This is a genomic window from Rhizobium sp. Leaf321 (assembly GCF_001423215.1).
Classification (GTDB): Bacteria; Pseudomonadota; Alphaproteobacteria; order Rhizobiales; family Rhizobiaceae; genus Neorhizobium; species Neorhizobium soli.
Window position 1 is genome coordinate 56883 of the sequence record NZ_LMOF01000001.1, and the last position, 115343, is coordinate 172225.

Sequence of the window (115343 nt, forward strand, 5' to 3'; positions counted from 1 at the left end):
CGCAATACCTGGCCGGCTTGTCGCCCGGGAAATACTCCGCATAGACCTTGTTCACGGCCTGATAATTCGCCCAGTCGGTGATGAAGATATGGTTCATCGTGACGTCCTCCATCGTGCCGCCGGCGGTCTCGATGACGGTTTTGATGACCTCCAGGACGTGACGGGTCTGTGCTCCGGCATCACCCACATGGACGACGTCGTTGTTCTTGTCGAAGGGCAAGGTCCCCGAGACGTAGACAATGCCGTCTGCCAGCGTTCCCGGCGAATAGGGCGCGATCGGCTTCTGGGTTCCTTCCGGAACGATGATCGACTTTGGCATTCCGTTCTCCTCTTTGTTTTTCAAATTCACATATCGGTCGGAGCGGCCTGGCTGATGGCGCCACAGAAATCATTGACGGTCGCGACCCAGCCGAAGAATTTCTCGACATTGTAGACGGTCGCCTGCTGGATGAAGTCCGGCCCCAGATGATGGGTCGCATCCTCCAGCATCACACCGAAATATTCGAGGTGGAACGCGTCCCGCAGCGAGCTTTCGACACAGACATTGGTGGCGATGCCGACAAAGACGAGATTGCGGATGCCGCGTGCGCGCAGCACGCTGTCCATATTCGTGTTGAAGAAGCCCGAGTAGCGGGTCTTCGGCACGAGGATGTCGCCCGGCTTCGGTTGCAGCTCGTCAACAATCGCGTAATCCCAGGTGCCCTTGGCAAGAAGCTGGCCCTGCAGTTCCGGCCGCGCCCGCATGGTCTTCAGCGCATTCGACTTGTGCCAGTTAGGAGAACCGGGACCGCCGGCTTCCACATAATCCTTGTCCCAGCCGTTCTGGAAATAGATGACCTGCACGCCGTTCTCGCGCGCTGCATCCAGCGTCTTCTTGATGTTGGCGATCGTGCCCTTGGCGCCGGCGATGTCGAAGCCGGCAAGATCGACATAGCCGCCTTCTGTCGAATAGGCGTTCTGCATGTCGACGACGACGACAGCGGTTTCCGATGGCTTCATCGAGATCGGTTCCGGGCGCGCCGGAAGCGTCACGCTTTCCAGACGGCTTGCCGGTGCCTGATATCCTGCGACAGCAGTCATTCCGCAGCCTCCAGTTCCATCTTGATGTGCTGGCGGCTCTTCATCAGCGGCTGCACGAATTGTCCGAACTTTTCGATCCCTTCGAGAAAATCGTCGAAGGTCAGCATGACACCACCGGTGCCCGGCACTTCGGCCATTTCGTCCAGCATTGCTGCGACTTCGGCGTAGGAGCCGATGATCGTTCCCATGTTGATGTTGACCGCCGAAACCGGGTTTGCCATGTGGCGGACATTGGTATCGGAGCCGGACTTGGTATCGACCGCGCTCTGAAGGCCAAGCCACTTGATCGCATCCTGATCGGCACCGGCCTTGTAATGCTCCCACTTGGCCCAGGCATCCTCGGATTTCTCCTCGGCAAGAACCATGGTCAGCACGAACGAGCGCACGTCGCGGCCGGTCTTTTCGGTGGCGGCCAGCAGGCGTTCGTTTGTCGGGGCGAAGGCCTTCGGCGTGTTGACGCCGACGCCGAAGCAAAAGCTGTAGTCGGCATATTCGGCCGAGAAGGCCATGCCGGCATTGGACGAGCCGGCGCAGATCACCTTCACATCCCCTTCCGGGATCGGCTTCATGCGGCAGTCGTCCATCTGGAAATACTTGCCCTTGAGATCCGACTGACCGGTGGCCAGCAGTTCCTTCAAAACGGTCGTGTATTCGCCGAGATAGGCATAGCGATCGGCGAAATAGTCGTCTCCGGGCCAGAGGCCCATCTGGCTGTATTCGGGGCGCTGCCAGCCGGTGATCAGATTGATGCCGAAGCGTCCGCCGGAAATGCTGTCGATCGTCGTTGCCATGCGCGCAACGATTGCCGGTGGCATGATCAGGGTTGCGGCCGTGCCGAACAGCTTGATCTTGGAAGTGACGGCGGCAAGGCCTGCCATCAGCGTGAAGGATTCCAGATTGTAGTCCCAGAATTCCGTCTTGCCGCCGAAGCCGCGCAGCTTGATCATCGACAGCGCGAAATCAAACCCGTATTTTTCGGCCTTGAGCGTGATTTCCTTGTTCAGCTCGAACGACGGCTTGTACTGCGGTGCGTTTTCCGAAAGCAGCCAACCGTTGTTGCCGATTGGGATGAAGACTCCGACTTCCATATTCCGATCCTTCCATGCTGGATTTCCAGGCAATGCGATAAACAGAACGGACGCAAGCTACGTGCCAGTTGTAGCCTCTCATAAGTTTCAATGACTTGCCAGACGGCGCCTCGAAGATATTTTATCGGCTGATAAATTTTTGACCATTTGATAAATTTTTCGGTGGGAGATCTGCCGAAGCCGTGTGCAGCAACGGCTTCGGCAGGTCCCGTTACAGTGCGGGATGCCGGTTGACGTCTTTGTAGAGCAGGTAGCGGAAGCGACCGGGACCACCGGCATAGCAGGCCTGCGGGCAGTAGGAGCGCAGCCACATATAGTCGCCGGCTTCCACCTCGACCCAATCCTGGTTCAGGCGGTAGACGGCCTTGCCTTCCAGAACATAGAGCCCGTGTTCCATGATGTGGGTTTCCATGAACGGGATCACCGCACCCGGCTCGAAGGTGACGATGTTGAGGTGCATGTCATAGCGGATGTCTGAGGGATCGATGAAGCGGGTCGTCGCCCATTTGCCGTCCGTATCGGGCATAGGGTCGAGCACGCAGTCGTCTTCATGGGTAAAGATCGCCGGCGGCATGTCCAGACCATCGACCACCTGGAACGCCTTGCGAACCCAGTGGAACCGCACCGGAGCGTCACTGCGGTTCCAGATCTGCCATTCCGAGCCTGCCGGCAGATAGGCAAACGATCCGGTCCGCAACTGGTTTTGCTGGCCGTCCATCTCGATCGTCATTTCCCCATCCACGACGAAGATGGCGGCCGAGGCGCGCGGGTCGGGCTCGGGACGAGCGCTACCGCCCTGCGGAGCGACTTCCATGATGTATTGCGCAAAGGTTTCGGCGAAACCGGAGAGCGGCCGGGAAATGATCCAGGCGCGCGCATTCTCCCAATGCGGCAGCATGCTGGTGACGATGTCGCTCATGACAGTACGCGGAATGACCGCATAGGCGGTTGTGAACACCGCCTTGCTACTGAGAAGGTTCGTCTGTGGCGGCAGGCCACCCATATTCGAGTAGTAACGGCTCGTCGTCATGCGCTGCGATTCCCCATGCTTGGCTTATCCTTCAGGTGTAAGCACGGTTTTCACGACGGGCAATATGCGTTTTCCGTCAGGTGACGGCACCGACCTGCCACGGCACGAATTCGTTGTCGCCATAGTCGTAGATCTCGCTCACGGTCTTTTCGCCCGAGGCGACAGCGATCACATGCTCGAAAATCCGCTCGCCCGACTGCTCGATCGTCTCGTCGCCGGTGACGATCCCTCCACAGTTGATGTCCATGTCTTCCTTCATGTGCTCGTACATTTCGGAATTGGTGGCAATCTTGACGCAAGGCGCCGGCTTGAAACCGGACACCGAGCCGCGTCCGGTTGTGAAGCAGATGACGTTGCAGCCGCCCGCAACCTGGCCGGTCACGGCGACCGGATCATAGCCGGGCGTATCCATGAAGACGAAGCCCTGCTCTGTCACCGTCTCGGCAAACTCGTAGACCGCCTTCAGCGGCATGGAGCCCCCCTTGGCGACGGCACCGAGCGACTTTTCCAGGATAGTCGTAAGACCGCCGAGCTTGTTGCCGTAGGATGGGTTATTGTTCAGCTCGTCGCCATTTCGCGCCGTATAGTCGCGCCACCAGTCGATGCGCGACAGAAGCTTCTGCGCGACTTCAGGTGTCGAAGCGCGGCGCGTCAGGAGATGTTCGGCGCCGTAGATCTCAGGCGTTTCGGCAAGAACGGTCGTGCCGCCATTGCGGACGATCAGATCCGAAGCATGGCCGAGCGCCGGGTTCGCGGAAATGCCCGAATAGCCATCCGAGCCGCCGCATTCGAGAGCAAGCTTCAGCTTCGACAAGGGCTGCTGCGTGCGCATCGCGGAATTCACCATGGGCAGCATTTCCTTGATGATGGAGATCGCAGCGTCGATCGTCTTCTTGGTCCCGCCATGCTGCTGGATCGTCATTGTCCGCAGCCGCTCGCCCTCTTCCATCCGGTAATGTTCGAGGATTGGTGCGATCTGGTTGGTCTCGCAGCCGAGGCCGATCATCAGGATCCCACCGAAATTGGGATGACGGGCATAGCCCTGGATGGTGCGGATCAGCAGGCGATAGCCTTCCGACTTGTTGTTGATCGCGCAGCCGCTGCTATGCGTCAGCGCGACAACGCCATCGATATTGCCAAACCCGTCCAGCCCGCCCATGCGGTTGAAGTAATCGGCAATGTAGCGGGAGACGGTGGCGGAACAGTTTACCGAGGAAATGATGCCGATGTAGTTGCGCGTACCGGCACCACCGAGGCCACGATCGAAACCCATGAATGTCCGGCGCTGCTCGAGCGGCAGAAGGGCACGCTCGCCCCCATCGACGCAGAACTGGTGCTCGTGCGTGGAGGGAAGCATGGCCAGATTGTGCAGGTGCACGTGATTGCCGGGAGCGATATCCTGTGTCGCAAGACCGATCACCTGACCGTATTTCTTGACTTCCTGCCCGGCCGCAATCGCCCTGAGCGCAACCTTGTGGCCTCGGCCGATCAGATCGCGCGCCATCAAGGCCTCGATGCCAACAGGCGAACCCTGCTGGATCGACCGGCGGGCAACGGCAACGTCATCGGCGGTATTGAGCACGATGACCGGGGATGTCATGTCATTCATAATGGACCTCCTCCCTGGAGGTATCAAAGTCGTGGTTGGATTTGGCTTTAAGCTGTTAGCGATCGAGCCAGCGGCGTTTCGATTCCTCCAGATGCATGCGCATCATCGCCTGGGCGAGCAGCCCGTCGCGCGCCTCCAGCGCGGTCAGGATTTCCTCATGCTCTGCCAGTGCGAAACTCCATGTTTCCGGCGTTTCGAAATGCTCCCGAAGCTGGGCAGAAAGAGGGCTGTGCCGCTCGTCGAACAGGTCGCCGACGATGCGGCCGATGACGCTGTTTCCAGATTGGGTGGCGATCGTCAGGTGGAACTGGCGGTCCTGGTCGACCGGCTTACGGCCCTCCTCGATCTCTATCGCCATTGCCTCAAGCGTTTGACGAAGCGAGGCGAGCCCGTCGGGCGTGATGCGCGCGCAGGCAAGAACGATGGCGGCCCCTTCGATCGTCGCGCGCGCCTGCATCAGTTCGGCCGGGCTCTCTCCCATCGAACCGGACCAGGCCGGTCGCCGCTCGGCCGCCGGAACGACATAGACGCCGGACCCCATGCGGATCTCGACCGTGCCATCAAGCTCAAGCGCGATCAGCGCTTCCCTTAGCGACGGGCGCGACACGCCAAGCTGCTGCGCAAGCTCCCGTTCCGCCGGCAGGCGCTGGCCAAAACGAAACTGCCCATTCTGCACCAAGCCGCGGATCTGGTCTGCGATCTGTTGGTAAAGCCTGCGTTCCGGGATCCGTATTCCGTTCATGTGCGCTCCAAAACTGGCCTTACCATATTAGCTCACCATGGAACTGGCAAGGCCAATGACGAGGCTGGAAGGCCGCTTCTTCGGAGGTAGAAGCAAAATACGAACGCAACAGCAAAACTGGCTTGACCATTTTGGTAAGGCCGCTTAGCACTATTGGCCAGACCGGATGGGTGGAGCTGACCGGCAGTCGCAAGCTTGCGACAAGAGGAGGATGTGGAGGATGCAGACCGATCAGTCGGTACTTGAGGCGCGTTTGCGCCCGGCCGTCGGCGTGCCCGCAGATGAAGCACTTCTGCGGCTCGACAACATCTCCAAGGAATTTCCAGGCGTCAAAGCTCTGGCCGATGTCAGCTTCGACCTTCGTCGTGGCGAAGTGCATGCCGTGTGCGGCGAAAACGGTGCGGGAAAATCGACGCTGATGAAGATCATCAGCGGCGTTTACCAGCCAACATCGGGCACCATCACATACAAGGGCGAGGAGCGGAATTTCTCGTCGACGCGGCAGTCCGAGTCCGCCGGCATCGCCATCATCCACCAGGAACTCAATCTGGTTCCGCATCTGACAGTCGCCGAAAACATCTATCTCGCCCGCGAGCCTCGCCGCGGCTTTCTCGTCGACCGCAAGAAACTCCGGGCAGATGCCAAGCGCTGTCTCGACCGGCTGGGCGTCGATATCAGCCCTGATGTCTCCGTCCGTGGGCTTTCCGTGGCGCAGTGCCAGATGGTGGAGATCGCCAAGGCATTGTCGCTGGATGCCGAAGTCCTGATCATGGACGAGCCAACCTCGTCCTTGACCGAGCAGGAAACGCGGCTTCTGTTCAAAGTCATCCGTGATCTCAAGACATCAGGCGTCGGGGTCGTCTACATTTCTCACCGGCTCGACGAAATGGCCGAAATCGTCGATCGCGTCACAGTACTGCGCGATGGTCGTTACATTGCCACCGACGATTTTGCCGCGACGACCGTCGATGACATCGTCGCCAAGATGGTCGGCCGCTCGCTGGAAGAAAAGTTTCCAGAGAGAACCTCGACGCCGAGTGACGACGTCATTCTCGGCGTAGAAGGCCTCAATCGCACCGGTGTCTTCAGCGACATCTCGTTCACGCTTCGGCGCGGCGAAATTCTCGGTTTTGCAGGCCTGATGGGTGCCGGGCGCACCGAAGTCGCGCGCGCGATCTTCGGCGCCGATGCGATCGATGCCGGCACGATCACCCTGCATGGCCAGACACTGTCGATCTCCTCGCCGCGGGATGCGATCGATGCGGGCATCGCCTACCTCTCGGAAGACCGCAAGGCACAAGGGCTGGCGATCAAGATGCCTGTTGATGCGAACATGACGCTCGCCAACATGGAAGCGCTCTCCGATCGCTTGGGACTGATCGATTTCAAGGCGCAGGACAAGGTCGCCAACGAGTATGTCGAGCTCCTTAACATCCGCACGCCGTCGATCCGGCAGCAGGTGCGGCTTCTTTCGGGCGGTAACCAGCAAAAGATCATCATCGGCAAATGGCTGTTCCGCAAGTCGAAGGTTCTGTTCTTCGATGAGCCGACCCGCGGCATCGACGTGGGCGCAAAGCTCGCAATCTACAAGATCATGGACGAACTGGCCGCAAACGGCATCGGCGTGGTGCTGATCAGTTCGGAACTGCCCGAAATCATGGGCATGACGGACCGGGTTGCGGTCTTTCACCATGGCCGGATCACCGGCGTGCTGGAAACGGCAAAGACCAACCAGGAAGAGATAATGCGCTACGCCTCCGGCTACAGCCGGACATCAGGTGCGGACGCTGGCGCAAGGAGCAAGCATGGCTGATATTACCGAACCCTCGAAGTCGCGGAGCGTTTCGCTGAGCGACCGCCAAAAGGACATCATCCAGAAGTTTGCAGCACTCGGCAGCCTGTTTGTTCTTGTGCTGGTGTTTTCATTCAGCAGCAACGCCTTCTTCACCGTCAACAATGCGATGACGATCGCCTTGCAGGTCACCTCGATTGCCCTTCTCGGCATCGGTGCCACCTGCGTCATCATTACCGGCGGCATCGATTTGTCCGTCGGCTCTGTGCTGGCGCTGGCAGGCGTCGTCGCGGCTCTCTGCGTCAAGGAGCTCGGCCTGCCGGTTCCGCTCGGCATGTTCGTCGGCATTCTCGTCGGCAGCCTCTGCGGCCTGATCAACGGCATTCTGGTGACCCAGATGAAACTGCCGCCCTTTATTGCGACGCTCGGGATGATGCTGATCGCCCGCGGCGTGGCGCTTCAGATTACCGGTGCCCGCGCTGTTTCCGGCCTTGGCGAATCCTTCGGCGTGCTTGGCAACGGCTCGTTGTTTCGCGTCGTCACCATCGGCGACGACGGCTTCCCGACGGTGGTCTTCCCGGGCATCCCCTATCCGGTCATCCTGATGATCGTGATTGCGATTGCCGTGTCCTTCATGCTGAACCGCTCCGTGCTCGGCCGCCATATCTACGCCGTCGGTTCGAATGCAGATGCTGCCCGGCTTTCCGGCGTCAATGTCGCCCGCGTCACCAATTTCACCTACATATTGTCGGGCACGCTCGCTGGCCTGACCGGTTGCGTGCTGATGTCCCGCCTCGTGACGGCGCAGCCGAACGAAGGCGTGATGTACGAACTCGATGCCATCGCCAGCGCCGTCATCGGCGGCACCTCGCTGATCGGCGGTGTCGGCACGATTTCCGGAACGGCAATCGGCGCCTTCGTCATCGGCATCCTGCGCAACGGGCTTAACATGAACGGCGTTTCCGCCTTCACACAACAGATCATCATCGGCCTCGTCATCCTGATCACCGTCTGGATCGATCAACTGCGCAACCGCCGGTGAAGAAGGGTGCGGACCCTTTTCCGCGACAATGGGGGTGGGAGTTCCCCGGGACGGCCAAAACAGCCGTCCATTTGAGGAGGATTGAACATGAAGAAACTAGCAACCGCGTTGCTTGCCTCGGCGATGATCTTGGGTGCGGCCTCCGCACAGGCAGCCGAGATCGCCGTCATCGTCAAGACCGTCAACTCGACTTTCTGGCAGAACGTCCAGAAGGGCGCTGATGCCGCCATGAAGGAAGTCGGCGCCGGCAATACGATGACCTTCCAGGGTCCGGCTTCGGAATCCGCCATCGCCGACCAGGTCAACATGGTCGAGAACGCCGTCAACCGCGGTGTCGCCGGCATCGTTCTTGCGCCGTCCGATCCGGACGCGCTGATCCCTGCCGTCAAGAAGGCCTGGGAAGCTCGTATCCCGGTCGTGATTGTCGACTCGATGCTCAGCAAGGGGTCGGAACAGTATTACCAGTCGTTCCTCGCCACCGACAACAAGACTGCCGGCGAACTGGCTGCCAAGGCGTTGATCGAGAAGGTCGGCAAGGAAGGCAAGATCGCCGTCATGTCCTATGTGGCAGGCGCCGGCTCCGAGATCGGCCGTGTTGGTGGCTTCACCGACTATATCAAGGCCAACTCGAAGCTCCAGATCGTCGGCCCGTTCTACTCGCAGTCGCAGATGGCGACGGCGCTGAACCAGACCACGGACGTTCTGGCCGCCAATTCCGACCTCAAGGCCATCTTCGGCGCCAATGAGCCGACGGCAATCGGCATGGGCCGCGCCATCAAGCAGTCCGGCAAATCGGGCAAGCTTGTCGCGATCGGTTTCGACGGTAACCAGGACCTGCAGGAATTCGTCAAGGACGGCACGCTCCAGGCGATCGCAGTCCAGGGCTCGTTCCAGATGGGCGATCTCGGCGTCAAGACGATCTCCAAGCTTCTGAAAAAGGAAAAGGTCGAGAAGTTTGTCGATACGGGTGTCGTCGTCGTCACCAAGGACAATATCGACAAGCCGGAAGCCAAAAACGTTCTCTATTAAGCCTCCCCGCCTCGATACGCGTCGCGAATGGCGCGTATCGTCTTTCTCTGCAGTGATAAAATGAAGGTTGCCCGATGAACGCCAGTGATACCCGCAAATTCCCGCGTGTCGATTTGGATGTGACGCTGATCGGCCTCGGCTGCGCGCAGATGGGCAACCTTTATCGCGTCACACCCTATGCGGAATCCGCTGGCGCTTTTAAGTCCGCGTGGGATGCCGGTATCCGCTATTTCGACACCGCGCCCTTCTATGGCTTCACCCGCTCCGAACGCCGCCTCGGCACGATGCTGACCGACCTGCCTCGCGAAGACTATGTGCTGAGCACCAAGGTCGGCCGCGTCATGACGCCGGATGAGACGGTTGGACCGGAAGAGGACGGCTACGCCGAGCCCCTGCCCTTCCGTCCCGTCTACGACTACAGCTATGACGGCATTCTGCGGTCCTTCGAGGCAAGCCAGCAGCGGCTTGGTATCCTGAAGCCGGACATCCTCTATATTCACGATATTGGTCGCATGACGCATGGCGACCGCCACGATCACTACTGGCAGCAACTGACCGATGGCGGCGGTTTCAAGGCGCTGGGCAAATTGCGGGATGAAGGGTCGACCAAGGCTGTCGGCCTCGGCGTCAACGAATGGGAAGTCGTCGCCGACGCGATGAAGGTTTTCGACATCGACTGCACGATGCTGGCCGGTCGCTACACGCTGCTCGAACAGGACAGCCTCGGCTTCATGGATGAATGCGCGAAGCAAGGCGTCGCGATCGTTGCCGCGGGACCGTTCAATTCCGGGCTGCTCGCCGGCAACAAGAAGTTCAACTATACCGAAGCCCCGGCTGAGATCCTTGCGCGCGTCGAACAGTTGCGTGCCGTCTGCGAGGAAGAAGGCGTGACGCTTCAGGCGGCCGCACTTCAGTTCCCGCTGGCGCATCCGGCTGTCGCGACGATCGTCTCCGGCGCCCGCAATGCCGAACAGATCACCTCGAATGTGGACTGGTTTGCCGAGGAAATCCCTGCATCCTTCTGGTCGCGCCTGAGCGAAAGCGGGCTTCTGGCCGAAGGCACCCCTCTACCCGGCATCGGAGCCTGATCGATGCGGATCGATGCCCACCAGCATTTCTGGCGGATCGCCGACCGGACCGGCCAATGGCCAGGGCCGGAGCTTGAGGCCATTCACCGGGATTTCCTGCCGGACGACCTGCGGCCGTTGTTGGACGAAGCCGGCGTCGATGGCACCGTGCTGGTGCAGACGATGGAGACGCAAGCCGATACGCAGTTCATGCTGGATCTAGCCGACAACCACCCTTTCATCCTGGGCGTGGTCGGCTGGACGGATTTAAAAGCATCGGATGTGCAGGAGAATATTCGACAGCTGGCAAGCCACAGTAAGCTGAAGGGTTTCCGCCCGATGCTGCAGGACATGGGCGATGACCGGTGGATCGACGATCCCGCGCTGGACGTCGGTATCGCGACGATGATCGAACATGATCTGGTGTTCGATGCGCTTGTTCTGCCGAGGCATCTGGCACCGCTTTGCAACTTCGCGCGGCGCCATCAGAAACTTCAGATCGTCATCGACCACGGCGCCAAGCCGCCGATCGCCGAGGGCCGGTTTATCGACTGGTATGCCCGCATGAAAGCGCTGGCGGCCCTGCCGAACGTCCATTGCAAGCTATCGGGCCTTCTGACCGAAGCGGGAGACCAGAAGCCGCAATCCGTGCGCCCCTATGCGGAAACGATCTTCGACCTGTTCGGACCGGATCGCGTCATCTGGGGCAGCGACTGGCCGGTCCTGAGGCTTGCCGGGGAATACGGTGCGTGGCTCCGGCAATGCCTGGATATCGTCCCGCAAGAGCACCATTCGTCCGTCTTCGGCGGCAATGCCAAACGTTTCTATCGACTGAAAGAGATCTAGGATGCTGACTATCATATGCGATGAACCGGGCAAACTTTCGGCGATCGAGCGGGACAAGCCCGCACGTGGCGAAGGCGAGGTGCTTCTGAAGGTCCGCCGTATCGGCGTCTGCGGCACCGACCTGCATATCTTCACCGGCAACCAGCCCTATCTGTCCTATCCGCGCGTGATGGGTCACGAACTCGCGGCAACCGTCGAGGAAGCGCCGAAGGGAAGCTCGCTTCAGGTGGGCGATATCGTCTCGATCATCCCCTACATTTCCTGTGGCCACTGCAACGCCTGCCTGAAGGGCAAGACCAACTGCTGCCGCAACATCGGCGTGCTCGGCGTCCATCGCGATGGCGGCATGACGGAATATCTGAGCATTCCCGAGCAGTTCGCGGTGAAGGCAGACGGACTGACGCTTGATCAGGCTGCCATGGTCGAGTTTCTGGCGATCGGCGCACATGCCGTCGCCCGCGCACGGGTCGAAAACGGTCAGAAGGTTCTCGTCGTCGGGGCCGGCCCGATCGGTCTGTCGGTCGCAATTTTTGCGCAGCTGGAAGGTGCCGAGGTTACTGTCATCGACGGTCGTGAAGACAGGCTGGAGTTCGCCAAGAGCCAGTTGGGCATTACGTCCACGGTCGCGCTTTCCGCTGATGACGCCGACCAGCTTTCCGCGATCACCAATGGCGATTTTTTCGACGCGGTGTTTGACGCGACCGGTAACCCGAAAGCGATGGAGCGCGGCTTCTCCTTTGTCGGACACGGCGGCACCTATGTCCTGGTGTCGATCGTCTCCAGCACGATCGGCTTTTCGGATCCCGAGTTTCACAAGCGCGAAACGACGCTTCTCGGCAGCCGCAACGCGACGATTGCGGACTTCGAGCGGGTGATGGACGCGATGCGCGCCGGCGATGTTCCGGATGCCTTGATTACGCACCGCATGCACCTTTCGGATGTGCCGGACCGGTTTTCCAAACTGACGGATCCCGCGCAGGCGGTGGTCAAGGCGCTCATTGAAGTCGCCTGAGGAGTAAGTCATGCAGCGCATGGGAATGATGATCGGCGTGCAGCCGGAGATGCTCGCAAAGTATCGGGAACTGCACGCGGCGGTGTGGCCCGAAATCCTCGACTTGATTTCTCGCTGCAACATCAGGAACTATACGATCTTCCTGCGCGAACCGGAAAACCTCCTGTTCGGCACATGGGAATATCACGGCACCGATTTCGCAGCCGACATGGCGCTGATGGCGGCCGACGAGAAGAACCAGGAATGGTGGGCCTTTACCATTCCCTGCCAGAAGCCTTTGGAAACGAGGGCCGAGGGCGAATGGTGGGCGATGATGGAAGAGGTTTTCCATCATGACTGACATGCAGAGAGGAGAGTTGAAGTCGATGGCAAATCTGAATGGCAAGACAGTTCTGATCACCGCGGCGGGTCAGGGGATCGGCCGCGCCAGTGCGCTTGCCTTCATCGCGGCAGGCGCCAAGGTTCATGCCACCGACATCAACGAGACGGCTCTTTCCGAGTTGCCGAAGCTCGACAATCTGACGACGGCAAAGCTCGACGTGCTGAACGAGGACGCGGTCAAGGCCTGCGTCTCTGATATCGGTCAGGTCGATGTGCTCTTCAACTGCGCCGGCGTTGTGCACGCCGGTTCGGTGCTGGAGATGCCGGATAGCGATCTCGATTTTGCCTTCGACCTCAACGTACGCGCCATGATCCGCACGATCCGTGCCGTGCTGCCGGGCATGCTGGAGCGCAGGGATGGCGCGATCATCAACATGGCCTCGGTGGCTTCCAGCGTGAAGGGCGTGCCGAACCGTTTCGCCTATGGTGTGACCAAGGCAGCTGTGATCGGACTGACCAAATCGGTCGCGGCCGATTACGTGACGCAAGGCATCCGCTGCAATGCGATCTGCCCGGGCACAGTGGAAAGCCCGTCGCTTCAGGACCGCATGCGCGCCCAGGGCGATTACGAAACGGCCCGTGCCGCCTTCATCGCCCGCCAGCCGATGGGCCGTCTTGGATCGCCGGAAGAGATCGCCGATCTCGCCGTCTATATTGCCACGGCCACCTATACGAGCGGACAGGCCTTCGCCATCGACGGCGGCTGGACCATCTGAGCCTTTCAATCCTCTGCCGTCCTTTACGGCGCACCACCCGATCATCTTGAACCGCCGACCAGCGGAAGGAATAGCTATGACCAAAGTTATCGATATGCGGGTTGTCGACCTGCGCTTTCCGACCTCGCAGAGCCTCGACGGTTCCGATGCCATGAACCCGGATCCGGATTATTCAGCCGCCTACGTGATCCTCGAAACCGACAATCCGGCGCTCAAAGGACACGGCCTCACCTTCACGATCGGCCGCGGCAACGACATCTGCTGCATGGCGATCGAGGCGATGCGCCACCTCGTGGTCGGTGCCGATACGCAGGTGATGAAGGCCAATCCGGGGAAATTCTGGCGGCACCTGACCGGCGACAGCCAGTTGCGATGGATCGGCCCCGACAAGGGCGCCATGCATCTTGCGACCGGCGCTGTCGTCAACGCCTTCTGGGACCTGCTCGCCAAGGAAGAAGGCAAGCCGGTCTGGCGGCTGGTGGCGGACATGTCGCCGGAAGAGATCGCCGATATCGTCGACTATCGCTATCTGACCGACGTTCTCACACGCGACGAGGCTCTCGCCATTCTCAGAAAAGCCGAGGCCGGGAAGCCGGAGCGGATCGCAATTCTGGAAAGCAGGGGTTATCCCTGCTACACGACCTCCGCCGGCTGGCTCGGCTATGATGACGAGAAGCTGCGCAGACTTTGCCAGGAAGCGATCGATGCCGGTTTCGATCATATCAAGATGAAGGTCGGCCGCGATCTGGAAGACGACATCCGCCGCCTGACCATCGCGCGCGAGGTGATCGGCCCCGACCGTTACCTGATGATCGATGCCAACCAGGTCTGGGAGGTCGACCAGGCGATCGACTGGGTCAACAAGCTCGCGTTCTCCAAGCCCTTCTTCATCGAGGAGCCGACCAGCCCCGATGACATTGCCGGTCACCGCAAGATCCGTCAGGCGATCGGGTCGGTGAAGGTTGCGACCGGCGAGATGTGCCAGAACCGTATCATGTTCAAGCAGTTCATCGCCGAGGGTGCGATCGATATCGTGCAGATCGACAGCTGCCGCATGGGCGGGCTGAACGAGGTTCTCTCCGTCCTGCTGATCGCCGCCAAGTATGGCCTCCCGGTCTGGCCGCATGCCGGCGGCGTCGGCCTTTGCGAATATGTCCAGCATCTCTCGATGATCGACTACGTTGCGGTGTCCGGCACGATGGACGGCCGCGTCATCGAATATGTCGATCACCTGCACGAACATTTCCTCGAACCCTGCGTCATCGAAAACGCCGCCTATATGCCGCCAAAAATGCCGGGCTTCTCGATCGAGATGAAGGCCGGGACGCTGGAGGAATTCCGCTTCGGACGTTGAGGGCGCCGGCGGTCTCTGTTACTCCCGGGTGATTGCATCGCTTGAACTTGAGGGATCTCCAATGGAGCCAATCTGGGCCGTCGGCCTGATGACCGGGACCGTCCTCGACGGCAATATCGACGTCGCGCTCTTGAAGACCGACGGAGAAACGGTGGAGACCTTTGGCGACTATACGTTGGCGCCGTATCCGCCCGAGATCCGGTCTCTTCTCGAGGAAACGCTCACCCAAGCGCGCGTCTGGGAATTCGAAGGACCGGAGCCAGCGATCTTCGCCGAGGCCGAGGAGGCATTGACGCGGGCGCAATCGCGGGCAGTGCAGGACCTTGTTGAGAGTGCCGGCCTGACGATGGCCGATATCGGCATCGTCGGCTTCCACGGCCAGACCGTCCTCCACCGTGCACCGACCTCTGAACGCCTCGGCGACACACGCCAACTTGGCGATGGCGAATTGATGGCCTCGATCTTGGGCTGCAAGGTCGCCTATGATTTCAGAACCGCGGATGTTCGAGCCGGTGGGCAAGGCGCACCGCTTGCCGCGGTCTATCACGCAGCCCTTTTGCGCGGGGTCGATCGATCGGGCGATAGCGCCGTTCTCAATCTCGGCGGTGTCGGCAATGTCAGCTGGCGGGACGGCGAGGACCTGGTGATCGCCTTCGATACCGGCCCGGCCAATGCTCCGCTCAACGATTTCATCAAGTCGCTGGGTTTGGGCGAGATGGACCGGGACGGCGCGCTTGGTGCTTCCGGCAAGGTCGATGAGGCGCGCCTGGCACGCCTGCTGCAGCATCCGTACATGACGGCACCCTATCCGAAATCCCTCGACCGCTATTCGTTTACCGCGGCCATGGCCGACGGGCTTTCACCCGAAGACGGCGCGGCTACACTTTCGGCCTTCACCGCATCGGCGGTCGGCAAGGCGCTCGACCTTTTGCCGAGACGTCCGAAGCGGCTGATCGTGGCCGGTGGCGGGCGTCGCAACCCGACGATCATGGCGATGCTTCAACAGCGCGCCGGCGTCGAGGCCGTCTCTGCCGACGAGTTCGGCTGGCGGGGCGATGCGGTGGAGGCGGAACTGTTCGCCTTTCTCGCCGTGCGCGTGCTGCGCGGTCTGCCGATCAGCTTTCCGACGACGACGGGTGCGCCAAGGCCTCTGCAGGGCGGACGATTGGCGGGCTGACTTGAGGTTCAAGCGGAATTGAGTTTCCCGGATGGCCCTCGCTGCCCTACATGACTGACATATCCGTCACGGAGGAAACAGCTTTGCGTCTTTACCGGATCCTTGCATCCATCCTGGTGCTTCTTGCACTTTCCGCCCCGGTTGGGGCGCAGCAGCCCCCTGGCATTTTCTCGCTGATCCCCAATGACAGCACGACCGAGCATGTTCTGAAGACCGAGGGCAGTGCCGACCTGCCCTATACAGCGACCGCCGGCACGCTTGACCTGTTCGGCCAGGACGGCAACCGAACGGCGAAGATCTTCTACACGGCCTATGTCGCCAAAGATCGCACGCCGGGTCGTCCGCTCACCTTCGCCTTCAACGGCGGCCCGGGTGCCGCATCAGCCTATCTGCATCTCGGGCTGCTGGGTCCGAGGATCATTGAATTCGGCAGAAACGGCAACGACGGCACCGCGCCGCAGTTAAGGGACAATCCCGAAAGCTGGCTCGAGTTTACGGATCTCGTCATGATCGATCCCGTTGGCACCGGATGGAGCCGTGCCGCCAGCGACGATGTCGCCAAGAATTTCTACGGTGTCCGGCAGGATGCCGACAGCCTTGCCAAGGTGATCTCGCTCTACGTCCAGAAGAACGACCGGCTGAATGCGCCGAAATATCTTGTTGGCGAAAGCTACGGAGGTTTTCGCGCGGCGAAAGTCGCGATCGCGATGAAGAACAATCAAGGCATCATCCCCTCCGGCATCATCATGCTCTCGCCGTTTATCGAGGGCCGCTTCCTCGCCAATTCCGACGATCCGCTGAGTGCCGCGCTGCAATTGCCCTCGCTTGCGGCAGCCGAGATGGAGCGGACCAAAAGCTTCACTCCTGAAAAGCTCGCCGAGGCCGAACGCTTTGCGTTGCGCGACTATCTTCCGACCGTGGCGGGCGCTGCGCCTGTGGGCGAAGAAGCCGAGGCGTTTTATGGAAAGGTTGCTGGCTTCACGGGCATCCCCAAAGAGGTCGTTGCCAGAACGCGAGGCTTGGTCGGCGATGTCTACGCAAAGCAAATGGCTGGACCGGGTCGGGTCGTCAGCCCCTATGATGCATCCTACGCCGTGCCGGACGCCTATCCCGAGGACGCGTATGGGCGCAATGACGATCCCATTCTCGAAGGATACACCCGCGCCTACAGTGCTGCCTTTGCCTCCTATGCGAAAGGCGAGCTGAAGTTTTCGAGCGACATGACCTACTCGCTTTTGAACGAGGATGTGAACCGCCGGTGGGAATGGAATGGCAGCCGGGGCGGCGATGCTCGCGCGCTCGCCAGCGCGTCGACGGATATCCGCGACCTGCTGTCGGTCATCCCATCCTTCCGCCTGCTGGTCGCGCATGGTCACAGCGATGCGCTGACACCCTATGGTGTGAGCCGCTACGTGATCGATCATCTGCCGACACAGTTGGCAGCCGGCCGGGCAGAACTGAAGACCTATAGCGGCGGCCACATGTTCTATACAAACCCGTCGTCGAGGGCGGCGTTCCTGAGCGATGCGAAAGCGTTCTACGAGACAAAGACGGTAGAATAGGAATAAGCCCGGTCTATCGAGCTTTTCAAAAGAGTCCGGCACCCCAGGGGTGCCGGATTTCGTATGGGATCTAACCCAGCCTATTTCTTTTCGGAGTGGCCGCCGAAGGCTGCCCGAAGCGCCGACAGAACCTGGTTCGAATACTGCTCGTGACCCTGCGACGAAAAGCGCTGGAAGAGAGCGGACGACAGGACCGGAAGCGGCACGCCGGTATCGATACCGGCCTTCATCATCCACCGTCCCTCGCCGGAATCCGAAACTCGACCACTGAAGGCGTCAAGCGTCGGATCGTTGTGCAGAGAGCCGGCGAGAAGATCGAGCAGCCACGACGAAACGACGCTGCCGTGACGCCAGACTTCGGTGATTTCAGCCACGTCCAGATCGTAGTGATAGTAGTGCGGATTGGCGAGCGGGCTGGTTTCCGCATCGGCGCTACGTGCCACCTTGCCGATATTGGCAGACTTCATCAGGTTGAGGCCTTCGGCATAGGCCGCCATCATGCCGTATTCGATGCCGTTGTGGACCATCTTCACGAAGTGACCTGATCCTGCCGGGCCGCAATGGATATAGCCAAGTTCCGAGGTCCGCTGTGCCTCCTTGCCGGCTCCCGGGGACAGCGACAGGAAGATCGGATCGAGGCGCTTCACCGCTTCATCCGGTCCGCCGATCATCAGGCAATAGCCGCGTTCCAGACCCCAGACGCCACCGCTCGTGCCGACATCGATATAGTCGAGGCCGATGCCCGAAAGACGCCCGGCGCGATCGATATCGTCCTGGTAGTTGGAGTTTCCGCCGTCGATCAAAACGTCGCCGGCCGCCATGACGACGGAGAGTTTCTCGATCGTCTGGTCGGTGATCGCTGCAGGCAGCATCAGCCAGACGGTGGCCGGCTTTGCAAGCTTGCCGACCAGATCTTCGAGCGAGGTAGCACCGATCGCGCCTTCCTGCTCGAGAGCCTCGACATTGGCCTGGCTGACATCGAATACCACACATTCATGTCCATCACGCAGGAGCCGTCGCACCATATTGGCGCCCATACGGCCGAGGCCTATCATTCCGATCTGCATTCCGTTTCCCTTCCGAAAAACCATGTTGTGGGTCCGAACCATCAGGCCCGACTGAGATGAGGCATATCAGTTCGTTCAGAAATTGACACCTGCAGACATGCACGGCAGATGCGCCGAAACCGCCAGCCTAGGCACGGGAAGAAAATACTGTTGACAACCTTCAGCGAAAATGAGAACAAAGGAAGAACATTGAGGAGAACGCCATGCAGAGAACTGAAGAGGTCGTCGCCCGTGCTCTTGCCCTCGTGGCCCAGTCGAAGGCGCTCAGGGAACGTCACGACAAGGAACGCAAGGAGATCTATGGACGGATCGAAATTGCCAATCTTCGCAAGCCGCATGTTCCCAAGGGGATTCAACTGCCTCTCAACCTGCAGTGAATTGACTTTATCGTTGGAGGACGTGGTCCGCGTATACGTCTGATTCAGTCTGTTGCAAGGCTGCACTCGACTCGCTTCTGAAGAGGTGGTTCATTCCCTTCAACGGCGTAGGGGTGCTTAATGCTTCACGAATACAACGAGATCTTTATGCAGCAGCGGTATTTCATAAAGATACTGATGGCCTGGATTGGGGCAATTGCCTTGGGCTGTGTCCCCGTTTTGATGATCGTCAACGCGGTCACCATTTGAGAAGACGCTTCGGCGCTCTAGAGGTCTCGCGCATTCCATAACTGTTTCACGAAGACGTGCAGTTGACCTTCGTTTGGTCGATGTCAGAAGAGCATCGACATTTAACGGAGCTTCCCAATGGTCAACAAAATCCAGGCTTACCAGCCTGTTCTTCTCAGCATCCTGCGTATTGCCGTCGGCCTCGTCATCTTCTCCTTCGGCATGGCGAAAATCTTTCATTTCCACGCCGGTACCTTCATGCCGCCCACGGGCTCGTTGCCCTGGATCGCGGGTCTCTTTGAGCTTGTCTGCGGCTTCCTCTTCCTGGTCGGTTTCCAGACACGGATAGCGGCATTCCTCCTGTCCGGACTAATGGCCGCGGCTTACTTCATCAGCCACTTTCCCAAAAGCATTTTCCCGCCCGAAAACGGCGGAATGGCCGCTGCCGTGCTCTGCTTCGTGTTCCTCTATTTCGTCACGTCCGGAGCCGGACCGATCAGTGTCGATGCCAAGCTGAACAAGGCATAGGACCGGATCAAGGCAGGTTGGGAGGCTCTGCCGTGTGTCCGCAACAGTGACGAACGCGAAACGACCGCGCCGATGATGTTCGGCGCGGTCGTCTCTTGCCGCCGCTTCCCCTTCGGGAGCCTTGATCGGTCAGATCACTTCTTTGCGTCAGCCCAGCTCTTCACCAAGTCGTCGTAGTTGACGGTGATCGGCTTTTCCTTTTCGTTCTCGATCTTCAGCTGCGGAGCCAGATTGCCCTTGGCGACCGCATCCTTGTTCCAGTAGGCCAGGTCATGCTCTTCGGCGAGCTTGGGGCCCATGTCCTTCTGGACGCCAGCGCGTTCCAGACGCTGGAGCACCTTTTCCTGCTCGGCGCAAAGCGAGTCCATAGCCAGCTGCGGCGTTTTGGCACCCGATGCCGCATCGCCGATGGCCTGCCACCAAAGCTGTGCGAGCTTCGGATAGTCGGGAACGTTGGTGCCGGTCGGCGACCACTGAACACGCGCCGGCGAGCGGTAGAACTCGATCAGGCCGCCGAGTTTCGGTGCGCGATCGGTAAAGCTCTGATGGCGGATCGAGCTTTCGCGGATCAGCGTCAGGCCCACATGGCTCTTCTTCAGGTCGACGGTTTTGGACGTGACGAACTGGGCGTAGAGCCAGGCCGCCTTTGCGCGGTCATCGGGCGTGGACTTCATCAGCGTCCAGGAACCGACGTCCTGATAGCCAAGCTTCATGCCGTCTTTCCAGTAAACGCCGTGGGGGCTTGGCGCGAAACGCCATTTCGGCGTGCCGTCCTCGTTCATGACAGGCAGGCCTGGCTTCACCATGTCGGCGGTGAAGGCCGTGTACATGAACATCTGCTGGGCAATCTCGCCGCCTGCAGGGACCGGGCCGGACTCGGAGAAGTTCATGCCCTGGGCAGCCGGAGGTGCATAGGCCTTCATCCAGTCGAGATATTTCTGGATCGAATAGACGGAGGCAGGACCATTGGTGTCACCGCCGCGCGCGACGCAGGAGCCGACCGGCTGTGACTTTTCGTTGACCTTGATACCCCATTCGTCGACCGGCAGACCGTTCGGTAGACCCTTGTCGCCGTTGCCAGCCATCGAAAGCCACGCATCGGTGAAGCGCCAGCCGAGCGACGGGTCCTTCTTGCCGTAGTCCATGTGGCCGAAGACCTTCTTTCCGCCGATATCACGGCCGGTGAAGAATTCCGCGATGTCTTCGTAAGCGGACCAGTTGACGGGAACACCGAGGTCGTAGCCGTATTTGGCCTTGAAATCAGTCTTGTTCTTGGCGTCGTTGAACCAGTCGTACCTGAACCAGTAAAGGTTGGCGAACTGCTGGTCCGGAAGCTGGTAGAGCTTCTTGTCGGGCGCGGTGGTGAACTTCAGGCCGATGAAGTCATCGAGATCGAGGCCCGGATTGGTAACGTCCTTACCTTCCTTCGCCATGAAGTCCGTCAGGGAACGGGCCTGCTGGTAACGCCAATGCGTGCCGATCAGGTCGCTATCGTTGACATAGGCGTCATAGATGTTCTCGCCCGACTGCATCTGCGTCTGCAGCTTTTCGACGACATCGCCTTCGCCGATCAGGTCGTGGGTGATCTTGATGCCGGTGATCGCCGTGAAAGCTGGCGCCAGCACTTTTGACTCGTATTCATGCGTGGTCAGCGTTTCCGAGACGACCTTGATGTCGAGACCGGAGAAGGGCTTCGCCGCATCGATAAACCATTGCAGCTCCTTTTCCTGCTCGGCGCGCGAGAGGGAAGAAAGGTCCTTGATTTCCTTGTCAAGGAACTGCTTCGCCTCGTTCATGCCGGCGTGAGCCGTGCCTGCCAGTGCCAGCAATATGCCTGCTGTCGTTGTCAAAAGATGCCGTCGCATAATGTCCTCCCAGAGTTGCGATTGCGATTTCGTTTCGGCGCCAGTCCTCCCGCGCGCCGTATCAAACTTGCCTTCAGACGAAGCGGAAAACGCCGACGGCGTAGACCACAGCGAGGGCAAGAGCCCACCACAGATTGGGGCCGATCAGCCCCAACCATGCGAGATTGATGAATGCTGCACCAAGCAGCGAAATGAAGAGCCGGTCCCCCCGCGTTGTCTCGAAGCGCAGGATCCCAACCCGTGGCGCTCCCCCCGGAGAAAAATACTCCCAGATGCCCATCGCTGCAATCAAGGCGAAGATGGTCACGAAGAAAAGCGTCGTCGGCAGCGTCCAGGCCATCCATGAAAAACTCATGTGCGTTCTCCCTCTAGACCCGACCCAGGGCAAAGCCCTTGGCGATGTAGTTGCGGACAAAGTAGATCACGAGCGCGCCCGGCACGATCGTCAGCACGCCGGCGGCTGCCAGAACGCCCCAGTCCATGCCGGACGCCGAAACGGTGCGGGTCATGATGGCCGAAATCGGCTTGGCGGCAGTCGTCGTCAGCGTGCGGGCAAGCAGCAGTTCGACCCACGAGAACATGAAGCAGAAGAAGGCCGCGACGCCGATGCCGGACGCGATCAACGGCATGAAGATCTTCACGAAAAAGCGCGGGAAGGAATAGCCGTCGATATAAGCGGTTTCGTCGATTTCCTTTGGCACGCCGGACATGAAGCCTTCGAGAATCCAGACGGCCAGCGGGACGTTGAACAGGCAGTGGGCGAGTGCCACGGCGATATGCGTGTCGATCAGTCCGAAGGCGGAATAGAGCTGGAAGAATGGCAGCGCAAAGACCGCCGGTGGCGCCATCCGGTTGGTCAGCAGCCAGAAGAACAGGTGCTTGTCGCCGAGAAACCGGTAGCGGGAGAAGGCGTAGGCCGCAGGAAGTGCCGCCGCCACCGAGATCAGCGTGTTCAGACCCACATAGATAATCGAGTTGATATAGCCGTTGTACCAGGACGGATCGGTGAAGATCACTGTGTAATTCCGCAGCGTCGGGTTATGCGGGAAGAGCGAGAAGGTGCCGGTGATCTCGGCATTCTCCTTGAAGCTCATATTGACCAGCCAGTAGATCGGCAGCAGCAGGAAGATGATGTAGATCGTCGAGACGAGCCAGGAGTAGCTGCGCGCCGGCTTGAATGTGTTGACTTGAGCCATTGTAACCGTCCTCCTCACGCGTCTTTGTCGCTGCTGGTCATGACCGTGTAGAAGATCCACGACATAAGCAGGATGATGAGGAAGTAGATGATCGACATCGCCGCGGCCGGCCCGAGGTCGAACTGCCCGACCGCCATCTTGACGAGATCGATCGACAGGAAGGTTGTCGAGTTGCCGGGCCCGCCGCCGGTGACGACGAAGGGTTCGGTATAAATCATGAAACTATCCATGAAGCGCAGAAGCACGGCAATCAGCAGCACCCGCTTCATCTTCGGCAACTGGATAAAGCGGAACACCGACCAGCGCGACGCGCCATCGATTTTCGCAGCCTGATAGTAGGCATCCGGGATCGACACGAGACCGGCATAGCAGAGGAGCACGACAAGGCTCGTCCAGTGCCAGACATCCATCACGATGACGGTGACCCAGGCATCGATCGGATCGCGGACATAGTTGTAGTCGATGCCGAGGATTGCGAGCGTGCGGCCGAGAAGGCCGATATCGACGCGACCAAACACCTGCCAGATGGTGCCGACCACGTTCCACGGGATCAGCAGCGGCAGCGCCATCAAAACGAGGCAGACCGGGACGCCTAGACCCTTTTTCGGCATGTTCAGCGCGATGAAGATGCCGAGCGGAATTTCCAGCGCAAGAATGATGACAGAGAACAGCAGGTTGCGCTGCAACGCCGCCCAGAACCGATCCGAATTCAGGATTTCGGTAAACCAGCCAGTGCCTGCCCAGAAGAATTCGTTGTTGCCGAACGTGTCCTGCACCGAGTAGTTCACAACGGTCATCAACGGTATCGCCGCTGAAAACAGGACCAGCAGCAGCACCGGAAGCACGAAGAACCAGGCCTTGTTGTTATAGGTCTTTTCCATGCCGTTCACGCCTCCCCGCCGACGCGCCAGGAATTGGCGTAGATATTGATACCTGCAGGATCAAAGCTCACGCGGGCTTCCGCCGGAATTTCCGTATTCTCGTCGGCAACGATCGCAAGCGGCTTTCCCTCGAATTCGGCGCGAACGATGCGGCGGCGGCCAATATCCTCGATCCGGCTGATCTTAACCGGCATTCCCTCGCGGCCGAGATGGATGAACTCCGGACGGATGCCGAGTTCGATCCGGTCGCCCGGTTTCGTCTGCGGCGGCACATTGAGGTCCATCCGCTGACTGCCGACCACGACAGACCGCTCATTCAGCTGCGCCGGCAGGACGTTCATGCCGGGCGAGCCGATGAAATAGCCGACGAATGTATGGCTGGGCTTCTCGAACAATTCCGCAGGCGTGCCGATCTGCACAATCTCGCCCTCGTACATCACGACGACCTTGTCTGCGAAGGTCAGGGCCTCGGTCTGGTCGTGGGTGACATAGACCATGGTAAAGCCAAACTGCTTGTGGATCCGCTTCAACTGCGAGCGCAGCACCCATTTCATATGGGGATCGATCACGGTCAGCGGTTCATCGAACAGGATGGCGTTGACGTCGTTGCGCACCAGGCCACGGCCAAGCGAGATCTTCTGCTTCTGGTCGGCGGTCAGGCCCCGCGCCTTGCGATCTGCCCAATCGGCAAGATCGATGATCCCCAGCATGTCGCGAACGCGCTTGTCGACCTCGGCCTCTGGTACTTTGCGGTTGCGCAGCGGGAAGGCCAGATTGTCGTAGACCGTCATCGTGTCGTAGATGACCGGGAACTGGAACACCTGCGCGATATTGCGGCCCTGTGTCGAGACTTCCGTCACGTCGTTGCCATCAAACAGGATACGCCCGTGCGACGGCTGCAGCAGCCCGGAGATGATGTTCAGCAGCGTGGTCTTGCCGCAGCCTGAGGGGCCAAGCAGCGCGTAGGCGCCACCGTCGTTCCATTCGTGATGAACTTCGCGAAGCGCATAGTCGCTGTCGGCGACAGGGTTGGCGCCGTAGGCGTGGCGGATATGGTCGAGGGTGATGCGTGCCATGATGTTTCCCTCTAAGCCGCAGCCGCAGCGATTGCCCGGCCATCGCTGCCGAACGCCATCAGATGTCGCGTATCGAGAAAGACCTCGATGCCGGTATCTGGATCAATGTTGTGAATGCCGGGAGCCAGCATCACCCATTTCACGCCGTCATATTCGAGATGCACGAAGCTTTCCGAACCGGTGATTTCCGAGATCTGCGTGCGGGCGGCAAGGCGCGCCGAATTCTCGGTCTGCTGCGTGAAGCCCAGATGATGTGGATGAAACGCAACCGTCAGGGGACCATCCGGTATGGTTCCGAGATGCGCAGGCAAGGGGAGAACGTCGCCTTCGCGGTGGCGGAGCCCGCCACCCGACTTGACCACCTCGATGAAATTCAGCGGCGGATCGGCGAAGGTCTTTGCGGTCGTGAGGTCGGCCGGCCTTCTATAAATGTCGATCGTCGGCCCGAACTGGGTGATGCGGCCCTCGGAAAGGGTTGCCGTATTGCCGCCCAGCATCAGCGCTTCCGAAGGTTCGGTCGTGGCATAGACAAAGATTGCGCCGGACTGCGCAAAGATCTTGGGAAGCTCTTCGCGCAGTTCTTCACGCAGCTTGTAATCGAGGTTGGCGAGTGGCTCGTCCATCAGCACGAGGCTGGCATTCTTGACCAACGCACGGGCGAGCGCGGTGCGTTGTTGCTGCCCGCCGGACAGATGAAGCGGCGTGCGATCGAGATAGGGCGTCAACCGCAAGAGTTCCGCAGCCTTGCGCACCTCGCGGTCGACGGTCGCCTTGTCCTTGCCGGAAATGCGCATCGGCGAGGCAATGTTTTCATAGACGGTCAGGAGCGGATAGTTGATGAACTGCTGGTACACCATCGCGATATTGCGCTTTTGCACCGGCATGCCGGTCACGTCTATTCCATCGAAATAGACAGCACCCTCCGTCGGCCGGTCCAATCCAGCCATCAGCCGCATCAGCGATGTCTTGCCCGAAAGCGTCGGGCCGAGCAGCACATTCAGACTGCCACGCTCGAGCGTAAGGTCGCTCGGGTGAATATGATATTCGCCCGCCACCATTTTCGCAGCTTTTCGCAATTCCAACATGCTTGTTCCCCTGCCTCCTCACAGCGGGAACACATGCCGCTTATCCGGCGATCCTTTCCGGTATTGCGGCCATGTACTCCTCCAAAACCCTCTTCTCGTCAGCGTCGAGCCGTAGCCCGTCCTTGGTTCTCCTCCAAAGGACGTCCTCGGCGCTTAACGCCCATTCCTGATCGGCAAGATAGCGAACCTCCACCTCATAGAGTTCGCCGCCGAAATTATGCCCAAGATCCTCTGCTCTAGCAGCGTTGCCGAGCAATGTAGCAGCCCTCGTACCGTAACGCCGGACCAGCCTACGCGCATGGCGATCGGTCAGGAAGGGATATCGCGCCTTCAGCCCAGCGACTTCGCTTTCGTAGCCGCGGGCAGGGAAATCGCCACCCGGGAGGTGGCTGTCAGCGGTCCAGGGCTTGCCTTTGACGCCGATGGCTTCGCCGATCTTTTCGAGCGCATGTTCCGAAAGACGACGATAAGTGGTGAGCTTGCCACCGAACACATTGAGAAGTGGCGCTCCGCCCTCCCCGAGGCCGACCGTATCCAGCTTCAGTACATAGTCGCGGGTTGCCTCCTGCGCTTTCGAGGCGCCGTCGTCGAACAGCGGCCGCACGGCCGAATAGGTCCAGACGATATCTTCCTTGCGCACCGGCTCCTTGAAATACTCGCTCGCCGCCTTGCAGAGATAGTTGGTTTCCTCTTCGGAGATCCGAACGTCCTTCGGATCCTCCTTGAAGTCGCGATCGGTCGTGCCGATCAGCGTGAAATCCTCTTCGTAAGGGATAGCAAAAATGATCCGGTTGTCCGGGTTCTGGAAGAAATAGGCGCGAGGGTCGTCGAACTTCTTCTTGACGACGATATGGCTGCCCTGAACCAGCCGGACATGGTGCGCTTCGTTTTCGCCGAAGGCGGAGCGGATCACCTGGTCCACCCACGGGCCGGCGGCATTGACCAGCATACGAGACTTGTGGGTCTGACTGGAGCCGGTGACCGTGCTTCGGGTAACAATCGTCCAAATGCCCTCTTCGCGCCGCGCCGAAACGACTTTCGTGCGCGGAAGGATCAGGGCCCCCTTGTCGGCAGCGTCACGGGCGTTCAGCACCACCATCCGCGCGTCGTCAACCCAGCCATCGGAGTATTCGAAGGCCTTCGTAAACAGCGATTTCAAAGGCTTTCCGGCCGGATCCTTGCGCATATCAAGCGTTGCCGTCGGCGGCAGGAGCTTGCGGCCACCCAGGTGATCGTAGAGAAACAACCCCAGCCGGATCAGCCAGGCGGGTCGGACGCCACCCTTGTGATAGGGGAGAACGAAGCGCATCGGCCAGATGATATGCGGTGCCATTGCCCAGAGCACTTCGCGCTCCATGAGAGACTCGCGCACCAGCCGAAATTCATAGTGTTCGAGATAGCGCAGCCCGCCATGGATAAGCTTGGTGGCGCCTGACGACGTGCCTGAAGCAAAATCGTTCATTTCTGCCAAGGCGACCGAATAGCCGCGACCCACAGCATCGCGCGCGATACCGCAACCGTTGATCCCTCCACCGATCACAAAGACGTCGTGAATTGCCTGACTCATTATCCCCTCGCTAAGCCCTGTCCCCTCACAGAGCCCGGCTCGACATGCCGGCAGCGGCAAATCGAAAGTTAACCCCATTAGAGTGAAAATATCTCGAATGTCAAACGAAAGAAGACGCGTGCGTTGCAGCATCCGCGGTGGCTGTTTCGATCAGCGCAACATTCGTCTGATGGCAAAGATCACGGATCAGTTCGGACTGGCAGGCGTCGGTGATGAACGTATGAACCTGGGAGATCTGGGCGATACGAACCGGCGCCGTTCGTTCGAATTTTGTCGAGTCGGCCACAAGGATCACATGCCGCGCGTTGGCGATAATCGCCTGTGCCACTTTCACTTCGCGAAAATCGTAGTCGAGCAGAGCGCCGTCGTGGTCGATGGCCGATGCACCGATGACCGCATAGTCAACCTTGAACTGCCGGATAAAGTCGACGGCCGCCTCGCCGACGATGCCGCCATCAGACTGGCGAACGACACCCCCGGCAATGACGACCTCGATATCGTCGACTACTCTCAACCTGTTGGCAACGTTGATATTATTTGTAATGACCATAAGGTCCTTGTGGGCTGCCAGCGCTTCACCCACAGCCTCCGTCGTGGTCCCGATATTGATGAACAGGGACGCTCCGTCCGGAATGAGGGCTGCCGCAGCCTCGCCGATCGCCTGCTTCTCGACGGCAGCGATCTGGCGGCGCGCTTCATAGCGCATGTTCTCGATGCTGCGCGGAAACGTGGCTCCACCATGGATGCGGTTGAGGACGTCCGCCTCACAGAGATCATTCAAGTCCTTGCGGATCGTCTGCGGCGTGACGGAGAACTGAGTGGCCAGATCCTCCACCAGGACCCGCCCGGTCATCCTCGCCACCTCGACGATCCTTGCCTGCCTGTCCGTCAGATGCATCTCGTCCCCGTGCTTTCGTTTTCTTTCACTTTGAGACAAAAGCCGCGCGCAGGCAACAGCCTTTACGAAGGAGGTCGCTTAAGGACGTTGCCATAGGGTGAAAACGAAAAGAGCCCGCCGCGGGAGGAGGTGCGGCAGGCTCTTCAAAAGACGAGAGCAACGGCTGGGAGGAGGAGTGCCGGTGCTCTGCTGCAGAAACCTCTGGGAGGAGGAGGGAGGGTTCTGCGTGTCTGACGATTTGGGAGGAGGTAAATCGTTTCGACAAGATGGAAGATACGCTAAACCCGCTCATTTTCTAGGCAGGAATTGTCAGGGCAGACATGCACCGGACGCATACCTACCTTGGCCGTCAAAACGAGGGTTTGCCCTGCGTCTTTGAAGGGCAAAAAATCACGAAAATAATTTCTGACTAATGGAATAAAATCCGGCCGGCGTTCGTATAAGCAGGTATGGACCGGAACAAACGCTCATTCGACGTGATCGCACAGCTTGCCGCGTTGAGACGCTACGCACGCTCGCTTGCGCGCAACTCTGTCGACGCCGAAGACCTGGTGCATGACGCGTTGGTCAAGGCGTATGAGAAGCGTTCAACCTTTCACTCCGGCGGAAATCTGCGGAACTGGCTGCTTTCCATCGTCCACAACACCCACCTGGACGGTCGCCGCAGCGCCCTCGCCCGTCGTCGCCGCGACGACCTGTTTGCCGATGATGGCTCGACCGCAACCGAGCCGTCCTATCCGGCAGCGCAGGAACATTCGGTTCGCCTACAGCAGGTTCGCGAGGCTTTCATGACCTTGCCGGAGGATCAGCGCGAAGCGTTGCACCTCGTTGCGGTGGAAGACCTGTCCTATCAGGAAGCCGCCGACACGTTGGGTATTCCAGTCGGCACGCTGATGTCGCGGATATCGAGGGCGCGGGCTCGGCTGCGCAGCATGGAAGATGACAAAGGGCGTGGCGGCCACCTGAAAATCGTAGGAGGCAAAGATGAATGAGACCGGAACGGTCGTCCTGAATGACCTCGACGCCTACGTGGACAACCAGCTCGACGCGGCGGGACGCCTGCGTGTCGAGAACTATCTGTCCAGCCACCCGGAAGACGCCGCACGCGTCATGGCCGATCTCGGAATGCGGACGACGCTGAAGCTCGCTCTCACCGATGACGCCGTGCATGGCAGGACGGAGACCCGCGAGGCGGCGAGACGACTTTCCGCGAGTCTTGAAAGCCGGCGTACTTTTACCGCGCTCAGACGCGTCGCGGCGATTGCCATGCTTGTTTCGGCAGGATGGTTTGCCAATTCCTCGATCGGTCCGTTTGGTCCAAGCGAAGTCAATGCTTCGGTCCAGCCGCCAGCACTGATCGAAAACGCGGTGCGGGCGCACGAGACGTCGCTCGTTCGCGAAAAAATGCCATCCCAGCCGGAAGCAAGGACCTACGACCGGGAGGACATCCGCGCCGCAACGGCAATCGTCATGCCCGAATTGCCAAAGGGCTGGCAGGTGACCGACGTGCAGATCTTTCCCTCGGATTACGGCCCGAGCGTCGAGGCAAGCATGCGCACGGCCGATGGCGTCAGAGTATCGCTCTATGCGGTGCGACCTGGCCATTTCGCGGTCGAGCCGATCAAGGACATGAATATGCCGAAGGCCGAAGCGGCGTGGTGGCAGATCGGCGACGTGGCCTACGCCGTGGTGTCGAGCACGACCGATATCGGCCTCGCAGACGAGGCCGAGCTTCTCAAGAATTCCCTTTACTGATCAACAGGAGATTCCGAATGTATGAAAACGACCGGCGCTGGGGCGCCACGACAGCACAATCCGGCGCAGTCTTCGATGAAGGCCTTCGCCAGCACATGCTGCGCATCTACAATTACATGGGGCTTGGCCTCGTCATCACCGGTATCGTCGCTTTCATCGTCGGCACCACGCCGGCGCTTTACGTGCCGATCTTCTCCAGCCCGCTGAAGTGGGTGGTGATGCTGGCGCCGCTCGCCTTCGTGTTCTTCTTCTCGTTCAAGATTCAGTCCATGTCGGCCGCCTCTGCGCAGATGACCTTCTGGGCGTTCTGCGCCGTCATGGGTCTGTCCCTTGCTTCGGTATTCCTTGTATTTACCGGCGCAAGCATCGCCCGCACCTTCTTTATCGCCGCCACCATGTTCGGCGCGACCAGCCTTTACGGCTACGTCACCAAGCGTGACCTCGCCAAGTTCGGCTCGTTCATGATCATGGGTCTGATCGGTGTGATGATCGCTTCGATCGTCAACATCTTCCTCGGCTCCAGCGCCCTGCAGTTTGCCGTATCGGTGATCGGTATCGTCGTATTCGTCGGCCTGACCGCTTGGGATACCCAGAACATCAAGCAGCAGTATGCAGAAAACTACGATCAGGAAAGCCAGCAGAAAATGGCCGTGATGGGCGCGCTGTCGCTCTACCTGAACTTCGTCAACATCTTCCAGCTGCTGCTCAATTTCACCGGCCAGCGCGAAGAATAGACGACAAGAACAACCGGTTCCGAGACACCTTTCGGACCTCTACCAGCAGGGCGGATCACTCCGCCCTGCTTTTCTGTGACCACGCGAATGACGGCCTGCTGAAGGATATCGACCTGCGACTTCAGATGAAATAGGAATGCGTGGATCGAATTCGTTCAACACGTGTTTACGCGTCTATTCCGGCAGTAAACCGTTCAAGCTTGTTCGGTTGGAAAACCCTCAGACTGGAGTCCGCATGACATCCTCGACCGCCGGTTCGGCCGACAAAGCCGCAGGCCACCGGAAATTTCTTGTCCTGCTCTTGGGCTCGATCGGCGTCGTCTACGGTGATATTGGCACCAGTCCGCTCTACGCGTTCAGGGAGGCGCTGCGACCATTTTCAGAGAATGGCGTCCAGCCCGAACACGTCATCGGTCTCATCTCGCTGATGGTCTGGACCCTGACGATCATCGTCACGTTCAAATACGTCCTGTTCCTGCTTCGCGCCGATAATGACGGCGAAGGCGGCACGCTGTCGCTGCTTGCCCTGTTGATGAAGAAGACAGGCGGCTACATGCCTGTCCTGTTCTTCGCAGGCCTGATCGGTTCGGCTTTGTTCATCGGCGATGCGATGATCACACCCGCACTGTCGGTCATGTCAGCGCTCGAAGGTATGAAGCTCGTGACGCCCGCCTTTTCCGACTATGTCTTGCCGCTCTCAGCCGCAATCATGGTCGGCCTGTTTGCAATCCAGTCCAAGGGGACGGAAGCAGTTGCCAAATTCTTCGGCCCGATCACGGTCGTCTGGTTTCTGGCGATGGCATGGGGTGGCATGATCCATATCGGCGACGATTGGACCATCCTCGAGGCCCTCAACCCCATTAATGCGCTCTGGTTTATCACCCACGCCGGCTGGGCGGGTCTCATCGTGCTCGGCGCGGTATTTCTGACCGTGACGGGCGCGGAAGCCCTTTACGCCGATCTCGGCCATTTCGGTCGCAAGCCAATCAGTGTCGCCTGGTTCATCCTCGTATTTCCCGCGCTGGCATTGAATTACCTTGGGCAGGGCGCGTTGGTCCTGAGCAACCCGGCCGCCATCGAGAACCCGTTCTATCTGCTCTATCCTGACTGGGCGTTGCTGCCGATGGTCATTCTGGCGACGATGGCAACCGTCATCGCCAGCCAGGCTGTCATTACGGGCGCGTTTTCGCTTGCGCGCCAGGCTGTGCATCTCGGCTTCCTGCCGCGGCTGATGATCAAGTTCACCTCGGAAACCAATACCGGGCAGATCTATGTTCCGGCCGTGAACATGATTCTGTTCATCGGCGTCCTGGTGCTGATCTTCTCCTTCGGCGATTCGGAATCGCTGGCAACCGCCTACGGTATCTCGGTCACCGGCGCGATGGTCGTGACAACGCTGATGTCGTTCCAGTTTCTGCGGGCGGTGCGCGGATACTCGGCCCTCATCGCCGGCGCACTTCTGCTGCCGCTGCTCTTGATCGAAGCAGTGTTCCTTGCCGCAAACCTTCTCAAAATCCACGACGGCGGCTGGGTGCCCGTGGCGCTTGCCTTCTTCATCATGATCCTGATGTGGACGTGGACGAAGGGTTCGAAATACATCAAGGACAAGACCGCCAGGAACGACATCCCGCTGGAAGTCTTCATTCCGATGATCGAAAAGGAATCCGATCATTCGCCGGTCGTGGTTCCCGGCACTGCAATCTTTCTCACCAGCGTTCCCAACCGGACGCCGGCAGTCCTCCTGCACAACATCAAGCACAATCATGTCCTGCACGAGCAAAACGTCATCCTGACAATCTGGACGCAGGACAAACCCTACGTTCCCGATCGCGAGCGGGTGGAAATGAAACGCATCTCCAAGCGTTTTATCCGCCTCGACATCACCTTCGGCTACATGGACGAGCCAAATGTCACCAGAGCGCTGACGCTCTGTCGGAAGGCGGGCTTCAAGTTCGAGATCATGCAGACCTCGTTCTATCTGGGACGGCGCAACCTGGTCAGCACACCCAATACCGGGTTGCCGGCCTGGCAGGAGCAGATCTACATGGCGCTGGCCGATTTCGCGATCGACCCATCCGCCTATTTCAAGCTCCCACCCAACCGTGTCGTGGAACTGGGAGAGCAGGTAGCGATCTGACCTGATCCCGTTCGCCATCACGCGTACAGTATGCCGCATTGTACTTGCGCCGGGGTGTGCTATCGAAAGATCGAACCCCGTGCACGAGGACGCGATGGGAAGGCTGGTCGGCAAATCGGAACAATGGGCGGTGCGCATTCTATGCGCCATCGCGCTTGTTGTTCTCGGCCTCTCGCATCAGCCGCCTGCTCTTGCAGCCACCGGTTTCGATCCGGCTGACTATGCCGAGTATGTGCTGCCGGACGGCGCGCTACCGACGCTCTGCGTCACGTCAAACAGCGATCGGCCTGACCGGGACGGACAACACCACCATAGCCAAGGCGCCAAGACCGACTGCGAAGCCTGCCGCATTAGCGCCGCGGCCATGGTGCCACCCGCGCCGATCCACGCAGAACGGGTATTCCTCGCCCAAGAACTGGCCAGGTATCCGTTCCCGGTGGGCGAGATCACCCGCCAGTTATATCCGCCGAATACCGGTCCCCGAGCACCCCCCTTCGCCTGATGATCATTTGAGCCTCCGCTGCGGCTTTTGCCCGCGGCTTGTTCAATGTTGCAGATCGGCACAGCCCCGCCTGCCATCAGGATAATACCGAATGACCATCTTAACTTCCGCCTCACCCGCGGAAAGCGACGCCTCGAGCGTTTCGCTTTACCGCGCCCTATGGCGCTGGCATTTCTTTGCGGGTCTTCTCGCCATTCCCTTCATGCTCAACCTAGCCATCACCGGTGGGCTCTACCTGTTCAAGGACGAAATCAACGATACGTTTTTTGCATATCGCTACCAGGTGGAAGCCGCCGGTTCGCCGCTTTCGCCGGACCGGATCGTCGAAGTCGCCGCATCCGCCGTCCCGGGTTCGGTGGCGCGCTCTTACAAGGACCCTGCTTCGGCAACACGGAGCGCCATAGTCACCGTGTCGTCCAAAGCCGGCTCCACGCTCGTCTTCGTCAATCCCTACGATGGCGACGTGCTGGATACGGTCGCGTCCGCCGAAGAGTTCAATCAGGTGGTCAGAAGCATCCACAGCCTCGCCTATTTCGGTACATTTCCCAACATCCTGACAGAGATCGCCGGCGGCTTTGCCATGGTTCTGGTCGCGACCGGGATCTATCTCTGGTGGCCGCGGCGGCAGACCGGCGGTGTGGTGACGGTGCGCGGAAATCCTTCGCGGCGGGTGTTCTGGCGCGACATGCACGCGGTCACCGGCGCTTTCGCAGGGTTGCTGATCTTCTTTCTCGCCGCCACAGGCATGTTCTGGTCGAACACCTGGGGCAGCAATGTCCAGGCCTGGCTCACCAACAAGGGCCTCGGCTATCCCGCAGAGCTTTGGGACAACGTGCCGGTGTCGAAGAAGGTGACGGGCGATGTCGCGCCCAATAGCGGCTGGAGCGTCGAGAAAGCGCCGGTGCCGATGTCGGGTACGATCAGCGGCGAACCGATCGGGCTCGAAAAGGCCGTCTCGATCGCAAAGGATCTCGGTATGGCCTCCGGTTTTGATACGGCGATCCCCCGCACGGAAACGGGCGTCTATACCGCCTCCATCTTTCCTGACGACCTTTCGAAGGAAAGGACGGTCCATATTGATCAGTATTCCGGAACACCGCTGGTCGACATGGGTTATCCGCTCTATCCGGCGCCTGGAAAGGCCGTCGCGTGGGGTGTCAATGTTCATATGGGCCAGGAATGGGGTCGGTTTAACCAGATGCTGATGCTCGCCACCTGCCTTGCGATCGTCTTTACCTGCGTCACCGCTGTCGTCATGTGGTGGAAACGCCGTCCATCCGGCCGCCTTGGCGTCCCGCCGATGCCGCCGAGCCGTTCCGTCTATTTCGGTCTGTGGCTGATCACGCTGGTTTTTGCCATCGCGTTTCCGATGAGCGGGATTGCGATCGTCGCGATGATCGCCTTCGACCAGATCGTCGTCCGCTTCGTTCCGCCGCTCAAACGCGCCTTCGCTTAAAGGAAAACACATGCGTAACACACTCATCGCTTCGCTTGCACTCGCGGCTTTTGTTGCCGCCGCTGGCCAGGCTGCTGCCCATGCCAGCGTCAAATCGACGACCCCAACCGACAAGGCATCCGTTGCATCGCCGGAAGAACTGGACCTGACATTTTCCGAAGCCCTGAACCTGCCGTTCAGCAAGCTTCACCTTCTCGGCCCCGACGGCAAGGAGATCGAGATCGGCAAAGGCGTGCTGAAAGACGCTGACAAGACGCTGACTGCGCCGGTCACCGGGCCGCTCAAGCCCGGCACATATACGGTCAGATGGAATGTGCTTTCGGTCGATGGCCACAAGACCAACGGCACTTACACGTTCACCGTGAAGCCGTGACAACGGCTGAGACCCTCATTGTAGTCTGCCGTTTCGGCTTCTACGCAGGCGCCCTGTTCCTCTGGGGCGCCGCAACCTATATCGCCGGTTTTGTGCCGGACGGTCTACGGCAATCGGTGTGGGCGAAGCTCACACCGATCCGCGGCCTGTCGGTGCTTATGATAGCGGGTGCGACGGTTGCATCTCTGCCGCTCAACGCCGCCCTTCTCGGCGACGGCTGGCAGGATGCGGCGGATCTCGGCATGCTGTGGACGGTCATAACCCAGACCAGTATCGGCACCGTCTGGATAGTGCAGGCGATTGCTGCGGGCCTGTTGTTTGCGGCCCTTACGCCCTCCTCGCGCTCGAAAATCCTACCGACGGCGCTGGCGGCTTTGGTCGCTCTCGCCAGCCTTCCGATCTCCGGACACGCCGCTATCCACGATGGACCGTTGAACCTGCTGCACCGGGCAAACGATCTGCTGCACCTTCTCTCGGGCGGGTTCTGGTTCGGGGCGCTGTTACCGGTCGCTCTGCTTCTCCCCGCGCTCAGGGACCAGTCGACGCGACACGATGCCACGACCGCTTTGATCGGCTTTTCCCGGGCAGGTCATGTTGCCGTGGCACTTGTGATCGTGACAGGGCTGTTCAGCACATGGCTCATCGTCGGCGGCCTGCCGCTTAACTGGTCCTTGCCCTATCAGCTGCTGCTTTCGGCCAAGATCTTGATCGTTGCAACCATGGTCGCGCTGGCGATCGTCAACCGTTACGTCTTCGTGCGGCTGCTCGACCGCAGCCCGCTGATGTATCGAAGCCTCGTCTGCGCGACGGTCACGGAAATCGGGCTTAGCCTCGGAGTGCTCGCCCTCGTCGCCTATTTCGGTCGTTTGCAGCCGGTCTAGACGTCAGGCGAACAGGACGCAGACGGGACTGCCGATCTCGAACGGCTCGCCGATGGTCGTCAGCGTCCCGTGTTCCCCATTGAGCTCAAAGCAGACCAGCGAGTGGCTGTCCTGGTTGGCGACGATGAGACAGCGACCGGTGGGATCGATGGCGAAATCCCGCGGGGTTCTACCCATGGTGGGATACCAGCCGAGGGTTCTCAACCCGCCATCGGCCAGAATTTCACAGGCGACGATCGTGTCATGGCCGCGGTTGGAGACATAAAGAAACCTGCCATTCGGATGAATTTTGATCGCCGCGCAGGACGACGTGCCGGCAAAATCGGCCGGCACTGTGCTGGTTTCTGACAGGAGCGTGAAATTGTCTCCCTCGATGGCATAGGCACCGACGGTGCAGGCGGCCTCATGCGCGACGTAGAGCCGGCGGCCATCCTGCGAGCAGACGATATGGCGTGGAAGCGAACCGCCGGGCACGTGCAGCACGACATCCGGCTCTGAGCCTATTCCCTGATCGCCGAATGCATATCTGGCGATCTCGTCGGTCCCGAGATCGCAAACGAGAACATGCCGATCGTCAGGCATGACCAAAACCTGGTGCACATGCGGGCCTTCCTGCCTGTCGGTGACGGGGCCGGATCCTGTCCGCTGGATCACCCTGACGTCGTCGGCTTTCGGTAACCCCTGATGATCAAGACCGTAAGCGACCGCACTTCCGCTGCCGTAATTGGCAACGAATAGCCGTTTCCCTGAACTGTCGAGCGAGACATGACAGGGCGCAGAACCTCTTGCCGAAACTCGCTTCGCCAATTTTAGACCGCCGTCCCCGTCGATCTGCAGCACAACCACGCCCGCCTGCGCCTCGTCGTCGACTTCCTCGACGGCGTAGAGGACGCGTCCATCCTGCCCTTGCGCCAGATAGGTGGGGTTGCGAATCGCTTCAAACGCCGCTACCTCTTCGAATCGCGCTGTTTTTAGATCAAGGGAAAGCAGGCTGACGCCTTTTCCCTTGCCCTCCACATGCGGCATCGATTCCGTGTAGCTGCCTATGATGACGCGCGCCGTCTGAAGATCGTCCATGCTGTCCTCACCCTATCGCCATCAGGCTCGCGTTGCCGCCAGCGGCCGCCGTATTCACGGAGAGCGACACTTCTTCAAGCAGCCAGTTCAGGCAATAGGGCTCATCCATGCCGGCGATGTCAGCTGAGGAAGCCGCCTGCGTCAGCACCAGCGGGCCGGGAAGGCTGGCAATACGGCGCGAGACGGAGATCAGGCTATTGCCGTCGCCTTCCACCAAGGCACCGGCATAGGGTCCATGGCTTGCCCAATCGGAAGACCAGATGATCCGGGCAGCGATTTCGGCCGGCAGATCGGAGAACTTACTCTGAAGGCCGGAGCCCGTGTCGATGGTGACGCTGTTGCCGGTTGCGAGCGCGGCACCCAGTTGGGAAACGAGACCCGCCTCTGTCTGCGGTACGAGCAGGATGCGACCGCGCGGATGCAGACTATAGGTGTTGCGCTCACCGACGGGCCCCGGAAGTTCCTGCGACATGCCGAGAGCGGATTCGCCACCCAGTTCGCGGATCGCTTCGGCGTCCTCGGTTTTGCCCTTGGCGCGCAGCCATTCGGCCAGCAACGAGATCGCCGGATCGACATGAACGGAACTGTGGCGCGGCGGCACCGGCGGCTGCTGCAGCAGGCGACCGAGATAGAGCGGACCGCCGGCCTTAGGCCCCGTGCCTGAGAGACCTCGCCCGCCGAACGGCTGCACGCCGACGACGGCACCGATGACGTTGCGGTTGACGTATATATTGCCGGCCCGGACACGGCTCGTCACATGCGCAATCGTTTCGTCGAGACGCGTGTGGAGGCCGAATGTGAGACCGTAGCCGGTGGCGTTGATATCGTCGATCAGCCTGTCGAGATCCTCACGACGATAGCGGATGACGTGGAGGACAGGTCCGAACACTTCCCTCTCGAGGTCCGAGAGGTTGTTCAGTTCGATGATCGTCGGCGCGACGAAGGTTCCGGCAGCCGTTGCAGCGGGGATGGCGACCTGCTCAATGCGCCGGCCCTTGGCGCGCATCGCATCGATGTGGCCGTCGATAACATCCTTCGCTTCGGCTGTGATGACCGGCCCGATATCGATCTTCAGCTGGTCGGTGCGCCCGACGGTCAGTTCGGCCAGGGCGCCGCGGAGCATGGTCATCACGCGGTCCGCTATGTCTTTCTGCAGGCACAGGACACGGAGGGCCGAGCAACGCTGACCGGCGCTGTCGAAGGCGGACGCGATGACATCGCCGACCACCTGTTCGGCCAGAGCCGAGGAATCGACGATCATTGCGTTCTGGCCGCCCGTTTCGGCAATCAGCGGGATCGGCTTTCCGGCGTTCGACAGCCGGCCGGCAAGCTCGGCCTGGATCAGGCGAGCGACGTCGGTTGAACCGGTAAACATCACTCCTTGTGTTTCGGGGGCGGCCACGAGTGCTGCGCCGATCTTTCCATCACCCGGCAAAAGCTGAAGCGCGCCGCGTGGTACGCCGGCCTGATAGAGAAGTTTCACGCCTGCCGCTGCGATCAACGGCGTTTCCTCAGCGGGCTTTGCCAGCACGCTATTGCCGGCAACGAGAGCGGCCGCGATCTGTCCGGTAAAGATTGCCAGCGGGAAGTTCCACGGGCTGATGCAGACCACCGGCCCGAGCGCCTTGTGCCCCGGCCCCAGCGTGCGCTTGGCCTGTTCCGCATAATAGCGCAGGAAATCGATCGCCTCGCGCACTTCGGCAATCGCGTTCGGCAGGGATTTCCCGGCCTCGCGCATGATCAGGCCGAGAAGGGACGGCATGCTTTCCTGCATGGCATCGGCAGCCCTTTCGAGGCAGGCAGCCCGTTCCTGCGGCGCAACGGACTGCCACTCGGCAAAGGCTTCCTGTGCGAGAGACGCTGCCTTTTGCGCATCCTCCACGCTTGCTTCGGTGACTGAGCCGACCACATCCGAATGGTCAGCCGGATTGAGCACCGGCCGCGTTTCACCTGATGAAGTTCCATCGCCAAGTTCTGGAGCGGCTGTGAAGGGAGCCCGGGCGCCTTCCTGAAACACGGACGCGAGGGAGGCAAGCGTCGTTTCGTTGGCGAGATCGAACCCCAGGGAGTTCTGTCGGTCCTTGCCGAACAGGTCGGCAGGCAGAGCGATCTGATCGTGTTTTCCGCCGGAAACGGACATGCCGCGAACGACGGCGGTCGGATCGGCAATCAGCTCGTCGACGGACACCTGGTCATCGCCGATCCGGTTCACGAAGGATGAATTGGCGCCGTTTTCCAGGAGACGGCGGACGAGATAGGCGAGAAGCGTTTCGTGGGTTCCAACAGGCGCATAGATGCGGGCCGGCCGGTTGAGCTTTGCCTGACCGACGACCTCTTCATAGAGCGGCTCGCCCATGCCGTGCAGGCACTGGAACTCGTAATCGCCAACCTTGAAATCAGGTCCGGCCAGCTGATAGATCGTGGCAAGCGTCTGGGCGTTGTGTGATGCAAATTGCGGAAAGACGGCGTCGCGTGCGTCGAGCAGTTTCCGGGCGCAGGCGATGTAGGAGACATCCGTGTGCACCTTGCGGGTAAAGACCGGGAAGTCTTCGAGGCCTTCGATCTGCGCCTTCTTGATTTCCGCATCCCAATAGGCGCCCTTGACCAGACGCAGCATGATGCGGCGGTTGGAACGGCGTGCGAGGTCGATGATGAAATCAAGCACGAACGGGCATCGCTTGCCATAGGCCTGCACCACGAAGCCGATGCCGTCCCAGCCGGAAAGAGCAGGGTCGAAGCAGAGGTCCTCCAGAAGATCGAGCGACAGTTCGAGGCGATCGGCCTCCTCCGCATCGATGTTCAGACCAATATTGTAGGACTTGGCGATGGCGGCCAGCGCCTTCACGCGCGGCAGAAGTTCTTCCATGACGCGGCCAGCCTGGGCGCGGGTATAGCGCGGATGAAGTGCCGAGAGCTTGATGGAAATGCCAGGGCCGTTGTAGATCCCGCGTCCGGCAGAGGCCTTGCCGATCGCATGGATCGCCTTCTCGTAATCCTTGTAATAGCGCTCCGCGTCCTCTCCTGTCGTCGCTGCCTCGCCAAGCATGTCGTAGGAATAGCGAAAGCCCTTCTGCTCCATGGTCCGCGAGCGGCGCAGTGCTTCCTCGATCGTCTCACCGGTGACGAACTGCTCGCCCATCATCCGCATCGCCATATCCACGCCGCGGCGGATGACCGGTTCGCCGCACCGGGCGATCAGGCGCGTCAGCGCCGCCGAAAGGCTGCGATCGCTGACGGTCGAGGTCAGTTTGCCGGTGACGACAAGTCCCCAGGTCGCCGCGTTGACGAAGAGCGAACGGCCCTCGCCCACATGCGACTTCCAGTTTCCGCCGGAAATCTTGTCGCGGATCAGCGCATCGCGCGTCGCCATATCCGGAATGCGAAGCAGCGCTTCGGCCAAACACATCAAGGCGATGCCTTCCTGGCTGGAGAGCGAGTATTCCTGCACCAGTGCTTCGACGCCCGAGCCCTTGGCCTTGCGGCGCAGCGCGACAATCAGATCGCGCGCTGTCGAACGGACTTTGTCTGCGAGGTCGGCGGGCAGTGTTGCCTGCTCGAGAAGTGGCAGCACACTGTCGATTTCAGGTCTGCGATAGGCGGCTGTAATGGCCTTGCGCAAATCGGACTGCGGCCGGATCGGCGGGGCGAAATCTTCAAAGGGCATGGTCTCCAAAGAGCCAGGCAAGAATGTGTTGTGTTCCATCGCAGATGCCATTGTTCCGCCTCCCGAATATCAAGCCAATCTAGCGGATCAGCGACGATCCCGCGATGCGAGAAAAATAATCGAATCTGCTCTATATAGCTTCTCTGAAAATGGGTAGAATTTGGAGAAATTCACCACGTTTCGGGAGGAGGACAGAGAAAATGGAGAGGAAGAGTGATACACCTGGGGATATCGACCACTTCGACCGGAAGATCATGGATGTCCTTGTCGGCGATGGCCGGGTCTCGGTGACGGATCTTGCCGACAAAGTCGGCTTGTCCAAGACTCCGGTGAATGCGCGCCTGAAAAGGCTGATGCAGGATGGCTTCATTCTCGGCTTCCGCGCCGTTCTCAACCCGAAGAAACTCGGCCTCGACCATGTGGCTTTCGCAGAGGTGAAACTGTCCGATACGCGCGAAACGGCACTCAACGCGTTTAACGCAGCAGTATGGCGAATTCCCGAGGTCGAGGAGTGCCACATGATAGCCGGACGTTTCGATTACCTCCTGAAGATTCGCACACCCAACATCCGCCGCTATCGCGAAGTGCTTGGCGAAAAAATCTCCAGTCTGCCATTTGTGGCAAGCACCTCAACCTCGGTTGCCATGGAGGCGGTGAAGGAACGATAGGTCCAAGACCACTGGTCAGAGTTGAGGCGGCAGCTTTCCGTTCAACATGTCGAGCAGCCTGACCCAATTGGCACGATGCCGGTTACCGGGACCATCCTGCGCCCAACCCAAGACCCTCTTGACGCCCGCGTTGTCCTGATAGCTGAAGGCCCGGCTGCTGTGCAGAGACAACACGAGTTTTTCGACGTCCTCGGCATGGAGCGTAACCTGTTCGCCCGAATGGTTAGGATCGCGAAACGTCATCGAGCCCGGCAGCAGCCAGTGCGTTCCGATGCCTCCATTGCTCGAAAAAACCGGCGGTATCACGATGTCATGAAAGTAGATCTTGCTGCAGTGGGTCGTTTCGTAGAGCGTTTTGAGGTCGGCGCGCAGTTCCGCTTCCATGCCGAGCCCGAGCTGTCCACCGGCTCCAAGCACAGAGTCGAAACCGAAACTTTCGCTATAGGGCCCCGCGAGAGCGGAAACATCCGCGACGATGACGTGGAGCGGGGCGAACCTTGGCGAATTGCCGCACCCGCAAGATTTGGGTTCTCGTCTCGCCGCATCGCGCAAGGCACGATACATGGTCACTGTACCGCGATTCTCGACCGTCCCGCCGTCCGTCACCCAATAGCGTTTGGCCGTGCCGCTGCTCGGCATGATATCCACGGCGGCATCCGGAAACACAGGGGGGAAATTGGCGCTCAATGCTGCGGCCCGTGACACGGAGACGTCAGGTTCGTCGATGGTGACGATTTCCATCCCGGGCGACGTATTTGCCTGCATCGTCTGGGTCGATCCGATGTTGGTCAGCACAAGCCGCCCGCCCGCGCCCGCGCCATCCAGCAACCCCTGGCACCGGCTGGCCTGTTCCGGCAGCGAATACCCGTCGCCTCGGCGGCACGGATTTCCAGGATCAGGATAGGATCCGACGATCGACGAATTCAGCATCAATCCAAACGAGACGTCGCCCATCTTTCCCGCCCCCATTCGGCAGACGAAGGATTCCGCCAGGATATGGCCGAGTTTGGAGCGGGCTGGTGCAACGCCGCTCACAGAACCATCCGGCACCGCCGGCTCGCCGCATGTAAAACGTCTCCAGTGAAAGCGACCGAATGTGATCCGCAGGTCGCTGGCGCGATTGATGACATCTTCAATATAAGGATGCGCCATTTCCCGCGAATAGCGCTCCCAAGCCATGAAGCCGACGCCACCGCGGGAGCGCAGTTCCGCCTCGTGCAAGCCAAAATACGCAAGCGCAGCGCTCCCGCCGGAAACGCCGCTCGCCATCACCACGTCGCAGACATGTCCCGCCTCCGCCAAGCCCCTCAGCAACGAGGCGGTATAGATCGCAGCGCGTGTACCACCTCCGGAAGCCGCGATGGCGATGCGAGGCATGCCCGCTTTCAGAGGTGAGCAGTCGCCATTTTCATAATCCTGGTTCTTCATGAACGCGAGAGCATCGCGACCGCCCCCACCCTCGGCATGGACTGTGAGCTCCGGCGGTTGCACCGCGTAATAGAACGTCAGGACAATCGGCCCGACAATCAGGCCGAAGGCCAACGTTCCGACGATGACCGGATAGATCACCGCCGCCCGCTCGAAATTGCGCAGGCTCGCCAGCAGATCGTCTGCCTTTATCATGTCGCGGGAGCGAAGCTCGATCTGGCGCCGGAACTGACCGATCAGCTCCGCGGGCGTCATGAACTGGAGCGCCGTGCCGCCGCCGGCATACCCGTCTTCGTAGTGACCCCGCAGCTTCAAGCGGCCGGCGCCATGCAGGCTGATCGTGCGACCTTCGCTTTCGACGCGGCTGAGTGTCGGATCACCGTGGTAGGGATAAGCGACCGATATGGCAGTGCGCCAGTCGGGCTTGAGTGTGAGCATGCGCATCAGCCTGCGGGCCACGAACTGGTCGGTCCAAAATCCGTAATACCAAGCGCACGCATAAGAAAGCAGGATGTAAAGCATCAGGACCGGGTTGCCATAACCCGTGCTGCCGCCATTGAAGAGGTACGTGATGAAATGTATTTCCGCGAGCCGTGCCCCGGCGACGGCAATGACGAGAATGGAAATCACGCGCTGCGGACCGATGAAAAACATCCGGCCCAGCGTCTTCAGGATTTCCATCAGCCGCTCGAAGAGAATGCCGAGGAAGAGCAAGATCCACATGATCCCGCCGACGAAAAGGAAAGTCAGGGCAAGAAGATGGTCGGGTACGAACAGGGTCAGCAGCGACCCGGGCAGAAGGAGTTCTACCGGATAGCGAACCGGAGCGATTGCCAAGGCGGAAAAGAAGGCAGCTTTCGCCCCGCCCCCCACGAAACTGTAGCGATCCTTCGGAAGAAACAGCTCCACCTCTGGCAGGGCATCGGCCAATCCTCCATCGGCTGTCGACCTGAATAGCGCTGCGGCAAAACCGAATGCAGCAGCAAGCGCGACGGTCATCGCAAGAACGACGGCCACGCCCACGTGCAGTCGGGGTGCGGCGACCATCTCCCCGTAGACCTCGGGCAGAGAACTCCACAACAGCAATGCCAGCATCGCAACCAGACATGTTAGTTGCCCGGTCAGCAGATAGTTGTTGGCGACTTGGCGACGCTCGGCAAGAGCGTTGAGACCTAGAAAAAGCACAAGTCCGATCACCAGCAGAATGAGGTTCGGCCAATCGGTTTCCATGGTGGGGCCAAGTGCCAGCATCACGGTCAGCACCAGAAACAGCGCCGGCGCGTACCAGGGATAACGGTCCGGGGCGAGCAGTTTCCAGTAGGCTCGTCGCCTCGTCGGAAGCGGCCGGTTGGCCCACGCATCCAGACGTCGCCAGCCGCGAACGAAATCCGCAACCCTGTCGTTCAGCCAAGGATAGGCTTGCCGAACGAGAGACCGGCCGCGTGCTTGAACCTGCGTCATCACGCCATCTCCCCCTGTGGTGGCGAAAGCAAAACGTCGGCCGCCTTCTCGGCGATCATGTAGACCGCGCAGGCGAGGAAATAGCCGGGAATGCGGGGAAAGACCGACGCATCCACGATCCGCAACCCATCGACGCCATGCACCTTGAACCGGCTGTCCGTCACGCCGCCGCTGTCACGCGGCCCGATGGCGCAGGTCCCGCAGGCGTGGTGACCCCATGCGTTTTCGGCCACGTAGTTGCGCAGTGCTTCGTCGCTGTCGCGCCAGCGGCCGGGCTCTTCCTCTTCGGCAACGAGGTCGTCCATCCCTTCGGCCACTTTGCGCACGAAACGGACGCCCTTTACCATCGCATCGAGATCGCGACGGTAATCGCCGCTGCCTTCGGCAAACGAATGGAACTGGATGTCCGGGTCTGTCCTCCAGTCCGAAGATCGCAGCCTCACCGTACCGGCTCGGTTTTCCGTATAGGCCTTCAGCACGACCCAGCTCAGATAGTCTTTCTTTCTGATCCGCTGCGAATAGCCTTTGTAGTAGCCGCGGAAATCACCCAGCAGCGAAAAGCAGTGGAGATCAGGCTCGTTCAGGCTGTCGCGCGATTTGAGCGCCATGGAAAACAACAGGCCGTTGCTTGTGTAGTTGCCAAGACGAAAGCGCCGCCACTTGCGGTATTCTGCGTCATGGATCGAATAGGCTGCGTTTTTAAGCGTCGCCCAGGGCTTGTTCATGCGGCTGACGACGCCGATCTCATATCGGTCCTGCAGATTGCGGCCAACGCCCGGCAGATCTTCGACGACGGCGATCTCGTGTCGAGCGAGATGAGCGGCATCGCCAATTCCCGACAGCATCAGGATCTTCGGCGATGCGAAAGCGCCGGCTGCGAGGATGACCTCTCGCCGCGCCTCAACGAAGAGTTCGTTGCCGTTCGCATCGATCGCGTGGACGCCCACGGCGCGCCTATCCTCAATCGCAATACGCGCCACCGCTGTTCTCAGCCGGATATCGAGCCTGTCGGGATACCTCGCCTTGACGTCGAGCAACCGTTCGCGCGGCCCATGCCGCACATGCCTGCGGGTGGAAAGGGGCGCGATGCGGATGCCGCTTGCGAAGGGGTTCCAGACCCGGTGCGCATTCGGATCGGTTTCCGCCGTCTCCCATTGCGTCCCGGAATGACCGAAGGCATCAGCTGCCGCGCGCACACAGCGCAGAAGCGAGCTCAACAGCAGGCGGTCGCGGATTGGTCTCAGCGGAAAAACCAGTTCCGTTTGCATCCAGCCCCACCAGCCGTGTCCGGTCGGATTGAGACCAGTGAGGAAGGAAAGCCAGCGCCAGAAAAAGATGCGGTAGCGGCAGCGTTCGATCCGTTCGAAATAGGTCTGCATATGCGCAGCCCGCCAGCTCTCGTCGCCTGTGAGGTCGCGGATATGGTTCCAGTCGCAGGCATTCGGTTTGACGATGATCATCGCATGATGGGCACTGCAGCCACCCAGCCCCTGTGCACGGGGATAGAGAATTCCGCCCTTTTCATCGCAGTACCGCCAGTCGCGTTTCTGCACGGCCGTATCCTCATAATGCCTGACATAGTAATCACGCGCCAAACCCTCATGTTCGGACGCGAAAGCATGGAACGCCGGCACTTTATAAGCATCGGCCAGAGGCATATCGGGGTCGTCATTTGCAACCGCATCGCTGTAAGGCCGTTCGGCGAGCGGATCACCACCAGCTTCGATCACCAGAACGGTGCACCCCGCCTCCACAAGCCGCGCAGCCACGACCGCCCCACCCGCACCGGCGCCAATCACGATGTAGTCGTGGGTCGCTTCGCTCCCTGCCATGTCACAGCTGCTTCAGGAATGAAATCAAAGCGTCCTTGTCCGCCTGCGACAGATCCGAGCCGAAGGCATGTCCCGCATTGACGACGTAATCGGGGCACTTGCTGAGGGTCACGAGCCGATCGATCAGGCCGGTCTCGCGCACGACCGTCTCGGAATGGCTCCGCACCGCCGGGTCGGCCAGTTCCTGCGCGGAGCATTGCCCGCCCAGCTCTGCGAAGGCCGAAACCAGGCCGGGACCATTGGTGATCAGCCGCTTGTAAACGGGCCAGGCATCTTCGTCATGATCCGGCAAAAGCTTGGTATTGACCAGCGCATTGACCGGAAATCCCGACGGGAAGGGCCCGAGTGCAATCGATCCATCATCCTTGAACGCCCAGGGCGCAATGCGGCTGAGCAAGCCGCTAAAGGGGCGGATCTGATCCGGCACGAAGCCTTTTGGGATGATCAGGCAGGAAGGAGCGCTGGTACGATAGATATAGCCTGGCACGGCCTCTTCGGTCGCTTTGTCCATCCGCCGCGTTTCCGGTGAAAGCATCTGCCGGATCGACGTGTCGAAGGCCGAAAGCCGGTTTTCGATACAGGGCATGTAGGGGTCTTTGGGATCCGCAGCCGGGCAGGCGCTGGGAGATCGTGGGTAGTTTCCGTTGCCGGAGTTCGCCTGCGTACCGGACGTCCCAACCGGCCCGCTTTCCGTATCCTTGCCATAACGCGGATAGGAATAGGGGATCTCGTGCCCGACGGAATTGTTGAGGAGATAGGGCGCCGTCGACCAGATGCTGATCAGCGAAGGCGGTCGCAAATAGCCGCGTCCGTTACCAGGTGATTGCATCGGCGTTGCTGCACCCGAAACCGGATGGTGCACCGTCACTTCCTTCGGTGCAGGCAGGGTTTTGTATGTCGACGAGGTGAAGTTATCCCAGATATCGCCGGCCAGGCCATTGGTGGCGATGGCACTGCACGCATTGGTGCGCACCAGATCGATCGGCACCCTTCGTTCATTTGACAGATAGTTGTCGACGAGAAAGTCCGGTTTCTCGGCCTGCGCACGCATCAATTGTTTGAACTGCGCCGATTGTGCCCAGGCCCAGTAGCGGTCCCAGCATTCACGGTACTGCGGCCCCGCGCCGCCGCCCTCGCAGATGCCCTCGCCAACGCCGAATTCGGCCGGAGCCTTGGGTTGTTTGCTCGAATGGCACGCCGCGCAGTTTTCAGCGAAGACATCACGACCACGGGCTACCTGCTGCTGATCCAGCGTGGCCAGCAGCTCCTTTCCGCCCGGCGCGTCCTTAAGGAGATCGGAGCGACCGGTGACGAGAAAAAAGATCGCCATGTCGGCCGTCATCGTCTCGGTCGCCTGCCAATAGACGGAGTTCTTCTGTGCATCCGGAACGCGGATTGGCGATATCTTCTGGCCACCCAGGAAGGGGCGGAAGTGCAGAAGCCACTCTTCGCTGAACAGCCCGATGTTCAAGTAAACACGGTTGAGCGCCCCAAGCGTGCCGACGGAGTCAGACCCATCCTTCAGCACCCGCATCGAAGCAGACTTGCCGTCCCGCTTGTTGAAGAAGGCATGCAGTGCCGCGGTCTGCGAGTAATCCTGAAACTGCTTGTTCGCCAGCTCGTCGCCGGTCAAATTTTCCCAGCCCGTACCGGATGCAACTCCAAGGCGCGCTACTGTCTCATAGACCGCATTCATCGTGCGAGGGTTGTTGATGTAATCGCTCGAAACGAGCGAGGTATCCAGCGAGCCCGGCGGATTGGTGTGGAACAGCTGGAAAAGGAAATTGCCTTCGTTGGAGGTCGGCTTATCGTCCTCGCCGCGCGGTTGCGTGTTCCAGAAGAAGATCCGGTCCACCCAGAAGTACTGCGCTCCCGGGTTCGAGGTGATCTGCGAAAACTGCGGCCTTTCCACATCCGCCGGCGGCGTGATCGGGTTCGGTCCGACATGGCAGAACGCGCAGGACATGCCGACGCGGTACGGACGCACCAGATCCTTGTCGTTGTAGTAGGAAGGGTCGTTATAGTAGCGGTCGGGGTCCCACTTTTTCGAGGCCTTCAAGTCGAAATCCGGGTTGGGAAACAGGCGCAGCCCCATGACGCCGGTCGGTTCCCCGTAATAGGAGCCGACCGGCAGGGTCACCTCCCGGGCTTCAAACTCAACCGGTTTACCCCGCGCACCCACTTCCACGCCTGGGTATCGCCTGTCCGCGTCCGGATTGCCGCCGAACGGATCGGGAGGCGTGTCAGTCCGGCGCTGGTCGAGCCACAGTCCGAAGTGTTTCGGGTCCGGTCCCGTCGCCTCATCGAAGCCCGGCTCATTGACGAGCCCGAGATACCGAAAGCGATTGTCGCGGCCATAGGCCTGGCTCGGATGCGAGGAAACCGTCTTCAGAAGATCAAATGCTCCGATCGTGTTGCGCGCGGCAAAATCCCAGAAGCGATCATTGCCGCCGGTCCAGACAATCCAGGCATTCTGACCGCGGATTGCCGCCTGTCGGATCGCCTCGGGGTCAAGCCCCGTCGCGCCTGCAATCTGGCGGATTTCCTGCGGGTACTCCCCTCCCTCAATCCCCTTGAGGAGACCCTTGTCCATCTCGGCGAAATAGGGCTCGGTTGCGGCTGGCAGACTGGAAACGTCGCGCCGCGCAAACTTGGCCTCGTCCTCGGCCTTGCCGAACTGATCGGATGGCGGCTGGATGAGCGACCAGACGACGAAGCCGGCCACGAACAGAACGATCACCACCAAAGCGGCAGCGGTCGTGACCAGCCAGAAGAGGAAACGCTTCGCTTTCTTGGTCCAACCGTGCATGCGTCCCCCTCCCCGGTTTCAAAGTGTCTTCAGATAGGCGAGCAAATTGTCCTTTTCGGCCTGCGGCAGGTCCGTGCCCCAGAGATGGCCGCCATTGCCGTTGCCCGGCAGGCTCGTGTCATAGAGAAACCCGCCCGTTTCCGGTTGCTCGGCGCTGACGAAACCCCCGTTCACCATGTCCACGAGATCGGAGCCGCGATAAAACTGCTTCGGCCTCTGTTCCGGAGATTTGAGGAGATCGGCAAGCGTCGGAACGCTGCCATTGTGGAGATATGGCCCGCGCAACCACAGGCCCGCCATATCGACGGCCACGTAGCCTTCCGCCTTCTGGAAATGCGTGAACCCCCACCGGTAGCCAGTCTCGTAATCGGCATATCGGGACTTCGCCGCGGGGCTCCACATGTCGATGCGATGCCGATCCGTTCCGAGTTCGACAATCGGGATCGGAGATCGGTAGCGCGCACCGTTCGTGTCATGGCAGACGGCACACTGCGCCTGGTAGACCCCCTGCCCCGCATCGACGGCGGAGGCGTCAAGCCGAAGGGGATCGTCCGTCTCACGACTACTCTTGAACGGCGAAGGCGGCGGCCGCTGCACCGAGGTGAAGGCGATCATCCGGTCGAGGTTTTCCTGGGTCCGCAGAAAGGTTTTGGAACTCATGCCATCGCCGATGGCGCCCGATACCGCGGTTTCGCGCACATCCGTTTGCAACCCGTCCCAATGAAGCGAGAAGTTGCGAATGTTCGTCGGGGCAAGCTCGCTCATGTTCCACAGCGGCATCATGTCGGAATTGCCGATCGTGCCGTCGTCCGGGAGCTCGAGGTTCTGGAATTTGACGGGGTTGAAAGGATCGATGCGGCCCGGGCCCCAGTCGGGTCGAGTGTCCTGCCAAGCGAACCGCCGCGCCTGATCCTGAAATGCCTTGCGCGTTGCCGGGATCAGAACGAAACGGTAGAGCAACCTCTCATAAAGCGGCATGTCGTAGATCGTGGTGATTTCCCGCATCACCCGGTCCGCGGTGAAGCGGGCATCGGCACCGACCTTGATCAGGAAGCGGATATAGGCCTGCGGATCAACGCGCGTTCCGGCACCGGCCGAGACCAGCACGCGAGGCTCATCGGGTTTAAGCCGGTAGCTGCCCTGGTGGCAGAAGGCACAGTTGGGCGAGACGCGATCGATGACACCCAGTGTCGTCACCGAAAAGCCGATCGGCACCTTGTCTCCGGCACGCCAGTACATGCCGAAGGCACCGTAGCCATCCTTGCGGTTCGGCACATGCTCCGGAAAGAGCTGCGGCAGCACGCGCCAGATCCAGTAGGGCAGGCCCTGAACCTCTTCATTGCCGATCGAGCCGTGATTGAAAAGCCGGGCGAGATCCTCCGTACGAGGGGCGGCAACCGGGCGGAAAAGAAGAAGATAAACGGAAAGCGCACCCGCCACGACGACGACCAGCAGCGCCAGAAGCCCTTTCCAGAACAGCCGGGTTTTGCGCACACTCATGAGCGGCCCCCGTCGGCGAGTTCCTGTTCAAGGCGACTGATGTTGAGGAGGCAGATCAGCGTCGGGATCGCCACCGAACCATCGAGAAGGACACCGGTGATATAGCCGATCGGCTGGTCGAACACCGTCACGGCAAGGAGGAAGAACACGACGCCGGCTGTGCGCGATGGAAAGACCTGCAGCCAGGCAAAGATCCGGTAGCGGTCGATATCGATCGACGCGGGAATATAGAAGATGGAGAGAATACCAAGCAGGAGGCCCGCGAACTGCGCCCAGATCACCTGGTTAACGACGATGCCGAACAGGGAAAGCAGCCATTCCGGGCAGAAGATCAGAGGCAGCACGAAACATAGGTTCAGGATCACGCCGATCCATACGACGATGGCGTGACGGGCCTTCCAGGTGCTGAGCGAGCGGGTCCTGATCATAGCGTCTTCATGTATTCGACGAGGGCGTCCTTATCGGCCCCGGAAAGCTCCGTGCCGTAAGCTTTGCCCTCGTGTCCGCGGTTGGAATTGCCGGTTTTTGAGGTGTCATAGAGAAACAGCTGATCGCCCGGTGCCGCATCGTCGGATCGATATCCGACCCGTGCCAGGTCGAGCACCTCGCTGCCGCGATACCACCGCGCCGGCCGCTGCGACGAGGGTTCGAGCAGATCCCGCAGCGTCGGTACGGACCCATTGTGCAGATAGGGCGAGCGGGCCCAGATCCCGTCGAGGGGATGGTTCGCATAGCCGTTGGTCTTGTGGAACCGCTTGAAACGCCACGGATAGCCCGCATAGAGCTGGTTCTGTGCGGCCGCAAAATCCGGTGTGTAGGAGGCCCAGCGGCCGCGATCCGTCGCGATATCGGCCAGTGCGACCGTCTGGCCGAGCCGCTTGAAATGATCGGTATTGTAGGAATAGGTTCCGCCTGTCTTCATGCCATGGCAACCGGCGCAGGTATCCGAGAACACCTCCCTGCCGCGCTCGGCAGCGTCGACATCTACCTTTGCCGGAAACTGTGGCGCGGGAAGATCCCACATCCATTGTTCGATGCGGCGGATCGACGATCGATCCACCGTTACCGGTGTCACACCTGCGCCGAGTGCTGCGCTCAGGTTGCGCTCGGCAACCGAATTGTTATTGCCGTCCCAGTGAAGGTTCATTCCCTCCCGCGGCCGTTGCTGCCAGATCGACGGATAATCGGAGCTTCCGTTCAGCGCTGCATCACTGATCGATGCAGCGTCCATCGGAAAGTTGAACTGCAGGCTTTTATAGGGGTTGAATGTATCCACCCGCCCGGGTCCCCATTTCTCCTGCCGCGCAACGAATGTCAGCCGTTTGCCGAGATCTGCGAATGCCGCCTGGAGGCGCGGAAAGATCACATAGCGATACACCACCTGCTCGAACGCATTGAGATGACCGCCGACTTCTGGACTGTTGATCGCGGCGATCAGCCGGTCGGCGGTAAACCCGGGATCCGACCCGAGGTCGATGAAGAAGAGAATGAATTCCTGAAGCCGCAAATTGTTTGAAGGTGCACCGTAGACCAGATGCCGCTCCGTCTGGTTCGGAAGCGTGTAGGTTCCGACATGACAAACCGAGCAGTTCAGCCAGACGCGATCGACTCCGGACACGATGCGCCTGGAGACGCCGATCGGCAGGTCGTCGCCCGGCTTCTCGTAAAGCATGCCGAAATGACCCCATCCGGCCGGCCCAAGCTTGTCGGCATACATCACCGGCAGCGCCTTGAAGACCCAGTAGGGTGGCCCGGTCGATGCCTCGCTGCCAATCGAGCCGTAGAGGAAATGATCTTCCTGGTTTCGGAACGCGACGACATACTGGTTGACGAAAACGAGCCAGTAGACGATCGCTGCGAGCACAAGCACTGCGATCACCACGACGATTTTCCGCTTGCGCCCGAGGACGATCTCGACCGGGGTCAGCGGATCGTTGAGATCACTCATGGCTCCGCCTCCACCGCCTGAGGTGGTGTCGCCACAACGCTTCCCGGAAAGGCCGGCGGCGTAAACACCGACATGACCTCGTCGATCATGTGCTGATGCCGGGCCTCAAACGTTGCCCCAGGATACCGTTTTACCTCGTAGCAGCCGAGAGGGTTCTCCAGATCATTGAGAAGGCACTTGTTGCAATAGGTGCACTCGCGGCCTTTGTCCGGGCCATTCTGGGTCTTGAGGATCTTCGGCAAATCATTGTTGGCAATCAACGGTCTTGCCATGCTGACGGCATCGCAGGCGCCGCTGCGGATCGCCTCGCCGATCACATCGGCATGCTGAAAACCGCCCGTACAGAGAACCTTGACGCTTTGATCGATGCCCCGGACCGCTTCCGTGACAGCGCGGGCATAATCGAGGTTGATGCCTTCGATGACTTTCCCCCGCCGGAAACGCCACCAGGCCACAAATGCAGGCCCCAGCACCGGATTCGAAAAGATCGAATAGTTGAAACGCGCCCTTGTGCCTTGCGAAAGCATGCCGTCATACCAGCGTCGCAGGTCGTTCAGGGGCAGATCACCCGGCGGGTTGCGGGGGTGCGGAAAGGTCGACCCGCTGGAAATATGGAAGGCATCGACACCCTTGCCGCCATCCAGCAGGAGGGTACAGATCTTGACCGTCTCGTCGAGCGTATTGCCCTTCTTGATCCAGGGATAGAGCCAGTCGTTGTGATCGACCCCGTTGATCTTCATCTGCAGGTGAAAGTCCTGACCGACCTCGCGGCGAATGGCGCGAACGATCTCCAGCACGAACCGCGCCCGCCCTTCCCAGTCGCCGCCATATTCGTCGGTGCGGTCATTGATGCCGCTGCTGAGAAACTGCGTGATGAGATAGCCGTTGGCGCCATGCAGCTCGACACCGTCGAGACCGGCCTCTTTGGCCCGGCGCGCGCCCTGGGCAAACTGCTCGACGACAGTGCGAATATCCTCCCTGCTCATCGCTTCGGCGAGCAGGCCGTGAAAGTAATCGCTTTTGTTCGTTGAGCTCAGTCCCCTTTTGTAGAGGTTTTCAGCACCGCCCATGTCCTGCTGGCGGCCCGAATGACTGAGCTGCATCAAGAACCGACAGTCGTGGGCGTGAGCCCGTTCGCCGACCGCCCTCCAGAACGGAATTTTGTCGTCATTGTCGATCATCGCGTAGCGCACGAGGATTCGCCCACGCACGGAAACCGGCGTGAAAGACGAGATGATACAACCGACCCCGCCGCGGGCGAATTTCTCCTCCCAATTCAGACGCGCAGAGCCGCCGTGACCGTTGTAATCGTCGAACTGCCCCGAGACATTCGATCGGAAAAGGCGGTTTTTTACCGTCAAAGAGCGGAATTTCAGCTCTTGGAAGATCTGTCTGGAATTGTCTTCGTGCGTGTACTGCTGATCGTCATGCATCATCGTTCGCCCGCTGAGTTAAGAGGACGCCAAATTCAAAGGTCAGAATTTTTGGATGCTATGCGTAAAATGCTTGTGACTGATGATCACGTTATTGCAATTTTATCGAGCTTGCAACGGGAATATGCAACCTCGAAACCGGCATTAATTCGCGAAGGTGAACTGTCGGGAGTGATCTTCTAACGACGGTTTTTCGAACGTGAGGCAAGCACGTTTCGGATGGAAAAGCTGGAATGGATCCGCAAAACCCCGGGAAGCGCCGACAGGATTTCCTTGTGGATGCGCTCGAACGCGCCGGCGTTTGCAACTTCCACCCGCAGGATATAATCCGAGCCGCCGGTCATCAGGAAGCATTCCTGAATTTCCGGATGTTTCCTCACAGCAGCTTCGAACCGGTTGAGATAATCCTCGGTCTGCCGCTCCAGCGTGATGTTGATAATCACGGCGATGGCGCTCTCGATCTGGCCATTGTCGATCAGCGCCGTATACCCGCGGATGACGCCGGCTTCTTCCAGGAGCTTGACGCGCCTGAGACACGCGGAGGCAGACAACCCGACTTCCGCGGCCAGTGCCGCATTGCTGATCCGCCCGTTCAGACGAAGGAGCCGGAGAAGGTTACGGTCGATCGCATCTATCGCTTCCATGCATATTCTTTCAAAACACGACAGAATTCACCAGAATATCGATATTCGTCGCACATCCTGTCATCAAATAGCACCAAACTCACCGAATATTCAAATAATCTGCTCTCACAGGGAGGGCAGCAGCATGGATATTTCGTCCTCGTTTGGTGACGCCGAAGTACAGTTCGTTGCCGAGGGTGCATCGGGATACCTGACAATCGATCTGGGTGCCCTCCGGCGCAACTACGAGACGCTCGCCGACATGCTTCGACCGGCACACTGCGCAGCGGTCGTGAAGGCTGATGCCTATGGACTTGGTGCAACGGTCGTATCGAGAACGCTCGGCGATGCCGGATGCCGGGACTTTTTCGTGGCCCAGTTCGTCGAGGCCATCCGGCTCAAGGATACTCTCCCTGCCGATGCACGTCTCTATGTCTTGAACGGGTTGCAGCCGGGCAATGAGGAGCGTTGTGCTGCTGATGGCATCATCCCGGTCCTGAACTCTTTGCCTCAGTTGCGCCGCTGGTCTGAGCTCGCGCGGCAGTCTGGCCGGTCGCTGCCCGCAGCTCTGCAGGTCGACAGCGGCATGTCCCGTCTCGGTTTGTCGCCGGAAGAATGCAGCATCCTGTCCCGGGAAATGAACGAGCATGCCGGCTTGGAATTCCAGTTCGTCATGAGCCATCTCGCATGCGCCGACGAAGGCGGACACCTTATGAACGGCGAGCAGCTGGCGGAATTTGAAAGACTTTCTGGTCTGTTTCCGGGAGTTCCGGTTTGCCTCTCCAATTCCGGTGGCATCTTCCTGGGTGGCGATTTCCACCACACGCTGGCGCGGCCCGGCATTGCGCTTTACGGCGGCAACCCGACCGTCGGAGCTCCAAACCCGATGGAGCCGGTCGTCAGACTCGATGTAGCCGTGGTGCAGACACGTACCGTGCCGACCGGAACCCGGATCGGCTATGGCGGATCGCGTATTGCTGACCGAGAGATGCATCTGGCAACGATCGCAGCCGGTTATGCGGACGGCCTGCCCCGTGCCCTCAGCGGCACGGGTGCGGTGTATCACGCTGGCGTACGACTGCCGATCGTCGGGCGGGTTTCCATGGACAGCATCATCATCGATGTCAGCGCGCTGCCAAAGGATACTTTGACACTCGGCAGTCTCGTCGAGGTGGTCGGGGAACACCAGACGCTGGAAGAGATTGCCGAGGCCGCCGGAACGATATCCTATGAGATACTCACGAGCCTCGGGGACCGTTACCAAAGACTATACCGCCAAGTTCAGCTGCAAGACGTCTAGGGGAATGCCATGAAAGTCATCGTACTCGGCGCCGGCGTCATCGGCACGACCACCGCCTATCAACTGGCCAAGGCCGGCCACGAGGTCGTCGTTGTTGATCGCCAGACAGGCCCTGCGCTCGAAACAAGTTTCGCCAATGCCGGCGAAGTCTCGTTCGGTTACTGCTCTCCATGGGCAGCGCCGGGCATACCCCGGAAGGCGCTCAAATGGATCTTCATGGAGCACGCGCCGCTGATCCTGCGCCCGAAGCTTGATCGCGCCATGCTGTCGTGGATGTTCAAGATGCTGTCGAACTGCACCTCGGAGCGCTACGCGATCAACAAAAGCCGGATGCTGCGACTTTCCGATTACAGCCGGATCTGCCTTGCAGATGTCCGGGATGAAACCGGGATCGATTACGACGCGCGCATGCAGGGAACGCTGCAGCTGTTTCGCACGCAGCAGCAGCTCGACGCCTCCGCAAAGGACGTCAAGGCGCTCGCGGCCGATGGCATTCCCTATGAAGTGCTCGATCCCGAAGGCTGTATCCGGGTAGAACCGGCGCTCGCCCATGTGCGCGAAAAGATCGTCGGCGGACTTCTGACACCCAAGGACGAGACCGGCGACTGCTTCAAGTTCACCAATCTTCTCGCCGCCAAGGCCGAAGCGCTCGGCGTCCGGTTTGCTTATGGTACGACCATTAAACGGCTGGATGTCGAAGGTGGCAAAGTCAGGGGTGTCGTGACGGACCGCGAAACGCTTCGAAGCGATGCGGTCGTGGTCGCGCTCGGCAGCTATTCGCCGCTGGTCGTGAAAGACCACGGCATCGATCTGCCGGTCTATCCGGTCAAGGGATATTCGCTGACCATCCCGATCAAGGATGCCAGCCGCGCGCCGGAATCAACGATCATGGATGAGACCTACAAGATCGCCATCACGCGGCTGGGCGACCGCATCCGGGTGGGCGGCATGGCCGAAATTTCCGGCTATACGAACGATCTCGGTGCGCCGCGCAGGCGCACGCTCGAACATTCCGTGACCGACCTTTTCCCCGGCGGAGATATCACCAAGGCGTCGTTCTGGTCGGGCCTTCGTCCGATGACACCCGATGGAACGCCGGTGATCGGAGCAACCAAGATCAGTGGTCTCTACCTCAATACCGGGCACGGAACGCTGGGCTGGACGATGAGCTGCGGCTCGGCGCGGGTGATCAGCGATCTCGTCAGCGGCAAAACGCCCGACATCGATGCAACCGACCTTGCCTATGCGCGATACGCGCGCCGCTGATCGGCGTCGCCCGCAAACGCTGAGCCGCGAACAAGTTCAGGAAAGGCGCTTGTCCGCGAATTCGCTTCTGACGATGCCGTGGCGCTGCAGCTTGTCGTAGAAGGTCTTGCGGGGAATGCCGAGCGCTGCAATCGTCTGCTGCACATCGCCATCACACGCCTTCAGCGTTTCACGAATGATCTCGGCTTCGTATCGCTCCAGCCGCTGGGGCAGCGAACCCGTTTCCGGATGGGCTGATTGCCGAGCGGGAGAGCTTGTCGGATCAAGCCCCAGAACCACACGCTCGGCAAAATGCGACAACTCACGGACGTTGCCGGGCCAGTGATGGTCGCGCAGGTACTGGCCGATTGTTGGCGTGATCGAGGGCGCTTCCCGATCGAAGCGGGTTGCGGCACGATCTGCGAAATAGCTGAACAACAGGGGAATATCGTCCCGCCGCTCCCGCAGAGGCGGAATGGCGATCGTGACGACGTTCAACCGGAAATAGAGGTCCTCCCGAAACGTCTCGCGCTGAGCCTGATCGCCCAGATCCACCTTGGACGCAGCGATGATCCGCAGATCCACGGGACGCACTTCGTTTGTCCCAAGCGGCATCACCTCGCGCATCTCCAGCACGCGCAGCATCTGCACCTGAGCAGACATAGGCATGCTTTCGATCTCATCGAGAAAAAGCGTGCCGCCGCTCGAGTGCTCGATGCGTCCGATGCGCTTTTTTTGCGCGCCGGTGAAGGCGCCCGGTTCGTGACCGAACAGCTCGCTTTCGATCACCTGCTGCGGCAAGGCGCCGCAATTGAGCGCCACGAAGTTCCCGGCGGCACGGCGGCTCCATCCATGCAGAAGACCGGCAACGATTTCCTTGCCGCTTCCGGTCTCGCCGGTGACAAGGACATCGATATCGGTATCGGCGATCTGGCGAAGCATGTTGCGTAGCCGCTGCATGACCGGTGTCTGGCCGATCAACGGGGATTCCTGGCTGGAACTCTGAGCTGCTGCGCGCAGCCGGCGGTTTTCCAGTGTCAGACGTCGCTTTTCAGCAGCGCGCCGGACGCATTGCACAAGCCTTTCCGTCGCAAACGGCTTGGCAAGGAAGTCGTAGACGCCGCTTTGGATGGCCTTCACAGCCATTGGAATATCGCCGTGGCCGGTCATCAGAATGACCGGCAGCTCTTCGTCCAGACTGCGGAGGCGGTCGTAAAGTTCGAGACCATCGAGCCCCGGCATTCGAATGTCGGAGACGACGATGCCCGGGAAGTCCGCGGAAATTTTAGACAGGGCGTCCGTGGCCGAGGTGAACGCGATCGGCTCGAAACCGGCAAGCTCCAGCGTCTGGCCTGTGGCGCGCAGGAGATCGGCGTCGTCGTCTATCAGAATGACCGGCACCGCGCCCATGTCAGGCTCTGTCATGATCGTTTTCCTCATCAGCTCTCACGAGCGATATTGTAAAGCAGGTCCGTCCATCGCGGCTCTCGACCTCAATGCGCCCGCCGTAATCGGTGACGATGTCTTTGGAGATGACGAGGCCGAGCCCCAGCCCTTTTTCCTTCGACGAGTTGAAGGGCTCGAACAGAGCCTTGAGAATCTGCGGCGCGATGCCGGGACCGTTGTCGCAGACATGCACCAGCACCCGATCGGCAGACACATCCGTCGTCACCTGGATCAGCGCATCCGGTCGGCCCTCAACAGCCTCCAGCGCATTCTGGAACAGATTGATAAACACCTGTTCCAGCCGCAACCGGCTCCCCATCACGACCAGCCCGCTTGGCGGCGGCGTGATCTTCAGCGTATCCATTCGTCCGGTGAAGCGGCTGCGAACCAGCATGGTCGCACCGTCGAAGACTTCCTGCAGCAGGACCGGTTCCGGAGCCGGTCGACCTTTGCGCGCAAGTGCCTTCAGATCATCCGTAATCGCACCGATCCGTTCCGTGAGAGACGCGATGTGATCCAGATTTTCGACCGCAGTCTCGGCCCTGCCCCGTTCGAGCAGTACCTTGGAATTGTCCGCATAGGCGCGGATCGTCGCGACAGGCTGGTTGATCTCGTGGGCGACACCGGCTGCAACCTGGCCGAGGATGGCAAGCCTGTTGGCATGTACCAGATCCTGCTGGACGGATTGCAGCCGGCTCTCGGTCTGCTTGTGATCCATGATCTCCGCTTCGAGCCTGTCGCGCGCCAGACTGAGGTCGATCGTGCGCGCTGCAACCCGATTTTCAAGATCTTCCCGCGCAAGCCTCTGCTGGGCAATCGCCATCTCAGTCACCTGCCGCCGACGCAGCAGGAAGGCTGCCAGCGCCAATAGTGTCGTTACGGCCAGGATCGCCATCAGCCGCGTTTCGCGAAGCGCATCGGACAGCGCCTTGGAAATTGGCAGAAGATATTCGAAGCGCCAGGGGGTGGACGGGATCGGGGTCGTGATCTCCAGGAAGTCTTCTGCTCCCGCGCCTCCCGGAAGAATAGCCTGCAGCGTCCGCGCGTTGTCTCCGACCGGCTGCTGGCGGATGAATGGCAGGGGGAGAAGCGGCGCATCGCCGAATTGCAGACTTTGGCGAATGGCGCCGAGATCGTCCGGATCCAGCGGCTCGGTCGTCATGAACCGCCAGGATGGGAGGCTGGTGATCAGTACGACGTTGCTGGAATCAACAACAAACGAAGGGCGCTGCGAGTTGCGCCAGTCCGCTTCCAGCTGATCGAACTCCATCTTTGCAACGACCACGCCGAGCGGCGCTTCGGCCGGACCGACGCGTTGCGAGATGTAGAGACCGGGCCGTTTGCTGACGCTGCCCAGTGCGAAATGTTCAGCCGCTCCCTCCTGCATCGCCCGCGTGAAATAGGCACGGAACGTATAGTCGTTGCCGACGAAGCTTGTTGGCTCCCGCCAATTGCTCGACGAGATCGCAATCCCGTCCGGGCCAACGACATAGATCACGCTGGCATTGGTCTTAACGACCAGGTCTTCGAGTTTGGCATCCAGTGCCTCTCTCTTCGCGATAGCCGCATCGGCGCTCAGGTCGACCAAAGCGTCGCGGACCTCGCGGTCACCGGCCAGAAGCAACGGTAGCGCCCGCGGTCGCTCGAGGACGGCCTGCAGGAGAGCAACCTTCAAGTCCGCATCCGTTCGAGCCTGCGCTTCCAGTCGCGTTAAAGCTGATGCACGGCCGTAGCGCTCGACCGCAAACCCTGCAGCGACCACGATGCTGATCGCAGCGAAGCCAAACACGATCCAGGCCAGCCGAAATTTCCGAACCAGGTGCTCAGCAGGCTGAGGATCGTTTGTGTAGGACATCGCCCCTATGAGCATAATTTCGCACAGATATCAAGGACGAGTGCGGTACTCCGCACAAACCGTTTTTCGTGACAGCGGGTTAGGATAGCGCCGTCAAGTTAATTCAATAACTTAGTCGATCCGTGCGGATCTGGCACGTCCCTTGCTCGCCTCAAGTTCGATTCTAAGAACATGCCCCGGGTGGGAACCTTGAGCGGGGCGACTGGAGGACTTTATGGATATCTCGACACCCGCTGCCGGCAAGCCGGCGGCACTGCCATTCTATCGCCACCTGTATTTCCAGGTTATCGTCGCGATCATCGCGGGCATGCTGATCGGCCACTTCTGGCCTGAATTCGGCGCCAGCCTGAAGCCGCTTGGCGACGCCTTCATCCGGCTGGTCAAGATGATCATCGCTCCCGTGATCTTCCTCACCGTGGCAACCGGCATCGCCGGCATGTCCGACCTGAAGAAGGTTGGCCGGGTCGCCGGCAAGGCGATGCTCTACTTCCTGACCTTCTCGACGCTCGCACTGATCGTCGGCCTGATTGTCGGCAACCTGCTGCACCCAGGTGCCGGAATGAACATCGATCCGTCCACGCTGGACGGCAAGGCCGTGGCGACCTACGCAACCAAGGCGCATGAGACGACGATCACCGGCTTCCTGATGAACATCATCCCGGAAACCATCGTTGGCGCGTTTGCCCAGGGTGACATTCTCCAGGTCCTGTTCTTCTCGGTCCTGTTCGGTATTTCGCTCGGCATGGTCGGCGAAAAGGGCAAGCCGGTCACCGACTTCCTGATCTCGCTCACCGCCCCGATCTTCCGTCTTGTTGCGATCCTGATGAAGGCCGCTCCGATCGGTGCCTTCGGCGCGATGGCATTTACCATCGGCAAATACGGCATCGGCTCGGTCGCCAACCTCGCCTACCTGATCCTGACATTCTACATCACCGCACTTCTGTTCGTGATCGTGGTGCTGGGCGCCGTGGCGAAGTATAACGGCTTCTCGATCTTCTCGCTGATCCGCTACATCAAAGAGGAACTGCTGCTCGTTCTCGGCACCTCGTCGTCGGAAGCAGCCCTTCCCGGCCTGATGCAGAAGATGGAGCGTGCGGGCTGCAAGCGCTCGGTTGTCGGCCTGGTCATCCCGACCGGTTATTCGTTCAACCTCGACGGCACCAACATTTACATGACGCTGGCAGCACTCTTCATCGCTCAGGCGACGGGAATCGACCTGTCACTTGGTGATCAGATCCTGCTTCTGCTCGTGGCCATGCTGAGTTCCAAGGGTGCAGCCGGCATCACCGGTGCAGGCTTCATCACGCTGGCTGCAACGCTATCGGTTGTTCCCTCCGTCCCGGTCGCCGGCATGGCGCTCATCCTCGGCATCGACCGCTTTATGTCGGAATGCCGCGCCCTGACCAACCTCGTCGGCAACGCGGTTGCGACCATTGTCGTCGCACGCTGGGAAAACGAGCTGGACAAGGACATGCTGGACAAGGCGATGGCCGGTGAGCTGACCGGCGATCCGGTAGCCCCGGTCCTGCAGCCGGCGGAATAAGATACGCTCCCAAGCGTCAAAAGGGCGGTACCTTTCTAAGGTGCCGCCCTTTTGATATGTGGCCTAACCCAGGAGCGCTGCTGCGTCGCGCAGGGCAACGCCGCTGATACCGGTCTGCATCATCGCCTTGACCAGAGCCGTGATCGCATCGGCCGCGCTGGCAATCGACATCCCGCCGTCGCGGATGTTCGATATGCAGTTGCGTCGGGAATCGGGCGTGCCTGACCTCGGTTCGTAGGTGACATAGGCGCCGAGACTGTCGGCTGCCGAAAGCCCCGGTCGCTCCCCGATCAGAATGATCGATAGCTTGGCGCCCAGTGCCTCGCCGACCGGGTCGGCCAGCGCAACCCGCGCATTTTCAGCCAGAACGATCGGCGCCAGGGAAAGATTCAATTCCTTCAAGCGTGTTTGAAGCGCTTCGATCAGCGGCGTTGCGTTGATTTCCACCGCATTGGACGACAATCCATCGGCGACAACGATGACCACATCGAAAATGTCGCCGCTTTCGGGTCTCACCGAACGAAGCAAATCGACAGACGGTCCGGAAAGTTGCCGGCCAAGATCCGGGCGACGGACGTATGTTCCGCGATCTTCCGCAAGGCTTGCGACCTCGATTGCGCCAAGGCCCATCGACTTCAGACGCTGCGAAAGGCCATGGCGATCCATCCCGCTCCACACCGCCTCGCGAGCCCGTGCGTGATCCATCAGGAACGCGAGTTGCACCTTTGTCGGCTGACCGGCGCCGAAGCGTCCGAGCGATACCCGGGCCGCGGTCATCGACCTGAGATCGAGGCTGCGCTTTTCGGTGTCTTCCACCGGGACAGGCTGATCGCGATCCGTCATGCCGAGGCTCCAAGAAGAGCAAGCTCGGACAGGTGCCGGGTCAGCCGCACCGGATCGTCCTTCAAATAGCCTGCCGGATCGGTGAGCCCCATCTCGTTCAACCATGCTTCGAATTCCGGTGCAGGCGGGCGTTTTAGAGTCTCGCGGCAGTAAACGGCGTCGTGGTGCGACAGAGACTGGTAATTGAGCATGATATCGTCAGCGCCTGGCACGGTGATGACGAAGTTCACATTGGCGGCACAGAGAAGCGTCAGGAGCGTATCCATGTCTTCCTGGTCAGCATCCGCATGGTTTGTGTAGCAGACGTCGACCCCCATCGGCAGACCCATGAGCTTGCCGCAGAAGTGGTCCTCCAACCCGGCGCGGATGATCTGCTTGCCGTTGAAGAGATATTCGGGGCCGATAAAGCCGACGACCGTGTTGACAAGAAGCGGATCGAACGCCCGAGCAACCGCATAGGCGCGCACTTCCATCGTCTGCTGATCCACACCGAAATGCGCATCGGCGGAAAGCGCCGCACCCTGTCCGGTTTCGAAATACATCAGGTTCGCATCGACAGGGCCGCGTTTGAGAGCCCGCGCCGCGTCATGGGCTTCCTTTAGGATCGCCAGATTGACACCGAAACCTTCGTTTGCCTTTTGCGAGCCGGCGATCGACTGGAATACCAGATCGACAGGAGCCTGTTGCTCGATTGCCCGGATGGCCGTCGTGACATGGCCGAGGCAGCAGGTCTGGGTAGGGATCGACAGACGGGAGCGCAACTCATCCAGCAGGGAGACGATCCGGACGTAATCCTCGATGCTATCGGTTGCGGGATTGACGCCGATCACCGCATCGCCCGACCCCATCAGTAAACCGTCGACGGCGGACGCTGCGATGCCGCGCGAGTCATCCGTTGGATGATTGGGCTGGTTGCGGGTCGAAAGCCGGCCCGAAAGACCGATCGTCGAGCGGAAGCGTGTCACGACCTCGCGTTTGGCCGCAACCGAGATCAGGTCCTGAACACGCATGATCTTGGAGACCGCTGCCACCATTTCAGGCGTCAGACCGAAAGTGATTGCCTCCAGTTGACGCTGCCCCGTCTCGGGCTTCAACAGCCATTCGCGGAACTCGCCGACCGTCAGCGACGAGATCGGTGCGAATGCCGAAAGGTCGTGCTGGTCGGCAATCAGTTGCGAGACCTCGTCGGTCTCGGCCGCGATCAGCTCCTCGGCGAGGAATGCCTTAAGCGGCAGGTCTGCGAGTGTGATCTGCGCCGCAAGCCGCTCTACCGGACCCTCTGCCGCCACCCCCGCAAGCTGGTCACCAGACCGCTCGGGCGTCGCCTTGGCCAAGAGATCCTTCAGATCACGGAAACGAAAGACCGTCTGCTCGATCGTGGTCTGGTAGGGCATCAGGCGATTTACCGGCTCAGAGGAACATTACGTCCATCATCACGCCAGGCTCCGACCGATGCAAGCGGCAAGCGTCATGAAATGAGATCGGCGAGCGCTTTGTGGCCGGCAAGCGCTGTTTCCAGTTCCGGAATCGTGTGATTGCCTTCCCGGAACAGGTTGATCATGACCGCAGCCGCGATACTGACGTCCGGATCGCTCCTCTCGAGATGATACTTCGCTCGCCAATTCTCGAGTACGATATCGAGGACTTCAAGTTCCGTGGGGCCGAAGGTCTTTTCCATAAATGCGGGCATGACAAACTCAAACTTCTCAGTGACGGCCATCATTTGGTCGATGCGATGCAAGCTTCAAGAGGCGGGTCATCACTTTCTTACAAATGAGATAAGTTCCAGGTCCCTGCGGAAAAACCTCTGCAACCGCAAGAAGTTAGTTGCAACGCACAATCCTCGCGGTCACGAGCAACGCACCATCGACAGCGCCGACAGCCCTTTCACTCGTTGCTGCAATGCACAGATCTGACTGTCACGACTTTCAGGAACACAACCCCAGTCAAGATCGCAACTGAAACGAAGCAAGACGCAGAAAGTGCCATTGCGGCGACAACAATCGTCGCAAGGTCGAGACAACTCGCCAGCTAGCACAGCACTTGGGGAAAGCATCATCAACGAGGTTGGCGAACGTCGGCGGATACAAGACGAACGAACCCCAAGTGCACGGCAGGGAATGTCCCGCCATTGAGCGATGCGAGAGATGGAGGCGACGGACTTTGCTGTATAGATACCAGTCACCGACGCACAGAAGCCCGGGCTCGATCGCCCCGGATTCCATTGCAGCACCTTATAGGCAATGGGACCATGGTGAGACATGACGTCCTCATGCCCGCACCGGAGGTCAGCGCGGGAAGGAGGTTGCAACCGCCTCCACCAAAGCTTTTTATTCGACGGGAACAGTCGCCCCGTCGTCAGGCCGGCGGTAAAATGTCCTGAGCGTGCGTTCATCCTTGCTGGTGACCTGAAGCCAGGCACCCGGAATCTCCGTCAGTTCACGCAGAACGATCGAATGCTCGATGCCGAACAGCCGCGAAAAGCTGCGGCTGTCCTTGGCAACATCGAGTTCGAGGGCAATGATCATCCCCGCCTGAATGCCGCTGAGGCGGGGATCCTGCTGTTGCAGCCTGGCAGTGAGCGCCATAAACCGGTCTGGATCCGGCGGGTTGCCCGTCACGCCGCCTCGCGACGGCGAACGGAGACCATGACCGATTTGGATGTGGGCGTATCGCTCTCTTCGCCCGCGCTTCCGATCGGCACGAGAACATTCAGTTCGGGGTAATAGCCGGCGATGCTGCCCCGCGGAATGTCGTAGGGGACAAGGCGGAAATCAGATGCAACGCGGGCGATGCCGTCAGTGTACTCGCAGACGACGTCGACACGTTCCCCAGCCTTTGCGGACAGCGCCTTCACGTCCTCAGGGTGCATGAAGATGACCTGTCTTTCGCCGTAAACGCCACGATAGCGATCGTCGAGACCGTAAACCGTCGTGTTGTACTGGTCATGCGAGCGGAACGTCTGCAGCGCAAAGTGATCGTGGCGCTTGAGGGCGGCCTGATTGACGGTCTCGGACGGCAGGGCGATATCGGAGAAGGATGCCTTGCCCGTCGGCGTGACCCACTCGCGATGGGCAGCCGTGTTGCGCAGGTGGAAGCCACGAGGCTTGCGCAGACGCGCGTTGAAATCCTCAAAGCCCGGAATGGTCGCCTCGATATGCTCGCGGATCAGGTCGTAATCGTCGGCCAGAGCCGCCCAGTTGATCATGTCCGAGCCGACGGTGGACGCGGCCATGCCGGCAACGATCGCCACTTCCGAGAGAAGATGCGGCGAGGCAGGCCTGTTGATGCCGGCCGAGCCATGCACCATGCTCATCGAATCCTCGACGCTGACGAGCTGCGAATTGCCGGCAGAGTTAAGATCGATCTCGGTGCGGCCAAGGCAGGGCAGGATGAACGAGACATCGCCCGGCATCAGATGAGAATGGTTGGGCTTGGTTGCGACATGCACGGTGAGTTTGAGCTTGCGAAGCGCCTGCTCGACCAATGCGCTATCGGGCGTGGCGCGGGCAAAATTGCCGCCGAGCCCGATGAACGCCTGTGCGGAACCATCCAGCATCGCGCCGATTGCGGCGATCACGTTATGACCATTGGCGCGCGGCACCGCGAACCCGAATTCTTTCTCGAGCGCGTCGAGGAAGGCAGCCGGAGGCTTTTCGTTGATACCGACCGTCCGGTCGCCCTGAACATTGGAATGACCGCGCACAGGGCACAGTCCGGCTCCCGGCTTGCCGACATTGCCGCGCAGGAACATGAAGTTCGAGATTTCGCGAATGGTCGCGACCGAGTGCAGATGCTGGGTGATACCCATGGCCCAGGTGCAGATGACGCGCTCTGCATGCATGTAGACGTCTGCAGCGCGTTCGATCGCTTCGCGGGTCAGGCCAGACTGCGAGATGATCTCATCCCAGCTGGTTGCCTCGACCGCGGCCAGATAGGCGTCGAAGCCTTCGCAGTGTTCGGCGATAAACGCGTGATCGAGCACGGACGGACGGCCGGCTGCAACAGCTGCTGCTTCCGCGGCCAGAACCGCTTTCGACATCCCGCGCACGGCGGCCATGTCGCCGCCCAGTTGCGGCTGAAGATAGTCGCTGGCGATATCGGTCGCGCCGCCACGCAGCATCTGCAGCTTGTCCTGCGGATCCGAGAACCGCTCCAGACCGCGCTCCTTGACCGGGTTGAAGACGACGATCTGGGCACCGCGGACCGCGGCGCGCCGCAGGTCGCCCAGCATGCGCGGATGGTTGGTACCCGGGTTCTGGCCAATCACGAAGATCGCGTCGGCCTTCTCGAAATCCTCGAGCAGGACCGTTCCCTTGCCGACGCCGATCGACTGGCGAAGAGCCACGCCGCTCGCCTCATGGCACATGTTGGAACAGTCGGGGAAATTGTTGGTGCCGTAGGCGCGCACGAACAGCTGGTAGAGAAATGCCGCTTCGTTGCTGGCGCGGCCGGACGTGTAGAATTCAGCGCGGTCTGGGCTGTCGAATCCCTTGAGGATGTCGCCGATCTCGGCGAACGCGTCCTGCCATGTGACCGGGAGATAGCGATCGCTTGCCGCGTCGTAACGCATCGGATGGGTGAGACGACCGTTGAGCTCAAGCTCATAGTCGGACTGACGGCGCAGCTCGGAAACGGTGTGTGCCGCGAAAAATGCCGGTGTGGCGCGCTTTTCGGTCGCCTCCCACGAGACGGCCTTCACGCCATTCTCGCAAAATTCGAACGAGGAGCCATGCTCCGGATCGCCCCAGGCGCAGCCGGGACAGTCGAAACCGTCAGGCTGATTGGCCTTCAACATTGCCCTCGCACCGGACAGCGGAGAGCCGCTGTTCAGCAGCTGCTTGCCGCAGCTTTTCAATGCGCCCCAGCCGCCTGCGGCCGACGATTTTTTACCGATAAATCCTGTATCCATGCTGCATCTATTTGTCGCGGGGACGATTTGATCAAGCGGCAGAACAGCATGGCTTGATAGGAAATATCTATCGTCGTGATAAGGGGCTCCGATTTATGGTGGTCCGTCGCGGAACTTCTCATCACCGGGATTGAAAGCGCGGCGTCTGCGGCTATTCTCGCGCCGACTGAAGCGACATCTAGATACCGAGCGGAACGGCTACGCAGGAGAGAACATGACAGAAAGTGCCGCCATCCATATCGGCTTTGACGATCTGGTCGCTTTGCTGAAGACGATTTTCGTTCGCAACGGCGTATCTGAGCCAAATGCCCAGATCCTTGCCGAAAACTGTGCCGGCTGTGAGCGGGATGGCTCTTTGAGTCACGGGATTTTCCGCATGCCGGGATATGTATCCTCTCTGAAGAGCGGCTGGGTCGATGGCAAAGCCGTGCCGGAGGTGGAGGACGTCGCCCCGGCCTTTCTCCGCGTCGATGCCAAGGGCGGATTTACCCAGCCGGCGTTCTTCGCCGCGCGGTCCCACCTGATCGAAAAAGTCAAAGCCAACGGCGTTGCGGTCCTTGCTATCCGTCGCTCGCATCACTTCAGCGCGCTTTGGCCGGATGTCGAACCGTTTGCGGATGAGGGGCTTGTCGCCCTGAGCGTCGTCAACAGCATGGCCTGTGTTGTACCGTACGGTGGCCACAAGGCGGTGTTTGGCACCAACCCGATTGCCTTCGCCTCGCCGCGCGCGGGCTCTGCTCCATTCGTCTTCGATCAGGCATCTTCAGCGATCGCTCACGGCGACGTGCAGATCGCGGCACGCGCCGGGCATGACCTGAAGCCCGGCATGGGTGTCGACCGCAACGGAGAACCGACAACCGACCCGAAGGCAATTCTTGACGGCGGTGCTCTGCTGCCATTCGGCGGGCATAAAGGCAATTCGATCGCGTTGATGATCGAAATCCTCAGTGCGGCCCTGACCGGCGGCTATTTCTCAGGTGAGTTCGACTGGAGTGGCCACAAGGGTGCGCAGACGCCGTTCACTGGCCAGTTTTTTGTGGTTATCGATCCCGAGCGGGGCGGCAATTACGCTTTTGCCGACCGTGTTGCGCAGATCTGCGACCTTGTCCTCGATGCCGGTCAAGATCGTCTTCCCGGGGAGCGGAGACATAACACTCGAAAGGCTGCCCTCGCACATGGCATACCGCTCTCGCCCCAAAACCACGACATGCTGATGGCTCTCGCTACACCCTGATGCCTCGTATTTGCAGATGCAATTTCGCGAATATGAACTTCACTGCGCGGAAGAGAAAAAACTTGCCATCGGGGGTAACTATAACGCAGCAAACCCTTTGCCTTTTGCTTGCAAGAAAACATAAGGAGGCATGTAAGGAATGCTTGGAATCAATTTACATCGACAATCTTTAGCCTGACCTACTACATTTTAACTTGCGCAAATATAAGCGACCCAATTCTCAGGAGATTTCATGCGTATCGTAATGGTTGGATCGGGCTATGTCGGGCTTGTGTCCGGAGCGTGTTTTGCAGATTTCGGCCATGACGTGATCTGCGTCGACAAGGCCGCGGAAAAGATCGATGCCCTGAAGAATGGCGTCATCCCGATCTTCGAGCCCGGCCTTGATTCCTTGGTCGAAAGCAATGCCAGGTCCGGCCGTCTTTCCTTCACGACCGAGCTTGCGCCGGCTGTCAGCGAAGCCGACGTCATCTTCATCGCTGTTGGCACCCCCTCGCGTCGTGGCGATGGTCATGCCGACCTCGGTTACGTCTATGCTGCCGCAAAAGAGATCGCAGCTTCGATCAAGGGCTTTACCGTCGTCGTGACGAAGTCCACCGTGCCTGTCGGCACCGGCGACGAAGTCGAGCGGATCATCCGAGAAGCCAATCCGGATGCGGATGTCGCCGTTGTCTCCAACCCGGAATTCCTGCGCGAAGGGGCAGCGATCGATGACTTCAAACGTCCGGACCGCATCGTTGTCGGCCTCTCGGATGACCGTGCCAAGGCTGTGATGACCGAGGTCTACCGGCCGCTGTTCATAAACCAGTCGCCGCTGCTGTTTACATCACGCCGCACATCCGAACTGATCAAATATGCCGCCAATGGTTTTCTCGCCATGAAGATCACCTTCATCAACGAGATGGCGGACCTTTGCGAGAAGGTCGGAGCCGACGTTCAGGACGTTTCGCGCGGGATCGGCCTCGACGGTCGCATCGGATCGAAATTCCTGCACGCAGGTCCGGGCTATGGCGGATCCTGCTTTCCAAAGGACACGCTGGCGCTTGCCAAGACTGCACAGGACTTTGACGCACCCGTGCGTCTGATCGAGACCACGATTGCTGTCAACGACAGCCGCAAGCGTGCCATGGGCCGCAAGGTGATCGCCGCTGCCGGTGGCGATGTGCGCGGCAAGAAAGTCGCTCTGTTCGGCCTTACCTTCAAACCGAATACCGACGACATGCGCGACAGCCCGGCAATCGCCGTCGTTCAGGCACTGCAGGATGCCGGCGCGATCGTGTCCGGCTATGACCCCGAAGGCATGGCGAATGCCAGGCAGATGATGGACATCGAGTTCGCAGCGGGACCCTATGAAGCAGCTGAAGGTGCGGATGTCGCCGTGCTCGTGACCGAGTGGAATGCGTTCCGAGCCCTCGACCTCGACCGCCTGAAGTCCATCATGAAAACGCCGGTTCTCGTCGACTTGCGCAATGTCTATCGCGCTCAGGAAGTTGAAGCACACGGCTTTGCCTATACGGGTGTGGGCAAAAGCATCTGAACCCGGGATCCGGCACATGGCGGTGTTGCCTTGAGCGGGACAAGCAAGAACCTTCAAAGCGACCGTAATCCCTGGCGGATTTCGAACGGGGATTACGGCGCATGCGAAAGATGATCCGCTGGTTGACCTTGCGCGCCTCACCGCAACTTGGCGAGCAGCGCAGGCGAAGGCTCGACCTTGGAAGCGAACCATTACCCTACCCGCTTTACGCGATCGGCGATGTTCACGGCTGTCTGGACCTGTTGAAAAGGGCTGAAGCCGTCATCGCGGATGACATGAGGCGATTGGGACGCCCCGGGCTCATTGTTCTTCTCGGCGATTACGTCGATCGTGGACCCGCATCGGCGCAGGTGCTCGAACATCTCTCGAGCCCCAGCGCTCTGGGTTTGAAACGCGTGACGCTTTGCGGCAACCACGACGATCTGTTCCTGCGCTTTCTGGAGCGTCCCGATGCGTATATGCACTGGCTGGAAATGGGCGGCGACAAGACGCTCGCATCTTACGGCGTGGATCTGCAGCATCTGAACCTCCGCCGCAAAGGTAGCGGCGCGTCTCTCAGGCATGTCTTGCAGGAGGCGGTACCTGAAACGCACCGATCATTTCTTATGGATCTGCCTGTGAGCCTCAAGGCCGGCCAAGTCCTGTTCGTTCATGCGGGCGTGGCACCGGCCATACCGATCGAAGAGCAGCGCGATGAGGATATGATGTGGATCCGCGGGGCGTTCCTCAAGCAAGGGCCTGAACTTCCACATCTCATCGTCGTCCACGGGCATACGCCGCAGGAAGATCCTGATTATGGGATCGGTCGCATCGGGATCGATACCGGAGCAGTCTATTCCGGAAAACTGACAGTTCTGCGTATCGATGGTGAGGAGATCTCGATTCTGCAGTGAGGACCAAGCCTTCTGCACTCCTCACCAGCGGATGCGCTGGCGAGACCGATCTGCGCCAAGACATCGAGCAGACATTGTTCGCATGAAAAACCCGCGCCATCGGCATCTACCGTTGGCGCGGGCTCGTTGTTTTGCTTGTCAGATCAGACCGTGCGGCGACCGACGGTCTCCGTTACGACCACGTTCTTCTTCGTACCGAAGCTGCCACCGACCCAGCCGGCGATTGCGCCGAGTGCCAGGGCGATGAAGCCAAGGATTGCACCAGCAGATACGGCAGTTGCCGTGGCTTCTGCGGCTTCAAGTGCCTGCTGCTTTGCAGCTTCGACGTTCTCGCGGTATGTTGCCTCATACTGCTGAACCTGCTGGCGAGCCTGTTCGACCGGGATGTTCTGCGAGCGAGCGATTGCTTCAGCGGCACGGTTGCGGGCATCTTCTGCCTTTGCCTGGTCGCCGGTTACGGCTGCCTGAACGGCTGCAACTGCAGCGTTCTGGAGAGCCTGCGGATCGTTACCGGTTGTGCTGCGGATCTGCTGCTCGATACCGGCCATCGGGTTGGCGGAATTGGCAATTGCAGGAGCTGCGGTCGACGCAGCCGTTGCTGCCGTCTGGCCAACGCCACCGATGACGCTCGACAGGCCGCTGAATGCGCCGCCGACGAGAGCGCCGATCGAGGTTGTCAGCATGTAGAGGACCACGAGCGTTGTAACAGCCCAGGTCGTCAGACCATGGTAACCGCCCGTCGAGTTGCTCGGTCGGCCGGACAGGCGGCTCGAGACGTAGCCGCCGACGAAGGCCGCAATGATCCCGGCGATGACAAACCAGATGCCGCCGGCGATGGAGAAGGTGCTGGCAGTCGGGTTGTCGGACGTGACCGGATCAAGAACCGCGGCACCAAGACCGACGCCGAGAAGATTGAGCAGGAACTGCACTGCAAGCGCGATAACGACGCCTGCAAAGATTGCTCCCCAGGATACTTTGTTCAATGCCGACGTCGCATTGACTGAGACGCCATGAGTGGTTTCGTGCGGTAGATGGGTTGTGACTGGTGTTACCATGATGGTGATCCTTAAAGCGCCTCACAGACGCGTGAGTGCGCCGTTAACAGTTTCGCCTCATTCAAGTTCCGTCAAAATCGTCGGGCATCACGAAATATTGGAACAAAAGCAACATAATCACCTTCGACGGTTAATTCTGAGCATGAGTAATATTTCCGGGGAACAAGCATCTCGCCCGGTGGTTGGGACGAGACCTACAACCAAAGGAATACCTCAATGTTCATGCGAGTTGATCAGCTGCAGGCAAATCTGCCGGCACCGAAACGTGCTGACCCCAATGCTGCCGCAGCACTCCAGGAATTGCTTGGCGGGAAATATGGAGAAATGTCGACGCTCGGAAACTACATGTTTCAGAGCTTCAACTTTCGGTCCAAGGAAAAACTGAAGCCGTTCTACAGCCTTGTTGCCAGTATCACTGCAGAAGAACTTGGCCATGTCGAGCTTGTCAGCAATGGCGTTGGAATGCTCAACAACGGCCCGGACATTCCAGGGGGCGACGAAGGCGACGGTGGCGATATTTCGGGCGCACCCTTCGAGGATATGAAGGATATGCGGTTGGCCGCGGCCTTTCTGTCCGGTGGCGGTGGAGCGGCTCCGATCAACAGCAACGGCGTATCGTGGAATAACGATTTCATCACCAGCACGGGCAATGTCGTCGTCGATCTCTTGCACAATTTCCATCTGGAATGCGGTGCCCGACTGCACAAGCTGCGCGTCTACGAAACGCTGACGGACCCGACGGGTCGCGAAGTCTGCGGCTATCTTCTCGTGCGCGGTTCGGTTCACGCCCATGCCTACGCATTGGCGCTGAAGAAAATCACCGGCGTTGAAATCGAAAAGTTCCTGCCGACGCCGAACATTCCGCTTTCCAAGATCCCGGAATGCCAGAAATACCTGGATGAGGGTTCGCATCGACGGCTCTACACGTTCAGCCCGAACGACTACAAGGAAATGGCCGGTATCTGGGGGAATGGCGAAGTCGCTCTTCCGAACGATCCTCCGGGCGAGCTCGAAGTCGTCGATGGAATGCCCGACGGTGGCAAGATCCACCAGTTGACCGGCGTTCCCTCGGCATTCACGCCGGATTACGCGCCGGAAGAAATGTTCGAGATCGCAGAAAAGCTTTACAAGAAGTCGCGTTAATTCAGTCGGCGGCGGGGACTTTGGTCCCCGCCGTTTTTCACTGGACGTGTCACCCGTCCAGGGTCTGCAGCAGCTCCGAAATCCTGATCGTCGAGAAGTTGGAAACCGTATCGCAGACTGCGTATGGCAATATGATCAGGTCGCCGTGCCGCATTCCACCGCATGTGTAGACGACGTTCGGGACGTACCCCTCACGTTCCGACTTTTCCGGACGAACGAGCGGATCGCGTGACCGGGCGAGAACCTTCGAGGGATCCTTCTTGTCGAGAAGTGCGGCCCCGATCGCATACCGACGGACCGGGCCCACACCGTGTGTGAGAAGCAACCATCCTTCGTCGAGCTCGATGGGTGATCCGCAATTTCCCATCTGCACGAACTCCCAGGGAAATTTGGGACGCAGGATCGCTTGGCCGCCGTTCCATTCGTGCAGGTCGTCGGAATAGATCAGGTAGAGATTTTCGTTGTCCTGCCGACCGATCATCGCGTAGCGACCATCAATCTTCCGCGGAAACAGCGCCATCCCTTTGTTCATCGCCGCGGTGCCGGTCAACGGCGTCATCTTGAACGAGATGAAGTCGCTGGTCTGGAGCAATTCCGACCGGATGGCCTTGCCGCTGTAAGCGGTATAGGTCGCATAGAACGTCTTTTCCTCATTCTCCTCCGTCTCGAATTCGACGAAGCGTGCATCTTCGATGCCGTTCGACTGAGCTGGTGTCACCGGAAAGATGACGCGTTCGCTGATATGCTGGTCGGCGCTGAAACTGAGTTCGACGCTCTCATCCGGTGAGCCTGACAGTGGCGTTTGGATCGTTGGGGTGGATGCAAGCCGTGCAGTCGGTTCTATCTCCACGCCGCCATCGGGCGCGATCAGTCCCGTGCGGAACGTCAACGAGGAGACATGCCCCTCGCCGACGGCTCGCAGGCTCAAGACAAACCGGCGGCTACCCTCCGGCACGCCCGATTGATCCGGATGAGCGACGATACTGGGGTTGAACAGTGCCGAGGCTTCAAACGAATATTCGTTGAGGAAGTAGGCCCCGATCAGCTGTCGCTGCGTCGGGCTGAAAACCGTGTGCGGCGCAAAGGCTTCTTCCATCTCCTTCGCGCGTGCTTCGAACGTCGCCAGGAGGTTACGGTGGCGGCCCTCAAAATTCTCGAGCACGTCCGCAAGAAGAAGATCGGCGGCCTGCCTTTCCAGCGCCAGCACCCGATCGACAATAAGGTTCGCCCGGGTTTTATCCGTCGGATTCAGATCCCGGGGTTCGGTAGCGGGCTTGAACGGACGCACGACCACGCGGGAGGAATCGGGTCGTAGGAAGAGCGATTGGCGGTTGACAACAACGGCTTTTGACAAGGCGATCTCATTTCATTTGAACGGAATTCGGGATCAGGCACTCAGGGCGTGCAATTGGGAGGAGGTTGCCGATTGACTGCCGCTCCGCACGATCCTGCGGTATTCGACGAGGCCTAAGAGGTAAGCGAGCACGGACTCGGCCCCCCTGTTCTCGTTGGGGCGTGCGCGATGCAGCCCATCGCGACAACTTCCGGTGTCAATGTCCACGAGCGGGACGGAAAGGTCATTGGCACCCGTAAACCAGTCCAACGCCATCCGTGCATTGCTTTGCCATTCAGGGCGTTTCTCGGCATGCCAGGCCGTCAGGCAGGCAGAGATGGTTGCGGCCGCCTCGACCGGCTGCTGGTCGAAATGCTGTGGCGGCAAGCCGACATCACCGAAACCATCCGAACCGACCGGGCGGAAATGCCCTGTCCGTGCAGTCTGCATCGTCATCAGCCAGCGCAGGCTCTGCAGGCCAGCGGAGATATGGGTTGGCTTCTCAGCGGCCAGACCCGCAAGGATCAGAGCTTGCGGAAGACGGGCGTTGTCATAGGACAACCCCTCTTCAAACCACGGCCGATCCGGTGTGGCCACACGCGAGAAAAGCGCCATCAGCCGATCTGCAAGAGTGGACCGAACCCGTCGGGCATTGATGTCGTGTCGCCGGGCCGCGCAATATCCGTCCAATCCCAGCAACGTGAATGCCCAGGCGCGAGGTGAGGTGAAATCGACTGCTGTCGGAAGGGCTTCGGCAAACAGATCGGCAGCCCAGTTGCGTCTCGCCGAACTGGTGTCGTTGAGTGCGCATTGTCCAAGCGCCCAGAGGGTGCGGCCATGGCTGTCTTCCGAGCCCTTGTCTTCCAGCCATCGCCGGTCAAAACCGATGAAATTGCGAAAGTGCTTTTGATCCGGGTTCCACGCATGCTGGAGAAAGGACGCAAACCGCGTGGTCAGGATATCGGGCAACTGGGTTTCGCCGGAGGCCATGAGAGTGACTGAAAGCAGCAGCGCCCTGGCATTGTCGTCGACGCAGTAACCATGCGACCGGTCCGGGACAGAATGGACGGCATGCTGGAATAGTCCGGTGTCGTCACACATCGACAAGAGGTATGCGAACTGGAGCTCGGGCACACCGGGCGAGCCGAGGGCCGACGGCTTGCGGCCAACTGGCGGGACAGCACCGGGCCGGATTTTTGGCTGGATGACCGCCTCAAACAGCGAGAGGTATCGCTGGCCCGTGCGCTGCCAGGTCATAGACCGACTGGCGGCATAGGCGCGACGGCGTATCGCGTTGCGACTGTCATCGTCGGTCAGCAATGCTGCGATTTCCTGACCGATCGCCTCGGAATCGCCGAACGGTACGAGAACGCCGGAGCCATCCGCAAGGAGCTCGCTCGCGTGCCAGTACGGGGTCGATACAACGGCTTTGCCGAGCCCGAAACTATAAGCAAGCGTGCCTGAGGTCATCTGGGCTTCGTTGAGATAAGGCGTCGCGTAGACGTCGCACATCGAAATGAAGTCGAGGAGGGTCGGCAGGTCGACGAAACGGTCGAGGAAGACCACATGGTCTTCGATGCCGAGATCCTTTGCACGCGCTACGAGCGACTGTCGATACGTCTCGCCCTCGGTCCGCACAAGATTCGGGTGGGTCGCGCCAAGCACGACGTAGACTGCGTCCGGCCTGCTCTGCAGGATCACCGGCATCGCGTCGATCATGACCTCGATGCCCTTGTTGGGTGACAACAGGCCGAACGTCAGGATAACGGATCGCCCCTCAAAACCGAGTTTCGTCTTCGCCTCGTCCGGCTCGCTGAAGGCGATTTCCGGGATTCCGTGCGGGACGAACTCGATTTTCTCCGCCGGCACATCATAGACTTCCTGCAGCAGCTCGCGCCCCCGCGCGGCCATCACCACCACCTTCGACGAGATATCGACGATATTGTTGAAGACCCGGCGCTGAGATGGTGTCGGTTCGGCAAGGACCGTATGCAACGTCGTTACGACAGGCATCGTCAGCCGTGACAACAGCGCCAGGATATGACTTCCGTCATTGCCTCCGAAGATGCCGAACTCGTGCTGGAGGCAGACGATATCGAATTTCTCAGCGTTCAGGTATTTCGCGGCTGCGACATATTCCGCAAGGTCGTCGTCCGCGATCTGCAGATGGACGCTGTGCGGATAGTCATACACCTGGCCATGATCCGTCATGGCGACAATCGCCGTTTCGACGTTTGCCGAGGTTTTCGATACCGCTTGCTCAAGATCCGTCGTGAAGGTCGCGATGCCGCAGCGGCGCGGCAGTGAGTTGCCGACGAAAGCAATTTTCCTGGTCTGGGTCATGACAGCGTCTCCGTTGAAGGGAACGCTGGAACGTCCGCTAAGGGTTGAACAATGGTCGTCTTCCTGAGATCCGGCATGTCCCGGAGCGGACCGACGTACTGCAGCAGGTTTTCCCGGGCGTCTTTGCCGGCATAGGCGAGCAAAGCTGTGATCGGAGCAGCACCGGCTTGTATAGATGCGTCTTCCGCTTCCAGGAAAACGGCATCACCAAGCTTCAGCTGCATCGATCCTATCGACGCTTCGCCCGCAAGGAGAAGCAGCCAGCATTCGCTTTCGGCCTTGAGTTGCCACAGCGTGTTTGCAGCAAGTGTCACCCGCTCGAGCACTAAGAAGTCGCAGGAGACGAGTAGCGTTCTCTCTTTCGTCAGATGACGCATCGGTTCCTGGCGCGGTGCCGGTCCCAGCTGCGCCACTGAAACTGCCTGTTCGATATGGAGTTCACGCGCGCTTCCATAGTCGAAAAGACGGTATGTCGTGTCACTCGCCTGCTGAATTTCGGCAATGACGAGCCCCGCACCGATCGCGTGGATGGTTCCGGCAGGGACGAAGAACGCATCGCCCGCATAGGCTTTTTGCCAGTTGAGCAGGCTACCGATCGAACCGTCGGAAATGGCGTCGCGCAACTCCTCCGTGGACACGGGCGTTTTCAACCCGATCCCCACTTCGGCGCCGTCGTCAGCAGAAAGGACGTACCAGGCTTCCGTCTTGCCGTTCCTCATGCCGACTCCCTGCGCGGCCGCGTCATCCGGATGAACCTGGATCGACAGCGCCTGAGACGTGAACAGCAACTTGAGCAGCAGTGCAGAAGCGTCACGGTCTGGACCGTTGCGCGCGTAGCGCAGCTCGCCAATGACAGTCGTGCCGTCCGACTGGCTCCACGGCTTCAGTTCACGACGGCCCCACGGCTTTGCTGCGGGCTGCACGCCTAGATGTTCTACCGTCATGATACCTCGTGGGTATGCCGCTAAGATCAGTTCGATCTGAGGTCGGTAGCTGCGCCAGCAAATCAGGGTGGAACGGTCGCTATCGCAACGATGTCAGGTTTTGAAACGCGCCCTGGGATATCGGAACCCGCCGGGCCATTCGCGCCGGCAGCCTGTCAGGCTTTGCGCAGGCATACCTGATATAGGGTTATGTCCTACGGATTTCAATTTTTAAATAAAATCAGCCACCAACCGCAACAAAATCAAATTCTTCACGCATCAGAGATTTTATAAATTATAAGTATATTGGTAATTTACTTAGCTGGTACTGATGAGATACGCTTTAAAAGCGCAAAAAATGCAAAAGTGTACTATCGACACGCATTTCTACGACTTAGGAATACGCTGCAACATCTAGCCAGCATCGCCCCAATGACCGGAGAGCTGTTCGGCGCTCCTTCACACCACGTCTTCGCTCAGGACTACCTCAGCATCGTCGCGATGCATCTCGAAAACCTGCCTCCCGATTTCCGAGCTGAAGCCTGCGCGTGCAAACGATGCGAGCTCCTTGGCCTTGCGTTTCTGATCGAGCTCCACTCTCCTGAACGGGCCAAATGCCCGCTTTCGCGCGAGCACGACCGCGGCACGCAGATCGTTCACGTCAGCGACTGCCTCGGAGGCGGTTTCCCGGTCTATTCCCTTGATCACGAGCCGCTGCGAAATCGCGCGTTTCGACCGGCCGCTTCGTTGCGCAGAACGGGTCGCGACTTCTGCGTAAGCCTGATCATCGAGAGCGCTGTTGTCATATCCGAACTTCACGGCAAACGCCGCAAGCGCCTCGACCTGCGCATCGCCGATGTCTTCGAACTTTTCCCGCGCCTTGCGCGTGATCGCTTGCCGGAGCTGCTTTTCCGTGTGCATCCTTTTGGACAGACGATAGATAGCGGAGTTCCGCGCCCATGACAGCATACGCGTCGTCGGGATATCCGATACGGGTTTTTCAGCAAGCTCGTTGCTGCTATCGTCTGGTAAAGGCTCCAAAATCAAGTCCTTGTTCCAGTTGTATCACGCGATAACTGACAATCAGAGAACCTTGTTGTATCAACCGCGGTCAGGTTTTTTCGAACTGGATCCTGGACAAGGGCATCGCAGTTGTCACGACGACACCGTCCGGCTCGTAATCGGTCGTGGCGGTTCCGTAAGAGTTCAGACTGGACGCGATGAGCCGAGAGCCAAATCCCTTTCTGGTCGGGATAGCGACGGGTGGCCCGCCGACTTCCCGCCAAGACGAGATTAGAAAATCCTCTCCCTCCCGGGCTTCGATTGTCCATGCAATCTCGATGTGGCCATTGCTCTCGGAGAGTGCGCCGTACTTGGAGGCATTCGTGAAAAGCTCGTGCAGCACCAGCGAGAACGACAGGGCAGCCTGGGGATCAAGCTCGATCTCCGGTCCCTCGATCCGGACGCGGTCGGAACCCTCAAGACCAATGTTGATCGTTGCGGCGTTCACGATCTGGCCAAGCGTTGCGCTCACCCAGTTCTTCTGAAGCAAAATATCGTGTGCCGAGGCATAGGCCGACATGCGCGACTGGAGCTTCTCACCGGCGTCTTCGAGCGAGGCCGCATTGCGGATCGACTGCGTTGCAATCGACTGCACCACCGAGATGGTGTTTTTCATCCGGTGACCGAGCTCAAGCATGAGCAGGCGTTGCTGGTCGGCCTGTTCTCTTTCCTGCGTTCTGTCGCGAAGGATTTTGATGAAGCCTATGACGGTATCGTCATCGGATCGCAACGCCATCATCTCGCCGGACGCCCAGAAGGTTGAACCGTCCTCGCGCAGATGCCATCGCTCGTCGCTACCACGTCCCTGGCTCAGGGCGGCAGTCATCTCCCGTTGCGGAATGCCCTGCTCGCGATCCTCGAGCGTGAAGAAAGCTGTGGCCGGCCTGCCCACCATCTCGTCTGCATCCCAGCCGAGAACACGCCGAGCACCCTCGTTCCAACTGGTCACGAGACCATCGAGATCCATCGAAATGATCGCGTAGTCGATCGCGCTCTGGACGATGGCTTCGAGATACCGCTCTCTTGAGGAAATTTTGTCTGTGGGTATCTCGATCTTCATCAACTGGTCTTTCGCCATATCGGTCCCAACGTGGTGGCACGAACCAGCTCAACTGGGGAATTTTAGCACTATCTGCAATCCCTATTCAAAGAGGATCGTGGAAATCGTGTGGCACAAGATCGGCCTCCCGTCGAGCCGCCATAGGCGACCCGATCTCGAAGCTGGCGGTGAGACGACAGTTCACATCGTCGGCGTCTCCCGCCTGAGCCATACAGCGGAGGAAAGCACCGACAGCCAGTCTTACAATTCGCCCTTATGAAGAAGGGTGCGAACATCGTCGGAGACCTGGTTGGCGGCTCCCAGCGTCTCGATCAGTTGCGCCTGTCGGCTTCCTCTCAATCCCGCGGTCGTCAGCTGCTTGTCGCGGACATAGGTATAGATGCCGCTCACTGCGAAGGCAGTCGCATGGCTGATCTGGGCTTTCTGGTCGGAGAGCGTGCTCTGGAACAGATCGCCGCCGTAGAACTGCCGACGAGCAAGCGGGCTGGCGAATGCGAGCTCCAACACCGCAATGTGCCGGAGCTCGTCTGGAACAGTATGATCGACGCCGGGAGCAGGCGGTGCGGGTTTTGCGTTGTCGTAGACATCGGGCAGGTGCAGACGCACTTTCATAGCGGCAGGGTCTGAGGAAATCTTCTCGGCAAGGTTCGTCATGAACGTTGCAAAGGCAAACGCATCGCCTGTCCTGGAGCCGAGATGGACGTGGATGCGATCAAGTCCGTCGTCTCCGTTGGGAACCGGGTCGGCGCTGCGATCGATGAGTGTGGTTGAGCCCTTGGGAAGGGCATAGGCAACGGTTGCTGCAAACATGTTCTGCTCGTCCGCAAACAGGATCGAGCAGGCGTCATTGAATTCCTCCTGGTCGGCCGCCGTCTCGAAGCCGATCTCGACGCCGCCGTCCAGGACATAGTTTTCAAATGGCGAAACCCCGTCGATTTCAGGCCAGAGATGCGCGTCCTGTTCGCGGTTGAAGTGGTTTTGTACATACCATCCAAGCCCGGGGATTCGGGAACAGAGCGGGCCATGCACATCGCGCCAATAATTGGCGAACGTTTCGTGCGGCACTTTTGGACGACGAAGGACGGTCGTGTAGGTGTTGATCGCTATGGCGGCATCGCGCGCCGCAAAATTCGTATCGTTCGGTGAAATGGACAAATGAAACTCCGATTCGTTGCACGGGGAGAACATGCAGCGGTTTCGGTTGTTCCTTTTGCCCCAACATTAGAGCCGGCAGACGAGCGGACGCAGGATTATCGCATCGGAAGCGCACCGGTCACCGAGTGACGGCGCGCCTCTATTGCTCCCAAGACCTAGCTTTTATTTTCGCCGCGCGGCCGCGACCTCACCCAGGATGTCATGCAGCTCCGGGAGTGCGTCGAGCTCTTCCAGCATGACGGACAGTTTCGGTTTCCAGTTCGGATAACTGTCGCTCGTGCCAGGGACGTTGGTGGGCTCCTTTTCGTCCGTGAGATCGGCGAGCCGTACAGCCATCAGGAGGGATGGGGTTCTGGCAACGAAGGCATGGGCAGTCGCCGCCAGATTTCTACGACTGGAGTGATCGACCGCTTCCGACCCCATAAGATCGGCCGCCCGGAATGCGGAAAGCACGTCGCGCCTTTCGCTCTTTCTCTCGCTCTTCTGCTGACGGGCAGCGTCTTCGGGCACGAGATCGTTCTTTTCCCGCATCATGACGTCAGCTGCCCGCCACCAGCCGGAAAACGTCTGGTGGTCATGGGTTGATACACATGCCAAGGCCAGCGCCGGATACTGGTCGGGCGGATGGAAGCCCTGCTTTCCCTGCTCGTAGGAGAGAATTCTGTAGGAGAGAATGTTGGCAGCCTCCAATTCTCCCTGCAGCCCTTGCGGCAGATTGCCGAGATCTTCTCCGATGACGAGGCAGCCATATCTGTTGGAGAGGTCCGCAAGCGTGTTGATCAACGCTTGTTGGGGGTAGCCGACATAGGCACCCTCTTCGGGGCTTTCTCCAGATGGCACAAGGAAAAGGCGCCGCAGAGCTGCTGCATGATCGATGCGAACCGCGCCCGCGTAGCGCATGACACCTTCCATCGTGGTCTCAAATGGGGACGGATTTCCCGAAGCGATCGCCGAAGGGTGAAACGCTGCAAGCTGCCAGTCCTGACCATAAACCGCCATGGGATCTGGCGGACTGCCGATGCTGGCACCTTCGACATAGGCTTGACGACTGCTCCAGGTGGCCGATCCGTCCAGTGCCTCGCCGACGGCGACGTCGAGATAGAGGCCGACGCGCATGCCTGCAGCCTTTGCACGAGCTGAAACCTCGGTGAGCTGCCCATGCGCCAGATACTGGAGCCACAGGTGGAAATCGACGCGATCGCCGTGCGTTTCCGCAAACAGCTTTACCGTCTCCGACTGCGGATCCTGATATTCTTGCGGCCACGCCTTCCAACCGACGCTGCCCCCAGATGCGACAAGGGTCTCCGAGATCGCCTCGAACAGGGCGTGCAACCTCAGTTCAGCGCCGCCTTCCCGGCAGAAATCCTGAAACGCGGGGTCCTCTCGGCGTTTTTCTGTCGTCCAGATTCTGTAGAGCACCTCGCGCTTGATCCGCGCGACATTCCCGTAGTCGACCAGTTCCGTTCGTTGCAACCGGGCAATATCTTCCTCCAGCTCAGGCGAGCTTGCGAAGCCGTCGATCCGATCGACAGCAATGTAGAGGGGATTGAGAAAACGCCGGTTGGAGGGTTCGTAAGGACTGCACCGTTCGGCAGCGGCCATGAACGGCGCATGGAGCGGATTGAGACCGACGAAATCGGCACCCCAGCCTGCGGCGAGATCGATGAAAGTGGACAGGTCGTCAAAATCGCCGATCCCCCAGTTTCGGCGCGATCTCAGTTCGTAAAGCTGCAGCGCCACGCCCCAGACCCGCTCGCCCTGCAGATCAGGAAGAAAGCACTGGGGTTGACCGGAAGCTTCGACCGAGGCGGTCTGATCCTGGTCGTTGTTTTGCGGGTACCGCTCCAGCGACGCGAGGATTTTCGCACGGCCGGCTGTCGAAACGGGCACGTCATTGCCCTGGGGTGAGGGTCTTTTGTTTTCGATATCGTAGGCCTCGGAGCTCTGGCCCCGATCGAGCATGGCGTCGTCAATATTCTGCTTCATTAGCCCACCTCGTCAATATTATACGGTCGGCAGGCAAAGCATGCAGCTTTCCTCCAACGTCGATTTCTGAGCCCAAACCGTCTGCGGGTTGAGGAAGTTCCCCGGCGCAATGCCGGGACTAGGAAAGAGTTTCTGCTCTGCGAGACGCATCACGCTGCAGCGGACGAAATTGCGCTAAGAGTCCTCCAGAATTTGCAGGATGACCGAGCGATACTCCGGCATGGCCAGTTCCATTGCCTCGAGGTCTTCCCGTCCAAACCAGCCCAATTCGGAATGCTCGGTGCCGAGCAGGGAAGCCTGTCCGCCTTTCCAGAGCGGTACCGCATAGGTGTGGAAGGGCGATTTCTGCTTTTCGTCACGGCTCTCGTACAATGTCGCGACCTTGTTGAAGGCAAGTGGCGTGAGCCCCACCTCTTCCTCGCATTCCCGCACCAGAGCCTCGTCCAGGCCCTCGCCTTTTTCGACATGACCGCCGACCAGATCCCACAAATTTGCCGACCACTTTCGGTGCAATGCGCGCCGGACAAGCAGGATCTTTCCATTTTCGACAAAACCTGCGCATACGATCTTTGCCATTGTTTCTCCTCTGTCCTGTCGAAGCGTTCGCAGGCATTGAGGGAACCACCTGTGGCAAATTCAGTTCCCTGCCCTTGAGACGCATTGACGAGGGAATGAATGGCACCGCCGCAATTTGGAACTATCGAAGAGATCTGGCGCTACCCGGTAAGCTCGCTTGGTGGCGAGCGTTTGACCTCCGTCGAGCTGGGAACGGACGGAATTGAGGGCGATCGTTCATGGTGCGTTGCTGATGCGCAGTCCGGCCATCCGGCGGCGCCCGAGAAAGAATCTCGCTGGAAACCGGCACTTTTCCTCCACTCGAGATCAGGTCGAGACCGGCCTGAAATCGGATTTCCGGATGGGGAGTGGCTGCGTGTCGGAGAGAGAGATACCGATGCGAAGCTGACCCTCTATTTCGGCTTCGAGGTCGAAACGCGTCCCTATGCCGCGACCGGCGATGCACAGACGGCCGTCAACCGTTATGAAGTGAGCCCGGTCCATCTCGTGACGACCAACTCCCTTCGACACTTGTCCACGATCGTCGGAACCGACGATATCGACAGCCGCCGGTTTCGCCCCAACGTCGTGCTGCGAACGCCTGCGGCCGAGGGCTTTGAGGAGAAGTCATGGCTTGGATGCAGGTTGCAGATGGGAGGAGCGACCATCCACATCTGCGAAGAAGCCAAGCGGTGCGGAATGACGCTGATCGCGCAACCCGGGCTTCCCGAAAACCCCGACGTGCTTCGCTCGCTGTTGCGACAAAACAAGCGAAACTTCGGCATCTACGGCGATGTCGAGATATCCGGGAAGCTGACATTGGGTGACCCGGTCGAGATCGTGACGGGCTGACGCCTTAAGCTTGCGCGATGATCAGAGGCGGCGCGTTCGATTTCAGGATCGCTTTCGAAATCACCTCGCCGATATCGCGTGCGCTGGTGATTCCCTGCACGAACGGAAGTTTGTGCAGCAGAAAAGCGATCGAACCGCAGTAGAGGTTGTTCGAGAGATTGTCTTCGAACACCAGCCGGAAATCGTCGTCGAGATCTATCCCTCCTGTCCGGACGATCTCCTGCTCGGCGCCATCAAGAGAAAACGCAGCCTTTGTTGCCGCTTTTCGAACGACACCCTGGCCAACGAGCGTCGGGAACGGAATGTCGCGGGCCGACAGCTCGTGCTGTCCTGTGGCGTCGATGAAAGCCTCAAACCGAAGCTCCCGTCCTTCCGTGCGAACTACAGCGCCCCGCTCCACGCTCTTGTTGTCGATCTCGCTGTTATTTCCGAGTGCCACGATCTCAAGCTTGCCGGTGCGATGGAGAGCGAGCAATCGGCGGATCGATTCATGCGGAACCGTCGCGTAGTCATCGATGAAGACGGTCTTGAAGTGCTTGTGGAACCGCGTGAGGTCATCAGCGTCCAGATGCGGTATCGCCTTCGCAATCACCTCATGCATCCGCAGGATGGCATAGCGCCATTCCACCGTCTGCTTCAGCTTCTTGTTCAGATCCGCTTCGGCGAGGTTGCGAGCAGCCCAGGCAAACGGGTCGTTGGTTTCCCGAGCGCGGAAATAGGCAGGCGCGATCGTCTCAACGGTCAGAAGCGACAGGCCGATGCTTGCTGCATAATCCGGATCGCAGGCCACCAGCTCCTGCTTGAACAGGTCGAAGATCGCATCCAGAGGATCGAGCTTCCGCGTGGCGATCGCGTTTTCGATCGCCGCTTCGGTACAGAATGTCAGCGGGCGGTACGGGATCTCGCAGTAGAAGTCGGCTTCTGGCAGCACCCCCTTGCGCGACATCATCGTTGCGCGGAAGACTTCGGTTCCCGGCAGGGGCTCGTATTGAAGATCACCCTGCCCATCGAGCATGAAGGCACCATGCGCAGTCGAGACGGTGATCAGCGCATCGATGCCGCTCAGCGACGTGCCCAGAATGCCGAGATTGCATGGAGGGATGGTTTTGAGAAGCGGTGCCGGCCAGGGCGAGATGAAGTATCCGGGCCGCACCTCGGTGGTCTCCGGCCAGTCGTGGCCCGTTGCCATCACCACGTGATCGAAACCGAATTCCGCCGGTTCGTCGTCCAAGGCTTTTACGCTCAACCGGATATCGTCTGCGCGCAGCTCGATATCGACGACACGATGCCGCGCCTTGAGGTGGATGGCGTGGCCGTTGGCGGTGGCGGCATTCAGAAGCTGCTGAAACTGCGCGTGCAGGAACTCTCCTAGAACCACGCGCGGATAAAACTCCCGCTCGCTGATGGCATCGCGTTCGACGCCGAGATGCTGCAACTCCATATCCGTCTGACGGCGAAGCCACTCGGTCAACGTTTCGCAGATTGGCGGCAGCTCGATGCTGGCAATGTTGGAGAGCATCGCCGCATCGTTGAGATCGGGGCGATAGGGGGTTCCCTTGCCGGGTTCCGCGTCGCTTTCGAAGATGGTGATCTCAAGCGGTTCAGACTTCCCGATGAGGCCCTTCAGCGTGTAGATGCCGGTCGGACCGGATCCGATGATTGCAACTCTCAAAGCCATATGCCCGATCTATCCTTGCAGGAACCAGAAAGTCTGGAGACTGCGCCAACAAGTCTGATGCCTCGAGGTTCCGTCACGACGCAATGATCGCCGCTCCACGTCAGAATTAAGGTGCGGCTGTATGTCTGCCTGACAGTGGAACCGTTCCCATTTCCGGAAGTTGGTGACGTCGAACATCGCCATCCCGTTCTTCAGTGTCAATGATTAGAGACGTGTATGAGACCACGGCGTATTGTCGTCATCAGTGATTTTCAGGATGGAAGCTGGAGCGACGAGGATCTCCCGTCCCATCGAAGCTTTGAAACGCTATGGTCATCAGGTTCACGCGGATCTCCTCCCCTGTCCATTCCGGATACGAACGACGTGGTTGTCGACGGCGGCTATATCGAGCGGCTTCCACTCGCAGCCCTCAAGGACGGGCTGGTCGATTGCTCGGAAATCTGGACGCATTGGCGCGGCGGTGATCCTCCGCCAGAGTGGCGTTCCGGCAATCCGTCGCTGGTGCGCCGTTCATTCCGGATGAACGGTCCGGAGGCTCCCTTTGCCTCGAACGACATGCTCGGGCATATCGAGGCGTTCGGCGCTCCCGACATACTGTGTGTCTGGGGACTTGGGGTGAGCGAGGAGATCATGCTTGCCTGCCGCGACAGCTTTAAGATCTACAACTCCATCGACGCCCCGGCACTTCGCGTGCCGTTCGAGGTCAGCCGTCATTTCGATCTCGTGATCACGGGAGCGGAGTGGCAGTCGGAGGTTGTTCGCGCCCGTCATCCTGACATGCGCACAGTCGTGATGCCGATCGGACCGGAATTCGCATCCGATATGACCTTCCGGCCGATGAACTTGCCGAAGGTCTATGACGTGATCTATGTGGCCGCCGCCCAGCCCTACAAGCGCCACGACATCCTTTTCGAAGCGCTGGGTAAGCTACCGCGGTCGCTCCGGACCCTTTGCGTCTTTGGTTACGGAGAACTCGTACCGGAGTTGAGGCGCCATGCGGACGCGCTGGGCATCAATGTCGATTTCATTGAGCCGCCGGGAATACCCTTCGACGACGTCAACCGGTTGATGAACCAGTCACGGATCGGCGTCGTCTGCGGCGTCGACGACGGAGCACCTGCCATTCTCACCGAATATATGCTGGCCGGCATTCCCGTCCTCGCCAACAGCGCGCTTCGGTGCGGATTACAATACATTATGCCGGAGACGGGCCGAATGGCTTCGGAGCAGGACTTTCACGACGGTATCCGGGATCTGCTCGGGCTCGCCGACGGGATGAAACCACGCGAGACAGTGCTGGAAAACTGGACGTGGCAGCATAGCATCAGCCGCCTGCGAGATTTGATGAACGACAGGTAACAGAAATATGATGAGCGTCCGGAACTTTGCTGTCCAGGCTTTGTTTGGCGGCATCTGTTTCGAGGTGCTTGATGAACGTTCTGAATTCCTTCCCGCAAACGCCTGATGCCTCCCTGCCTATCGATACGCCGCTCATCTGCTTCTCGCATCTGCGCTGGGACTTTGTCCTGCAGCGGCCGCAGCACCTAATGCAGCGCTTCTCTCAGGATCGTCAGGTCTTCTTTTTCGAGGAATTCATTCCAACCGATCATCATCTTGCCTACCTGGAAATTCACCCATTCGCCGATACGTCCGTCAAGGCGATCCGGCCAAGAGTTCCGCATTGGTGGAGCGAAGCCGAGCGGGATCGGGCGCTTAGCCGCCTGCTCGACGATCTCATCCTGCTTCACGGTGGGCGGCGGCCGATACTCTGGTTCTACACGCCGATGATGTATTCTTTCGCGCAGCATGTGGACGCGGCGGCGGTTGTCTACGACTGCATGGACGAGCTGGCCAACTTCAAGTTTGCGCCGCCCCAGCTGAAGGATATGGAAAACGCGCTGATGGCGCGCGCGGACGCGGTCTTTACCGGCGGGGTGAGCCTCTACGAGGCAAAGCGCGATCTGCATGACAACATCCATGCCTTCCCATCCAGTGTCGATTCGCACCATTTCCGCGCAGCACGAAACTCGGTTGCCGATCCAAGCGATCAGGCAAAGATCTCTCACCCACGGTTAGGCTTCTACGGCGTCATCGACGAACGCCTCGATCTCGACCTGATCCGCGCAGCGGCTGCAGCGCGACCGGACTACTCCTTCGTTTTTCTCGGTCCGATCGCCAAGATATCGCCGTCCGATCTGCCTCGCGCGGCCAATATTCACTACCTCGGGCACAAGTCCTATGCCGACCTGCCGTCCTATCTGGCGGGTTGGGATGCGGCGCTCATGCCGTTTGCGCTCAACGAGGCAACCCGTTTCATCAGCCCCACCAAGACGCCTGAATATCTGGCGGCAGGGCGACCGGTCGTCAGCACGAAGATTGCAGACGTCGTTCGTACCTACGGTGATACGCCGGGCGTGTTTTTTGCCGACGATGCCGACAGCTTTGTCAGCGGATGCGATGCCGCGCTTGCCATTGCCCGCGCCGATACGTCCTGGCTCGAAGCGGTTGACAAGATGCTCGCGCGCTCGTCCTGGGATGCCACGTTCAAGAGCATGGCGATGATCGTCGACCAGACGGCTGTAGATCCTCCATTGCCATCTGCGCTGCTCGGCAAAAACGACATTCTGGTGCATTCCGAGCGTGACTAGGATGCCGCGGATAGTCCTTGCGACGGATAGCCTGGACCCATCGGGCATGGGCGAGCATATGCTTGCCCTGGCGCGCGGGCTGTGCGGGCAGGCTGATGTGTTCATTGCGCTGTTGTCGGAAGACCGGGCAGGATTGCTCCCGCGCGCTGCCCGTCTCGGCCTCGGCATCAAACTTGCGGATGGCGTCGATGACTTTGCTCAATGGCTGTCCAGCAGCAATGTCGACCTCCTCCATGTCCATGCGGGGATCGGATGGGAGGGGCACGCGCTGGTCGAGGCCGCGAACCGAGCCGGTATCCCGGTCATTCGCACGGAGCATCTTCCTTATCTCCTCACCGACCGCGACCAGCAGGACGAGTATCAGCGACGCACGCGGGATGTCGCCCATCACGTCGTGGTTTCGGAAGCCTCCCGGGACAGTTTTCGCGGGCACATTGCGCCCGACCGACTGACGGTTATCCGCAACGGTATCTTCGTGCCGCAGCAGACGGCAACAGGCGACGCACTTCGTCGCGACCTCGATGTGCGTGACGAGATCGTGCTCGTGACCATTGCACGGTTGACCGCGCAGAAGGATCACAAGACCCTCCTCGAAGCCATGCCGCAGATTCTGGAGGCGCACCCCTCCTTGTGCCTTCTTCTGGTCGGATCCGGCGAGGAACGCGTGAGGCTCGGGGCTTTAGCGGATGCGCTCGGCATCTCCGACCGCATTCGATTCACCGGACATCGCCCGGATGTCGCCAACATCATCGCTCTTGGCGACCTCTTCGTTCTGCCATCGCTGTTCGAAGGCCTGCCGCTTGCGGTGCTCGAGGCGATGTCGCTCGGCTGCCCGGTCGTTGCCACCCGGATCGGCGGCACCGTCGAGGCGCTCGGGGAGGACCACCCACTTTTCTCCACACCCGGCAGTTCCGCTTCAATGGCCTCTGTCGTCATCGCGGCGCTTTCGGATCGGCAGAGACTTGCGCATGTCATCGAGGCTGCGCGCGTCCGCTTCGACAATCACTTTTCCGCACATCGCATGGCGAGGGAAACGAGAGCGGTCTACGACCGGTTCATTTCCCAGCCTGCCAATCTCATGCAAAAGGACCTATCCATGCAGAAGACACGCCTCGCCTTTATCGGCGTTGGAGGTATCGCGCACCGCCATCTCGATGTCATCTCCGGCTTCGACGATGTGGAACTCGTCGGGTTCGCGGATCCGGATATTGGCCGCGCCGATCAGGCCGCAGCGCGCTTCGGAGCGAAATCCTTCGCCCACCACCGCGACATGCTGGACGCCGTCCGCCCCGATGCCGTCTATGTCTGCGTGCCGCCGTTTGCGCACGGGGAACCGGAGCGGGACCTAATCGAGCGCGGCATTCCTTTCTTCGTCGAAAAGCCGGTTTCGCTTGACATCGAGACGGCCGAAGAGATCTCGGCTGCCGTGACGGCGAAGGGTCTCGTGACCGGCGTCGGCTACCACTGGCGCTACCTCGACATCGTCGATGAGGCCCGCAATCTCCTCAAGGACAATCCCGCCCAGCTTCTGTCCGGCTACTGGCTGGATAGCACGCCTCCGCCGCAGTGGTGGTGGAAGCAGGACAAGTCCGGCGGACAGATGGTGGAGCAGGCGACCCATCTTCTCGACCTTGCGCGTTTTCTTGTTGGTGAGGTGACCGAGGTTTACGGACGTGCCGGTCACACGGACAGGCCCGAATTTCCGGGCCTCGACGTGCCGACCGTGACGACGGCCACTCTGACATTCGAAACCGGCGTCGTCGCAAACGTTGCCTCCACCTGCCTTCTCGGCTGGAGCCATCGCGTCGGGCTTCACATCTTCGCAGACCGTCTCGCGATCGAGCTTACCGACCGCGACATCATGGTGGATGTCGGCCGAGGCCGGCCGGTCCGTGGCGCAGACGGCGATCCCGTGTGGCGCGAAGACCGCGACTTCATCGATGCCGTTCGCGGCGGGGAAAACCGGATCCGCTGCCCCTATTCTGAAGCCCTTGCAACGCACCGGCTGGCGCTGGCTGTCGTTGCCTCTGTGCAGGAAGGCAAGCCGGTTTCGATCGCGCCGCCAGAGATGCGCCAGCCCGAGCCTTTGCCCCTGCAATTCCAGCCTCGGCCGGAAGCTCCTCAGCCGGGATTGGCACCGGGGCACCGGATCATCCGCTCACTTGGCGTCGAGGCCCCCGGGCGGTCCTATTTCTTCGAATACGAGGAAGGCCCTCCCGGCGATGGCCAGGTTCGGCTCGACACGATCTACACCGGTCTTTCCGCAGGGACCGAACTGACGTTCCTCAAAAACACCAACCCCTATTTCCGCTCGCGCTTTGATGGCGAGCGCGGGGTGTTTATTGAGAACGAACCGGACCTGCACTATCCGGTCCCGTTCCTTGGCTACATGGAAGTTGCCAGGGTCTCAGAGTCGCGCACAGGCGGTTTTGCGCAAGGCGAGGTGGTCTCATCCGCCTACGGCCATAAATCGGGCCACACGGCCAACCCGTTCCACGATCTGCTGGTGCCGTTGCCGGCCGAAATAGATCCCGTGCTCGGCGTCCTCGTCGCCCAGATGGGGCCGATTGCCGCAAACGGCATTCTGCATGCCGATGCCGAAGCCTATGGGGCTCACGTGCCCTTCCTCGGTGCGGGCGTGAAGGATCGCCCGGTTATCGTGATCGGCGCCGGCACAGTGGGGCTGATGACTGCCCTGTTTGCGAAATCCCTGGGTGCATCCGAGGTTATCGTGACTGACCCATCAGAGTTCCGCCGTCAAAAAGCGGAAGCGATGGGCCTTCAGGCCATGACCGAGGAGCACGCGTGGCAGCATGCCAAGGCCCGCTGGCATGATGGCGCGATGGGACGCGGTGCAGATCTGGTGTTCCAGACACGTGCGTATTCAGGCAGCCTCAACACGGCGCTGAAAGCCTTGCGGCCGCAGGGCACGGTAATCGACCTTGCCTTCTACCAGGGCGGCGCTGATCAGTTGCGGTTGGGCGAAGAGTTCCACCACAACGGCCTCAACATCCGTTGCGCGCAGATCAACCGGGTTCCGCGTGGACTTGGTGCGCTCTGGAACCGCGGCCGGCTCGCCCGCGCAACGGTCGATCTTCTCCGGACGCATGGCGACATCATCCGCGAGCAGATGATCACCCACGTCATTCCGATGGACGACGCGCCGGCCTTCCTGACGGACCTGATCGAAAACCGTCCGGAATTCCTGCAGGTTGTCTTCAAGGTGGGCGAATGACACCTGAACCTCAGCCTGTACGGATTCTGTTCGTCTTCGCGTGGTTGGTGGTCGGCGGCGAGGAGACCGAAGTGCGGCTCCTCGCGGCAAACCTCGACCCAAAGCTTTACCGGATCGACGTTGTTGCCTGCTTCCGCAAGCCCGGAATGCCGGAGCAGACCCACGAGCAACTGCGGGCGCTCGGGGTCGATGTCGATACGACGCCTTACGATCTGTCCTTCGAGGACACGGTTGGCTATCTGGCCGGCAAGGTTCCTGGATACGACATCGTCGTTTCCAGCCAGAACGTTGCCGACATCTATCCGGCACTCGAACGGCTTCATCTCCGCCCCCCGCTGATCGAGCATGGCGGTCTTGTTTCGGAGGCGGAAGCTGGCCCGAAACACCTCACGAGCCGGTATGTCGGCGTCTGCCGCTCCATCCGCGACGCGGCTGCGTCAAGAATGCCCGGCCGCGAGCAGCACGCGCTCGAGATACCCTCGATGGTCGATCTCTCCGAGTTCAATTCGGCGAACCGCTCGGTCATGCGGTCAAAGCTTGGGTTCCGGGACGAGCAGGTTGTCATCGGCTGGGTCGGTCGGCTGGATCCGAAAAAGAATGTCGAAGACTTCATCCATGCCGCCGCACTGGTCGTCAGAGACAATGCGCATGCGCAGTTCGTCATTGTCGGCGGACCCGATGCTTTCATGCCGGACTATGCCGATCACTTGAAGGATCTCACCCGCCGGCTGGGCTTGGCAGACAGGGTCAGGTTTTTAGGCGATCGCAAGGATGTGGCCGAGCTTCTGTCGGCGTTCGATATATTTGTCTGGCTGTCGCGCGGCGAAGGCATGCCGCATGTCATTGCCGAGGCAGGTGCCGCCGCCCTGCCCGTCATCGCAACACCTGACAACGGCGCCCAGCAGCAGATCGACGACCAGGTCTCCGGCCTCTTCGTGCCCTATAACGATCCGGCCGCCGTCGCTGACAAGATCCGCTTACTTGCGGGCGACGAAGGTTTCCGCCGTTCTCTCGGACAAGCGTTGCGGCGCAAGGTCGAGGCGAGCTACTCGATCGAGGCCGTGTTGCCGCAGTGGACACAGCTTTTCAGCGACGTCCTTGCGGAGAAATCGCCGCAGGGGCCGACCGGCATCTTCAAATCGTTTCTGATGGGCGGTTTCGAATGCTCGACGCATCGACTACGTCCCGCTGACGGCGAAACAACCGGTCGACGCCTGGATATGATTGCGGCAATCGAGCACGATCGCTTTGCGGAGCAGGATTATCGTCAGCTTGCAGGACTTGGAATCCGTACGGTCCGCGATGGTTTTCGCTGGCATCTGATCGAAAAGTCCGGGACCTATGACTGGTCGAGCGTATTGCCGATGATCGAAGCCGCGCAGAAAACCGGCACGCAGGTCATCTGGGACCTCTTACACTACGGATGGCCTGACGATCTCGATATCTGGTCGCCGCAATTCGTCGATCGGTTTGCAGCCTTCGCCGGCGCCTGCGCACGGTTGGTTCGCGACAACACAAGCGAAGTGCCGTTCTACTGCCCCGTCAACGAAATCTCATTCTTCTCGTGGGGCGGCGGAGATGCCGCCTATCTCAACCCGTTCGCGCGTGGTCGAGGATTCGAGCTCAAGGTTCAGCTTGCCCGGGCCGCAATCGCTGCCATGGAGGAAATCCTCTCGGTCGACCCCCGCGCGCGCTTCGTTCACTGCGATCCGGTTATCAATGTCGTGGCGGACCAATCGAGACCTTTCGAGTCAGGCGTTGCTGAAGGTCACAGGCAGTCGCAGTTCCAGGGATGGGACCTCATCGCCGGCCGCATGTGGCCGCAGATCGGCGGTCAGGAGCGGTTTCTCGATATCATTGGCGTCAACTACTATTTCAACAACCAATGGATCCATGGCGGGCCGCCGATCGACATCGGTCATCCCAGCTACAAGCCGCTGAGCAGGATCCTTGCCGAAACCTACGCGCGTTATGGCAAGCCGATTTTGATTGCAGAAACCGGCATCGAGGACGAGCGGCGTGGGCCTTGGTACCGTTATGTCTCGGATCAGGCAAAACGTGCCATGCAGTCCGGTGTCCCGTTCGAGGGGATTTGCCTTTACCCGATCGCCAATCATCCGGGATGGGACGACGGACGGGCTTGTCAAAACGGATTGCTAGCAAGCAGCGTGTCTGTCGGTGGGCGAGCGGTAGATCCCGGACTGTCGTCGGCGATCCAAGGCAGCGTTGGTTGAGACCCAACCGCCGAAATATCAAACAAGCGACGGCGGCACCAGTGTGCCGCCGTTTGCTATTGGATCGGTTCGAAGAACGGTTGGCTTAGAAGCCCTTGCCATTCGTCAGTTCCATCCTGATGGTTTGGAGGATGATGTAGACGTCAAGCCAGATCGAGAAATTTGCAACATAATAGAGATCGCAGGCGATGCGAGCCCGGGCTTTCGAAGCACGATCCGTTGGCCCCCGCAGGCCGCGCATTTGCGCCAGCCCGGTAAGACCAGGCCGCATGCTGTGTCGCTGGTGATAATCCGGAACGAGTTCCTCATAGGTAACGCCGGCCGCAAGCATGCCGACGGCGTGGCATCTCGGACCGACAAGAGACATGTCCCCTTTGAGCACGTTGATGAGTTGCGGAAGTTCGTCGATATTGGATTTGCGAATGAATTGGCCGACCCGTGTAATCCGGGGATCGTTCCGAGTTGTCTGTGCGACGCCAGACACATCTCCCCGGTCGGTAAACATCGATCTGAACTTATAGATTTTAATCTTGCGACCGTCCTTCCCCCATCGGATCTGGGAAAACAGCGGTGACCCTCTGCTCTCCGCACGGATGATCGCGCATATCAGGACGAACAGGGGAAGAAGCGTAACCAGGGCAATCAGGGATATCAGCACGTCGACTGCGCGCTTGGCCGCAAATTCCCAAGCCGCAGGCTGATCACTATATGTAAGCTTATAATTATCATTCACCGAACTACCGGCGAGGTACTCACTAGCATCCAATTGTACCACCAGCTCCACAGCACTCAAGGGAACCATCCAATATACGAGAGTTAATATATGATCGTCTTATCAATACTCCATATCTCGATTCTAAACACGAGTCAGCCCGGAACTTAATAAATGGTTAAATATAAAACAAGCAATATTGCTTTATTATTACATATGAAATTAGATTTTATACGTAGATTCGCAGCAACGCGCGGCGAAACCCTCCGGTTCGTTCGAGAGAACCGTGATATTTTGCGGTCGACGACTTGAGAGATCGATCAAATTATGCGCTGCACAGTTTTAGCTATCATTGCCGCAATAATTTCGTTTCCCGCACAGTATGCACATACCGAGATGTGCGTTGCGTCCAAGCAGAAATCCCCGGGCGCATGAGCGACGGTTCGGGGAACGCTGTAAAAAAAGGGAACGGGTATACTTACCAAACGGGTAAGACGATCGGGTCCAAGATCGACAACGGCAAGATCTGCCTGCGATTTCCGAACGGACAGAAAGATTGCGTAAGCGTCGAAACTGACGGCAAGCGCACTGAAATGATCACCAGAAAAGGTGATCGCTCCGACCTCCGATCAGGCTCTTGCCGCAGCACTCCAGAACTAGGGTCACATCACTCGCCAATAGCGACGATCCATTCGGCGTGATGTTATTTGCGTCTTGCGTTTTAACCTGAAAAATATACTAGATATAGACGCAAAGTACGGGTGATTAGAGAGGTTGAGATGGCCGCTTTACACGTAATTTCGAAGCTAACTATTGCGACATTACTCCTCGCAGCTTCGCTCGGGGCGTCGGCATACGCGGCGGACATCATTCAGCGGTCGAGGTATAACGAGACGCAAACGAACACACATCTTGTCCGCTCGAGCTACGTCACAGAGGAATGCGAACTGCTTGAGATCACCTACCGAGAACCGCGCCAGATCGAAATCGTCAGGGTCTGTTACCCGCCGATTTTCTGAGCGCGAAGTTTCTCGGCGAGCGTTTTCATGGTCGATCGGCGGGCGCTACAGTTCGCTTCAATTTGACCGATCACACTAACTGTATTCGAACTATTGTGCGGTACATATTCCTCATCTTGTGAGGGAAAAATGTCGCGTCGTTTCAGAAATCTGTCATTTGCTTTCGGTGTCTCCATTGCTCTCTGGGCTGTCATCATCCAGGGTATCAGCCAGATTGCCGAGCACATCGGCACGCCTCACGACACGACTGTCACGGCAAGTATCAAGTAGATATGAAACGCAACTCAGTTTGTGACTTGCTGAGCAGGGGCTTTCGGAAGCGGATACGTTCCAACGAGATTGTATCGACTTTCATCCAGCATTTCCCGCTTATATGAAATGGTTGCCGCCGCAATCTCTCTGCGAAAATCCTGCCCTCGCGCCAAGGCGTCTCCGAGCGAAATGGACAGATACGCATCGAGATCGAGCAAGCGTGCTGCAATTGCGGACGCCTGATAGGCGAGCGCTTTCCGTTCGGACAAAGTTCCGAAGCTTATTTTCAGCCGGAATGTCGCGTTCCCTGCAGCCTCCCTACCCCGGATCTGGACGAATATCGATGACTGACGTCCCAAATCCGCTCCCGTCACGAGATAGCTGCATTCCCATTTGGCGCCACCGTCTTCGCGGGTAAACACAGGCTCCACCTCGGCAAGGGCTGAAAGAGTAGCGCACTGCTCGTCAGCACGTATCGGGGCGCGGCCCTTCAAGAGGCGGGCTTTCTTTGCAAAGACCACCGACACCCCCATGCCTTCCTGCGCGGCAGACTGTGCATTGACAAAGGGCACGCTCAGGTTCGCAACGCTGCTTTGCTGGAAACCCAGCCGCAGCAACAAAAGCTTGAGGCGGGTGTGATCATTGGACAGGAGAAGGCTTGCACCGATTGCGCTTGAGAAAGCGGCGAACAGGAGCATGAAGACGACGAGACCTCCCGGCCCCCGATGCCTTCCCCCTTCCGCAAACCGCCTATCGTTGTAATATCTGCTCAAGCCAAGAAAACCTCGTGAGCTCTGCAAAAAACAGGAAAGGTACTTTAGGAAATAAAAACTGAGAACAATCTGGCATGCATTAGAAATGCGCGAACCCGACTTTCTTATTTACAAAAATGGCAATATCGATCGTTTTATTATTCCAATAATACGTTGGCACTGACCCGAGCGCATGCACTAACGGAAAGCATAATATCTCGCTACCGCAGTGCACGCTAGAGGCGTTTTATTATTCAGCTGCTACTAAACGAAGAATGATTCGAGCCTAGACGTGGGCCATCACAGCCTCCGGCCAAAATCCGTTGGCAAGGGCTTTGATACGGTTCGAAGGCTCCAGATGTTCAGACGCCTAGTCCGCCTTATCGTCTGAACTCACCGGCTTGCTGGTTGGCGGCGAAACACCTCCGCCGTGATCGGCCGACCACGTCTGCGGCGAGCTGTTATGAGGCTTTGAATCGCCGGCGGTTTGCTCCCGCTCCTGGCTATGCTCACCCTGCGTGCTCTCTTCCGCCTGTGGCTCCTCATTGCCGGTTTCGTCGCGTTTTTCGTCGGTCATGATGTTGCTCCTGTTCGGCGAAACAACAGCTAGAGAACGCAAGGGTTCCGCCCGGGTCTTCCGGGACAACAGATTGCGGCACAATGGCGTCTTGCCGGAGATCCTGCGCAAAGGCTGTGTCATGGTTGCGTCGGGTCATGCGCGAACAAAAATGAGCAAAATAATCTCATTTGCCTGTTTTATTTGCTCGATCCTCTCCTCCAACAGCACAGGTTTTCCTAGATAACACCGCATCGAAAGGCCATCAGGCCTGATGCCCGAAAGGAATGACCATGAACTGGCTGAAATCCATCGCTGCTGCCGCCCTGCTGCAGGCCGTTGCCATCACCCCATCTGTCGCTGGCGGAAACCTCGACCAGATCAAGGCCGCCGGCGTGATCAAGATCGGGACGGAAGGCACCTATGCGCCCTTCACTTTCCACGACAGCGCCAACAAGCTGACCGGCTTCGACGTCGAGATCGGCGAGGCTGTCGCCAACAAGCTTGGCGTGAAGGCAGAATTCATCGAAGGCAAGTGGGATGGCCTCATCGCTGGCATCGATGCCAAACGCTATGATGCCGTCATCAATCAGGTCGGCATCACCGAAGCCCGCAAGCAGAAATATGCCTTCTCCGACCCCTATATCGCGTCCAAGGCCGTGCTGATCGTTCGCAGCAATGATGAGGAGATCAAAGGGTTCGAGAGCCTCAAGGGCAAGAAGTCGGCACAGTCGCTGACCAGTAACTTCGGCAAGCTGGCCGAGGCGTCTGGAGCAGAGCTCGTCGGCACCGACGGCTTTGACCAGTCGATCCAGCTGGTTCTGACCCGCCGCGCCGATGCGACGATCAACGACAGTCTCTCCTTCCTCGATTTCAAGAAGAAGCAGCCTCAGGCTCCCGTGAAGATCGTTGCCGAAAAGGCGGATGCGGATTTCTCTGGCATCATCGTTCGCAAGGGCGACGACGAGCTGGTTTCAGCCATCAACAAGGCGCTCGCCGACATCAAGGCGGACGGAACCTACAAGACGATTTCTGACAAGTATTTCGGTCAGGACGTCTCGAAGTAAGAACGGACTGTTCCGTTCTTGAAACTGCGCCATATGTATTGAGATCAGAGCGCTCGGCGACCATCGCCGGGCGTCATATGTTTTGAGGTTCGCCGTGCCGCACTGGCTTCAATTGATGATCGATTCGTTGCCGACACTTCTGTGGGCCGGCGTGAAATTTACGATCCCGCTGACACTCCTTTCCTTTGTGCTGGGCCTATCGCTGGGGCTTGTCACCGCGGTCGCACGGTTGTTCGGGCCGTGGCCGGTTTCAGCAATCGCTCGCTTCTATGTATGGATCATTCGCGGTACGCCACTCCTTGTGCAGCTCTTCGTGATCTTCTACGGCCTGCCGAGTGTGGGAATTCTGCTTGATGCCTTTACGGCGGCCCTGATCGGCTTCACGCTTAATGTCGGTGCCTACACGTCGGAAATCATCCGTGCAGCCATCTCCTCCGTCCCCAAGGGTCAGTGGGAAGCCGCCTATTCCACCGGCATGAACTGGCGCCAGGCGATGCGGCGCACGATCCTGCCGCAGGCAAGCCGGGTATCCGTGCCGCCTCTGTCAAACACGTTCATATCGCTGGTCAAGGATACCTCGCTTGCCGCGGCAATCACCGTGCCCGAACTTTTCCAGTCCGCGCAGCGTATCGTTGCCACGACGTATGAGCCGCTCATCCTCTATATCGAGGCCGCCATCATCTATCTCGCTTTGAGCTCCATCCTGTCTCACCTGCAGTCCCGGCTCGAATTTCGCTTTGCCCGATACGGCGGCATGCTGGAGGCCAACCGATGATCGAACTGTCGCATATCGAAAAGCGTTTCGGCGATGCCGTAATTCTGAAGGATATCTCTCTCAGCTTTCCGGAGGGCAGCGTTTCGGCTCTGGTCGGACCGTCGGGCGGCGGCAAGAGTACCTTGCTCCGCTGCATCAACCTCCTGGAGCAACCGACCGCCGGAAGCGTCCGCATCGGCGCTGAGAGCGTCGACTTTGCACCCGGCCGCAAGGCGCCGTGGCAATCCATTCAGAAAGTGCGCAGCCAGACGGGAATGGTGTTTCAGAACTTCCAGCTTTTCCCACATCGCACGGCCATCGAAAACGTTATGGAAGGGCTGCTTGTCGTCCAGAAATGGTCCCGCGAAAAAGCCAGGGCGCGCGCCATGGAATTGCTGACGAAAGTCGGCATGGAACACAAGGCCGATGCCTGGCCCGCCAATCTCTCAGGCGGCCAGCAGCAGCGTGTGGCAATTGCGCGGGCGCTCGCGCCCTCGCCGAAGGTTCTTTTGTGCGACGAACCGACTTCGGCGCTTGACCCGGAGCTTTCCGCCGAGGTCGTCGACGTGCTCGGCACCCTTGCCAAAGAGGGCACGACCATGGTGATGGCGACGCACGATTTGCGACTTGCCTCGCAGGTTGCCAATCTCGTTGTCTTTCTCGAGGCGGGGCAGGTCGTCGAGATCGGCAGCGCCGAACAGGTCTTTCGCAACCCTGTCCACGAACGCACACGTCAGTTCGTGTCGTCGATCAACGCCGCGCAGACCTTCTCGGCGTAGCCATTCCGGTGCTGCACGCCACTGCTGAAACCGCGTGCGGCCGTTGTTTGCATATTCAAAGACTGGGGTTGCCGAGCGATGACACAGACACGACCGCCACTCGATCCCCTCACCCAGGCGACGGTCACGATCGCCTGGGTGATCGTATTCAACAAGCCATTCTATCCCGTCTATGTCTGGTATCTCGTCGGCAATGGCGTGGCTGCGTCATGCGCTACCTTGCTTGCCGCCCCCCTGTTTCTCGCGATCCCTTTCATTGCTCGCCAATCACCTTTGATGGCGCGGTTGGCGTTGCCAATCGTCGGCACGCTCGACACGTTGTTCGAGACAAAACTGTTCGGGCATGGTTCGGGGACGGCGCTTTTCTTTGGTGCCTGCTTCATGCTTTCCGCACTGTCCTTTTTTGCCCAGGAGAAGTGGTGGCAGCGCAGCATGGCGGCCTTTGTCTTCGCTGTGTTTCTATTCTCGCAGTATCTTCTCGGTCCACCATTGCGGGTCTGGAGCGATCCTGACCTTGCCATCCTGCTCAGGCTCAACATCTTCTCGGTCGCATGCCTGATGGCCTTTATCGCCATACGTTATGCCGGTCTTGAGACGAGACGTGAGCGCCAATAACCTTTGGTGATCCCGCGACTGCACAGTGCCTAATCTCCGCAACATCTCGAAACACGGAAATTTCAGGTTTTTCCCAGAGAATGGAGCGGATTGCTGACGACCGTCAATTTTAACAGGATGTCGGAACCTGTCCGCGGTTAAAGCATTATTTTTCGCAACGCTTATGAGGGGCGACGGACTTTATGGCTGTGGAAAAAGATGTTCGCGGCGCACAAGACGCAGGCGACCGGCTAATCGCCGCCCACGCATCGGGAGATCCGTTCGCAGCAGCTTTCAAAGCAACACGCATGCCGATGATCATCACCGATCCACGCCAGGTCGATAACCCGATCATCTTTTCCAATCGGGCATTCTCGAAGTTAACCGGGTACTCGGCGCAGGAACTTGTTGGGCGCAACTGCCGGCTCTTACAGGGGCCGCAAACTGATCCTGCGGCTGTTGCCAAAATTCGGGAAGCGGTGTCGCAAGAGCGGGATCTTGCGATCGACATTCTCAACTACCGGCGCGACGGCACGACCTTCTGGAATGCTCTCTTCGTCAGCCCGGTTCGGAACGAAGATGGGCAAGTCATCTACTTCTTCGCGTCTCAGTTGGACTTTACCAACATCAAGAGCAAAGAGGCAGAACTAGCGGCGGCTCGGCATATCGCGGAAGAGGAAGTCGCAAGGCGGACAGCGGACCTGACGGACGCGCTGACAACAAAGACCGCGCTCGTTCACGAAGTCGACCACCGCGTCAAAAACAATCTCCTGACCATCGCCTCTATCGTCAAGCTCCAGGCGCGGATGGCGGAGGACGAGGTGGCAAAGAGGACCCTGTTTTCCGTCCTCAGCCGCGTCGAAGCGCTGAGCACTGTTCACCGTAAGCTTCTGAATGACGATGATGTCGGCCATTTCGATGTTGCAGAGTTCGCAGGCGACCTGATCGTCGATGTGGTCGGTGCGCTTAGACGATCTGACATTGTGATGACAACCGACCTGCACGAAGTCATCGTCCCGGCTGACAAGGCATCACCTCTCGCTCTTATCTTGAACGAGCTGATCGGTGATGTCGTTCGACGCGGCTTGAGCGATGGCGGCGGCGAAATTCACCTGGAAGTGAGACGCCTGAACGGACACTTCTTGGTAAGGGTCGTCGACACGGTCACCCCCGTTGTCTTTGACCAGCGCGAACACGACTTCGGCAGACTGATGCTGGAGACCTGTGCCAGGCAGCTGGGCGCTGAAATCGAACGGAAAACGGATGGCAAGCGCACAGAAGTGAGCGTTACCCTGATGGTCAATGAGTAAGGAACAGAATTTTGCGCGTGATGATCGTGGAAGACGAGGCGCTGCTGGCGCTCGAACTTGAAACTGAGGTCGAGGCTGCGGGTCACGATGTTGTCGGCCAGGCGGCTTCAAGCTCGACCGCATACGAACTTGCTGAAAAGACTGCGCCTGACTTCGCTTTCGTCGACATCCAACTTCTTGATGGTCCGACAGGGATCGACGTCGGAAAATTCCTTGCTTCGAAAAACGTCCCTTACATATTTGTTTCAGGAAATTTGAAGCGGATCCCGGACGATTTTGCAGGCGCGCTCGGCGCAATCGAGAAGCCGTACACGATGAACGGACTGCAGAACGCTTTGGATTATCTAGCGCTACGGGTCGAAGGTGGGGAAGTACCGAGCCCCCCTCCTGGCCTAATCCTGGCCTCCGAGGTCGCCTGACTGTTTAGAAGCATGGGCGCCGCCCTGTCTAACAGTGTCCATCTATCCGCAGACATCGGATACTGATGGCCTTCACTTCTCGAAAGTAGGGCCCCGCTGCTGCAGGGCCTCCACTTCCGGTGCCGGTGTAGCGATCAGGCTGCAGCCAGCGCCTTTTCGATATCCTGGATCGAATGGCCCGTAAGGTCCTTGTCGAGTTCGCCAATCAGAACGTCAGACAGCGACTTGTGGTAGCTCTTGCGCATTTCGCCGAGTGTGCGGGGAGCCGCCACGACAACAAGATTTTTGATCTTTCCATCCAGCACATGCTTGTTCAGCATGTCGGCAATGCCGTTGCTGAAACCGTCTTCGTCCTGCTGGCTGTCATCCGGGTTTGCGGAGCTGCTGGAATGGCGCGCACCGGAAGCGATTTTCGAGCTGTCGATGTCCGTGGCCGGCATCGCTCTCAGCTTGACGTTTGCTGCGTCACCTTCATTCTTGAAAAGGCTGAGCTTTTCGCCATCGGCAACGGCAACGATCGTGTTCTGTGGTAGCTGCATAAGGGTCTCCATAGTCAGCACCGCCTGCTTCCTTCGAGGAACCAGCCGGTGCATGTTTCGAGGCCTACAGTAATCCCGCAGCGGCGGATCGGTTCCGAGCAAATGACGTGGATAGCGCTGAGTTAGCTGATCCCTGACACCCGCCGTACCTCGCCGAACTGTCGCAAATCCGGCACCGGCTGCGACGCGGCTCCGTCGGCTACTGCGCGGTAAAAAACGTCAGAAGCACTTTTCCTTTTTCGCCCAGAAGGCAGACGAAACGATCAGGCTTACCGGTTTCGCCGCCGCGTGCGATATAGGCATCGCCCATGACGACGGTCTTCACCGCGACATTCTCGACTTTGGTATCCGCGGAGCTCACGGCCAGGGTTTCCATGTCGAGCACCAGGTCGGTGATGGCGGACGATTTTTCCTGCAGCGCCAGCAAGCCGGTCGACTGGCATGCCTGGGCTGCCTCGTCGTTGTTCGTCTGCGCGTAGGTTGCTCCGGCGGTGAGGCAAAGAGCGGCAAAGGCGGTCACGGAAAGTCGTTTCATAAGGGCCCCCAAGAAAAGTCGGCATTGACTGCGACCTCGAATGCATTTGACCTCGATTTGTTCCCTTCGATCCTGAGGCTAAGCCGCGCCGATTGTGGCACGACAGGATACGCATGGCGTGGTGGCCTTATCGATTTCCTGCGCCGATCAAGCACTCGGCTGCCGCTCGGTCATGATTAGGCGTTTGAGCGTGTACCTGTTAGACCTTTGCCAACGGATCGACCGTCATGACATCGCGCTGACCGTCGTGTCAGCTTTCAAGAAAGAGAGATCGATATGGGTTGGAAAACGCCAAAGGTCGAATACGTGAACGGTTACAAGATCGTCGAGGTCGATGGGCCATCCTTCAAGGTGTACGAAGGCGATCGCCAGCTGGGCGATGACTTCCCTTATTCCGGCGAGGCTGCGGCTCTCGCGAATTCTTTGCCGAAGCTGGATATGCCGAAACCTAGTCATGGGTTGCCCTCGTTCCGCTGACGGCGGGCCATCGCCTTTTCAAGTGATGCATCGCAAGGGATTGGCGATGGATATTTCGGTTCGGCTCACGACTTACCCTGGCCTCGATGATCGGATTGTCATCGTGAGGGCTGGCGACGAGGTCGATGCCGTCTTCGTGCGGACCGATCGGTTCAATGTCCTTGTCGATACGCTTGGCACCCCATCCCTGTGTCGGGAGGCGCTGGCACTGCTCGACGACCAGATGGGCGATCGGCCTCTGTTGGTTATCAACTCCCATATGGACTGGGACCACTTTTGGGGCAATTCCGGGCTTGGCGATCGCATACCGATCATCGCGCACGCCAGGGCGCTGGAGCGGCTGAACGATCCCGCTGCACGAGATAAGCTTGTCGAAAAACAGCGCGACGCACGATTTCGGGATGTCGAGATTGTTGCCCCCAATCTATGCTTCGCTGGCGAGAGCATGATCCTGGATGGCGGCGATCTGGTCCTCGAATTGCTTCACACGCCCGGACATACGCCCGATCATGTCGCGGTCTGGATCCCTTCCATCCAAACCTGTCTTGCGGTCGATGCCGTCGAGTGGCCGATCCCCGAGGTCTGGAGCAAGGATCCTCACGATCTCAAGGCGCTTTGCTGCTCGTTGAAAACAATCCGTGATCTTGATGCCCGCCACGTCGTTCTAGCTCACGGCCAGACCTCCGCACCGTCGATCGTCGAAGCGAACCTTGCTTACTTTTCACGACTGCACGACCGCGTCGCCGCTCTTGACGGCTCCGCGTTGGCCAACGCTGATCTCGACCAGAAAGACGGCTTGCGCCTGCGGGACTTCGTGAGCCTGCCAGAGGATATGCCGGGCGAGACGGCAGCATTTTACGAACGCTGCCATCGGTCCAACCTTTATGCGACAGCGGAAGCCCGGAAGGCCGGTGTCGCTTATATCTGAACCGTTCGTCCTCCGGCACGCGTGTTTGCTCGAACCGGACGGAGCGAGAGCACAATCTTCGTTCCCCTTTTGCGAGTATCAGGCTGAGCCTCACGGAACTCCTGCTCTTGCTACCTGTTGGATAGGACAGAAAAGGAGCACTGAAATGAGTAAACCGGAAGACGATGCAAAGGGTCAGTACGCCCCGTCCCAGGCCGATCGCAAGGCGACAGGGGTTCACAGCGCAAAGCCGACAGTCGTGACGGGCTCTGAAGACGCGACCGTTCACCGCGATGCGCCGGGAAAGAAATCCGACAAAGATTTCGATCTCAACTATGACCCCAAGGACATGAACGAAGGCAGTTTCCGCGGCTGAAGCACAGCACGCGGTCACCTACGCCAGCAGGATCAGCCGTGGCGCTCCATAAGATCGTCACGCTGCTCCTGCGTCAGTGGCCTGATTTTCTCGCCACGCAGCATCAGGAACAGTTTCGCCGTTTCCTCGAGCTCTTCGGTCGCGTATTGCGCCTCGCGAAGCGATTTCCCGGCAACTACCGGCCCGTGATTGGCGAGCAGGACGGCGTGACTGTCGCGAGCACGCTCCCGCACCGCCTCCGCCAAAGCGGCATCGCCTGGCGGGAAATACGGAGCCATCGGCAGTTTTCCCACCCGCATGACGTAATAAGCCGTCAGTGGCGGAAGAAGATCCTCCGGGTTCAGTCCTTCGATGAGGCTGATCGCGACGGCATTCGTCGAGTGAAGGTGAACGACCGCTGAAGCCGTGCTGCGTTCGCAATACATGCACTGGTGCAGAAACGCTTCCTTGGTCGGTTTGTCGCCGGAGACATGCACGCCCTCAGCCGAGAATTTCGAAAGGCGCGCCGGATCGAGCGCGCCAAGCGATGCGTTTGTCGGCGTCATCAGCATATCGCCATTCGATAGCCGCGCACTGATGTTGCCGGTCGATCCGAACGTGAAGCACCGGTCGAAAAGCGACTTGCCAACCGTGACGATCTCGTCGCGAAGCTTTGTTTCCTCGGAAAGAACTGCCGTCATTTCAAAAGCTCCCACGCCTTGAGGAAGAAGTCGGCGGTGCCGAAATTGCCGGATTTGAGTGCAAGCGCCATTGGTGCGCCATCACCCATCGTCAGTGTCCAGGGCACACCCGGGTCGATCTCGCGGCCGATAAACAAGGCGGACGGCGCCAGTGCTCCAACGACGGCGCCTGACGTTTCTCCGCCGGCAACGATCAGCCTCCGGACCCCGTTTTCGCGCAGTCCGATGGCGGTTTTTGCGAGGAACTGCTCGACGATCTCGCCAGCCTTTTCCTGTCCAAGGCTGTCTTGGGCTGCCAGAACATCCTTGGGATCGGCGCTCGAGTAGATCAGTGGAACGCCTTCCTGCGCCAGAGCCCATCTGATCACTTCGTCAACGTCCATACGCCCTTGTGCGATATCGACCGGATCGAGCTTGAGCGTTGACATGCCGGCCTCGATAGCGGCCTTGATCTGGCCCCGTGTCGCCTCTGAACAGGAACCGGCAAGAATGGCGGCTCTCCCGTCCGGCGGTTCAAACTGTCCTGCCGTGATGTCTCGTCGCAAAAGCCCCGCGCGCCGAAAGTTCTCGGGCAGACCGATTGCGATGCCGGAACCGCCGGTGATCAGCGGGAACTCCGCGACTGCTTCACCGATCACGCGCAGATCCTGGTCGGTAATCGCGTCGACGACCACGACGCCGTCACCACGCCGACGCGCCTCGTCGAAGGCCGCACGAACGCTCTCGGCACCCTTTGCGACGTTCTCATGTGAGACAAGGCCGACCTGAAGTTTGGATTGTGCCGCCATCAGACGCACCAGCGACGAATCCGTCATCGGCGTCAGGGGGTGATGGCGCATGGGGCTATCCGACAGCAGTTGATCTGCCACGAAGAGATGACCCTTGTAGATCGTCCGGCGGTTGGCAGGGAAAGCGGGGCAGACGATCGTCAGATCCGTCCCAAGCTCGCGTGCGAGCGCATCGGTAACCGGCCCGATATTGCCCTTCGGCGTCGAATCGAAGGTTGAGCAGTATTTGAAGATGATCTGGCGGGCACCGGCCGTCTTCAGCCAACGCAGTGCCTCGAGCGACATCGCGACCGCCACGTCAGCGGGATTGGTACGGGATTTCAGGGCGACGACGACCGCGTCGACATCGCTCAGATCGAAATCGGCGGGCGGAACGCCCACCGTCTGGATCGTGCGCATGCCCTCCCTCGACAGCATCAGGGCAAGGTCCGTTGCGCCGGTCAGATCATCGGCGATTGCGCCAAGCAGCATATCATTCTCCCGTCTTGAGGATGGGCTCCGCCTTCAGGCGGTTGCCCCCTCTATAATTGAAAAACCCGTGTCGATGATCCTTGCCTCCTGCGGACGCTGAGGCGTCTCCAGCAAGGCTTCGATTGCCGTCTTGCCGATGGCAAAGCGATTGGAAAGCACCGTCGTCAGCGGCTTTGGCAGAACCTGTCCGATCTCGAGCCCGTTGAAGCCCATCAGCGCGAGACCGTCCGGCACCGGCATTCCGGCCGCCATGCAGTGCATGAAACCGCCCACCGCCATGTCGTCGTTGGAAAACGCCGCCGCATCGATGGCGGCACCGTCGGCAAGAAGACTGGCCAGAGCTCGACGTCCTTCGAGCGTCGAACTTGGCGCCTCTGTCCGATACTCCGAGACCAGTGACAAGCCCGTCTCAGACAAACCTTCGCAAAGCCCCTCATACCTTAAACGCGCGCGCCGATCCGCAGTCCAGTCATGGCCCACATAGCCGATCCTCGAATAGCCGCGCTGAACGAGATGGCGTGCCATCGCGCGGCCGGCGTCGCGATGCGACAGGCCGACCGCAAGGTCGATGGGCCGGTCATCGATATCCATCAGTTCGGCGATCCGCACCCGGCTGCCTTCAAGCATGCGTCTTGCGGCCGTGGTATGCTCGAAACCTGTGGTGATGATCGCCGCCGGATGCCAGGCCAGAAGCGACGAAATAATATCCTGCTCGGTCTCGAGACTGTAATCGGTCACACCGATCATCGGGCGATAGGACGTGCCGATCAGCCCGGCATTGATACCCCTGAGCACTTCGGGAAATACGATGTTCGACAACGACGGCAAGATGACGCCGATGATCGGCGAAGACGAGGACGCAAGCGAACCGGCAGCCCTGTTAGGGACATAGCCGAGTGCGTCGATTGCCGCATTGACGCGGAGCCTTGTCTCCGGTGCGATCGGTCCCTTGTTGCGGATCACGCGCGAGACGGTGTTCTCGCTGACTTTTGCCAGCCGAGCGACATGCGCAAGCGTCGGCGTCTCAGCGGCCGAGGGCACGCTATCGTCTGCAATGGACCTTCCCTCCCCGTCCAAGTCGTTCTCTCCTCCATTTATCTCAGCGCTAACATATGTCGCTTGAACAGGGCAAGAGGATGTGGTTGAAAACATGTTAGCGCTGAGATTCTGACTACACAGCGCTTCATGGAGGTGCCGCTCATGTCCAGCCCAACCACTATCGCCATCATCGGCCTCGGCTCAATGGGACTAGGCATGGCACGCTCTGTGCTGAGCGCCGGTCACAAGGTTCGCGGCTTCGACGTCAACCGGGACGCGCTCTCGACCCTCGAAAATGAGGGTGGCGTTGCTGCCTCCTCGCCGGGCGATGCTGTTGAAGGCGCTGACATCGCGGTCGTCGTGGTCGTCAATGCGGCACAGACGGAAACAGTCCTTTTCGGCGAGGCCGGGATCGTCAGCGCGATGCATTCCGGCGGCGTCATCGTCTGCTGTGCCACCGTCTCGCCCAGCGATGCGAAATCCTTCGCCGCACGGACCGAGGCAGCCGGGCTGCTTTATCTCGACGGCCCGATCAGCGGGGGCTCGAAAAAGGCGCATTCGGGAGAACTGACCTTCATGGCATCGGGCTCGCCTGAAGCATTCAAGGCGGCGCGGCCGGCGCTCGATGCGATGGCGGCCACCGTCTACGAGCTTGGCGACCAGCCGGGTGTCGGCTCCTCCTTCAAGATCGTCAATCAGTTGCTGGCAGGTGTCCATATAGCGGCCGCCTGCGAAGCGATCGCATTCGCGAAAAGCCTCGATCTCGACATTGCCAGGGTCTTTGACGTCATCACCAAATCGGCTGGCAATAGCTGGATGTTCGAAAACCGCATACCGCATGTGCTCGATGGCGATTACAGCCCTCACAGTGCGGTCTCGATCTTCACCAAGGATCTCGGCATTGTCTCCGACATAGGCCGCCAGCAGAAGTTTCCGCTTCCGATCACCGCGGCCGCATTGCAACTCTTCATCATGACCGAGGCCGCCGGGATGGGTCGCGATGACGACAGTTCGGTTGCGCGGCTGCTCGCCCAGATCACCGGGCTTCACCTGCCCGGCATGCCAGAGAAAGAATAGGCCCATGCCGAAGTTTGCCGCAAACCTGTCGATGATGTTCAACGAGCGACCGTTCCTGGAGCGGTTCGCGGCTGCGGCCACGGCTGGCTTTAGCGCCGTCGAGTATCTCTTCCCTTACGACTATCCAGCCGAGGTCGTCGCCGAGAAGCTTCGTGATGCCGGGCTAAACCAGGCCCTGTTCAACATGCCACCCGGGAATTGGACAGGCGGCGATCGGGGTCTTGCGAGCCTTTCCGACCGGCGCGAGGAGTTCGAGTCGTCGCTGGTCAAGGCAATTGCCTATGGCAAGGCGCTCGGAACGCCGCTTCTTCACATGATGGCCGGGATCGCGCCAGCGGATGATCCCACCGCTGCATCCTGCTATGTGGACAATCTGAAAAAGGCGGCCGATGCAACGGCCGAAGCCGGTATCGGTCTCGTCATCGAGCCTATCAACAAACGCGATATGCCGGGATATTTTCTCAACGACTTCAATCGCGCATTCGATCTCGTCGCCGATCTCGATCGCCCCAATGTCAGTCTGCAGTTCGACATCTATCACCGCCAGATCATGCATGGAGATGTCATCACAGCCTTGAGGCAGATGGCGCCGCGCATCGGGCATATCCAGATTGCGGCGGTTCCTACCCGGCATGAACCCATGACAGGCGAACTCAACGACCGCATGATCTTCGAAGAGATCGACGCCCTCGGCTATCAGGGTTATGTCGGCTGCGAATACCGGCCTGCGGGAGTAACCGAGGACGGACTGGGCTGGATGAGTTCGATCTGAACCCGGCTCACCCCTTTACCGAAGTATGCATCCGGCTTGCATCATCCGTCGCTCGTCAGTTCCGCCCTGATCCGTCGCTGTTCTTGCAGCGCCGTCTGGAGTTGCGTCAAGAACGCCTCGACGCCGGGCGTCATCGGGCGATCTCGACGCGTGACGATCCCGTATGATCCCATCACCGCAGGCAGCGTGACCGGGATCTCGACCAGCAGGTTATGGCGGATGTAGAAGTCCGATACGTCGCCGGGCATCACGGCCAGCATGTCGCTCTCGTGCATCAGCGCCACCATCGTCATCATTGACGAAGTTTCGACGATGTTTTGGGGACCGGACAGTCGCATTTCGGCAAAGACGGGCGCCAGAACCTTTCGCATCGGGCTTCCGGCCGGCAGAAGCGTCCAGGGCCATTCGCCGAGCTCGCGCACCGTGACGGACGACCTGCTCGCGAGCGGATGGTCCCGCCGGCCGACGACTTTCAGCGGTTCGTCGATGAGATCGACGTAATCGAAGTCGTTGCGATCGCCGAGCACGATCGGTCGTGCCAGCAGCACATCGAGGTGACCGTTCAACAGGGAGCCAACGAGCGCATCGCTTGTCCCGGCATCGATTGAGACCTGCAGGCCGGGATGCTCGCGCTTGAGCGCAGCGACAGCCTTTGCCAGGAGAAACGGAACGGCGCTGATGACAGCCCCGATCCGCAACGTGCCGGATGCGCCCGACGACAGCGAATCGAGATCCTCCCTCGTCCGGACGATCTCCATCTGCATGAGCCGCGCATGTCTAATCATCACCTCGCCATAGGGCGTTGCGCGCATGCCCCTGGAACTGCGCTCGAACAGCGGATGGCCGACGGCCGCTTCCAGATCCTGAATCAGTTTCGTCGCCGTCGGCTGCGTCATGTTGAGAGCCGACGCGGCTTTTCGCAGGCTCGCGACCTTTCCAAGCTCGATGAGAAGCAGCAGCTGCGTGCTTTTCAGGTGGCGCAGGAGCGACAGCCCGCGGTCGAAACGCTCTGATGCCATTGGCGCAATCCATTTCAGCCGGCGGATGCCGTGATCGGAAAAGCCGATCACATGATCTGTATATTTCATTATTTCGGCATAGCCAGTCAACTATATTCCCGGGATGCACGGTGGAGAGGAACGCCGATCAAGGAGGTCGGTGACAACCGGGTGGATGCAAGCCTGATGAGGCCTGCGCCGACAAGTCAGGGAGGATTTGTATCTATGTCCGAAATTGAACAGCAACCCGTTGCCGCTGGCCGCGTGGAGCTAAAGGGTAAAGCGGCAACGAATGTACGATGGTACATCTTCGTCGTCGTTTTCCTGCTCGTTGTCATCAACATGGTCGACCGTACGGCTCTGTCGATCGCCATGCCCAGCATTGCCGCCGAATTCTCGCTCGGCCCCGCCATGCAGGGTCTTATCCTGAGCTCGTTCTTCTGGAGCTATGCATTGATGCAGATCCCCGGAGGCATGCTGATCGACCGCTTTGGCGCACGCTCGGTCATCACGGTGTCCACACTCGGTTGGGGTATCTTCCAGACCATTGCGGGCTTCACGACCGGCGGCATCTCGCTTCTGTTGACGCGCATCGGTCTCGGCGCGGCGGAAGCGCCTCTGTTCCCGGCCGGAGCAAAACTCAATTCGATCTGGCTTTCGAAACGGGAACGGGCACGCGGTGCCGTTTTCATGGACAGCGGTGCGCCGCTCGGGGCTGCCATCGGCGGCGTCCTGATCAGCTGGCTCATCCTTACGCTCGGAAGCTGGCGGCTTGCCTTCATCGTCGCCGGGCTCGTGACCATCCTTTTGGGCTGGCTCGCATGGCGTTACCTCCGTGACAATCCGTCCACGCATCCGGGCATCAACGCCGCGGAAATGGATATCATCAACGAAGTGGGGCAACCGAAGTTCGAGGCTACGGAAAGCGAACCGACCGAAATCCTTCGCCGGTCGATCGTCAGCCTCGTGGCAGGTCGCGCAGGATGGGCGATGATCAATTTCGGTTTGCTGACCTGGGGCCCGAGCTATCTTGCGCAGGCGCGCAACTTCAACCTGAAGGAAATGGGCGGAGCGACTTTCGTCATCTTCCTCGCCGGCATGCTGGGTTCGCTCGCGAGCGGCTTTGTCGCCGACAAGATGGTGGCCGCAGGGTTTAAACGATCCGTCGTCTACAAGCTTCTTCTGGGCATCACTGGCCTCGGCGTCGCCGCCACATTCATTGCTCTGCCGCATGTGAGCAGCCCGGTTGCCGCGGTCGCGCTTCTCTCCGCCACACTATTCCTGCTCTACTTCGGCAGCCTTTACTGGAGCCTCCCCTCGATCCTCGCGCCGAAGAGCCGGGTCGGCGTCATCGGCGGCACAATGAACTTTGCCGGCAGTGTCAGCGGCATCATCGTCCCGATCCTGACAGGCTTCATCCTTCAATGGACTGATGGCTCCTATGGCACCGTGCTCGGCTTCTTTGCGGGCTGCGCCGTCGTCTATGTCATCGCCACTCTCACCATCGACTTCAACGAAGGCAATCGTGAACGGAAGGGCAGCTAATTGGAACAATTTCCTCTTTGGGACGGGCCGATCGTCGATGCGCATCAGCACTTCTGGGACCCCGTCGTCAACGACCACCCCTGGCTGAAGCCGGAGGCAAACATTCCTTTCCGGTATGGCGATTACAGCTCGATCAAGCGGCGCTATCTTCCGCCCGACTACCTGAAGGACGCGCAAGGTCACAACGTCGTGCAGACAGTGTATGTCGAGACCGAGTGGGATCCGACAGATTCCATTGGTGAAAGCCGATACGCAACCAAGGTCGCGGATGAATTCGGGCTCCCCAACGCCATCGTGGCTCAGGCATGGCTCAACAGAGCCGATGTCGGCGACGTGCTCGCCGAGCAGGCAAAGTTCAAACTCGTGCGCAGCGTGCGTCACAAGCCGGGTGGCGCCGAAAGCGCCGCTGTTGCTGCCGATCACCGAACTCTCATGACCGACGAGACCTGGCGCAAAGGCTACGCCCTTCTCGAGACGCATGGACTGAGCTTCGATCTCCAGACGAACTGGTGGCATCTCGACGAGGCCATGCTGCTGGCACGGGATTTTCCTTCCACGACCATCATCCTCAACCACACGGGTCTGCCATCGGATCGATCCAGCGAAGGGATGAAGGGATGGCACGCGGCGATGGGCAAGTTTGCAGATATGCCCAATGTCTGCGTCAAGATTTCTGGGATCGGCCAGAAAGGGCGGCCCTGGTCAATCGAGGACAACAGCGCCATCATCACCGAAACCATTGCTATGTTCTCAGCCGAGCGGACGATGTTTGCCAGCAATTTCCCGGTCGATAGTCTATGCGGTTCATTTGACACGATCTATTCGGGCTTCAAGCACGTGGCGGCACGCTATTCCCTGAGAGATCAGGCAAAACTCTTTGCGGGGACTGCACGCAAATACTACCGGCTGCCGATGGCGAACGAAGCCGGCCTGACCGGCACCGCGCCTGAGGTCGCCCGGACGGCTCTCTTTGGGTAGCACGCAGTCGAAGGCTGAATAGACCTAGCTGCGATTGCGAATCGCCGATCGGGACCTGAATCTAAGGTTGCTGTTGTGCTATCCGCATGACGGTTCCCGGTGCCGATCAGCCTAAGTTCTCTAAAAAAAATCTCGCGATCCGTTCAAACTCGCGTTCGCAAACGCGAGTTTGAACAGTCGGGCTATCGCGTAAAGCAAGAGCAAATCGATTAGATCGCGCTGATCGATCGTATCGCCGCCTGCGCTCCCCTGTCCGCAAAATTTTGTATACAAAATTCTGAAGACTTGATGTGTGCTAATAGATGGCCTATGATTTTCCTCGGATGGAGGAGATTATGGCGTCAGGACGAAGCCCAAAATCAGTCGGACTTGCGCCCGCAAAGGCCGTCTCGGCGAGGCCCAGCCGCCACGATCAGAGTGGCTTCAGCGCGCTCGTTTCTTTCTCATTCGAATTCAAAGAACTGCCCGACATCACGAGATCGCAGCCGGCGTCTGCCTGGCCGCTCATTGCCGGGTCGATATCACGAGGTGCGCCGAGGACGCAGTTCGCTGCCGCTTCGTGAACACGAGGACCGATCGGCTGTAGGCAAACCTGCAGCCATTTCATCTAAAGGAGGAATAAGATGAAGAAGCTATCCGTAGGATTGACATTTGCGGCCGCGGTCGTGCTGGCGGGACAGGCGCTTGCCTTCGAACCGACACGCCCCGTCGAGTTTGTCGTCGCATCCGGCCCGGGCGGCGGTACCGACAACTTTGCCCGTACCATCCAGTCGATCATCGCCAAGCACAAGCTGATGGAAAAATCGATGGTGGTCCTCAACAAGGGCGGCGGCAGCGGCGCGGAAGCGTTTCTCTATGCTCGCAAGAATGAAGGCGATCCGAACAAGCTCTACTTCGGAACCAACAACGCCTATCTCCTGCCGCATGTCGCAAAGCTCGCCTATTCGATGGAGGACCTGCGTCCCGTCGCAGCGCTCGCATTCGACGAATTTTTGATCTGGGTGAAGGGCGATTCCGAATACGCGACGCCGACGGATCTCATCGAAGCCGCGAAAGCTGCGCCGAACAAGCTTTCCTTTGCAGGCAGCCAGTCGAAGGACACGGATGAAACCCTGGTCGCTCTGATCGAGCAGACGACGGGCACCAATTTCAAGTATCTGCCCTTTAATGGCGGTGGCGAAGTCGGCGTTCAGCTGGCCGGCGGCCATGTCGCTGCCAACGTCAACAATCCGAACGAGAATGTCGGCCAGTGGCAAGCAGGCGCGATCAAGCCCCTTTGCGTCTTCTCCGACAAGCCGATGG

General features: G+C 59.6%; 99 protein-coding genes and 1 pseudogene (2 of these 100 cut by a window edge). 49 read left to right on the top strand and 51 right to left on the bottom strand.

Annotation, left to right across the window (positions count from 1 at the left end):
• The 6 genes from rutC to ASF70_RS00290 form a co-directional block, all read right to left on the bottom strand.
• Window positions 1-319: the 5' portion of a pyrimidine utilization protein C gene (rutC, locus tag ASF70_RS00265; protein WP_062576448.1), read on the bottom strand. Its footprint begins 68 nt before the window's first position; the window shows 319 of its 387 coding nt (coding positions 1-319); its start codon is at window positions 317-319; the stop codon falls past the left edge of the window.
• A gap of 26 nt (window positions 320-345) precedes the next feature.
• Window positions 346-1080 (bottom strand): pyrimidine utilization protein B, encoded by a 735-nt coding sequence (gene rutB, locus ASF70_RS00270; protein WP_062576451.1) that lies wholly within the window; start codon window positions 1078-1080, stop codon window positions 346-348.
• Window positions 1077-2168: a pyrimidine utilization protein A gene (rutA, locus tag ASF70_RS00275; RefSeq protein WP_062576453.1), complete on the bottom strand. Its 1092-nt coding sequence runs from the start codon at window positions 2166-2168 to the stop codon at window positions 1077-1079. The genes rutB and rutA overlap by 4 nt, the downstream gene beginning before the upstream one ends.
• Window positions 2169-2379: 211 nt before the next feature.
• Complete coding sequence (locus ASF70_RS00280) at window positions 2380-3198, bottom strand: bifunctional allantoicase/(S)-ureidoglycine aminohydrolase (RefSeq protein WP_062576455.1); 819 nt, start codon at window positions 3196-3198, stop codon at window positions 2380-2382.
• A 76-nt stretch (window positions 3199-3274) separates the two neighbouring features.
• The gene (locus tag ASF70_RS00285; RefSeq protein WP_062576457.1) at window positions 3275-4807 is read right to left on the bottom strand and encodes an altronate dehydratase family protein; all 1533 of its coding nucleotides are present in this window, start codon (window positions 4805-4807) and stop codon (window positions 3275-3277) included.
• A 55-nt stretch (window positions 4808-4862) separates the two neighbouring features.
• Window positions 4863-5549 carry a FadR/GntR family transcriptional regulator gene (locus tag ASF70_RS00290; protein WP_062576459.1) on the bottom strand — a complete coding sequence of 229 codons (687 nt, stop codon included), beginning with the start codon at window positions 5547-5549 and terminating at the stop codon, window positions 4863-4865.
• A gap of 220 nt (window positions 5550-5769) precedes the next feature.
• Here ASF70_RS00290 and ASF70_RS00295 point away from each other — a divergent pair, with 220 nt between their 5' ends.
• The 11 genes from ASF70_RS00295 to ASF70_RS00345 all read left to right on the top strand — a co-directional run bounded on the left by ASF70_RS00295 (window position 5770) and on the right by ASF70_RS00345 (window position 17527).
• Window positions 5770-7362, top strand: coding sequence for a sugar ABC transporter ATP-binding protein (locus tag ASF70_RS00295; protein WP_062576461.1), 1593 nt, complete (start codon window positions 5770-5772; stop codon window positions 7360-7362).
• Window positions 7355-8383 carry an ABC transporter permease gene (locus ASF70_RS00300; protein ID WP_062458936.1) on the top strand — a complete coding sequence of 343 codons (1029 nt, stop codon included), beginning with the start codon at window positions 7355-7357 and terminating at the stop codon, window positions 8381-8383. The genes ASF70_RS00295 and ASF70_RS00300 overlap by 8 nt, the downstream gene beginning before the upstream one ends.
• An 87-nt stretch (window positions 8384-8470) precedes the next feature.
• Window positions 8471-9412: an ABC transporter substrate-binding protein gene (locus ASF70_RS00305; protein ID WP_062576463.1), complete on the top strand. Its 942-nt coding sequence runs from the start codon at window positions 8471-8473 to the stop codon at window positions 9410-9412.
• A gap of 74 nt (window positions 9413-9486) precedes the next feature.
• Window positions 9487-10500 (top strand): aldo/keto reductase, encoded by a 1014-nt coding sequence (locus ASF70_RS00310; RefSeq protein WP_062576464.1) that lies wholly within the window; start codon window positions 9487-9489, stop codon window positions 10498-10500.
• 3 nt (window positions 10501-10503) lie between these two features.
• Window positions 10504-11325, top strand: a complete 822-nt coding sequence (locus ASF70_RS00315; RefSeq protein WP_062576466.1) for an amidohydrolase family protein — start codon at window positions 10504-10506, stop codon at window positions 11323-11325.
• A gap of 1 nt (window position 11326) precedes the next feature.
• A complete protein-coding gene (locus ASF70_RS00320; protein WP_062576468.1) occupies window positions 11327-12337 on the top strand; it encodes a zinc-binding alcohol dehydrogenase family protein in 1011 nt (336 codons plus the stop codon).
• A 10-nt stretch (window positions 12338-12347) separates the two neighbouring features.
• Window positions 12348-12677 (top strand): L-rhamnose mutarotase, encoded by a 330-nt coding sequence (locus ASF70_RS00325; RefSeq protein ID WP_062458922.1) that lies wholly within the window; start codon window positions 12348-12350, stop codon window positions 12675-12677.
• Between the two features lie 25 nt (window positions 12678-12702).
• Window positions 12703-13434 carry an SDR family oxidoreductase gene (locus ASF70_RS00330; RefSeq protein WP_062576470.1) on the top strand — a complete coding sequence of 244 codons (732 nt, stop codon included), beginning with the start codon at window positions 12703-12705 and terminating at the stop codon, window positions 13432-13434.
• Window positions 13435-13510: 76 nt separating this feature from the next.
• Window positions 13511-14788, top strand: a complete 1278-nt coding sequence (locus tag ASF70_RS00335; protein WP_062576472.1) for an L-fuconate dehydratase — start codon at window positions 13511-13513, stop codon at window positions 14786-14788.
• A gap of 61 nt (window positions 14789-14849) precedes the next feature.
• Entirely contained in the window at window positions 14850-15965 is a 1116-nt protein-coding gene (locus ASF70_RS00340; protein WP_062576474.1) for an anhydro-N-acetylmuramic acid kinase, read from the top strand.
• Between the two features lie 50 nt (window positions 15966-16015).
• Window positions 16016-17527: a carboxypeptidase gene (locus ASF70_RS00345; protein ID WP_062576476.1), complete on the top strand. Its 1512-nt coding sequence runs from the start codon at window positions 16016-16018 to the stop codon at window positions 17525-17527.
• Window positions 17528-17607: 80 nt separating this feature from the next.
• Here ASF70_RS00345 and gnd read toward each other — a convergent pair whose 3' ends face one another.
• Window positions 17608-18594 (bottom strand): phosphogluconate dehydrogenase (NAD(+)-dependent, decarboxylating), encoded by a 987-nt coding sequence (gene gnd / locus ASF70_RS00350; RefSeq protein WP_062576479.1) that lies wholly within the window; start codon window positions 18592-18594, stop codon window positions 17608-17610.
• 203 nt (window positions 18595-18797) lie between these two features.
• On the opposite strand from gnd, the gene ASF70_RS24270 reads away from it, so the two are divergent.
• Together ASF70_RS24270 and ASF70_RS00355 are read left to right on the top strand one after the other, a co-directional pair.
• On the top strand, window positions 18798-18971 hold the full coding sequence (locus ASF70_RS24270; protein WP_165699857.1) for a hypothetical protein: 174 nt from the start codon (window positions 18798-18800) through the stop codon (window positions 18969-18971).
• Window positions 18972-19337: 366 nt separating this feature from the next.
• Window positions 19338-19727, top strand: a complete 390-nt coding sequence (locus ASF70_RS00355; protein ID WP_062576480.1) for a DoxX family protein — start codon at window positions 19338-19340, stop codon at window positions 19725-19727.
• A gap of 134 nt (window positions 19728-19861) precedes the next feature.
• Here the strand turns inward: ASF70_RS00355 and ASF70_RS00360 are convergent, their stop codons facing one another.
• The 8 genes from ASF70_RS00360 to ASF70_RS00395 all read right to left on the bottom strand — a co-directional run bounded on the left by ASF70_RS00360 (window position 19862) and on the right by ASF70_RS00395 (window position 28295).
• Window positions 19862-21592 carry an ABC transporter substrate-binding protein gene (locus ASF70_RS00360; RefSeq protein WP_062576482.1) on the bottom strand — a complete coding sequence of 577 codons (1731 nt, stop codon included), beginning with the start codon at window positions 21590-21592 and terminating at the stop codon, window positions 19862-19864.
• 73 nt (window positions 21593-21665) lie between these two features.
• Window positions 21666-21947, bottom strand: coding sequence for a DUF2160 domain-containing protein (locus ASF70_RS00365; RefSeq protein ID WP_062458904.1), 282 nt, complete (start codon window positions 21945-21947; stop codon window positions 21666-21668).
• A gap of 13 nt (window positions 21948-21960) precedes the next feature.
• Window positions 21961-22788, bottom strand: coding sequence for a carbohydrate ABC transporter permease (locus ASF70_RS00370; RefSeq protein ID WP_062576484.1), 828 nt, complete (start codon window positions 22786-22788; stop codon window positions 21961-21963).
• A gap of 14 nt (window positions 22789-22802) precedes the next feature.
• The gene (locus tag ASF70_RS00375) at window positions 22803-23669 is read right to left on the bottom strand and encodes a sugar ABC transporter permease (protein ID WP_062576486.1); all 867 of its coding nucleotides are present in this window, start codon (window positions 23667-23669) and stop codon (window positions 22803-22805) included.
• Window positions 23670-23674: 5 nt separating this feature from the next.
• Window positions 23675-24745, bottom strand: a complete 1071-nt coding sequence (locus ASF70_RS00380) for an ABC transporter ATP-binding protein (RefSeq protein ID WP_062458895.1) — start codon at window positions 24743-24745, stop codon at window positions 23675-23677.
• An 11-nt stretch (window positions 24746-24756) separates the two neighbouring features.
• Window positions 24757-25830, bottom strand: a complete 1074-nt coding sequence (locus tag ASF70_RS00385; RefSeq protein ID WP_062458891.1) for an ABC transporter ATP-binding protein — start codon at window positions 25828-25830, stop codon at window positions 24757-24759.
• Window positions 25831-25870: 40 nt separating this feature from the next.
• On the bottom strand, window positions 25871-27397 hold the full coding sequence (gene glpD / locus ASF70_RS00390; protein WP_062576488.1) for a glycerol-3-phosphate dehydrogenase: 1527 nt from the start codon (window positions 27395-27397) through the stop codon (window positions 25871-25873).
• A gap of 100 nt (window positions 27398-27497) precedes the next feature.
• Complete coding sequence (locus ASF70_RS00395; protein ID WP_062458885.1) at window positions 27498-28295, bottom strand: DeoR/GlpR family DNA-binding transcription regulator; 798 nt, start codon at window positions 28293-28295, stop codon at window positions 27498-27500.
• 449 nt (window positions 28296-28744) lie between these two features.
• Between ASF70_RS00395 and ASF70_RS00400 the strand changes: the two genes are divergently transcribed.
• The 8 genes from ASF70_RS00400 (at window position 28745) to copD (ending at window position 36133) form a co-directional block, all read left to right on the top strand.
• Window positions 28745-29287, top strand: coding sequence for a sigma-70 family RNA polymerase sigma factor (locus ASF70_RS00400; protein ID WP_062576490.1), 543 nt, complete (start codon window positions 28745-28747; stop codon window positions 29285-29287).
• On the top strand, window positions 29280-30050 hold the full coding sequence (locus ASF70_RS00405) for an anti-sigma factor (protein WP_062576492.1): 771 nt from the start codon (window positions 29280-29282) through the stop codon (window positions 30048-30050). Before ASF70_RS00400 ends, ASF70_RS00405 begins: the two co-directional genes overlap by 8 nt.
• Before the next feature lie 17 nt (window positions 30051-30067).
• The gene (locus ASF70_RS00410; protein WP_062458877.1) at window positions 30068-30784 is read left to right on the top strand and encodes a Bax inhibitor-1/YccA family protein; all 717 of its coding nucleotides are present in this window, start codon (window positions 30068-30070) and stop codon (window positions 30782-30784) included.
• 235 nt (window positions 30785-31019) lie between these two features.
• Complete coding sequence (locus ASF70_RS00415) at window positions 31020-32921, top strand: potassium transporter Kup (RefSeq protein ID WP_062458874.1); 1902 nt, start codon at window positions 31020-31022, stop codon at window positions 32919-32921.
• A gap of 94 nt (window positions 32922-33015) precedes the next feature.
• Entirely contained in the window at window positions 33016-33423 is a 408-nt protein-coding gene (locus ASF70_RS00420) for a DUF2946 family protein (protein WP_062576494.1), read from the top strand.
• A 91-nt stretch (window positions 33424-33514) separates the two neighbouring features.
• On the top strand, window positions 33515-34879 hold the full coding sequence (locus tag ASF70_RS00425) for a PepSY domain-containing protein (protein ID WP_062576496.1): 1365 nt from the start codon (window positions 33515-33517) through the stop codon (window positions 34877-34879).
• Window positions 34880-34889: 10 nt separating this feature from the next.
• On the top strand, window positions 34890-35252 hold the full coding sequence (copC, locus tag ASF70_RS00430) for a copper homeostasis periplasmic binding protein CopC (RefSeq protein ID WP_062458865.1): 363 nt from the start codon (window positions 34890-34892) through the stop codon (window positions 35250-35252).
• Window positions 35249-36133 carry a copper homeostasis membrane protein CopD gene (gene copD, locus ASF70_RS00435; protein WP_062576497.1) on the top strand — a complete coding sequence of 295 codons (885 nt, stop codon included), beginning with the start codon at window positions 35249-35251 and terminating at the stop codon, window positions 36131-36133. Before copC ends, copD begins: the two co-directional genes overlap by 4 nt.
• Before the next feature lie 3 nt (window positions 36134-36136).
• Here copD and ASF70_RS00440 read toward each other — a convergent pair whose 3' ends face one another.
• Both ASF70_RS00440 and putA read right to left on the bottom strand, forming a co-directional pair.
• Window positions 36137-37210 (bottom strand): lactonase family protein, encoded by a 1074-nt coding sequence (locus ASF70_RS00440; protein WP_062576499.1) that lies wholly within the window; start codon window positions 37208-37210, stop codon window positions 36137-36139.
• A 7-nt stretch (window positions 37211-37217) separates the two neighbouring features.
• Window positions 37218-40913, bottom strand: a complete 3696-nt coding sequence (putA, locus tag ASF70_RS00445; RefSeq protein WP_062576837.1) for a trifunctional transcriptional regulator/proline dehydrogenase/L-glutamate gamma-semialdehyde dehydrogenase — start codon at window positions 40911-40913, stop codon at window positions 37218-37220.
• Window positions 40914-41074: 161 nt separating this feature from the next.
• On the opposite strand from putA, the gene ASF70_RS00450 reads away from it, so the two are divergent.
• A complete protein-coding gene (locus ASF70_RS00450; RefSeq protein WP_062458856.1) occupies window positions 41075-41542 on the top strand; it encodes an Lrp/AsnC ligand binding domain-containing protein in 468 nt (155 codons plus the stop codon).
• Window positions 41543-41557: 15 nt separating this feature from the next.
• Here ASF70_RS00450 and ASF70_RS00455 read toward each other — a convergent pair whose 3' ends face one another.
• The 8 genes from ASF70_RS00455 to ASF70_RS00490 form a co-directional block, all read right to left on the bottom strand.
• Entirely contained in the window at window positions 41558-44431 is a 2874-nt protein-coding gene (locus tag ASF70_RS00455; protein ID WP_062576501.1) for a hypothetical protein, read from the bottom strand.
• Complete coding sequence (locus tag ASF70_RS00460) at window positions 44431-46263, bottom strand: GMC oxidoreductase (RefSeq protein WP_062576503.1); 1833 nt, start codon at window positions 46261-46263, stop codon at window positions 44431-44433. Before ASF70_RS00460 ends, ASF70_RS00455 begins: the two co-directional genes overlap by 1 nt.
• A 1-nt stretch (window position 46264) precedes the next feature.
• Entirely contained in the window at window positions 46265-49072 is a 2808-nt protein-coding gene (locus ASF70_RS00465; RefSeq protein WP_062576504.1) for a c-type cytochrome, read from the bottom strand.
• Window positions 49073-49090: 18 nt separating this feature from the next.
• A complete protein-coding gene (locus ASF70_RS00470; RefSeq protein ID WP_062576506.1) occupies window positions 49091-50572 on the bottom strand; it encodes a cytochrome c in 1482 nt (493 codons plus the stop codon).
• Complete coding sequence (locus ASF70_RS00475; protein ID WP_062576508.1) at window positions 50569-51000, bottom strand: hypothetical protein; 432 nt, start codon at window positions 50998-51000, stop codon at window positions 50569-50571. The genes ASF70_RS00470 and ASF70_RS00475 overlap by 4 nt, the downstream gene beginning before the upstream one ends.
• Window positions 50997-52520: a c-type cytochrome gene (locus tag ASF70_RS00480; protein ID WP_062576510.1), complete on the bottom strand. Its 1524-nt coding sequence runs from the start codon at window positions 52518-52520 to the stop codon at window positions 50997-50999. Before ASF70_RS00480 ends, ASF70_RS00475 begins: the two co-directional genes overlap by 4 nt.
• Window positions 52517-53956, bottom strand: coding sequence for an NADH:flavin oxidoreductase (locus tag ASF70_RS00485; RefSeq protein ID WP_348270984.1), 1440 nt, complete (start codon window positions 53954-53956; stop codon window positions 52517-52519). The genes ASF70_RS00480 and ASF70_RS00485 overlap by 4 nt, the downstream gene beginning before the upstream one ends.
• Before the next feature lie 176 nt (window positions 53957-54132).
• The gene (locus ASF70_RS00490; protein WP_062576513.1) at window positions 54133-54597 is read right to left on the bottom strand and encodes an Lrp/AsnC ligand binding domain-containing protein; all 465 of its coding nucleotides are present in this window, start codon (window positions 54595-54597) and stop codon (window positions 54133-54135) included.
• Window positions 54598-54721: 124 nt separating this feature from the next.
• Between ASF70_RS00490 and alr the strand changes: the two genes are divergently transcribed.
• Window positions 54722-55876 carry an alanine racemase gene (alr, locus tag ASF70_RS00495; protein ID WP_062576515.1) on the top strand — a complete coding sequence of 385 codons (1155 nt, stop codon included), beginning with the start codon at window positions 54722-54724 and terminating at the stop codon, window positions 55874-55876.
• A 9-nt stretch (window positions 55877-55885) separates the two neighbouring features.
• Window positions 55886-57142, top strand: coding sequence for a D-amino acid dehydrogenase (locus tag ASF70_RS00500; RefSeq protein ID WP_062576517.1), 1257 nt, complete (start codon window positions 55886-55888; stop codon window positions 57140-57142).
• Between the two features lie 36 nt (window positions 57143-57178).
• Here the strand turns inward: ASF70_RS00500 and ASF70_RS00505 are convergent, their stop codons facing one another.
• On the bottom strand, window positions 57179-58546 hold the full coding sequence (locus ASF70_RS00505) for a sigma-54 dependent transcriptional regulator (RefSeq protein ID WP_062576519.1): 1368 nt from the start codon (window positions 58544-58546) through the stop codon (window positions 57179-57181).
• A complete protein-coding gene (locus ASF70_RS00510; protein ID WP_062576521.1) occupies window positions 58533-60422 on the bottom strand; it encodes an ATP-binding protein in 1890 nt (629 codons plus the stop codon). Before ASF70_RS00510 ends, ASF70_RS00505 begins: the two co-directional genes overlap by 14 nt.
• A gap of 214 nt (window positions 60423-60636) precedes the next feature.
• On the opposite strand from ASF70_RS00510, the gene ASF70_RS00515 reads away from it, so the two are divergent.
• On the top strand, window positions 60637-61965 hold the full coding sequence (locus ASF70_RS00515; protein WP_062458822.1) for a dicarboxylate/amino acid:cation symporter: 1329 nt from the start codon (window positions 60637-60639) through the stop codon (window positions 61963-61965).
• Between the two features lie 63 nt (window positions 61966-62028).
• On the opposite strand, the gene eutC is transcribed toward ASF70_RS00515, so the two are convergent.
• The 5 genes from eutC to ASF70_RS00540 form a co-directional block, all read right to left on the bottom strand.
• On the bottom strand, window positions 62029-62808 hold the full coding sequence (gene eutC, locus ASF70_RS00520) for an ethanolamine ammonia-lyase subunit EutC (protein ID WP_062458820.1): 780 nt from the start codon (window positions 62806-62808) through the stop codon (window positions 62029-62031).
• On the bottom strand, window positions 62805-64202 hold the full coding sequence (locus ASF70_RS00525) for an ethanolamine ammonia-lyase subunit EutB (RefSeq protein WP_062458817.1): 1398 nt from the start codon (window positions 64200-64202) through the stop codon (window positions 62805-62807). The genes eutC and ASF70_RS00525 overlap by 4 nt, the downstream gene beginning before the upstream one ends.
• 74 nt (window positions 64203-64276) lie before the next feature.
• Window positions 64277-64498: a hypothetical protein gene (locus ASF70_RS00530; RefSeq protein WP_062460391.1), complete on the bottom strand. Its 222-nt coding sequence runs from the start codon at window positions 64496-64498 to the stop codon at window positions 64277-64279.
• Between the two features lie 640 nt (window positions 64499-65138).
• Window positions 65139-65429: a hypothetical protein gene (locus tag ASF70_RS00535; protein WP_244473907.1), complete on the bottom strand. Its 291-nt coding sequence runs from the start codon at window positions 65427-65429 to the stop codon at window positions 65139-65141.
• Window positions 65426-67720, bottom strand: coding sequence for an FdhF/YdeP family oxidoreductase (locus ASF70_RS00540; protein WP_062576525.1), 2295 nt, complete (start codon window positions 67718-67720; stop codon window positions 65426-65428). Before ASF70_RS00540 ends, ASF70_RS00535 begins: the two co-directional genes overlap by 4 nt.
• A gap of 214 nt (window positions 67721-67934) precedes the next feature.
• Here ASF70_RS00540 and ASF70_RS00545 point away from each other — a divergent pair, with 214 nt between their 5' ends.
• From ASF70_RS00545 to ASF70_RS00555, 3 genes are all read left to right on the top strand, one after another.
• Window positions 67935-68954 (top strand): Ldh family oxidoreductase, encoded by a 1020-nt coding sequence (locus ASF70_RS00545; protein WP_062576528.1) that lies wholly within the window; start codon window positions 67935-67937, stop codon window positions 68952-68954.
• A 232-nt stretch (window positions 68955-69186) separates the two neighbouring features.
• Complete coding sequence (locus ASF70_RS00550; RefSeq protein ID WP_062576530.1) at window positions 69187-70491, top strand: UDP-glucose/GDP-mannose dehydrogenase family protein; 1305 nt, start codon at window positions 69187-69189, stop codon at window positions 70489-70491.
• A gap of 101 nt (window positions 70492-70592) precedes the next feature.
• The gene (locus ASF70_RS00555) at window positions 70593-71384 is read left to right on the top strand and encodes a metallophosphoesterase family protein (protein WP_062576532.1); all 792 of its coding nucleotides are present in this window, start codon (window positions 70593-70595) and stop codon (window positions 71382-71384) included.
• A 143-nt stretch (window positions 71385-71527) separates the two neighbouring features.
• Here ASF70_RS00555 and ASF70_RS00560 read toward each other — a convergent pair whose 3' ends face one another.
• Window positions 71528-72439: a hypothetical protein gene (locus ASF70_RS00560; protein ID WP_062576535.1), complete on the bottom strand. Its 912-nt coding sequence runs from the start codon at window positions 72437-72439 to the stop codon at window positions 71528-71530.
• A gap of 216 nt (window positions 72440-72655) precedes the next feature.
• On the opposite strand from ASF70_RS00560, the gene ASF70_RS00565 reads away from it, so the two are divergent.
• The gene (locus tag ASF70_RS00565) at window positions 72656-73582 is read left to right on the top strand and encodes a manganese catalase family protein (protein WP_062458791.1); all 927 of its coding nucleotides are present in this window, start codon (window positions 72656-72658) and stop codon (window positions 73580-73582) included.
• Window positions 73583-73631: 49 nt separating this feature from the next.
• Here the strand turns inward: ASF70_RS00565 and ASF70_RS00570 are convergent, their stop codons facing one another.
• From ASF70_RS00570 to ASF70_RS00605, 8 genes are all read right to left on the bottom strand, one after another.
• Window positions 73632-74936, bottom strand: a complete 1305-nt coding sequence (locus tag ASF70_RS00570) for a glycoside hydrolase family 130 protein (protein WP_062576537.1) — start codon at window positions 74934-74936, stop codon at window positions 73632-73634.
• A gap of 33 nt (window positions 74937-74969) precedes the next feature.
• Entirely contained in the window at window positions 74970-77258 is a 2289-nt protein-coding gene (locus ASF70_RS00575; RefSeq protein WP_062576539.1) for a glycosyltransferase, read from the bottom strand.
• On the bottom strand, window positions 77255-78202 hold the full coding sequence (locus tag ASF70_RS00580) for a class I mannose-6-phosphate isomerase (protein ID WP_062576541.1): 948 nt from the start codon (window positions 78200-78202) through the stop codon (window positions 77255-77257). The genes ASF70_RS00575 and ASF70_RS00580 overlap by 4 nt, the downstream gene beginning before the upstream one ends.
• Window positions 78203-78640: 438 nt before the next feature.
• Entirely contained in the window at window positions 78641-79150 is a 510-nt protein-coding gene (gene recX / locus ASF70_RS00585) for a recombination regulator RecX (RefSeq protein WP_062576544.1), read from the bottom strand.
• A 142-nt stretch (window positions 79151-79292) separates the two neighbouring features.
• Window positions 79293-80321 carry an HWE histidine kinase domain-containing protein gene (locus ASF70_RS00590; protein ID WP_244473908.1) on the bottom strand — a complete coding sequence of 343 codons (1029 nt, stop codon included), beginning with the start codon at window positions 80319-80321 and terminating at the stop codon, window positions 79293-79295.
• A gap of 222 nt (window positions 80322-80543) precedes the next feature.
• Window positions 80544-81458, bottom strand: coding sequence for a hypothetical protein (locus ASF70_RS00595; protein ID WP_244473909.1), 915 nt, complete (start codon window positions 81456-81458; stop codon window positions 80544-80546).
• A gap of 162 nt (window positions 81459-81620) precedes the next feature.
• On the bottom strand, window positions 81621-83444 hold the full coding sequence (gene malQ / locus ASF70_RS00600; RefSeq protein ID WP_062576550.1) for a 4-alpha-glucanotransferase: 1824 nt from the start codon (window positions 83442-83444) through the stop codon (window positions 81621-81623).
• 174 nt (window positions 83445-83618) lie between these two features.
• The gene (locus tag ASF70_RS00605; protein ID WP_062576551.1) at window positions 83619-84020 is read right to left on the bottom strand and encodes an NUDIX hydrolase; all 402 of its coding nucleotides are present in this window, start codon (window positions 84018-84020) and stop codon (window positions 83619-83621) included.
• Window positions 84021-84119: 99 nt separating this feature from the next.
• Between ASF70_RS00605 and ASF70_RS00610 the strand changes: the two genes are divergently transcribed.
• Complete coding sequence (locus ASF70_RS00610; protein ID WP_062576553.1) at window positions 84120-84851, top strand: MOSC domain-containing protein; 732 nt, start codon at window positions 84120-84122, stop codon at window positions 84849-84851.
• A 4-nt stretch (window positions 84852-84855) separates the two neighbouring features.
• Here the strand turns inward: ASF70_RS00610 and ASF70_RS00615 are convergent, their stop codons facing one another.
• Window positions 84856-86529 carry an FAD/NAD(P)-binding protein gene (locus ASF70_RS00615; RefSeq protein ID WP_062576555.1) on the bottom strand — a complete coding sequence of 558 codons (1674 nt, stop codon included), beginning with the start codon at window positions 86527-86529 and terminating at the stop codon, window positions 84856-84858.
• Window positions 86530-86745: 216 nt separating this feature from the next.
• Between ASF70_RS00615 and ASF70_RS00620 the strand changes: the two genes are divergently transcribed.
• From ASF70_RS00620 to ASF70_RS00635, 4 genes and pseudogenes are all read left to right on the top strand, one after another.
• Window positions 86746-87888 (top strand): glycosyltransferase family 4 protein, encoded by a 1143-nt coding sequence (locus ASF70_RS00620; RefSeq protein ID WP_082471671.1) that lies wholly within the window; start codon window positions 86746-86748, stop codon window positions 87886-87888.
• 71 nt (window positions 87889-87959) lie between these two features.
• Window positions 87960-89102: pseudogene (locus ASF70_RS00625) on the top strand (glycosyltransferase family 1 protein); the annotation flags it as partial.
• 76 nt (window positions 89103-89178) lie between these two features.
• Window positions 89179-92412: a glycosyltransferase gene (locus ASF70_RS00630; protein WP_062576557.1), complete on the top strand. Its 3234-nt coding sequence runs from the start codon at window positions 89179-89181 to the stop codon at window positions 92410-92412.
• Window positions 92409-94646 carry a glycosyltransferase family 4 protein gene (locus ASF70_RS00635; RefSeq protein WP_062576559.1) on the top strand — a complete coding sequence of 746 codons (2238 nt, stop codon included), beginning with the start codon at window positions 92409-92411 and terminating at the stop codon, window positions 94644-94646. The genes ASF70_RS00630 and ASF70_RS00635 overlap by 4 nt, the downstream gene beginning before the upstream one ends.
• An 85-nt stretch (window positions 94647-94731) precedes the next feature.
• On the opposite strand, the gene ASF70_RS00640 is transcribed toward ASF70_RS00635, so the two are convergent.
• Entirely contained in the window at window positions 94732-95379 is a 648-nt protein-coding gene (locus ASF70_RS00640; protein WP_244473917.1) for a sugar transferase, read from the bottom strand.
• Between the two features lie 1127 nt (window positions 95380-96506).
• Between ASF70_RS00640 and ASF70_RS23825 the strand changes: the two genes are divergently transcribed.
• Complete coding sequence (locus tag ASF70_RS23825) at window positions 96507-96647, top strand: hypothetical protein (protein ID WP_156461709.1); 141 nt, start codon at window positions 96507-96509, stop codon at window positions 96645-96647.
• Window positions 96648-96661: 14 nt separating this feature from the next.
• Here the strand turns inward: ASF70_RS23825 and ASF70_RS00650 are convergent, their stop codons facing one another.
• Entirely contained in the window at window positions 96662-97327 is a 666-nt protein-coding gene (locus tag ASF70_RS00650) for a DUF6030 family protein (RefSeq protein ID WP_062576563.1), read from the bottom strand.
• Between the two features lie 424 nt (window positions 97328-97751).
• Window positions 97752-97958: a hypothetical protein gene (locus ASF70_RS00655; RefSeq protein ID WP_062576564.1), complete on the bottom strand. Its 207-nt coding sequence runs from the start codon at window positions 97956-97958 to the stop codon at window positions 97752-97754.
• 272 nt (window positions 97959-98230) lie between these two features.
• On the opposite strand from ASF70_RS00655, the gene ASF70_RS00660 reads away from it, so the two are divergent.
• The 6 genes from ASF70_RS00660 to ASF70_RS00685 all read left to right on the top strand — a co-directional run bounded on the left by ASF70_RS00660 (window position 98231) and on the right by ASF70_RS00685 (window position 102860).
• Entirely contained in the window at window positions 98231-99004 is a 774-nt protein-coding gene (locus ASF70_RS00660) for an amino acid ABC transporter substrate-binding protein (protein ID WP_062576843.1), read from the top strand.
• A 94-nt stretch (window positions 99005-99098) separates the two neighbouring features.
• Entirely contained in the window at window positions 99099-99779 is a 681-nt protein-coding gene (locus ASF70_RS00665) for an amino acid ABC transporter permease (protein WP_062458746.1), read from the top strand.
• A complete protein-coding gene (locus tag ASF70_RS00670; RefSeq protein WP_062458743.1) occupies window positions 99776-100537 on the top strand; it encodes an amino acid ABC transporter ATP-binding protein in 762 nt (253 codons plus the stop codon). Before ASF70_RS00665 ends, ASF70_RS00670 begins: the two co-directional genes overlap by 4 nt.
• Before the next feature lie 78 nt (window positions 100538-100615).
• Window positions 100616-101152: a hypothetical protein gene (locus ASF70_RS00675; RefSeq protein WP_062576566.1), complete on the top strand. Its 537-nt coding sequence runs from the start codon at window positions 100616-100618 to the stop codon at window positions 101150-101152.
• A gap of 182 nt (window positions 101153-101334) precedes the next feature.
• Window positions 101335-102441, top strand: coding sequence for a PAS domain-containing protein (locus tag ASF70_RS00680; RefSeq protein ID WP_062576568.1), 1107 nt, complete (start codon window positions 101335-101337; stop codon window positions 102439-102441).
• Window positions 102442-102452: 11 nt separating this feature from the next.
• Entirely contained in the window at window positions 102453-102860 is a 408-nt protein-coding gene (locus ASF70_RS00685; protein WP_062458730.1) for a response regulator, read from the top strand.
• A gap of 134 nt (window positions 102861-102994) precedes the next feature.
• Here the strand turns inward: ASF70_RS00685 and ASF70_RS00690 are convergent, their stop codons facing one another.
• On the bottom strand, window positions 102995-103399 hold the full coding sequence (locus ASF70_RS00690) for a host attachment protein (RefSeq protein ID WP_062576571.1): 405 nt from the start codon (window positions 103397-103399) through the stop codon (window positions 102995-102997).
• A 199-nt stretch (window positions 103400-103598) separates the two neighbouring features.
• A complete protein-coding gene (locus ASF70_RS00695; RefSeq protein ID WP_062458725.1) occupies window positions 103599-103934 on the bottom strand; it encodes a hypothetical protein in 336 nt (111 codons plus the stop codon).
• 276 nt (window positions 103935-104210) lie between these two features.
• On the opposite strand from ASF70_RS00695, the gene ASF70_RS24470 reads away from it, so the two are divergent.
• From ASF70_RS24470 to ASF70_RS00710, 3 genes are all read left to right on the top strand, one after another.
• On the top strand, window positions 104211-104411 hold the full coding sequence (locus tag ASF70_RS24470; protein ID WP_062576573.1) for a hypothetical protein: 201 nt from the start codon (window positions 104211-104213) through the stop codon (window positions 104409-104411).
• A gap of 46 nt (window positions 104412-104457) precedes the next feature.
• Entirely contained in the window at window positions 104458-105339 is an 882-nt protein-coding gene (locus ASF70_RS00705; RefSeq protein WP_062576575.1) for an MBL fold metallo-hydrolase, read from the top strand.
• A 145-nt stretch (window positions 105340-105484) separates the two neighbouring features.
• Window positions 105485-105694, top strand: a complete 210-nt coding sequence (locus ASF70_RS00710) for a hypothetical protein (RefSeq protein WP_062576577.1) — start codon at window positions 105485-105487, stop codon at window positions 105692-105694.
• A 32-nt stretch (window positions 105695-105726) separates the two neighbouring features.
• On the opposite strand, the gene otnC is transcribed toward ASF70_RS00710, so the two are convergent.
• The 3 genes from otnC to ASF70_RS00725 are packed head-to-tail and all read right to left on the bottom strand — an operon-like array spanning window position 105727 to window position 108710.
• Window positions 105727-106374 carry a 3-oxo-tetronate 4-phosphate decarboxylase gene (otnC, locus tag ASF70_RS00715; protein WP_062458713.1) on the bottom strand — a complete coding sequence of 216 codons (648 nt, stop codon included), beginning with the start codon at window positions 106372-106374 and terminating at the stop codon, window positions 105727-105729.
• Window positions 106371-107633, bottom strand: coding sequence for a 3-oxo-tetronate kinase (gene otnK, locus ASF70_RS00720; protein WP_062576579.1), 1263 nt, complete (start codon window positions 107631-107633; stop codon window positions 106371-106373). The genes otnC and otnK overlap by 4 nt, the downstream gene beginning before the upstream one ends.
• Window positions 107634-107666: 33 nt before the next feature.
• Entirely contained in the window at window positions 107667-108710 is a 1044-nt protein-coding gene (locus tag ASF70_RS00725; protein WP_062576581.1) for a LacI family DNA-binding transcriptional regulator, read from the bottom strand.
• Between the two features lie 123 nt (window positions 108711-108833).
• On the opposite strand from ASF70_RS00725, the gene ltnD reads away from it, so the two are divergent.
• Together ltnD and otnI are read left to right on the top strand one after the other, a co-directional pair.
• A complete protein-coding gene (gene ltnD / locus ASF70_RS00730; RefSeq protein ID WP_062576845.1) occupies window positions 108834-109748 on the top strand; it encodes an L-threonate dehydrogenase in 915 nt (304 codons plus the stop codon).
• Between the two features lie 4 nt (window positions 109749-109752).
• Window positions 109753-110520, top strand: coding sequence for a 2-oxo-tetronate isomerase (gene otnI / locus ASF70_RS00735; RefSeq protein WP_062576584.1), 768 nt, complete (start codon window positions 109753-109755; stop codon window positions 110518-110520).
• 41 nt (window positions 110521-110561) lie between these two features.
• Here the strand turns inward: otnI and ASF70_RS00740 are convergent, their stop codons facing one another.
• Complete coding sequence (locus tag ASF70_RS00740) at window positions 110562-111608, bottom strand: LysR family transcriptional regulator (RefSeq protein ID WP_062576585.1); 1047 nt, start codon at window positions 111606-111608, stop codon at window positions 110562-110564.
• 135 nt (window positions 111609-111743) lie between these two features.
• On the opposite strand from ASF70_RS00740, the gene ASF70_RS00745 reads away from it, so the two are divergent.
• From ASF70_RS00745 to ASF70_RS00760, 3 genes are all read left to right on the top strand, one after another.
• Window positions 111744-113063 carry an MFS transporter gene (locus ASF70_RS00745; RefSeq protein WP_062576587.1) on the top strand — a complete coding sequence of 440 codons (1320 nt, stop codon included), beginning with the start codon at window positions 111744-111746 and terminating at the stop codon, window positions 113061-113063.
• Window positions 113064-114041 (top strand): amidohydrolase family protein, encoded by a 978-nt coding sequence (locus tag ASF70_RS00750; RefSeq protein WP_062576589.1) that lies wholly within the window; start codon window positions 113064-113066, stop codon window positions 114039-114041.
• Between the two features lie 623 nt (window positions 114042-114664).
• Window positions 114665-115343, top strand: partial view of a tripartite tricarboxylate transporter substrate-binding protein gene (locus ASF70_RS00760; RefSeq protein WP_062576592.1) — the 5' portion only. 311 nt of this gene lie beyond the right edge of the window; the window shows 679 of its 990 coding nt (coding positions 1-679); the start codon lies at window positions 114665-114667; its stop codon lies beyond the right edge, outside the window.

Excerpts from the sequence above, each read along its gene's own strand:
- rutB (WP_062576451.1), bottom strand. The coding sequence starts at position 1,080 with ATGACTGCTGTCGCAGGATATCAGGCACCGGCAAGCCGTCTGGAAAGC.
- rutA (WP_062576453.1), bottom strand. The coding sequence starts at position 2,168 with ATGGAAGTCGGAGTCTTCATCCCAATCGGCAACAACGGTTGGCTGCTT.
- ASF70_RS00280 (WP_062576455.1), bottom strand. The coding sequence starts at position 3,198 with ATGACGACGAGCCGTTACTACTCGAATATGGGTGGCCTGCCGCCACAG.
- ASF70_RS00285 (WP_062576457.1), bottom strand. The coding sequence starts at position 4,807 with ATGAATGACATGACATCCCCGGTCATCGTGCTCAATACCGCCGATGAC.
- ASF70_RS00290 (WP_062576459.1), bottom strand. The coding sequence starts at position 5,549 with ATGAACGGAATACGGATCCCGGAACGCAGGCTTTACCAACAGATCGCA.
- ASF70_RS00295 (WP_062576461.1), top strand. The coding sequence starts at position 5,770 with ATGCAGACCGATCAGTCGGTACTTGAGGCGCGTTTGCGCCCGGCCGTC.
- ASF70_RS00300 (WP_062458936.1), top strand. The coding sequence starts at position 7,355 with ATGGCTGATATTACCGAACCCTCGAAGTCGCGGAGCGTTTCGCTGAGC.
- ASF70_RS00305 (WP_062576463.1), top strand. The coding sequence starts at position 8,471 with ATGAAGAAACTAGCAACCGCGTTGCTTGCCTCGGCGATGATCTTGGGT.
- ASF70_RS00310 (WP_062576464.1), top strand. The coding sequence starts at position 9,487 with ATGAACGCCAGTGATACCCGCAAATTCCCGCGTGTCGATTTGGATGTG.
- ASF70_RS00315 (WP_062576466.1), top strand. The coding sequence starts at position 10,504 with ATGCGGATCGATGCCCACCAGCATTTCTGGCGGATCGCCGACCGGACC.
- ASF70_RS00320 (WP_062576468.1), top strand. The coding sequence starts at position 11,327 with ATGCTGACTATCATATGCGATGAACCGGGCAAACTTTCGGCGATCGAG.
- ASF70_RS00325 (WP_062458922.1), top strand. The coding sequence starts at position 12,348 with ATGCAGCGCATGGGAATGATGATCGGCGTGCAGCCGGAGATGCTCGCA.
- ASF70_RS00330 (WP_062576470.1), top strand. The coding sequence starts at position 12,703 with ATGGCAAATCTGAATGGCAAGACAGTTCTGATCACCGCGGCGGGTCAG.
- ASF70_RS00335 (WP_062576472.1), top strand. The coding sequence starts at position 13,511 with ATGACCAAAGTTATCGATATGCGGGTTGTCGACCTGCGCTTTCCGACC.
- ASF70_RS00340 (WP_062576474.1), top strand. The coding sequence starts at position 14,850 with ATGGAGCCAATCTGGGCCGTCGGCCTGATGACCGGGACCGTCCTCGAC.
- ASF70_RS00345 (WP_062576476.1), top strand. The coding sequence starts at position 16,016 with ATGACTGACATATCCGTCACGGAGGAAACAGCTTTGCGTCTTTACCGG.
- gnd (WP_062576479.1), bottom strand. The coding sequence starts at position 18,594 with ATGCAGATCGGAATGATAGGCCTCGGCCGTATGGGCGCCAATATGGTG.
- ASF70_RS24270 (WP_165699857.1), top strand. The coding sequence starts at position 18,798 with ATGCAGAGAACTGAAGAGGTCGTCGCCCGTGCTCTTGCCCTCGTGGCC.
- ASF70_RS00355 (WP_062576480.1), top strand. The coding sequence starts at position 19,338 with ATGGTCAACAAAATCCAGGCTTACCAGCCTGTTCTTCTCAGCATCCTG.
- ASF70_RS00360 (WP_062576482.1), bottom strand. The coding sequence starts at position 21,592 with ATGCGACGGCATCTTTTGACAACGACAGCAGGCATATTGCTGGCACTG.
- ASF70_RS00365 (WP_062458904.1), bottom strand. The coding sequence starts at position 21,947 with ATGAGTTTTTCATGGATGGCCTGGACGCTGCCGACGACGCTTTTCTTC.
- ASF70_RS00370 (WP_062576484.1), bottom strand. The coding sequence starts at position 22,788 with ATGGCTCAAGTCAACACATTCAAGCCGGCGCGCAGCTACTCCTGGCTC.
- ASF70_RS00375 (WP_062576486.1), bottom strand. The coding sequence starts at position 23,669 with ATGGAAAAGACCTATAACAACAAGGCCTGGTTCTTCGTGCTTCCGGTG.
- ASF70_RS00380 (WP_062458895.1), bottom strand. The coding sequence starts at position 24,745 with ATGGCACGCATCACCCTCGACCATATCCGCCACGCCTACGGCGCCAAC.
- ASF70_RS00385 (WP_062458891.1), bottom strand. The coding sequence starts at position 25,830 with ATGTTGGAATTGCGAAAAGCTGCGAAAATGGTGGCGGGCGAATATCAT.
- glpD (WP_062576488.1), bottom strand. The coding sequence starts at position 27,397 with ATGAGTCAGGCAATTCACGACGTCTTTGTGATCGGTGGAGGGATCAAC.
- ASF70_RS00395 (WP_062458885.1), bottom strand. The coding sequence starts at position 28,295 with ATGCATCTGACGGACAGGCAGGCAAGGATCGTCGAGGTGGCGAGGATG.
- ASF70_RS00400 (WP_062576490.1), top strand. The coding sequence starts at position 28,745 with ATGGACCGGAACAAACGCTCATTCGACGTGATCGCACAGCTTGCCGCG.
- ASF70_RS00405 (WP_062576492.1), top strand. The coding sequence starts at position 29,280 with ATGAATGAGACCGGAACGGTCGTCCTGAATGACCTCGACGCCTACGTG.
- ASF70_RS00410 (WP_062458877.1), top strand. The coding sequence starts at position 30,068 with ATGTATGAAAACGACCGGCGCTGGGGCGCCACGACAGCACAATCCGGC.
- ASF70_RS00415 (WP_062458874.1), top strand. The coding sequence starts at position 31,020 with ATGACATCCTCGACCGCCGGTTCGGCCGACAAAGCCGCAGGCCACCGG.
- ASF70_RS00420 (WP_062576494.1), top strand. The coding sequence starts at position 33,016 with ATGGGAAGGCTGGTCGGCAAATCGGAACAATGGGCGGTGCGCATTCTA.
- ASF70_RS00425 (WP_062576496.1), top strand. The coding sequence starts at position 33,515 with ATGACCATCTTAACTTCCGCCTCACCCGCGGAAAGCGACGCCTCGAGC.
- copC (WP_062458865.1), top strand. The coding sequence starts at position 34,890 with ATGCGTAACACACTCATCGCTTCGCTTGCACTCGCGGCTTTTGTTGCC.
- ASF70_RS00440 (WP_062576499.1), bottom strand. The coding sequence starts at position 37,210 with ATGGACGATCTTCAGACGGCGCGCGTCATCATAGGCAGCTACACGGAA.
- putA (WP_062576837.1), bottom strand. The coding sequence starts at position 40,913 with ATGGAACACAACACATTCTTGCCTGGCTCTTTGGAGACCATGCCCTTT.
- ASF70_RS00450 (WP_062458856.1), top strand. The coding sequence starts at position 41,075 with ATGGAGAGGAAGAGTGATACACCTGGGGATATCGACCACTTCGACCGG.
- ASF70_RS00455 (WP_062576501.1), bottom strand. The coding sequence starts at position 44,431 with ATGACGCAGGTTCAAGCACGCGGCCGGTCTCTCGTTCGGCAAGCCTAT.
- ASF70_RS00460 (WP_062576503.1), bottom strand. The coding sequence starts at position 46,263 with ATGGCAGGGAGCGAAGCGACCCACGACTACATCGTGATTGGCGCCGGT.
- ASF70_RS00465 (WP_062576504.1), bottom strand. The coding sequence starts at position 49,072 with ATGCACGGTTGGACCAAGAAAGCGAAGCGTTTCCTCTTCTGGCTGGTC.
- ASF70_RS00470 (WP_062576506.1), bottom strand. The coding sequence starts at position 50,572 with ATGAGTGTGCGCAAAACCCGGCTGTTCTGGAAAGGGCTTCTGGCGCTG.
- ASF70_RS00475 (WP_062576508.1), bottom strand. The coding sequence starts at position 51,000 with ATGATCAGGACCCGCTCGCTCAGCACCTGGAAGGCCCGTCACGCCATC.
- ASF70_RS00480 (WP_062576510.1), bottom strand. The coding sequence starts at position 52,520 with ATGAGTGATCTCAACGATCCGCTGACCCCGGTCGAGATCGTCCTCGGG.
- ASF70_RS00485 (WP_348270984.1), bottom strand. The coding sequence starts at position 53,956 with ATGATGCATGACGATCAGCAGTACACGCACGAAGACAATTCCAGACAG.
- ASF70_RS00490 (WP_062576513.1), bottom strand. The coding sequence starts at position 54,597 with ATGGAAGCGATAGATGCGATCGACCGTAACCTTCTCCGGCTCCTTCGT.
- alr (WP_062576515.1), top strand. The coding sequence starts at position 54,722 with ATGGATATTTCGTCCTCGTTTGGTGACGCCGAAGTACAGTTCGTTGCC.
- ASF70_RS00500 (WP_062576517.1), top strand. The coding sequence starts at position 55,886 with ATGAAAGTCATCGTACTCGGCGCCGGCGTCATCGGCACGACCACCGCC.
- ASF70_RS00505 (WP_062576519.1), bottom strand. The coding sequence starts at position 58,546 with ATGACAGAGCCTGACATGGGCGCGGTGCCGGTCATTCTGATAGACGAC.
- ASF70_RS00510 (WP_062576521.1), bottom strand. The coding sequence starts at position 60,422 with ATGTCCTACACAAACGATCCTCAGCCTGCTGAGCACCTGGTTCGGAAA.
- ASF70_RS00515 (WP_062458822.1), top strand. The coding sequence starts at position 60,637 with ATGGATATCTCGACACCCGCTGCCGGCAAGCCGGCGGCACTGCCATTC.
- eutC (WP_062458820.1), bottom strand. The coding sequence starts at position 62,808 with ATGACGGATCGCGATCAGCCTGTCCCGGTGGAAGACACCGAAAAGCGC.
- ASF70_RS00525 (WP_062458817.1), bottom strand. The coding sequence starts at position 64,202 with ATGCCCTACCAGACCACGATCGAGCAGACGGTCTTTCGTTTCCGTGAT.
- ASF70_RS00530 (WP_062460391.1), bottom strand. The coding sequence starts at position 64,498 with ATGCCCGCATTTATGGAAAAGACCTTCGGCCCCACGGAACTTGAAGTC.
- ASF70_RS00540 (WP_062576525.1), bottom strand. The coding sequence starts at position 67,720 with ATGGATACAGGATTTATCGGTAAAAAATCGTCGGCCGCAGGCGGCTGG.
- ASF70_RS00545 (WP_062576528.1), top strand. The coding sequence starts at position 67,935 with ATGACAGAAAGTGCCGCCATCCATATCGGCTTTGACGATCTGGTCGCT.
- ASF70_RS00550 (WP_062576530.1), top strand. The coding sequence starts at position 69,187 with ATGCGTATCGTAATGGTTGGATCGGGCTATGTCGGGCTTGTGTCCGGA.
- ASF70_RS00555 (WP_062576532.1), top strand. The coding sequence starts at position 70,593 with ATGCGAAAGATGATCCGCTGGTTGACCTTGCGCGCCTCACCGCAACTT.
- ASF70_RS00560 (WP_062576535.1), bottom strand. The coding sequence starts at position 72,439 with ATGGTAACACCAGTCACAACCCATCTACCGCACGAAACCACTCATGGC.
- ASF70_RS00565 (WP_062458791.1), top strand. The coding sequence starts at position 72,656 with ATGTTCATGCGAGTTGATCAGCTGCAGGCAAATCTGCCGGCACCGAAA.
- ASF70_RS00575 (WP_062576539.1), bottom strand. The coding sequence starts at position 77,258 with ATGACCCAGACCAGGAAAATTGCTTTCGTCGGCAACTCACTGCCGCGC.
- ASF70_RS00580 (WP_062576541.1), bottom strand. The coding sequence starts at position 78,202 with ATGACGGTAGAACATCTAGGCGTGCAGCCCGCAGCAAAGCCGTGGGGC.
- recX (WP_062576544.1), bottom strand. The coding sequence starts at position 79,150 with ATGCTGTCATGGGCGCGGAACTCCGCTATCTATCGTCTGTCCAAAAGG.
- ASF70_RS00590 (WP_244473908.1), bottom strand. The coding sequence starts at position 80,321 with ATGGCGAAAGACCAGTTGATGAAGATCGAGATACCCACAGACAAAATT.
- malQ (WP_062576550.1), bottom strand. The coding sequence starts at position 83,444 with ATGAAGCAGAATATTGACGACGCCATGCTCGATCGGGGCCAGAGCTCC.
- ASF70_RS00605 (WP_062576551.1), bottom strand. The coding sequence starts at position 84,020 with ATGGCAAAGATCGTATGCGCAGGTTTTGTCGAAAATGGAAAGATCCTG.
- ASF70_RS00610 (WP_062576553.1), top strand. The coding sequence starts at position 84,120 with ATGGCACCGCCGCAATTTGGAACTATCGAAGAGATCTGGCGCTACCCG.
- ASF70_RS00615 (WP_062576555.1), bottom strand. The coding sequence starts at position 86,529 with ATGGCTTTGAGAGTTGCAATCATCGGATCCGGTCCGACCGGCATCTAC.
- ASF70_RS00620 (WP_082471671.1), top strand. The coding sequence starts at position 86,746 with ATGAGACCACGGCGTATTGTCGTCATCAGTGATTTTCAGGATGGAAGC.
- ASF70_RS00630 (WP_062576557.1), top strand. The coding sequence starts at position 89,179 with ATGCCGCGGATAGTCCTTGCGACGGATAGCCTGGACCCATCGGGCATG.
- ASF70_RS00635 (WP_062576559.1), top strand. The coding sequence starts at position 92,409 with ATGACACCTGAACCTCAGCCTGTACGGATTCTGTTCGTCTTCGCGTGG.
- ASF70_RS23825 (WP_156461709.1), top strand. The coding sequence starts at position 96,507 with ATGTCGCGTCGTTTCAGAAATCTGTCATTTGCTTTCGGTGTCTCCATT.
- ASF70_RS00650 (WP_062576563.1), bottom strand. The coding sequence starts at position 97,327 with ATGCTCCTGTTCGCCGCTTTCTCAAGCGCAATCGGTGCAAGCCTTCTC.
- ASF70_RS00655 (WP_062576564.1), bottom strand. The coding sequence starts at position 97,958 with ATGACCGACGAAAAACGCGACGAAACCGGCAATGAGGAGCCACAGGCG.
- ASF70_RS00660 (WP_062576843.1), top strand. The coding sequence starts at position 98,231 with ATGAACTGGCTGAAATCCATCGCTGCTGCCGCCCTGCTGCAGGCCGTT.
- ASF70_RS00670 (WP_062458743.1), top strand. The coding sequence starts at position 99,776 with ATGATCGAACTGTCGCATATCGAAAAGCGTTTCGGCGATGCCGTAATT.
- ASF70_RS00675 (WP_062576566.1), top strand. The coding sequence starts at position 100,616 with ATGACACAGACACGACCGCCACTCGATCCCCTCACCCAGGCGACGGTC.
- ASF70_RS00680 (WP_062576568.1), top strand. The coding sequence starts at position 101,335 with ATGGCTGTGGAAAAAGATGTTCGCGGCGCACAAGACGCAGGCGACCGG.
- ASF70_RS00690 (WP_062576571.1), bottom strand. The coding sequence starts at position 103,399 with ATGCAGCTACCACAGAACACGATCGTTGCCGTTGCCGATGGCGAAAAG.
- ASF70_RS00695 (WP_062458725.1), bottom strand. The coding sequence starts at position 103,934 with ATGAAACGACTTTCCGTGACCGCCTTTGCCGCTCTTTGCCTCACCGCC.
- ASF70_RS24470 (WP_062576573.1), top strand. The coding sequence starts at position 104,211 with ATGGGTTGGAAAACGCCAAAGGTCGAATACGTGAACGGTTACAAGATC.
- ASF70_RS00705 (WP_062576575.1), top strand. The coding sequence starts at position 104,458 with ATGGATATTTCGGTTCGGCTCACGACTTACCCTGGCCTCGATGATCGG.
- ASF70_RS00710 (WP_062576577.1), top strand. The coding sequence starts at position 105,485 with ATGAGTAAACCGGAAGACGATGCAAAGGGTCAGTACGCCCCGTCCCAG.
- otnC (WP_062458713.1), bottom strand. The coding sequence starts at position 106,374 with ATGACGGCAGTTCTTTCCGAGGAAACAAAGCTTCGCGACGAGATCGTC.
- otnK (WP_062576579.1), bottom strand. The coding sequence starts at position 107,633 with ATGCTGCTTGGCGCAATCGCCGATGATCTGACCGGCGCAACGGACCTT.
- ltnD (WP_062576845.1), top strand. The coding sequence starts at position 108,834 with ATGTCCAGCCCAACCACTATCGCCATCATCGGCCTCGGCTCAATGGGA.
- otnI (WP_062576584.1), top strand. The coding sequence starts at position 109,753 with ATGCCGAAGTTTGCCGCAAACCTGTCGATGATGTTCAACGAGCGACCG.
- ASF70_RS00740 (WP_062576585.1), bottom strand. The coding sequence starts at position 111,608 with ATGAAATATACAGATCATGTGATCGGCTTTTCCGATCACGGCATCCGC.
- ASF70_RS00745 (WP_062576587.1), top strand. The coding sequence starts at position 111,744 with ATGTCCGAAATTGAACAGCAACCCGTTGCCGCTGGCCGCGTGGAGCTA.